The 114955-nt window shown below is 72.7% G+C and carries 100 protein-coding genes and 1 pseudogene (1 of these 101 cut by a window edge); 66 read left to right on the forward strand and 35 right to left on the reverse strand.

Annotation, left to right across the window (positions count from 1 at the left end):
* Positions 1-688 (reverse strand): annotated as a pseudogene (locus NOCJ54_RS0100005) (HNH endonuclease signature motif containing protein); the annotation flags it as partial.
* 230 nt (positions 689-918) lie between these two features.
* Between NOCJ54_RS0100005 and NOCJ54_RS0100010 the strand changes: the two are divergent.
* The 4 genes from NOCJ54_RS0100010 to NOCJ54_RS0100025 all read left to right on the forward strand — a co-directional run bounded on the left by NOCJ54_RS0100010 (position 919) and on the right by NOCJ54_RS0100025 (position 4655).
* Positions 919-1203, forward strand: a complete 285-nt coding sequence (locus NOCJ54_RS0100010) for a hypothetical protein (protein ID WP_028653796.1) — start codon at positions 919-921, stop codon at positions 1201-1203.
* Between the two features lie 461 nt (positions 1204-1664).
* On the forward strand, positions 1665-3365 hold the full coding sequence (locus NOCJ54_RS0100015; protein WP_028653797.1) for an ABC-F family ATP-binding cassette domain-containing protein: 1701 nt from the start codon (positions 1665-1667) through the stop codon (positions 3363-3365).
* On the forward strand, positions 3362-4402 hold the full coding sequence (locus tag NOCJ54_RS23065; protein ID WP_084254826.1) for a GNAT family N-acetyltransferase: 1041 nt from the start codon (positions 3362-3364) through the stop codon (positions 4400-4402). Before NOCJ54_RS0100015 ends, NOCJ54_RS23065 begins: the two co-directional genes overlap by 4 nt.
* A 70-nt stretch (positions 4403-4472) precedes the next feature.
* Entirely contained in the window at positions 4473-4655 is a 183-nt protein-coding gene (locus NOCJ54_RS0100025) for a DUF5302 domain-containing protein (RefSeq protein ID WP_028653798.1), read from the forward strand.
* Between the two features lie 16 nt (positions 4656-4671).
* Here the strand turns inward: NOCJ54_RS0100025 and NOCJ54_RS23070 are convergent, their stop codons facing one another.
* Positions 4672-5922 carry a S1C family serine protease gene (locus NOCJ54_RS23070; RefSeq protein ID WP_051485295.1) on the reverse strand — a complete coding sequence of 417 codons (1251 nt, stop codon included), beginning with the start codon at positions 5920-5922 and terminating at the stop codon, positions 4672-4674.
* 129 nt (positions 5923-6051) lie between these two features.
* On the opposite strand from NOCJ54_RS23070, the gene NOCJ54_RS0100035 reads away from it, so the two are divergent.
* Genes NOCJ54_RS0100035 through NOCJ54_RS0100045 form a run of 3 tightly spaced genes read left to right on the forward strand, consistent with a single transcriptional unit; the run spans position 6052 to position 8721 of the window.
* Positions 6052-6888, forward strand: a complete 837-nt coding sequence (locus tag NOCJ54_RS0100035; protein ID WP_084254827.1) for an ABC transporter permease — start codon at positions 6052-6054, stop codon at positions 6886-6888.
* A gap of 2 nt (positions 6889-6890) precedes the next feature.
* Positions 6891-7952 carry a taurine ABC transporter substrate-binding protein gene (locus NOCJ54_RS23075; protein ID WP_036516307.1) on the forward strand — a complete coding sequence of 354 codons (1062 nt, stop codon included), beginning with the start codon at positions 6891-6893 and terminating at the stop codon, positions 7950-7952.
* 4 nt (positions 7953-7956) lie between these two features.
* On the forward strand, positions 7957-8721 hold the full coding sequence (locus NOCJ54_RS0100045; RefSeq protein ID WP_028653800.1) for an ABC transporter ATP-binding protein: 765 nt from the start codon (positions 7957-7959) through the stop codon (positions 8719-8721).
* 7 nt (positions 8722-8728) lie between these two features.
* On the opposite strand, the gene NOCJ54_RS23080 is transcribed toward NOCJ54_RS0100045, so the two are convergent.
* Together NOCJ54_RS23080 and NOCJ54_RS0100055 are read right to left on the reverse strand one after the other, a co-directional pair.
* Complete coding sequence (locus NOCJ54_RS23080; protein WP_084254828.1) at positions 8729-10387, reverse strand: long-chain-fatty-acid--CoA ligase; 1659 nt, start codon at positions 10385-10387, stop codon at positions 8729-8731.
* A gap of 115 nt (positions 10388-10502) precedes the next feature.
* Positions 10503-11792 carry a citrate synthase gene (locus NOCJ54_RS0100055; protein ID WP_028653801.1) on the reverse strand — a complete coding sequence of 430 codons (1290 nt, stop codon included), beginning with the start codon at positions 11790-11792 and terminating at the stop codon, positions 10503-10505.
* Positions 11793-12124: 332 nt separating this feature from the next.
* On the opposite strand from NOCJ54_RS0100055, the gene rplM reads away from it, so the two are divergent.
* The 8 genes from rplM to NOCJ54_RS0100095 all read left to right on the forward strand — a co-directional run bounded on the left by rplM (position 12125) and on the right by NOCJ54_RS0100095 (position 18318).
* Entirely contained in the window at positions 12125-12568 is a 444-nt protein-coding gene (rplM, locus tag NOCJ54_RS0100060) for a 50S ribosomal protein L13 (protein WP_028653802.1), read from the forward strand.
* Between the two features lie 35 nt (positions 12569-12603).
* Positions 12604-13104: a 30S ribosomal protein S9 gene (rpsI, locus tag NOCJ54_RS0100065; RefSeq protein WP_028653803.1), complete on the forward strand. Its 501-nt coding sequence runs from the start codon at positions 12604-12606 to the stop codon at positions 13102-13104.
* Between the two features lie 159 nt (positions 13105-13263).
* A complete protein-coding gene (glmM, locus tag NOCJ54_RS0100070) occupies positions 13264-14628 on the forward strand; it encodes a phosphoglucosamine mutase (protein ID WP_028653804.1) in 1365 nt (454 codons plus the stop codon).
* Positions 14629-14662: 34 nt separating this feature from the next.
* Complete coding sequence (locus NOCJ54_RS0100075) at positions 14663-15076, forward strand: hypothetical protein (RefSeq protein WP_028653805.1); 414 nt, start codon at positions 14663-14665, stop codon at positions 15074-15076.
* 73 nt (positions 15077-15149) lie between these two features.
* Positions 15150-16838, forward strand: coding sequence for a serine/threonine-protein kinase (locus NOCJ54_RS0100080; RefSeq protein WP_028653806.1), 1689 nt, complete (start codon positions 15150-15152; stop codon positions 16836-16838).
* Between the two features lie 102 nt (positions 16839-16940).
* Positions 16941-17414 (forward strand): VOC family protein, encoded by a 474-nt coding sequence (locus NOCJ54_RS0100085; protein ID WP_028653807.1) that lies wholly within the window; start codon positions 16941-16943, stop codon positions 17412-17414.
* A 71-nt stretch (positions 17415-17485) separates the two neighbouring features.
* Positions 17486-18025 (forward strand): DUF488 domain-containing protein, encoded by a 540-nt coding sequence (locus NOCJ54_RS0100090; protein ID WP_028653808.1) that lies wholly within the window; start codon positions 17486-17488, stop codon positions 18023-18025.
* Positions 18022-18318 (forward strand): MGMT family protein, encoded by a 297-nt coding sequence (locus tag NOCJ54_RS0100095; protein ID WP_028653809.1) that lies wholly within the window; start codon positions 18022-18024, stop codon positions 18316-18318. Before NOCJ54_RS0100090 ends, NOCJ54_RS0100095 begins: the two co-directional genes overlap by 4 nt.
* An 18-nt stretch (positions 18319-18336) precedes the next feature.
* On the opposite strand, the gene NOCJ54_RS27865 is transcribed toward NOCJ54_RS0100095, so the two are convergent.
* Together NOCJ54_RS27865 and coaA are read right to left on the reverse strand one after the other, a co-directional pair.
* The gene (locus NOCJ54_RS27865; RefSeq protein ID WP_028653810.1) at positions 18337-19935 is read right to left on the reverse strand and encodes a hypothetical protein; all 1599 of its coding nucleotides are present in this window, start codon (positions 19933-19935) and stop codon (positions 18337-18339) included.
* 200 nt (positions 19936-20135) lie between these two features.
* Positions 20136-21122: a type I pantothenate kinase gene (coaA, locus tag NOCJ54_RS0100105; RefSeq protein ID WP_036516308.1), complete on the reverse strand. Its 987-nt coding sequence runs from the start codon at positions 21120-21122 to the stop codon at positions 20136-20138.
* 65 nt (positions 21123-21187) lie between these two features.
* On the opposite strand from coaA, the gene glmS reads away from it, so the two are divergent.
* The 15 genes from glmS to NOCJ54_RS0100180 all read left to right on the forward strand — a co-directional run bounded on the left by glmS (position 21188) and on the right by NOCJ54_RS0100180 (position 37370).
* Positions 21188-23032 (forward strand): glutamine--fructose-6-phosphate transaminase (isomerizing), encoded by a 1845-nt coding sequence (glmS, locus tag NOCJ54_RS0100110; RefSeq protein WP_028653812.1) that lies wholly within the window; start codon positions 21188-21190, stop codon positions 23030-23032.
* Between the two features lie 14 nt (positions 23033-23046).
* Positions 23047-23400 carry a holo-ACP synthase gene (locus NOCJ54_RS0100115; RefSeq protein WP_028653813.1) on the forward strand — a complete coding sequence of 118 codons (354 nt, stop codon included), beginning with the start codon at positions 23047-23049 and terminating at the stop codon, positions 23398-23400.
* A gap of 11 nt (positions 23401-23411) precedes the next feature.
* Positions 23412-24797, forward strand: coding sequence for an NAD(P)H-hydrate dehydratase (locus tag NOCJ54_RS0100120; protein WP_028653814.1), 1386 nt, complete (start codon positions 23412-23414; stop codon positions 24795-24797).
* Between the two features lie 5 nt (positions 24798-24802).
* Entirely contained in the window at positions 24803-25972 is a 1170-nt protein-coding gene (gene alr / locus NOCJ54_RS0100125; protein WP_028653815.1) for an alanine racemase, read from the forward strand.
* Entirely contained in the window at positions 25969-27063 is a 1095-nt protein-coding gene (locus NOCJ54_RS0100130) for an alpha/beta fold hydrolase (protein ID WP_028653816.1), read from the forward strand. Before alr ends, NOCJ54_RS0100130 begins: the two co-directional genes overlap by 4 nt.
* Positions 27060-27977, forward strand: a complete 918-nt coding sequence (gene tsaE / locus NOCJ54_RS0100135) for a tRNA (adenosine(37)-N6)-threonylcarbamoyltransferase complex ATPase subunit type 1 TsaE (RefSeq protein ID WP_028653817.1) — start codon at positions 27060-27062, stop codon at positions 27975-27977. Before NOCJ54_RS0100130 ends, tsaE begins: the two co-directional genes overlap by 4 nt.
* A gap of 849 nt (positions 27978-28826) precedes the next feature.
* Positions 28827-29969 (forward strand): glycoside hydrolase family 16 protein, encoded by a 1143-nt coding sequence (locus NOCJ54_RS0100140; protein WP_028653818.1) that lies wholly within the window; start codon positions 28827-28829, stop codon positions 29967-29969.
* A 40-nt stretch (positions 29970-30009) separates the two neighbouring features.
* On the forward strand, positions 30010-30873 hold the full coding sequence (locus NOCJ54_RS0100145; RefSeq protein ID WP_145724783.1) for a glycoside hydrolase family 16 protein: 864 nt from the start codon (positions 30010-30012) through the stop codon (positions 30871-30873).
* A gap of 175 nt (positions 30874-31048) precedes the next feature.
* Positions 31049-31948 carry a glycoside hydrolase family 16 protein gene (locus NOCJ54_RS0100150; protein WP_028653820.1) on the forward strand — a complete coding sequence of 300 codons (900 nt, stop codon included), beginning with the start codon at positions 31049-31051 and terminating at the stop codon, positions 31946-31948.
* Positions 31949-32096: 148 nt separating this feature from the next.
* Positions 32097-32960, forward strand: a complete 864-nt coding sequence (locus NOCJ54_RS0100155) for a glycoside hydrolase family 16 protein (protein WP_028653821.1) — start codon at positions 32097-32099, stop codon at positions 32958-32960.
* A 23-nt stretch (positions 32961-32983) separates the two neighbouring features.
* Positions 32984-33643, forward strand: coding sequence for a tRNA (adenosine(37)-N6)-threonylcarbamoyltransferase complex dimerization subunit type 1 TsaB (gene tsaB / locus NOCJ54_RS0100160; RefSeq protein ID WP_028653822.1), 660 nt, complete (start codon positions 32984-32986; stop codon positions 33641-33643).
* On the forward strand, positions 33640-34098 hold the full coding sequence (gene rimI, locus NOCJ54_RS0100165) for a ribosomal protein S18-alanine N-acetyltransferase (protein ID WP_028653823.1): 459 nt from the start codon (positions 33640-33642) through the stop codon (positions 34096-34098). Before tsaB ends, rimI begins: the two co-directional genes overlap by 4 nt.
* Positions 34095-35153 carry a tRNA (adenosine(37)-N6)-threonylcarbamoyltransferase complex transferase subunit TsaD gene (tsaD, locus tag NOCJ54_RS0100170; protein ID WP_028653824.1) on the forward strand — a complete coding sequence of 353 codons (1059 nt, stop codon included), beginning with the start codon at positions 34095-34097 and terminating at the stop codon, positions 35151-35153. Before rimI ends, tsaD begins: the two co-directional genes overlap by 4 nt.
* Before the next feature lie 478 nt (positions 35154-35631).
* Entirely contained in the window at positions 35632-36744 is a 1113-nt protein-coding gene (locus NOCJ54_RS0100175) for an S-(hydroxymethyl)mycothiol dehydrogenase (protein ID WP_028653825.1), read from the forward strand.
* Positions 36741-37370 (forward strand): MBL fold metallo-hydrolase, encoded by a 630-nt coding sequence (locus NOCJ54_RS0100180; protein WP_028653826.1) that lies wholly within the window; start codon positions 36741-36743, stop codon positions 37368-37370. Before NOCJ54_RS0100175 ends, NOCJ54_RS0100180 begins: the two co-directional genes overlap by 4 nt.
* A 12-nt stretch (positions 37371-37382) precedes the next feature.
* On the opposite strand, the gene NOCJ54_RS0100185 is transcribed toward NOCJ54_RS0100180, so the two are convergent.
* A complete protein-coding gene (locus tag NOCJ54_RS0100185) occupies positions 37383-38561 on the reverse strand; it encodes a class I SAM-dependent methyltransferase (protein WP_028653827.1) in 1179 nt (392 codons plus the stop codon).
* Positions 38562-38584: 23 nt separating this feature from the next.
* A complete protein-coding gene (locus tag NOCJ54_RS23090) occupies positions 38585-40759 on the reverse strand; it encodes an MMPL family transporter (RefSeq protein WP_232221633.1) in 2175 nt (724 codons plus the stop codon).
* 258 nt (positions 40760-41017) lie between these two features.
* Between NOCJ54_RS23090 and groES the strand changes: the two genes are divergently transcribed.
* From groES to NOCJ54_RS0100215, 5 genes are all read left to right on the forward strand, one after another.
* A complete protein-coding gene (gene groES, locus NOCJ54_RS0100195; protein WP_028653828.1) occupies positions 41018-41311 on the forward strand; it encodes a co-chaperone GroES in 294 nt (97 codons plus the stop codon).
* Positions 41312-41414: 103 nt separating this feature from the next.
* The gene (gene groL, locus NOCJ54_RS0100200) at positions 41415-43037 is read left to right on the forward strand and encodes a chaperonin GroEL (protein WP_028653829.1); all 1623 of its coding nucleotides are present in this window, start codon (positions 41415-41417) and stop codon (positions 43035-43037) included.
* A 115-nt stretch (positions 43038-43152) separates the two neighbouring features.
* The gene (locus tag NOCJ54_RS0100205; RefSeq protein WP_028653830.1) at positions 43153-44037 is read left to right on the forward strand and encodes a GNAT family N-acetyltransferase; all 885 of its coding nucleotides are present in this window, start codon (positions 43153-43155) and stop codon (positions 44035-44037) included.
* 58 nt (positions 44038-44095) lie between these two features.
* Positions 44096-45490: a cytochrome ubiquinol oxidase subunit I gene (locus NOCJ54_RS0100210; RefSeq protein ID WP_028653831.1), complete on the forward strand. Its 1395-nt coding sequence runs from the start codon at positions 44096-44098 to the stop codon at positions 45488-45490.
* Positions 45487-46488 carry a cytochrome d ubiquinol oxidase subunit II gene (locus tag NOCJ54_RS0100215; RefSeq protein WP_028653832.1) on the forward strand — a complete coding sequence of 334 codons (1002 nt, stop codon included), beginning with the start codon at positions 45487-45489 and terminating at the stop codon, positions 46486-46488. The genes NOCJ54_RS0100210 and NOCJ54_RS0100215 overlap by 4 nt, the downstream gene beginning before the upstream one ends.
* Here NOCJ54_RS0100215 and zwf read toward each other — a convergent pair.
* Positions 46457-47932 carry a glucose-6-phosphate dehydrogenase gene (gene zwf, locus NOCJ54_RS23095; RefSeq protein WP_051485301.1) on the reverse strand — a complete coding sequence of 492 codons (1476 nt, stop codon included), beginning with the start codon at positions 47930-47932 and terminating at the stop codon, positions 46457-46459. The genes NOCJ54_RS0100215 and zwf overlap by 32 nt on opposite strands.
* A gap of 59 nt (positions 47933-47991) precedes the next feature.
* On the opposite strand from zwf, the gene guaB reads away from it, so the two are divergent.
* Together guaB and NOCJ54_RS23100 are read left to right on the forward strand one after the other, a co-directional pair.
* Positions 47992-49494 carry an IMP dehydrogenase gene (guaB, locus tag NOCJ54_RS0100225; protein WP_028653833.1) on the forward strand — a complete coding sequence of 501 codons (1503 nt, stop codon included), beginning with the start codon at positions 47992-47994 and terminating at the stop codon, positions 49492-49494.
* 611 nt (positions 49495-50105) lie between these two features.
* Positions 50106-50531 (forward strand): hypothetical protein, encoded by a 426-nt coding sequence (locus NOCJ54_RS23100; protein WP_036516309.1) that lies wholly within the window; start codon positions 50106-50108, stop codon positions 50529-50531.
* 51 nt (positions 50532-50582) lie between these two features.
* Here the strand turns inward: NOCJ54_RS23100 and NOCJ54_RS27870 are convergent, their stop codons facing one another.
* On the reverse strand, positions 50583-51152 hold the full coding sequence (locus NOCJ54_RS27870) for a QsdR family transcriptional regulator (protein ID WP_051485302.1): 570 nt from the start codon (positions 51150-51152) through the stop codon (positions 50583-50585).
* A gap of 83 nt (positions 51153-51235) precedes the next feature.
* On the opposite strand from NOCJ54_RS27870, the gene NOCJ54_RS0100240 reads away from it, so the two are divergent.
* The 13 genes from NOCJ54_RS0100240 (at position 51236) to NOCJ54_RS29735 (ending at position 68208) form a co-directional block, all read left to right on the forward strand.
* Positions 51236-52192 carry an oxygenase MpaB family protein gene (locus NOCJ54_RS0100240; RefSeq protein WP_028653834.1) on the forward strand — a complete coding sequence of 319 codons (957 nt, stop codon included), beginning with the start codon at positions 51236-51238 and terminating at the stop codon, positions 52190-52192.
* Positions 52189-53388: an oxygenase MpaB family protein gene (locus tag NOCJ54_RS0100245; protein WP_051485303.1), complete on the forward strand. Its 1200-nt coding sequence runs from the start codon at positions 52189-52191 to the stop codon at positions 53386-53388. Before NOCJ54_RS0100240 ends, NOCJ54_RS0100245 begins: the two co-directional genes overlap by 4 nt.
* 46 nt (positions 53389-53434) lie before the next feature.
* A complete protein-coding gene (locus tag NOCJ54_RS0100250; RefSeq protein WP_051485305.1) occupies positions 53435-54421 on the forward strand; it encodes an esterase/lipase family protein in 987 nt (328 codons plus the stop codon).
* Between the two features lie 28 nt (positions 54422-54449).
* On the forward strand, positions 54450-55556 hold the full coding sequence (locus NOCJ54_RS0100255) for a GuaB3 family IMP dehydrogenase-related protein (RefSeq protein ID WP_028653837.1): 1107 nt from the start codon (positions 54450-54452) through the stop codon (positions 55554-55556).
* 562 nt (positions 55557-56118) lie between these two features.
* Positions 56119-57291, forward strand: a complete 1173-nt coding sequence (locus tag NOCJ54_RS0100260; RefSeq protein ID WP_232221634.1) for a phosphotransferase family protein — start codon at positions 56119-56121, stop codon at positions 57289-57291.
* On the forward strand, positions 57288-58478 hold the full coding sequence (locus NOCJ54_RS0100265) for a hypothetical protein (RefSeq protein ID WP_051485306.1): 1191 nt from the start codon (positions 57288-57290) through the stop codon (positions 58476-58478). The genes NOCJ54_RS0100260 and NOCJ54_RS0100265 overlap by 4 nt, the downstream gene beginning before the upstream one ends.
* Before the next feature lie 25 nt (positions 58479-58503).
* A complete protein-coding gene (locus NOCJ54_RS0100270; RefSeq protein WP_028653840.1) occupies positions 58504-59958 on the forward strand; it encodes an aldehyde dehydrogenase in 1455 nt (484 codons plus the stop codon).
* Positions 59959-60144: 186 nt separating this feature from the next.
* Entirely contained in the window at positions 60145-61785 is a 1641-nt protein-coding gene (locus NOCJ54_RS0100275) for a succinic semialdehyde dehydrogenase (RefSeq protein WP_028653841.1), read from the forward strand.
* A 3-nt stretch (positions 61786-61788) separates the two neighbouring features.
* On the forward strand, positions 61789-63504 hold the full coding sequence (locus NOCJ54_RS0100280) for a GMC oxidoreductase (protein WP_028653842.1): 1716 nt from the start codon (positions 61789-61791) through the stop codon (positions 63502-63504).
* A gap of 319 nt (positions 63505-63823) precedes the next feature.
* Entirely contained in the window at positions 63824-65410 is a 1587-nt protein-coding gene (gene guaA / locus NOCJ54_RS0100285) for a glutamine-hydrolyzing GMP synthase (RefSeq protein ID WP_028653843.1), read from the forward strand.
* 253 nt (positions 65411-65663) lie between these two features.
* Complete coding sequence (locus NOCJ54_RS0100290) at positions 65664-66167, forward strand: pyridoxamine 5'-phosphate oxidase family protein (RefSeq protein WP_051485307.1); 504 nt, start codon at positions 65664-65666, stop codon at positions 66165-66167.
* A gap of 13 nt (positions 66168-66180) precedes the next feature.
* Positions 66181-67989 carry a thiamine pyrophosphate-requiring protein gene (locus NOCJ54_RS0100295; RefSeq protein ID WP_028653845.1) on the forward strand — a complete coding sequence of 603 codons (1809 nt, stop codon included), beginning with the start codon at positions 66181-66183 and terminating at the stop codon, positions 67987-67989.
* 78 nt (positions 67990-68067) lie between these two features.
* Complete coding sequence (locus NOCJ54_RS29735) at positions 68068-68208, forward strand: hypothetical protein (RefSeq protein ID WP_186449846.1); 141 nt, start codon at positions 68068-68070, stop codon at positions 68206-68208.
* 18 nt (positions 68209-68226) lie between these two features.
* Here NOCJ54_RS29735 and NOCJ54_RS0100305 read toward each other — a convergent pair whose 3' ends face one another.
* Positions 68227-68691, reverse strand: coding sequence for a hypothetical protein (locus NOCJ54_RS0100305; RefSeq protein ID WP_028653846.1), 465 nt, complete (start codon positions 68689-68691; stop codon positions 68227-68229).
* A gap of 268 nt (positions 68692-68959) precedes the next feature.
* Here NOCJ54_RS0100305 and NOCJ54_RS0100310 point away from each other — a divergent pair, with 268 nt between their 5' ends.
* Positions 68960-70060 (forward strand): glycoside hydrolase family 16 protein, encoded by a 1101-nt coding sequence (locus NOCJ54_RS0100310; protein WP_028653847.1) that lies wholly within the window; start codon positions 68960-68962, stop codon positions 70058-70060.
* Between the two features lie 22 nt (positions 70061-70082).
* Here the strand turns inward: NOCJ54_RS0100310 and NOCJ54_RS0100315 are convergent, their stop codons facing one another.
* Entirely contained in the window at positions 70083-71315 is a 1233-nt protein-coding gene (locus NOCJ54_RS0100315) for a hypothetical protein (protein WP_028653848.1), read from the reverse strand.
* A 120-nt stretch (positions 71316-71435) separates the two neighbouring features.
* On the opposite strand from NOCJ54_RS0100315, the gene NOCJ54_RS0100320 reads away from it, so the two are divergent.
* On the forward strand, positions 71436-72392 hold the full coding sequence (locus tag NOCJ54_RS0100320; RefSeq protein ID WP_028653849.1) for a hypothetical protein: 957 nt from the start codon (positions 71436-71438) through the stop codon (positions 72390-72392).
* Between the two features lie 21 nt (positions 72393-72413).
* On the opposite strand, the gene NOCJ54_RS0100325 is transcribed toward NOCJ54_RS0100320, so the two are convergent.
* The 3 genes from NOCJ54_RS0100325 to NOCJ54_RS0100335 are packed head-to-tail and all read right to left on the reverse strand — an operon-like array spanning position 72414 to position 75335.
* The gene (locus NOCJ54_RS0100325) at positions 72414-72971 is read right to left on the reverse strand and encodes a hypothetical protein (protein ID WP_028653850.1); all 558 of its coding nucleotides are present in this window, start codon (positions 72969-72971) and stop codon (positions 72414-72416) included.
* 48 nt (positions 72972-73019) lie between these two features.
* Positions 73020-73547 (reverse strand): GNAT family N-acetyltransferase, encoded by a 528-nt coding sequence (locus NOCJ54_RS0100330; RefSeq protein WP_028653851.1) that lies wholly within the window; start codon positions 73545-73547, stop codon positions 73020-73022.
* 60 nt (positions 73548-73607) lie between these two features.
* Complete coding sequence (locus NOCJ54_RS0100335; RefSeq protein WP_028653852.1) at positions 73608-75335, reverse strand: helicase; 1728 nt, start codon at positions 75333-75335, stop codon at positions 73608-73610.
* 97 nt (positions 75336-75432) lie between these two features.
* Between NOCJ54_RS0100335 and NOCJ54_RS0100340 the strand changes: the two genes are divergently transcribed.
* A complete protein-coding gene (locus NOCJ54_RS0100340; RefSeq protein ID WP_028653853.1) occupies positions 75433-76323 on the forward strand; it encodes a DUF1295 domain-containing protein in 891 nt (296 codons plus the stop codon).
* Positions 76324-76349: 26 nt separating this feature from the next.
* The gene (locus NOCJ54_RS0100345; protein ID WP_028653854.1) at positions 76350-77462 is read left to right on the forward strand and encodes an NAD(P)/FAD-dependent oxidoreductase; all 1113 of its coding nucleotides are present in this window, start codon (positions 76350-76352) and stop codon (positions 77460-77462) included.
* 86 nt (positions 77463-77548) lie between these two features.
* On the opposite strand, the gene NOCJ54_RS29740 is transcribed toward NOCJ54_RS0100345, so the two are convergent.
* Together NOCJ54_RS29740 and NOCJ54_RS0100355 are read right to left on the reverse strand one after the other, a co-directional pair.
* Positions 77549-77692 carry a GPGG-motif small membrane protein gene (locus NOCJ54_RS29740; protein WP_186449649.1) on the reverse strand — a complete coding sequence of 48 codons (144 nt, stop codon included), beginning with the start codon at positions 77690-77692 and terminating at the stop codon, positions 77549-77551.
* A 124-nt stretch (positions 77693-77816) separates the two neighbouring features.
* A complete protein-coding gene (locus NOCJ54_RS0100355; RefSeq protein WP_028653855.1) occupies positions 77817-78302 on the reverse strand; it encodes a DUF5709 domain-containing protein in 486 nt (161 codons plus the stop codon).
* 44 nt (positions 78303-78346) lie between these two features.
* Here NOCJ54_RS0100355 and NOCJ54_RS0100360 point away from each other — a divergent pair, with 44 nt between their 5' ends.
* The 4 genes from NOCJ54_RS0100360 to NOCJ54_RS23110 are packed head-to-tail and all read left to right on the forward strand — an operon-like array spanning position 78347 to position 82741.
* Positions 78347-78955 carry a DUF4126 domain-containing protein gene (locus NOCJ54_RS0100360; RefSeq protein ID WP_084254831.1) on the forward strand — a complete coding sequence of 203 codons (609 nt, stop codon included), beginning with the start codon at positions 78347-78349 and terminating at the stop codon, positions 78953-78955.
* Positions 78956-78982: 27 nt separating this feature from the next.
* Positions 78983-80389 carry a xylulokinase gene (gene xylB / locus NOCJ54_RS0100365; protein WP_028653857.1) on the forward strand — a complete coding sequence of 469 codons (1407 nt, stop codon included), beginning with the start codon at positions 78983-78985 and terminating at the stop codon, positions 80387-80389.
* Entirely contained in the window at positions 80389-81570 is a 1182-nt protein-coding gene (xylA, locus tag NOCJ54_RS0100370; protein WP_036516310.1) for a xylose isomerase, read from the forward strand. The genes xylB and xylA overlap by 1 nt, the downstream gene beginning before the upstream one ends.
* The gene (locus NOCJ54_RS23110; protein ID WP_145723680.1) at positions 81563-82741 is read left to right on the forward strand and encodes an ROK family protein; all 1179 of its coding nucleotides are present in this window, start codon (positions 81563-81565) and stop codon (positions 82739-82741) included. The genes xylA and NOCJ54_RS23110 overlap by 8 nt, the downstream gene beginning before the upstream one ends.
* Before the next feature lie 435 nt (positions 82742-83176).
* On the opposite strand, the gene NOCJ54_RS0100380 is transcribed toward NOCJ54_RS23110, so the two are convergent.
* The 9 genes from NOCJ54_RS0100380 to NOCJ54_RS0100420 form a co-directional block, all read right to left on the reverse strand.
* The gene (locus NOCJ54_RS0100380) at positions 83177-84391 is read right to left on the reverse strand and encodes an ROK family transcriptional regulator (RefSeq protein WP_036516311.1); all 1215 of its coding nucleotides are present in this window, start codon (positions 84389-84391) and stop codon (positions 83177-83179) included.
* Positions 84392-84448: 57 nt separating this feature from the next.
* Positions 84449-85732: a sugar ABC transporter permease gene (locus NOCJ54_RS0100385; RefSeq protein ID WP_028653859.1), complete on the reverse strand. Its 1284-nt coding sequence runs from the start codon at positions 85730-85732 to the stop codon at positions 84449-84451.
* A gap of 8 nt (positions 85733-85740) precedes the next feature.
* The gene (locus NOCJ54_RS0100390) at positions 85741-86517 is read right to left on the reverse strand and encodes an ATP-binding cassette domain-containing protein (RefSeq protein WP_028653860.1); all 777 of its coding nucleotides are present in this window, start codon (positions 86515-86517) and stop codon (positions 85741-85743) included.
* 141 nt (positions 86518-86658) lie between these two features.
* Positions 86659-87750, reverse strand: coding sequence for a sugar ABC transporter substrate-binding protein (locus NOCJ54_RS0100395; protein WP_036516312.1), 1092 nt, complete (start codon positions 87748-87750; stop codon positions 86659-86661).
* Between the two features lie 604 nt (positions 87751-88354).
* On the reverse strand, positions 88355-90901 hold the full coding sequence (locus NOCJ54_RS0100400) for a bifunctional FO biosynthesis protein CofGH (protein WP_028653862.1): 2547 nt from the start codon (positions 90899-90901) through the stop codon (positions 88355-88357).
* A gap of 104 nt (positions 90902-91005) precedes the next feature.
* Positions 91006-92340 carry a hypothetical protein gene (locus NOCJ54_RS27875; protein WP_028653863.1) on the reverse strand — a complete coding sequence of 445 codons (1335 nt, stop codon included), beginning with the start codon at positions 92338-92340 and terminating at the stop codon, positions 91006-91008.
* Positions 92341-92426: 86 nt separating this feature from the next.
* Positions 92427-94817, reverse strand: coding sequence for an MMPL family transporter (locus NOCJ54_RS30150; protein ID WP_028653864.1), 2391 nt, complete (start codon positions 94815-94817; stop codon positions 92427-92429).
* A gap of 191 nt (positions 94818-95008) precedes the next feature.
* Positions 95009-96157 carry an acyl-CoA dehydrogenase family protein gene (locus tag NOCJ54_RS0100415; protein WP_028653865.1) on the reverse strand — a complete coding sequence of 383 codons (1149 nt, stop codon included), beginning with the start codon at positions 96155-96157 and terminating at the stop codon, positions 95009-95011.
* Entirely contained in the window at positions 96157-97194 is a 1038-nt protein-coding gene (locus tag NOCJ54_RS0100420) for an LLM class F420-dependent oxidoreductase (RefSeq protein ID WP_028653866.1), read from the reverse strand. The genes NOCJ54_RS0100415 and NOCJ54_RS0100420 overlap by 1 nt, the downstream gene beginning before the upstream one ends.
* Positions 97195-97363: 169 nt before the next feature.
* On the opposite strand from NOCJ54_RS0100420, the gene npdG reads away from it, so the two are divergent.
* Positions 97364-98053 carry an NADPH-dependent F420 reductase gene (gene npdG, locus NOCJ54_RS0100425; protein WP_198020040.1) on the forward strand — a complete coding sequence of 230 codons (690 nt, stop codon included), beginning with the start codon at positions 97364-97366 and terminating at the stop codon, positions 98051-98053.
* A gap of 19 nt (positions 98054-98072) precedes the next feature.
* Here npdG and NOCJ54_RS27880 read toward each other — a convergent pair whose 3' ends face one another.
* Genes NOCJ54_RS27880 through NOCJ54_RS0100450 form a run of 5 tightly spaced genes read right to left on the reverse strand, consistent with a single transcriptional unit; the run spans position 98073 to position 101975 of the window.
* Entirely contained in the window at positions 98073-99107 is a 1035-nt protein-coding gene (locus NOCJ54_RS27880; protein WP_051485311.1) for a hypothetical protein, read from the reverse strand.
* Positions 99104-99700, reverse strand: coding sequence for a SigE family RNA polymerase sigma factor (locus tag NOCJ54_RS23125; RefSeq protein ID WP_332248982.1), 597 nt, complete (start codon positions 99698-99700; stop codon positions 99104-99106). Before NOCJ54_RS23125 ends, NOCJ54_RS27880 begins: the two co-directional genes overlap by 4 nt.
* 48 nt (positions 99701-99748) lie before the next feature.
* A complete protein-coding gene (locus NOCJ54_RS29260; RefSeq protein WP_036516313.1) occupies positions 99749-100297 on the reverse strand; it encodes a YbaK/EbsC family protein in 549 nt (182 codons plus the stop codon).
* Entirely contained in the window at positions 100288-100746 is a 459-nt protein-coding gene (locus NOCJ54_RS29265) for a hypothetical protein (RefSeq protein ID WP_028653869.1), read from the reverse strand. The genes NOCJ54_RS29260 and NOCJ54_RS29265 overlap by 10 nt, the downstream gene beginning before the upstream one ends.
* Positions 100743-101975 (reverse strand): PspC domain-containing protein, encoded by a 1233-nt coding sequence (locus NOCJ54_RS0100450; RefSeq protein ID WP_084254832.1) that lies wholly within the window; start codon positions 101973-101975, stop codon positions 100743-100745. The genes NOCJ54_RS29265 and NOCJ54_RS0100450 overlap by 4 nt, the downstream gene beginning before the upstream one ends.
* 144 nt (positions 101976-102119) lie before the next feature.
* Between NOCJ54_RS0100450 and NOCJ54_RS23130 the strand changes: the two genes are divergently transcribed.
* Genes NOCJ54_RS23130 through NOCJ54_RS0100470 form a run of 4 tightly spaced genes read left to right on the forward strand, consistent with a single transcriptional unit; the run spans position 102120 to position 105411 of the window.
* Positions 102120-103451, forward strand: a complete 1332-nt coding sequence (locus tag NOCJ54_RS23130; protein ID WP_051485354.1) for an ATP-binding protein — start codon at positions 102120-102122, stop codon at positions 103449-103451.
* On the forward strand, positions 103444-104103 hold the full coding sequence (locus tag NOCJ54_RS0100460) for a LuxR C-terminal-related transcriptional regulator (RefSeq protein WP_028653871.1): 660 nt from the start codon (positions 103444-103446) through the stop codon (positions 104101-104103). Before NOCJ54_RS23130 ends, NOCJ54_RS0100460 begins: the two co-directional genes overlap by 8 nt.
* Entirely contained in the window at positions 104100-105020 is a 921-nt protein-coding gene (locus tag NOCJ54_RS0100465; protein WP_198020042.1) for a M15 family metallopeptidase, read from the forward strand. The genes NOCJ54_RS0100460 and NOCJ54_RS0100465 overlap by 4 nt, the downstream gene beginning before the upstream one ends.
* Positions 105021-105051: 31 nt before the next feature.
* Positions 105052-105411, forward strand: coding sequence for a hypothetical protein (locus NOCJ54_RS0100470; RefSeq protein WP_028653873.1), 360 nt, complete (start codon positions 105052-105054; stop codon positions 105409-105411).
* Positions 105412-105762: 351 nt separating this feature from the next.
* Here NOCJ54_RS0100470 and NOCJ54_RS0100475 read toward each other — a convergent pair whose 3' ends face one another.
* Entirely contained in the window at positions 105763-106836 is a 1074-nt protein-coding gene (locus NOCJ54_RS0100475) for a type IV toxin-antitoxin system AbiEi family antitoxin domain-containing protein (protein ID WP_028653874.1), read from the reverse strand.
* 386 nt (positions 106837-107222) lie between these two features.
* On the opposite strand from NOCJ54_RS0100475, the gene pcrA reads away from it, so the two are divergent.
* Positions 107223-109685, forward strand: a complete 2463-nt coding sequence (pcrA, locus tag NOCJ54_RS0100480) for a DNA helicase PcrA (RefSeq protein ID WP_028653875.1) — start codon at positions 107223-107225, stop codon at positions 109683-109685.
* A gap of 284 nt (positions 109686-109969) precedes the next feature.
* On the opposite strand, the gene NOCJ54_RS27885 is transcribed toward pcrA, so the two are convergent.
* On the reverse strand, positions 109970-111169 hold the full coding sequence (locus NOCJ54_RS27885) for a M23 family metallopeptidase (RefSeq protein ID WP_051485313.1): 1200 nt from the start codon (positions 111167-111169) through the stop codon (positions 109970-109972).
* 438 nt (positions 111170-111607) lie between these two features.
* Here NOCJ54_RS27885 and sucC point away from each other — a divergent pair, with 438 nt between their 5' ends.
* Positions 111608-112777 (forward strand): ADP-forming succinate--CoA ligase subunit beta, encoded by a 1170-nt coding sequence (sucC, locus tag NOCJ54_RS0100490; protein WP_028653876.1) that lies wholly within the window; start codon positions 111608-111610, stop codon positions 112775-112777.
* Between the two features lie 19 nt (positions 112778-112796).
* A complete protein-coding gene (sucD, locus tag NOCJ54_RS0100495) occupies positions 112797-113693 on the forward strand; it encodes a succinate--CoA ligase subunit alpha (protein ID WP_028653877.1) in 897 nt (298 codons plus the stop codon).
* A 90-nt stretch (positions 113694-113783) separates the two neighbouring features.
* Here sucD and NOCJ54_RS0100500 read toward each other — a convergent pair whose 3' ends face one another.
* On the reverse strand, positions 113784-114521 hold the full coding sequence (locus NOCJ54_RS0100500; protein ID WP_028653878.1) for a hypothetical protein: 738 nt from the start codon (positions 114519-114521) through the stop codon (positions 113784-113786).
* Positions 114522-114718: 197 nt separating this feature from the next.
* Positions 114719-114955, reverse strand: partial view of a hypothetical protein gene (locus NOCJ54_RS0100505; protein WP_028653879.1) — the 3' end only. 1287 nt of this gene lie beyond the right edge of the window; 237 of the gene's 1524 nt are visible here — the last part of the coding sequence; its start codon lies off the right edge, out of view; the stop codon is at positions 114719-114721.

Here is a 114955-nt window from a genome sequence, read left to right on the forward strand (position 1 = left end):
GGGGGACGAGGTTGCAGGGGCAGGTGGGGCCGCCCTTGTTGTGCTCGGTCGCGTGGTCGAGGTCGCACCTGGTGGCGGGGGTGGTGCAGCTGGGGAAGCGGCAGGTGTGGTCGCGCAGCTGCACGCGCACCCGGTGGCGGTCGGGGATCTCGTAGGAGTCCACCGGCGTGCAGTCCGCCAGGTCGATGACCGGGCGGACGATGATCGTCGAGCCCGGGAGGGAGAGCCACTCCCTGATCTGTCCCGCGAGGACCGGTCCCCGGGTTTCCTCGCACCGCCCGACCGGGTTCTCACCCGTCAGGGTGGTGTCGGTGATGTGGAGATTGAGCACGCTGCGGCGGCCCGGGGACTTGGCGAGGACTTCGCCGGTGTCGGGATCACTCAGGATGAGGTCGAGCGACAGGTCCTGGCGGGCGAGCTCGCCAGCGGCCTTCGACCGCCGCACGTCCAACGACGAGTCGTCGCCGAGCTGGCCGAGAAGCGCTGCCCGCCGGCTGATGCTCTGGTTGAGGTCGTGGCCGTCGGCGGCGTCCATCAACGCGTCGACGTAGACGAGACCGTTGTCGTCGACTTCGGAGATGGTGAACCTGCGGCGGTCGGCGGCCTCCTGTCGTTCCAGCTCCGCCCGCTCCGGGTCGAACCGGGCAATCGCCTCCGCAACCAAGCGGTCGATCTGTGCCCAGGTCACGGACTCGACGGCGATGGCGAGCTGGTGGTCTACCCACGCCGCTGCCCGCTGGGTCAGCGGGTGGGTGAGCTCGGGTCAGCGGGTGGGTGAGCTCGGCGATCCGCAGCGCCCGCCACGGAGCCAGGCGCCCGTCCAGGGCCGCGGCGTAGAGCTCCGGCAACCGCCAGGCGCACTCGAAGATCTTGCCGACGTAGAGCCGGCCGCCATCGGGGGTGCGGCCGAGGACGGCGATGAGCTCCATCAGCGCGAACTCCGACACCAGCGGCGCGCCGGGTCCGGCGATGGGGATGCCGGTGTCGAGGAACCCGTCCCGCACGGTTGCGGCTTCGTTGGTGCGGTCGACGGTGTTGGCCTCGGCCCAGGCGACGATGTTGCGCCACTCGCTGACCTCGAGCTGGTTGCGCGCCTCGGACTCATCAGCGATCCGCGACAGCAGCGATGCTGTCGAGACCTTCGACGAAGGGCTGGTTCCGAGCTCCATGACTGGATTCTTCCAGAGACCACCGACACTTTGATTCGCCGGAAACCCGCCTGTGGACTGGAGATTCTCCGTCCACGGACCGGCTTGAAGGCCCGGTGGTTTCGAGGCTCCTCGCTGGCGCTCGTCGCACCTCAACCACCGGGAGACCACCGGCGCTCGGCGCGATCAACCCAACCCAGCTACGCGACCGCAGGCCGACATGCGGACCCGACCACGTCCCCAGCCCTCCTCGTCGCTGCCTTTCGGAGCTGTACCGGCTACGCGACCCGAAGGTCGCGGGCACCCGCCACGAAGCTGCCGGACTGCAACCCGACCGCCGGACCCAGCCACCCGCCGTACTCCCTCGTCGCTGCGGTTGAGAACTGCACCGGCTACGAGACCGCAGCTTCTGGAGATGCCCCGGCCTGCAGGCGCCGGAGCCGACGTCGACGACAAGACCCCCCCGTAGGAGAATTCACTCGCACAGAACCCGCCGAGGCCGGACAATCGACGGTTGTGGGTCACGTAGAGGTTGCCGGCGTCCGGTACGAGCTCCCCGACGGTCGGGTGCTCCTCGACGACGTCTCCTTCCGGGTCGGGGAGGGGGCGAAGGTCGCGCTGGTGGGGGCCAACGGGGCAGGCAAGACGACGCTGTTCCGGATCATCACCGGCGAGCTGACGCCGCACGCGGGGACCGTGGTGCGCTCGGGCGGGCTGGGGGTGATGCGGCAGATGGTCGACCGCGAGCTGGGGGAGCGGCCGACGGTCGCGGACCTGCTGCTCGCGCTGGCGCCGGAGCGGGTGCGCCGGGCGGCCGCGGGGGTCGACCGGTGCGAGCTGGCGCTGATGGACACCGACGACGAGCGGACCCAGATCGCCTACGCAACGGCGCTGGCGGAGTACGCCGACGCGGGTGGGTACGACGTCGAGGTGGTCTGGGACGTGTGCAGCGTCAAGGCGCTGGGCGTGCCCTTCGACCGTGCGAAGTACCGCGAGCTCAGGACGCTCTCCGGTGGGGAGCAGAAGCGGCTGGTGCTGGAGTACCTGCTCGCTGGTCCCGAAGAGGTGCTGCTTCTCGACGAGCCGGACAACTTCCTCGACGTGCCCGGCAAGATCTGGCTGGAGCAGCGGATCGCCGGCTCGGAGAAGACGATCCTGTTCATCAGCCACGACCGCGAGCTGCTCGCCAACTGCGCCACGCACGTGGTCACCGTCGAGCTCGGCGCCGGCGGTGGCGGCAACAGCGCCTGGACGCACGCGGGCGGGTTCACGTCGTACCACGAGGCCCGCAAGGACCGCTTCGCCCGCTTCGCGGAGCTGCGGCGGCGCTGGGACGAGGAGCACGCGAAGCTCAAGGCGCTCGTGCTGCGGCTGAAGGTGAAGGCGGAGTACAACGACGGCATGTCGTCGCAGTACCGCGCGGCGCAGACCCGGCTCCGCAAGTTCGAGGAGGCCGGGCCGCCGACGGAGCAGCCGCGCGAGCAGCAGGTGACGATGCGGCTGTCCGGTGCGCGCACCGGCAAGCGGGCGGTCGTCTGCGAGGACCTCGAGCTCACCGGGTTGATGAAGCCGTTCGACCTCGAGGTCTGGTACGGCGACCGGCTGGCCGTGCTGGGCTCCAACGGCTCGGGCAAGTCCCACTTCCTGCGGCTGCTCGCCGCGGGCGGGAGCGACCCCGACGTGGAGCACCGGCCGGTGGGTGACGTGGAGATCGCGCCCGTGCGGCACTCCGGACGGGCACGGCTCGGGGCGCGCGTGCGGCCGGGCTGGTTCGTGCAGACCCACGAGCACCCGGAGCTCGTCGGCCGCACGCTGCTGGAGATCCTGCACCGCGGCGACGGCACCCCCAACGGACGCCAGGGCATGCCGCGCGAGCAGGCCAGCCGCGTGCTGGACCGCTACGAGCTGGCGGCGAGCGCGGAGCAACGCTTCGAGTCGCTCTCCGGTGGCCAGCAGGCGCGCTTCCAGATCCTCCTGCTCGAGCTGTCCGGAGCCACGCTGCTGCTGCTCGACGAGCCCACCGACAACCTCGACGTGCAGTCGGCCGAGGCGCTCGAGGAGGGGCTCGAGGCGTTCGAGGGCACGGTCGTCGCGGTGACCCACGACCGCTGGTTCGCCCGCGGGTTCGACCGGTTCTGCGTGTTCGGCTCGGACGGATCGGTCTACGAGTCCGACGCGCCTGTGTGGGACGAGGGCCGCGTGGAGCGGGTCCGATGAGTGCCGGGGGGACGGTGGACGTCGTCGAGCTGACCGCGGCCGACGCCGACGCCCTGCGTGACTGGGCGGCGGTCACCGCGGAGTCGGCACGCCACGAGGTCGGCGACCACGCGACGGCGTGGGCCTACGAGGAGCTCCTCGCCGTGCTGCAGAACCCCTCACGGGCGCGACGCGAGCAGTTCTTCGTCGCGCGCCGCGACGGCGAGGTCGTCGGGACGACCTGGCTGGCCATGCCGCTGCTCGATAACCTCGACTCGGCGCAGGTCGACGTCCACGTCCGGCCCGACCAGCGCCGCCGCGGCACCGGGTCGGTGCTGCTGCGCCACGCCGAGCACGTCGCAGCCGCGGCGGGCCGCACCCGGCTCGACGCGGAGGCGCAGTGGCCGCACACCGGTCCCGCCGACGGAGCGGGTACGCCGGGCGTGGAGCTCCTCCGGGCCCACGGCTACGCGTTCGGGATCGGCGACGTGCAGCGGGAGCTGCCGCTCCCGGTCGACGACGCACTGCTGGCCGAGCTGGCCGGGGAGACCGCACCGCACCACCGCGACTACCGCCTGGAGTCGTGGGCGGGGCCGGTGCCCGACGACCTCGTCGAGGGCTGGCTCGCGGTGGTCAACACGCTGATGACCGAGGCGCCGACCGGCGGGATGGAGCGCGAGGAGGAGGCCGTCGACGTCGCCGCCTTCCGGGCGTCCGAGGCGCTCCTCGCGGCCCAGGGCCGCACCGCGTGGCGCACCGCCGCCCTCGACCGCGACGGGACGGTCGTCGCCTACACCGAGATGATCCTGCCGTCGTACGAGACGCGCTTCGTCTACCAGTGGGGCACCCTCGTGCGCCGCGACCACCGCGGCCACCGGCTCGGCACGGCGGTGAAGGTCGCCAACCACCGGGCGCTCCAGGCCGGCGCCGACGTCGCGGGACGTCGCGTCGTCACGTGGAACGCCGAGGTCAACGACCACATGATCGGCATCAACGAGCGGCTCGGGTTCGTCGTGACCTGCCGCGCGGGGGAGCTGCAGAAGAGGCTCACCGGGTAATTCGCTTGGTTCTGGCCGACGCGGGTGCGACGGTGGTCGTGGTCACCGAAGTGCGACGGAAGGACGGCCCATGGCTGCCAGCAACGCGAACGACGACCTCAAGGCCAAGATGCGCGAGGCCCTGGACCGCAAGAACCAGAAGGAGCAGGGCGTCCACGAGGACGGCCCGGTGCGCGAGAAGGCGCACGGCTCCGAGGTGGTGGGCGGTGCCCCGAAGATGCACCGTCGCAAGGCGGGTGGCGGCGGGTCCTGACGCAGGACCGTCCGGCTCAGCCGTCCGAGCCGAGCTCCAGCTCGGTCGTCCCCTCCTCGCCCCCGCGGACGTAGGTCACCTCGACGGTGTCCCCGGGGCGGTAGGAGCGCACGGTCGCGATCAGGGCCTCCGTGTCGTCGATGCGGTGGTCGCCGATCGCGATGATCACGTCACCGTCGCGCAGGCCGGCGTCCGCGGCAGCCGAGTCGTCATCGATCCGCTCGATCCGGGCGCCGCGCACCGACGGGTCGCTCGATCCCGCCTGGCCCGCGGCGTCGGAGACCTGGATGCCGAGCCGGGCGTGGGTCGGCGCCTCGCCGGCGCGGATCTGCTCGATGATCGGCAACACCTCGTCGATCGGGATCGCGAAGCCCAGGCCGATGGAGCCGGCCTCGCTGCCGAACGCCGACCCGGTCGAGCGGATCGAGGCGTTGATGCCGACGAGCTGGCCGTCCATGTTGACCAGCGGGCCGCCGCTGTTGCCGGGGTTGATCGCGGCGTCGGTCTGGATGGCGGGGTACGCCGTCACGTTGCCCTGCTGGTCGCGGCCGACCTCGACGGGGCGGTCCAGGGCGCTGACGATGCCGCTGGTGACGGTCGCGTCGAGCCCGAAGGGTGACCCGATCGCGACGACCTGCTCGCCGACGTCGAGGTTGCCCGACTTGCCGATGGTGACGGGCGTGAGGTCCTCGACGCCGTCGACCTTCACCAGGGCGGTGTCGGTGAGCGGGTCGGTGCCGATCACCTTCGCGCTGGTCCGGGTGCCGTCGCTGAAGGCCGCGGTGATCCGGGCCTGGTCGGCGGGGATCGCGCCGCCGAGCGTCACCACGTGGTCGTTGGTGAGGATCGTCCCGTCCGAGTCGATCACGACACCCGACCCGCCGCCGCTCCCCCCGGGCGCCGAGACCTCCAGCGCGACGACGGACGGCAGGACCGTCGCCGCGACGGACTCGACGCTGCCGTCGGCGGCAGGTCGGTCGCCGTTGTCGGCCACCTGGAGCGGTGCGCCGGGCCCGCTCGCGGGGACCGCGTCGTCGCTCAGCGCGTCGTAGAGCGCCGCTCCGCCGACCCCGGCCCCGCCCCCGACCAGGAGCGCACCCGTCAGCACCAGCGCCGCGAACCCCGAGCGCCGCGGCCGTCGCGTGGCGTACGACGGCGGCGGGCCGCTCGGGGGGAGGAAGGGTGGTGCGGGCGGTGTCGTCGGGCCCGTCGACGGCGTCGGCGGGAGCTCCTGCGTGGACGAAGTCGAAGGCGGGACCTGGGTCATGCCTCCAGTGTGCGTCGGTCGGCTGTGATCCCCCTGAGACGCCGGTGAGGGTTCGCTCAGACCTCGGGAGGTGTCCGCGCTGCGTGTCTAGTGCACAAAGTCGCGTAAGACACTGTACATTTGCCGGTCATGTCCACCACCCACGTGCAGACGACGACGCACGGCGTGCGCCGATGGGCCGGCCTCGCCGTCAGCCTGGGCGTGCTCGTCGCGGTGTGGTGGCTGGTCGCTGCCGCGGACCTCGTCGAGCCCGGCTACCTGACGCCCACCCCGAAGGAGGTGTGGGACGCCTTCGTCCGAGCGAACACCTACCACCCGATCGGCGGGGGAGTGGACCGCGTCGTGCGCGGCGAGGAGCACTACTTCCTCTGGGAGCACCTGCTCGTCAGCCTGCGGCGCATCGGGCTCGGCCTGCTGCTCGGCGCGGCGGTCGGCGTACCCCTCGGCCTGGTCATGGGCACAGTGCGCTGGGTCGGTGACCTCGTCGGGCCGTACGTCGACTTCCTGCGCTCGCTGCCGCCGCTGGCCTACATCGGCTTCCTCGTGGCGTGGTTCGGCATCTACGACACCTCGAAGGTGTGGCTGCTCGTGCTCGCGGCGTTCCCGCCGATCACGCTCGCGACGATCAACGGGGTGCGAGGGGTGCGCGAGGACCAGCTCAACGCCGCCCGCAGCCTCGGCGCCTCGGGGCTGCAGCTGACCACCCAGGTGGTCCTCCCCGCGGCGCTGCCGGACATCCTGTCCGGCCTCCGCGTGGCCGTCGGCTTCGCGTGGACCACGGTCGTGGCCGCGGAGCTCGTCAACGGCCTGCCGGGCATCGGTGGCCTGGCCTACCTCTCGGGAACGCAGAACAAGATCGCGCTGTCGGTCGCCTGCATCCTCGTCATCGGCCTCACCGCGATCGCCCTTGACGCCGTCATCCGCACCATCGAGAGGCTCGTCGTCCCCTGGCGAGGAAAGGCCTGACCATGAAGACCTCCCGCACCGTCCTGCGCCGCACCGGCGCTGCCGCCCTCCTCGCGGCCGTCCTCCCGCTCGCTGCCTGCAGCCTCGGGGAGGACAGCGAGGCCGCGTCGGCCAGCGACTGCCCCTTCACCGCCGACGAGTCGGTCGAGGGCACGATCCGCATCGGCTACCAGAAGATCCCGAACGGCGACGTCGTCGTGAAGGACCAGGGCATCCTCGAGGCCTGTCTGCCGAACGCCACGATCGAGTGGAACAACTTCGCCTCCGGCGGTGACGTGGTGCAGGCCTTCGGCGCCGGCAGCATCGACCTCGGCCTGGCCGGCTCGTCGCCCTCCACCAAGGCGCTCTCCGAGCCGCTCAGCCTGCCGGTCAAGGTGGTCTGGATCCACGACCTCATCGGCGAGGCCGAGTCGCTGATCGTCCGCGACGGCATCGCCACCGACATCAAGGGACTCAAGGGCGGCACGATCGCCACGCCGTTCGGCTCGACCGCCCACTACTCGCTGCTGCAGGCGATCGCCGACGCCGGCGAGGACCCGGCCGACTACAAGCTGGTCAACAGCGAGCCGGAGCAGATCGCGCCCGCTTGGGGCAAGGGCGACGTCGACGCTGCGTGGGTGTGGGACCCGACCCTGTCCGAGCTGGAGAAGCAGGGCGGCACCGTCATCCTGTCCAGCAAGGACACCGCCGAGGCCGGCAAGCCGACGTACGACCTCGGCCTGGCGAGCGCCAGCTTCATCGAGGAGAACGCCGCGGCGCTGGCGGTCTGGGTGAAGGCGCAGGACTTCGCCGTCGAGCAGATCCTGACCGACCCCGAGAAGGCTGCGGAGAGCGTCGCGGTCGAGGTCGGCGTCAGCACCGACGAGGCCCGGGCGCAGTTCGGCGGCCTGACCTACCTGCGCGCCTCGGAGCAGGCCGGCGACGACTGGCTCGGCAAGAAGCTCGGCGAGGACCTCCTCGCGACCGCGACCTTCCTGCTCGGCCAGGACGGCATCTCCGCCGTCGCCCCGGCCGCGACCTACAGCGACGGCGTCCACGCGGCCGCCGCCGCCTCCGTGAAGTGACCGCATGAGCAAGGGCATCAACGTCGCGGGCCTGGCGCACCAGTTCCGGGCCCGCGGCGGCGCGGTCCCCGCGCTCGACCGGATCGACCTCGAGATCGAGCCCGGCGAGCTGGTGACGCTCGCCGGGCCGTCCGGATGCGGGAAGACCACGCTGCTGCGGATGATCGCGGGCTTCGTCGCCCCTTCACAGGGATCGATCGTCGTCGGCGGTACCCCGGTGCGCGGCCCCGGACCCGACCGCGGGGTGGTGTTCCAGCAGCCGACGCTCTACCCGTGGCTCGACGTGCGTCGCAACGTCGCGCTCGGCCCGAGGCTGCGTGGCATCGGCAAGGCCGAACGGCTGGGGATCGCCGACCGCTACCTCGCCCTCGTGGGGCTGGCCGATGCCGCGGATCGCCGTCCCTACGAGCTCTCCGGCGGCATGCAGCAGCGTGCCCAGATCGCCCGCGTGCTGGCAGGCGACCCCGAGGTGGTCCTGATGGACGAGCCGTACGGGGCGCTGGACGCCCTGACCAGGGAGCGGCTGCAGAACGAGCTGCTCACCCTGTGGCGCGAGACCGGCAAGACCATCCTGTTCATCACCCACAGCGTCGACGAGGCCGTCTTCCTCGGTTCACGGGTGCTCGTGATGAGCCCTCGCCCCGGGCGCATCGTGCTCGACGAGCAGGTCCCGTTCTCGTCCGATGCCTCCCTGGCTCCGGACGAGGTCCGGGCCCTGCCCGCCTTCGCCGAGACCACCGCGCGGGTCCGCGTGGCGATCGCTCACTAGTCCCGCGCTAGACCTGCCGGTTCCGCTCGTCCCAGTAGGGCTTGCGCAGGTCGCGCTTGAGGATCTTGCCCGTCGGGTTGCGGGGGAGGGCGGGCACGACGTCGACGGACTTGGGTGCCTTGAAGTGGGCCAGCCGCTCGCGGGTCCACTCGATGAGCTCGACCTCGCTGGTGTCGGACCCCTCCTTCAGCGCGACCACGGCCTTGACCGCCTCGCCCCAGCGCTCGTCGGGGACACCGATGACCGCGACCTCGAGGACGGCCGGGTGCTCGGACAGCACCCGCTCGACCTCGGGGGAGTACACGTTCTCGCCGCCCGTGATGATCATGTCCTTGAGCCGGTCGGAGACGAACACGAAGCCGTCCTCGTCGACGTGGCCCATGTCGCCGGTGCGGAACCAGCCGTCGGCGGTGACCACCTCGGCGGTCGCCTCGGGCTTGTTGAGGAAGCCCTTCATCAGCTGCGGCGTGCGCAGCCAGATCTCGCCGTGCTCACCGGTCGGCACCTCCGCCAGCGTGGCCGGGTCGACGATGCGCACCTCGCACTCGGGCACCGGCTTGCCGGCCGAGAGCAGCCGCTCCGGGTGGCCGTCGGCCTCGGCGGTGCGGTGGTCCTCCGGCATGAGGTGGGTGGCGACGCCGGCGACCTCGGTGAGGCCGTAGACCTGGATGAAGTCGGTGTCCGGCCACGCCTCCATCGCGGCCCGCAGCAGCGGCGGCGGCATCGGCGCGGCGCCGTACGTGTAGGTCTTGAGGGCGCCGAACAGCTTGATCGCGTCCGGGCCCGCCTGCAGCACCTGCGCCAGCACGGCGGGCACGAGGAATGTGCGGTTGGCACCCGCGAGGATCGCGCCGGCCAGGGACGCGGCGTCGGGCTCACGGGTCATCACGCTGGGCACGCCGTCGTGGATGCCGAAGAGCACGTACGACGACCCGCCGACGTGGAACAACGGCATCGCGACCATCGACTTGTCACCGGGTTCGAAGCCCCAGCCGTCGTGGGCGTTGACGGTGTGCCGGACCATGTTGCGGTGCGTGAGCATCACGCCCTTCGGGCGGCCGGTGGTGCCCGAGGAGTACATGACCAGGCACACGTCGTCCTCGACGACGTCGGGGCCGTCGGCGCACGGCGTGGCCGCAGCCAGGAACTGCTCGTACTCGTCGTCGTCACCGCCGTCGGGGGTGACCTCGATGATCCGCTGCACGTCGGGCAGCCGGTCGCGGATCGCCTCGATGGTCGGCATCAGCTCGCGGCCGACGAAGAGCACCTTCGCGCCGGAGTCGTTGACGGCGTAGTCGATCTCGTCGCCGGCGGAGCGCCAGTTGATGATCGCGTTCGCGGCGCCGATCGAGCCGGCGGCGAGGCTGATCTCCACGCAGGCCGGGTGGTTCTTGTCCAGGAAGGACACGACGTCGCCCCGGGCGATGCCGAGGTCACGCAGGCCGCCGGCCGCACGGCGCACCCGGTCGTGCCACTGGGCCCACGTCCACGTGCGACCGAGGTAGGTCATCGCCTCGCCGTCGGGTGTCGCCTCGGCCCAGTGCCCGAGCCGGTCCTGGACGTACGTCGGCTCCGGCGGTGTGGCGGGCGGCCAGGCCTGGCGGCCGGTGGCTTCGGGGGCAGCTTCGGGGGCAGCTTCAGGGGCATTGTCGGGGGACTCCGTCATCGCACTCACCCGGCCGATTGTGTCCCACATCACAAGGGCAGACAACGACAACGGCCGTGGCCCGCCCCGGAACTTCCGGGGCCGGCCACGGCCGTGTGCCGTGCAGGGGCGTGGGTCAGGCCCAGCGCTCCTCGGCCGGGACGAAGTCGAGCGTCCGCGGGCCGGTGTAGATCTGCTTCGGGCGAGCGATCTTCTGCTCCTTGTCCTGCACGAGCTCCAGCCACTGCGCGAGCCAGCCGGGGGTGCGGCCGATCGCGAACAGCACGGTGAACATCTCGGGCGGGAACTCCAGGGCCTCGTAGATCAGGCCGGAGTAGAAGTCCACGTTCGGGTAGAGGCGGCGCTTGACGAAGTACTCGTCCTCGAGCGCGATCTTCTCGAGCTCCTGGGCGACCTCGAGGAGCGGGTTGACCCCGGTGACCTCGAAGACGTCGTCGCAGGCCTTCTTGATGATCTTGGCGCGCGGGTCGTAGTTCTTGTAGACGCGGTGGCCGAAGCCCATCAGCCGCTCGTCGCCGTTCTTCACGCCCTCGATGAAGGCGGGGATGTTCTCCTTGGTGCCGATGCGGCGCAGCATCTTCAGCACGGCCTCGTTGGCGCCGCCGTGCAGCGGGCCGAAGAGGGCGCCGATGCCGGCGGCGACGGCGGAGTACGGGTCGACCTGCGAGGAGCCCACCGAGCGGACCGCGTTGGTCGAGCAGTTCTGCTCGTGGTCGGCGTGCAGGATGAAGAGCACGTCGAGCGCCTTGACGATGCGCGGGTCGCCGGCGTACTTCGTCTCGCTCATCTTGAAGAGCATCGAGAGGAAGTTCTCGGCGTAGGACAGCTCGTTGTCCGGGTAGACGTACGGCTTGCCCTGCGCGTGGCGGAACGCCCACGCGCCGAGGGTCGGCATCTTGGCGATCATCCGGACGATCTGGATGTGGCGGTTGTCGGGGTCGTCGATGCGACCGGACTCCGGGTAGAACGTCGACAGGGCCCCCACCGACGCCATCAGCATCCCCATCGGGTGCGCGTCGTACCGGAAGCCCTGCATGAAGCTCTTGACGTTCTCGTGCACGAACGTGTGGAACGTGATCTCGTGCACCCAGGCGTCGTACTGCTCCTTGGTGGGCAGGTCGCCGTGGATGAGCAGGTACGCCACCTCGAGGAAGTTCGACTTCTCGGCGAGCTGCTCGATGGGGTACCCGCGGTACTCGAGGATGCCCTTGTCGCCATCGATGTAGGTGATGGCGCTCCGACAGGAAGCGGTGTTGACGAATCCGGGGTCGTAGGTGGCGAGGCCCGGCTCGTCGTCGTTGAGCTTGATCTGCCCGAGGTCGGCGGCCTTGATGGTGCCGTCGACGATCGGGATCTCGTACTCCGCGCCGGTGCGGTTGTCGCGAACGGTGAGAGAGTCAGTCACCCTTGCAACCTAGTCGCCCGGGTCACATCGCCGGTAGGCGGTGTCCCGATCCGTGGTTGGCGGGCCGCTCGTGCGGAGGCGCGGGCCGGTGATGGTGTACGGCGGCGTTTTGACCCCCTCCGTGGCCCGACCGTAATCTGGTTGGTCGCGTCACCTGCCGCTCCGGCGTCCTCGGCCCAGCCGAACCCGGGGCAGTCCCGGATCGCTCATGGATCGTCGTGAGACGAGCATGCGTGGGCCGGGCTGAGTTCGTCAGATGACGTCGGCCTCGCGAGAGGCACAGGCTGCCAGCGCCCGCTGGTGGTTACGAACTAGTGAGAGGGAACGCATCCATGCGTACCTACGCTCCCAAGCCCGGCGACGTCGAGCGCGCCTGGCTCGTGATCGATGCGACTGACGTCGTCCTCGGCAAGCTCGCGGTGACTGCCGCCAACCTGCTGCGCGGCAAGCACAAGCCGATCTTCGCGCCGAACACCGACACCGGTGACTACGTCATCGTCGTCAACGCCGAGAAGGTCGCCCTGTCGGGCAACAAGCGCGACAACAAGATGGTCTACCGCCACTCCGGCTTCCCGGGCGGTCTCACCGCCACGCCGATCGGCGAGGTCCTCGACAAGGACGCCCGCAAGGCCGTCGAGAAGGCCGTCTGGGGCATGCTCCCCAAGAACCGCCTCGGCCGCCAGATGATCAAGAAGCTGAAGGTCTACAACGGACCGGCCCACCCGCACCAGGCCCAGAAGGCCGTTCCCTACGAGATCTCCCAGATCTCCCAGTGACCTCTCGACTGATCTGAACGGACTGAGGATTTCAAGTGACTGAGAACACCAACGAGGTCGAGGAGACCTTCCAGACCGACGAGCAGGGTGTCGCCTACACCAGCGAGACCTCTCCGTCGGCCGCCACCGACGCGCGCCCGGCGACCATCGCCCCCGGCGCCGCCACCGGTCGCCGCAAGGAGGCCGTCGCCCGCGTCCGCCTCGTGCCCGGCACCGGCAGCTGGACCATCAACGGCCGCACGATCGAGGACTACTTCCCGAACAAGCTGCACCAGCAGGTCGTCAACGAGCCGTTCGCGGCTCTCGGCCTCGAGGGCCGCTTCGACGTGATCGCCCGCATCCACGGCGGCGGCATCACCGGCCAGGCCGGCGCGCTGCGCCTGGGCGTGGCCCGCTCGCTCAACGCGATCGACGTCGAGGCCAACCGCCCGACCCTGAAGAAGGCTGGTCTGCTGACCCGCGACGCCCGTGCGACCGAGCGCAAGAAGGCCGGTCTCAAGAAGGCCCGCAAGGCTCCGCAGTACTCGAAGCGCTGATCTCCGCAAGGCGATCACCACGACGGGGCCACGCACCGCTGCTGCGGTCCGTGGCCCCGTCGCCCGTTTTGCGGCCATGCTGTGCCGGGAACGGGCGACCACCAGCACCACCGCCGTACGCACGCCACCAGGACTAGCCACCAGGACAAGGGAGAACACGTGACCCGCATCTTCGGGACCGACGGGGTCCGCGGCCTGGCCAACGACAAGCTGACCGCCGAGCTGGCGCTGGACCTCGGCGTCGCCGCCGCCCGTGTGCTCGTCGAGCACGGTGACTTCGACCGCCCGCGCCCGCTGGCCGTGGTCGGGCGGGACACCCGCATCTCCGGGCAGTTCCTCGAGCACGCCGTCGTAGCCGGCCTCGCGGCGGCCGGGGTCGACGTGCTCCGGCTGCGGGTCCTCCCGACGCCCGGCGTCGCCTACTTCACCGACGCGCTCGGCGCCGACGTCGGCGTCGTCATCAGCGCCTCGCACAACCCGATGCCCGACAACGGCATCAAGTTCCTCGCCCGCGGCGGCGTGAAGCTCGACGACGCGCTCGAGCGGGAGATCGAGGAGCACCTCGGCCAGGAGTGGGACCGCCCCACCGGCGGTGCCGTCGGCCGGGTCACCCCCTACGGCCCCACCGTCGAGGAGTACGCCGCCCACCTGGTCGGCACGCTCGACGCCCCCGACTCCCGCCCGCTCGAGGGGCTGACCGTCGTCCTCGACTGCGCGCACGGTGCGGCCAGCAAGGTCGGCCCGCACGCGCTGCGCCTCGCCGGCGCCACCGTGATCACGATCGGTGCCGAGCCGGACGGCCTCAACATCAACGACGGCTGCGGCTCCACGCACCTCGACCCGCTGCGCAAGGCGGTCCTCGAGCACGGCGCCGACGCCGGCTTCGCGGTCGACGGTGACGCCGACCGCTGCCTGGCGGTCGACCACACCGGGGAGGTCGTCGACGGCGACCAGATCATGGCGATCCTCGCCCTCGCGCTCCAGGCCTCCGGGCGGCTGGCCGACGACACGCTCGTCGCGACCGTGATGAGCAACCTCGGCCTGGTGCAGGCGATGGCGGCGGCCGGCGTCACCGTGCGCCAGACCGCCGTCGGGGACCGCTACGTGCTCGAGGACATGCGCGCCGGCGGCTACTCGCTCGGCGGCGAGCAGTCCGGCCACGTCATCCTCCGTGACCACGCCACGACCGGCGACGGCCTGCTGACCGCGCTGCACGTGCTGCAGCGGATGGTCGCGACCGGCTCCACCCTGCAGGGGCTCGCCAGCGTGATGACCCGTCTCCCGCAGGTGCTCGTCAACGTCGGCGGCGTCGACCGCACCCGCACCGACGACGAGGCACTGCTCGCCGCCGTCGCCGAGGCGGAGGCCGAGCTCGGCGCGTCCGGGAGGGTGCTGCTGAGGCCGTCGGGCACCGAGCCGCTCGTCCGGGTCATGGTCGAGGCGCCGACCGCCGAGCAGGCGAGCGGCGTCGCCAACCGGCTCGCCGACGTGGTGCGCGAGCGGTTGGCGGTCGAGACGGCGTAGGGCCGGGGTCCGCCGCGGTCCTAGCATCGGGCCCATGAGCAACGAGCACGTCGACCACGCCGACCAGCGCCGGTCCCGCATCCGGACCGTCCTCGACGTCGACCAGACGATCACCAAGCTCGACGCGACCGCGGACCGGCTCAACCAGACCCTCGACACCTTCGGTGCGCTGCTGGTCGACTTCACCGCCGCGCTGCAGGACTTCAACGCCTCGGTCGCCGGGTTCAACGGCACGGTCGGGGAGTTCCACCAGGTCGTCGAGAAGGCCGATGGCCTGCTCGGCCGCGCCGACAAGCTGCTCGCGCCCCTCGCTGCCACGCAGCAGGTGGGCGACCAGCTCAAGGTCGCCAGCCAGCTCGCGGGCCAGGTCGCCGGCCAGGTGGCGTCGGCGGCCGTGAAGAAGGGCGTCGCGGCGGCCAAGGTTGCCCGTACCCAGGTGCCCGGCTGACCCTTTCGTGCGCAACCGGCGCCGGTTCACCGATCCGGTCGCCCGCGCCGCCCGGGAGACCTAGAGTCTCTGCATGGGCGTGATGCCGGGGCCGGGGGAGTCCTTCGGGCGGTACCGGGTCGTCGAGCGCCTCGGCCAGGGTGGGATGGGCGTGGTCCTGACCGCGGTGCACGAGGACCTCGGCCGCCGGGTCGCGCTCAAGCTGCTCGCGCCGCAGCTCGTCGGGTCGCCCGACATGGTGGCGCGCTTCCGCCGCGAGGCGCAGGCGCTGGCCCGGCTGGACTCGCCCCACGTGGTGCAGGTCTACGACACCGGCGAGCACGACGGCTGGCTCTACATCTCCACCCAGCTGATCCCCGACGGGGACCTCACCCAGCTGGTGAACGCGCGCGGCCCGCTGTCGCCTGCCGAGGCGCTGGAGCTGCTCGACCACGTGCTGGCGGGGCTCGCGGACGCGCATGCCGTCGGGCTGCTGCACCGCGACGTGAAGCCCAGCAACGTGCTGCTGCGGCGCGAGGCGTCCGGCCTGCGCGCCTACCTCTGCGACTTCGGGATCGCCCAGGCGACCGACGTCGTCAACACCGAGCAGACCGCCGGCGTCATCGGCACCTGGGCCTACCTGGCGCCCGAGCGCTTCGACGGCCACCCGGCCACGGTCCGCACCGACCTGTACGCCGCGGGCTGCGTCCTGTGGTTCCTGGTCACGGGCCGGCTGCCCTACGAGGGAACGATGGTGCAGCTGGCGCTGGCCCACCAGAGCGCGCCGATCCCACAGCTGCCCGGCACCGACCCGTGGAGCCACGCAGTCAATCAGCTGCTGCGCCGCTCGATGGCCAAGGACCCGGCCGACCGCTTCTCCAGCGCGCAGGAGATGCAGGCGTTCCTGCGGTCGGTGCGCAGCGTGGCCACGAACGGTCCGTCCAGGCCGGCCGCGCCGACGGTGATGTCGTCGGCCCGGACCGGGGGTGGCCGCACGCTGCAGTCGACCCACGACCGCGACGCACCGCAGGGACGGCCGCCGCCGCCGGCCATCCCCGCCGGCCCGGGACCGGCCACGCCGGTGCCGCCGCGCCGCCGTTCCCGCCTCGTGGTCGCCGGTGTCGTGCTCGCCGTGCTGCTCGTCGCCGGTGGCACGGCCGCAGCACTGGCCCTGGGTGGGGTGTTCTCCGACGACACTGGCGGGCCGACGGCCGGGACCACCGCCGACCCCGGCAGCGAGCCGGTCAGTGAGCCGGTCAGCGAGCCGGTGAGCGAGGGTGGCAGCGCGGGTGAGGTCGGCCCCCGGTGCTGGAACGCACCCGAGCGGGTCGTCGCCTCCCTCGACGAGTGCAGCGAGGCGTTCGGCCTGCCCGGCCTGTTCTGGGCGTTCCCCGAGCTCACCCGCGACGAGCCCTGCTACGACGCCGGCGGCGCCGTACGACGGCCCGCGCTGTGGAAGTGCAACGTCAACCTGTCCGACGGCACTCCCGCGGAGGTCAACTACTCGCTGTGGGGCAGCGACGCGGGCGGGCTGCCGCACTACGTCGGGGAGTCGGGCACCGATCCCGAGACGGTCGAGGTGGACGGCGAGCCGGCGTACTACCGCTGGCGCTACCACGACGCCGCCAAGCAGCTCGAGAAGCTCGTGGTGCTCTACATCGACTACCGCTTCGGCTTCACGGTCTACGTCCCGGAGGGCAAGGACCCGCAGCAGGCCGTCGACGAGGGCAAGGTGCGCTTCCGCCCGCCGGACGAGATGCGTGGGGTGGTCTCGGGCGGCTAGCCGGCCCGGTCGTGCTGGCCCGTGCGATGAGTGAGCCGGGGGAGCCCGGTCGGTACGTGCAGCAGCCCCCGACCGGAGGGCGGACCCGAACAGGAGGACCCCATGACCTCGGTACGCACCCACCTGTGGTTCGGCAACGACAAGGCCGTCGAGGCCGCACACTTCTACGCCGAGCACATCCCCGGCTCGTCGGTCGACAAGGTGACCACCGCGCGCAGCGGCCCGGACGACCGGGTCGCCGACGTCGTCGAGTTCACCGTCGCCGGCCACCCGGTCGTCGGCCTCAACGCCGGCCCGCACTTCCACCTCGACGAGGCGTTCTCGTTCTACCTCAGCGTCGAGGGACAGGCGGAGGTCGACCACTACTGGGACATCCTGACCGCCGACGGCGGCGAGCCCGGTGCCTGCGGCTGGTGCAAGGACAAGTACGGCGTCTCGTGGCAGGTCATCCCGCGCGAGCTCGAGGAGCTCTCCGGTGACTACTCGACCGACGCCAGCCAGCGGGTGTGCGCAGCGATGCTGACGATGCAGAAGATCGACGTGGCCGCGCTACAGGCCGCGTACGACGGCGACTGACGCAGCCGACCGGCGCCGCTGCCACCCGACCAGCGGCGTCTGAGAACCGGCCCGGCGGCAACCGGAGGAGCATGGGACGCCTGCTCACCGTCGGCCACGGCACCCTCGACCGGGACGGCCTCGCGGCACTGCTCGCCGGTGCCGACGTCGAGCTGCTGGTCGACGTACGCCGCTTCCCCGGCAGCCGGCGCAACCCGGACGTGGCCACGGACGCGCTGGCCCGATGGCTCCCCGAGGCCGGCATCGACTACCGCTGGGACGAGCGCCTGGGCGGCCGGCGCCGCCGCGGGCCCGACGACGACCCGGAGGGCGACCGCTGGTGGCGCGTCGAGGCGTTCCGTGCCTACGCCGCGCACACCCGCACCCCGGAGTTCCTGGCCGCGCTCGACGACCTCGCCACGGACACGGCAGGGCGGACGACGACGGCGATCATGTGCAGTGAGAGCGTCTGGTGGCGGTGCCACCGCAGGCTGGTCTCCGACGCGGCCCTGCTGCTACGCGGCATCGCCGTCGCCCACCTCGCCCACGACGGCCGGACGACGCCGCACGAGCCGTCGGAGGGTGCTGAGGTGCGCGTCGGCGAGCTCCACTACGACGCGGCGGGAGCGTGACCGCGGTGGACGAGGAGTACGTCGAAGCGGTGCTCGCGCTGGTCGAGCAGGTGCCGCCCGGTCGGGTCACGACGTACGGCGACCTCGCCCGAGCCGTCGGCTCGGCGGGTCCGCGCCAGGTCGGCCGGGTGATGGCGCTGCACGGCGACGCCGTGCCGTGGTGGCGCGTGGTGCACGCGGACGGCCGGCCCGCGACCTGCCACGGCGGCACTGCCGTCGACCGCCTCCGCGCCGAGGGTGTGGCGTTCGTCGACGGGCGCCGGGTGGACCTGACGGCGGCCCGGGTCGGCTGACCCGGGCACCGCTCGCCGTTACTTGCGGGCGACGACGATCCCGTCGATGCGCACGGGGCGCTTGGTGGTGGTGCGGATGGTGATGGTCGTGCCCTTGGTGAGCTGCGGGAGGTTGACCAGTGCCTTGTGCTTGGTCGTGCCGTTGAGGGAGAAGCGCTTGACGACCTTGCCGGCGTAGCGGACCTCGAGGGCGCCGCTGCCCCTGGCCTTGGTGACGACGAGGGCGGCGCGGCCCTGGGGGACGCCCTTGAGGGTGAGGGTGCGGCCCTTCTGGTTGGTGGTGGTCGCGGTGCCGTTGAGGAACCTGGCGCCGGTGGCTCGTTTCCAGCCCCTGGAGGCCTTCAGTGCCCGGTCGTCGAGGGGGAGGGTGGTGCAGCGCTCGGTGCTCCACAGGGAGGTGACGCCGTGGCCGTCGCGGGAGCGGGCCTGGTAGCAGACCTGTCCGCCGCGGGCGACGTTGATGGTGTGGGTCGTGGTGGTGGTGGCGTCGAGCAGGGTGGTCCAGGCGCCGCGGTTCGTCTTCCAGGTGGCCTTGCGGTAGCGGACGTCGTAGCTGGCGATGCCGGGGATCGCGTCGGTCCCGGACCAGCCGAGCGTGACCGGTGACGTCATCGTGGTCGCCGGCAGGGGACTCGTGTGGACGGTCGGCGGGTCGACGCGATGGTCGATGTACGTGAACACCACGCGGGGCGTTCCGTCGCCGTGGGTGCGGGTTGGGGCGTCGGGCCCGAAGATGCTGAAGGAGGTGCCGCCTCCGCCGCCCGCACCGTTGCCGTCGCGACCGCCTCCGCCGCCACCTCCGCCACCGGGCCAGCCGGCGCCGCCGCCTCCGCCTCCGGAGTGGTACTGCGTGGTGTTGGGGTGGCTGATGGCCCAGCCGCCGTCGCCCCCACGTCCCCACCATCCATCAGCTCCCGCTTCACCCTCGAAATCGCTGAGGTTCCAGCCGCCGATGCCGCCTGAGCCCGGTCCGGTGGGGCTTCCCGGTGCGCCAGGGGTCGCGGACACTGCGTTCTCGCCCTGGCCGCCGGCCTGGCCGCTGTCGCCGCCTGCGCCGCAACGTCGATCTTCGTGACAGAAGCCGCTACCGCCTCCTCCGCCCGGGGCGACGAACAGCACGGGGTCGGGGGCAGGGCCGAAGATCTCCGTGGCGCCGCCCCCGCTGCCAGCATTCTGGCCGCCCGCGCCACCGCCGTTGGCGCCACCGGGGACCGGCTCGCCGTACGTGCCGTTGCGGCCGTTGCCGCCCACCTCGAAGGTCAGGGTCTGGCCGGGTGCGAGCACCTGGTTGCCGCCCGCGCTGAACGGGACCGGCACCGTCTGGGTGAGGTGCGCGCCACGACCTCCGGCCGCTCCCTTGTACCCGGGCCAACCCGTGACGACGCCGTGGCCGCCGTCGCCGCCGACTGCCTCGATGGTCAGCTCGGTGACGTTGTCGGGGATGGTGAAGGTGCCGACCCCGGTCTCGGTGTAGGTGCAGGTGACGGTGATGCCTGCGGCGACGCAGCCGTGCTGCAGGGTGGGTGCGGCGTGGCCGGCGCCCGGCACGGCGGCGAGGGTCGCGGCCGAGAGGGCGGTGATCGCGCCGAGCGTGGCGGCGCGCCTGATGGTGCCCATGGAGGTCTCCTCCGAGATCGGTGGCCCGTCGTGCACGAAGAGGGAGAGGGCACGACGAGCAGGGTTGGTGTGGCCGTCAGCCTAGGAATGCCGGGTCGGCGCTCGGGGGCCTTTCAGCAAGGGAATGCAAAGACCGGGGTCGGGTGGCGAAAACTCCGGGGTTGACGCGCAGGGGCCCCGGGGTGCGGAGGCCTTGACGCTCAGATCTTGCGCAGGCGCACCCAGTCGACCGAGTGGTCGGCGGACTTGCGCAGCACGAGGGTGGCGCGCGAGCGGGTGGGCAGCACGTTCTCCGACAGGTTCGGGCCGTTGATCGTGTCCCAGATCCGGCGGGCCTCGTCGACGGCCGAGTCGTGGCTCAGCGCGGCGTACTTGGCGAAGTAGGAGTCCGGGTCGCGGAAGGCGGTCTCGCGCAGCCGGAGGAAGCGGTCGACGTACCACTCGCGGATGTGGTTGGTGTTGGCGTCGACGTAGATGGAGAAGTCGAAGAAGTCCGAGAGGCCCAGGCCGGTCCGGCCGTCGCCGCGCACCCGCGCGGGCTGGAGGACGTTGAGGCCCTCGACGATGACGATGTCCGGCTTGCGGATGACGACCTTCTCGTCCGGGAGCACGTCGTAGACCAGGTGCGAGTAGACCGGCGCCTCGACCTCGTCCTTGCCGGACTTGATGTCGATCACGAAGCGCATCAGCGCCTTGCGGTCGTAGGACTCCGGGAAGCCCTTGCGCTCCAGCAGGCCGCGGCGGACCAGCTCGGCGTTCGGGTAGAGGAAGCCGTCGGTGGTGACCAGCGCCACGTGCGGGTGCTCGGGCCAGCGCGCGAGCATCTGCTGGAGCACGCGGGCGGCGGTCGACTTGCCGACCGCGACCGACCCGGCGAGGCCGATCACGAAGGGCGTGCGCGGGGGAGTGAGGCCGTGCAGGAACTCCTGCTGCTCGCGGTGCAGCGCCGACGCGGCCTTCACCCGCAGGCTGAGCAGGCGCGACAGCGGCAGGTAGACGTCCTGGATCTCCGCGAGGTCGAGCTGGTCGCCCAGGCCGCGCAGCCGGAGGATCTCCTCGCTGGTGAGCGGGCTCTCCGTCTCCGAGGCGAGCATCGCCCAGGTGGCGCGGTCGAGCTCGACGTACGGCGAGGTCTCCCGCGACGAGTCCTCGCCGTGGGTCCCCGGCGACTCCGCGGCCGTGACCATGGCGACGATTGTTCCAGCCGCGTCGTGTCGGTCTTACGGCGGCGTCGGAACTAGACTGCTGCCCCATGTGCGGGATCGTCGGATATGTCGGGCCCAGGTCGGCCACGGACACGGTCATCGACGGCCTGCGGCGCCTGGAGTACCGCGGCTACGACTCGGCCGGGGTCGCGGTCGTCGACGGCGGTGCCATCGCGCTCGAGAAACGGGCCGGCAAGCTCGCGAACCTGGAGAAGGCGCTCGACGAGTCGCCGCTCCCGGTCGCGCACACCGGGATCGGGCACACCCGCTGGGCCACCCACGGCCCGCCGAACGACGTCAACGCCCACCCGCACACCGGCGGCGCCCGCCGGGTCGCGCTGGTGCACAACGGCATCATCGAGAACTTCGTGGAGCTCCGCGAGCGGGTCGAGGCCGACGACCACGAGCTGCTCTCCGACACCGACACCGAGATCGTGGCCCACCTCGTGGAGCTGCAGGTCCAGTCGGGCATCGACCTGGCGACCGCCATGCAGCGCGTCTGCCAGCAGCTCGACGGCGCGTTCACCCTCGTCGCGATCGACGCCGCGGAGCCCGGCACGGTCGTCGCCGCCCGCCGCAACTCGCCGCTGGTCGTCGGCCTGGGCGAGGGGGAGAACTTCCTCGGCTCCGACGTCGCCGCGTTCATCGAGCACACCCGCGAGGCGCTCGAGCTCGGCCAGGACCAGATCGTCGTGATGACCCGCGACGAGGTGAAGGTCACCGACTTCCACGGTCGCCCGGTCGAGGCGAAGCAGTTCCACGTCGACTGGGACCTGTCCGCGGCGGAGAAGGACGGCCACGACTGGTTCATGCGCAAGGAGATCTTCGAGCAGCCGCGCGCCGTCGCGGACTCCCTGATCGGCCGTCGTACGGCGAAGGGGCAGCTGCAGCTCGACGAGATGCGCCTCGCCGACGAGGAGCTGCGCGACGTCGACAAGATCATCATCATCGCCTGCGGCACGTCCTTCTACGCCGGCATGGTCGCCAAGTACGCGATCGAGCACTGGACCCGCACGCCGGTCGAGGTCGAGCTCGCCTCCGAGTTCCGCTACCGCGACCCGATCATCGACTCGACCACGCTGATCGTGGCGATCAGCCAGTCCGGCGAGACCGCCGACACCCTGCAGGCGATCCGGCACGCGCGCTCGCAGCGCGCGAAGGTGCTGGCGATCTGCAACACCAACGGCTCCTCGATCCCGCGCGAGTCCGACGCGGTGATCTACACCCACGCCGGCCCCGAGATCGGCGTCGCGTCGACCAAGGGCTTCCTGACCCAGCTGGTCGCCTGCTACCTCCTCGCGCTCTACATGGCCCAGGTCAAGGGCACCCGCTTCGGCGACGAGATCGACGAGATCATGGAGCAGCTCGAGGCGATGCCCGACCACATCGAGACGGTGCTCGGGGACGCCGAGGCTGTCTACGACCTCGCCCGCGAGCACGCAGGCACCCGCTCGGTGCTCTTCCTGGGCCGCCACGCCGGCTACCCGGTGGCGCTCGAGGGTGCGCTCAAGCTCAAGGAGCTGGCCTACCTGCACGCCGAGGGCTTCGCGGCCGGCGAGCTCAAGCACGGCCCGATCGCGCTCGTCGAGGAGGGCCTGCCCGTCCTGTGCGTCGTGCCGCCCAAGGGGCGCGACTACCTGCACGGCAAGATGCTGAGCGGCATCCAGGAGGTCCGCGCCCGGGGTGCCCGGACGATCTGCCTCGCCGAGGCCGGCGACAGCTCGATCGAGCCGTACGCCGATCACCTGGTCCGCCTGCCGAAGGTGCCGGTGCTGCTGCAGCCGCTCGTCGCGATCGTGCCGCTGCAGCTGTTCGCCTGCGAGCTCGCGACCGCGCTGGGCCACGACGTCGACCAGCCGCGCAACCTGGCCAAGTCGGTCACGGTCGAGTAGGCCCGGGACCAGCCGTGGCAGTCGTCGGGGTCGGCATCGACGTGTGCGAGATCGTCCGGTTCGACGAGTCGTGCCGGCGTACCCCCGCGCTGGTGGAGAAGCTCTTCGTCGAGGCCGAGCGCGACCGCCCGATCAGCTCGCTGGCCGCGCGCTTCGCCGCCAAGGAGGCGCTCGCCAAGGCGCTCGGCGCGCCCCGCGGGATGGCCTGGCACGACGCGGAGGTCGTGTCGGAGGACACCGGCCGGCCGCGCTTCGTGCTGCGCGGCACGGTCCTGGCCGAGGCCGAGGCGCAGGGCGTGCGCTCGGTCCATCTGTCCCTGACCCACGACGGCGGGATCGCGTCCGCGGTCGTCGTCCTCGAGGACTGAGCGGAGGCCCCATGCTGCGCGCGCACACGGTCGAGGAGGTCCGCGCCGCCGAGGCCGCGCTGATGGCCACCCTGCCCGAGGGTGCGCTCATGCAGCGTGCCGCCTCCGGCCTCGCCTACGCCGTCGTCGACCTGCTCGGCGGCGCCTACGGGCGTCGCGTGGTGCTGCTGGTGGGCTCTGGCGACAACGGCGGTGACGCGCTGTACGCCGGCGCGATGCTCGCCCGCCGCGGCGCACTCGTCGAGGCGTGGCTGCTGTCCGCGACCGTGCACGAGGCCGGGCTCGCGGCCCTGCGCGGCGCGGGGGGCCGGGTCGGCACCCCGCGGCCCGGCACCGCCTTCGACGTCGTGGTCGACGGCATCGTCGGGATCGGCGGCCGCCCGGGGTTGCGCGACGACGCCCGTGACGCGCTCGAGGTGCTCGGCGGCGTCCCGGTCGTCGCGGTCGACACCCCCTCCGGGGTCGACGTCGACTCCGGAGCCGCGCCCGACGACCACGTGGTCGCCGACCTCACCGTCACCTTCGGCACGCACAAGGCCTGCCACCTGCTCGACCCCGCCTCCCTGGCCTGCGGCGCGGTCGAGCTGGTCGACATCGGGCTCGACCCCTACCTCCCGCCCGCCTCGGTCGAGGCGCTGCAGCCGGAGGACGTCGCAGCGATGCTGCCGGTGCCCGACCCCGAGGACCACAAGTACACCCGCGGCGTGGTCGGTGTCCGTGCCGGCTCCGCCGCCTACCCCGGCGCCGGGCTGCTCAGCGTCGCCGGCGCGGCCTGCGGGCTGGCCGGGATGGTGCGCTACGACGGCGACGAGTCCGTGCTCGCGCTCGTCCGCGCCGCGCACCCGGAGGTCGTCGGACCCGGACGCGTGCAGGCCTGGGTCGTCGGCTCCGGCAGCGACACCGGCGCCGAGCAGGCGCTGCGCGACGCCCTCGCCGACGACGTGCCCGTGGTGGTCGACGCCGACGCGCTCGCCTTCGCGGACCTCGCGCGGGGCACGGACGCGGTGCTCACCCCGCACGCCGGCGAGCTGTCCCGGATGCTCGGCGTCGACCGCGACGCCATCGAGGCGGAGCCGCTGGCCCACGCCCGCTCCGCGGCCCGGGAGTACGACGCCGTGGTGCTCCTCAAGGGCCGCCACACCGTCGTCGCCCGGCCCGATGGGCGGGTCCGGGTCACCACGACCGGGACCCCGTGGCTGGCGACCGCCGGCGCCGGCGACGTGCTCGGCGGCGTCATCGGGGCGCTGCTCGCGACCGGGCTCGACCCCTTCGACGCCGCGTCCGCCGGGTCGTGGCTGCACGGCGCCGCGGCGACCCTCGCAGCCCAGGACGGCCCGATCGTCGCGAGCGACGTGGCGGTGGCGCTGCCGGACCTGATCGCCGGGATGGGACGATAGGTCCCATGTCCCGCCCGCCGCTCGGCCCTGCCGAGGTCGTCGTCGACCTGGCGGCGATCCGCTCGAACGCCCGTGTGCTGCGCGAGCTGGCGGGCGTCCCGCTGGTCGCCGTGGTCAAGGCCGACGGCTACGGCCACGGCATGGTCGAGGTCGCCCGCGCGGCCCGCGAGGGCGGCGCCGACTGGCTGGCGACCGCCACCGTCGAGGAGGCGCTCACCCTGCGTGCCGCCGGCGTCGACGGACCGCTGCTGTGCTGGATCGCCGGTCCCGGCGCGGACCTCGCCGCGGCCGCCGCCGCGGGCATCGACCTGACCTTCTCCTCCGAGGAGCAGCTCGCCGACCTCGCCCGCGCCTTCGAGGGGCGCACCGACCCGGCCCGGATCCAGGTCAAGGTCGACACCGGCCTGTCCCGCGCCGGCGCGCCCCGTGCCGCGTGGGAGTCGCTCTTCGCCGCGGCACGCGCCGGCGAGGAGGCCGGCCGCTGGCGGGTCACCGGCATCTGGTCGCACCTCGCCTGCGCCGACGAGCCCGCCCACCCGGCCAACGACCGGCAGGAGCAGGTCTTCCGTGACGCCGTGGCGGCCGCTGAGGCAGCCGGCCTGCGCCCGGAGGTGCGCCACCTCGCCAACTCCGCCGCCACGATCCTGCGCCCGTCGGTGCGCTTCGACGCGGTCCGCTGCGGCATCGCGCTCTACGGCCTCGACCCGGCGCCGGGGGAGGCGACCGACGTCGGCCTGGTGCCCGCGATGACCGTCCGCGCCCCGCTGATGATGGTCAAGGACCTCGCCGTCGGCGACGCGGTCTCCTACGGCCAGAGCTGGACCGCCGAGCAGCCCACGACCGTGGGCCTGGTGCCGGTCGGCTACGGCGACGGCATCCCGCGCGCGGCCTTCCGCGCCGACGCGCCCGGCGCTGCTGCCCGGGTCGGCATCGCCGGCGCGCTGCGCCCGATCCGCGGCACCGTCTGCATGGACCAGGTCGTCGTCGACCTCGGCGGCGACCGGCCGCCGCTCGGCAGCGAGGTCGTCGTGCTCGGCCCGCCCGGCGCCGGCGGCCCGACCGCCCAGGACTGGGCCGAGGCCTGCGGCACCATCAACTACGAGATCGTGACCAGGATCGGGGGCCGGATGGGCCGCAGGTACGTCGACAGCGACGCTGCCGGGGGAGAGCGGTGAGCCGTCGCGGACGGGTCGTCGGCTCGCTCGCCGGCGCCCTCGGCCTCGCCGCCGGCACCGCCGCGGTCGGGATCCTGCGCCAGCAGCGGCAGATCAGCCGCCGCGCCGGCGACTCGGTGCCCTTCGGCTCCCTGCGGTCGGCACCGCTGACGGTCGTCGCGGAGGACGGCGTCACGCTGCACGTCGAGGTCGACGAGGTGGACGCGCCGGCACCGGGCAGCGCAGTCGACCGGCTGTTCCGTCGTACCAGCGCGGCGCCGGCGGTCACCGTCGTGTTCGTCCACGGCTACTGCCTCAACCTCGACTGCTGGCACTTCCAGCGCGCGGCCTACCGCGGCCTGGTGCGAGCGGTCTACTACGACCAGCGCTCCCACGGCCGCTCCGGCAACTCCGACCGCGCCCACTCGACCATCGAGCAGCTCGGCCGCGACCTGCACACCGTGCTCGAGCACGTCGTCCCGGAGGGGCCGGTCGTCCTGGTCGGCCACTCCATGGGCGGCATGTCGATCGTCGCGCTCGCCGAGCAGTTCCCCGAGCTGATCGGCGACCGCGTCGTCGGGGTCGGCCTGATCTCGACGACCGCGGGTGGCCTCGACCCGGGTCGGCTCCTCGTGCCTCTGCTGCCCGCGCGGCTCAGCGGCCCGCTGGCCAGCCGGGCCGTGCGCACCCTGCACCTGGGCCACAAGGCCATCGACGTGCTGCGCCGGGCCGGCTCGGCCGTCGCCTCGGTCGCCACCGACCGGTTCGCCTTCGGCGAGGAGGTGCCGCGCGGGTACGTCGAGTTCGTCGACGAGATGCTCGCCGCGACCCCCTTCGAGACGGTCGCGGACTTCTTCCCGAACTTCGCGAGCCTCGACAAGTTCCACGCCGTCGAGGTGCTCGGCGCCGTGCCGGTGTCGGTCATCTGCGGCACCGCCGACCGGCTCACGTCGATCGGCCACTCCCGCAAGCTGCAGTCGCGGATCCCCGGTGCGCGGCTGCTGGAGTGCGAGGGCGCGGGCCACATGGTCGTCATGGAGCGGCACGAGCTGGTCAACGCCGAGCTCGACCAGCTGATCACCGCCGCAGCGGAGAGGGCCGTCGCCCGGTGACCGCGATCGTGGAGGTCGGCCCCGAGCGCGCCGCCGACGTCCTGGCCGTCGTGCGCGCCGCCTTCGCGGCTCGACCCGTGCTCGACCCGCCCGCCGACGCGTTGTCCGAGACCGAGGAGACGATCGCGGCCAAGCTCGCCCCCGGCGGCGGGCTGCTCGTGCTCGACGGTGACCGGCCCGTCGGCGCCGTGGTCCTCGACCCCGTCGGCGACGCGATCGTGCTGCGGCGCTTCGGCGTCGACCCCGCCGCCCAGGGGCGCGGCATCGCCCGCGAGCTGGTGCGCGCCGCGCTCGCCGTCGCCGCCCGCCGCCCCGGGATCCGCCGGGTCGAGATCGTCGCTCGCGAGGAGCTGCCGCGTACGACGAAGTTCTGGCGCGACATGGGCTTCGTCGAGACCGGCCGCCACACGCCGTACATCGAGATGGCCCGGCCCGTGCCGCTCGTCGTCGAGGTGCCCTCGGCCGAGGAGATGCGCGCGCTCGGCGAGCGCCTCGCGGTCCTGCTGCGCCCCGGCGACGTCGTCGTGCTCTCCGGCGAGCTCGGCGCCGGCAAGACCACCTTCACCCAGGGCCTCGGCGCCGGCCTCGGCGTGCGCGGCGGGATCACCTCCCCGACCTTCGTCATCGCCCGGGTGCACCCGCCGCTCGGGGACGGCCCCGCGCTGGTGCACGTCGACGCCTACCGCCTGCACGGCCAGGCCGAGCTCGACGACCTCGACCTCGACACCGACCTCGACGAGGCCGTCACCGTCGTGGAGTGGGGCACCGGCCTCGCCGAGGGCCTCGCCGACGCCCGGCTGGAGGTGCGCATCGTGCGCGCCACGGCCGCCACGGACGTCGACCCCGAGGCCGACCCGCGCCTGGTCGAGGTCGACCCCGTCGGCCTGCGCTGGCTGGGCGTCGACCTCACCTGAAGCGCCCTGCCGGTGGTTGCCTGCCGGTGGTCGAGGTACGAGGCACCCGGGGTTGACGCTGTCCGCCGGTGGTTGAGGTGCGAGGCGCCCGGGGTTGCACCTGTCCGCCGGTGGTTGAGGTGCGAGGCGCCCCGGCGCCGAGCCTCGAAACCTCCGGCTCCGGTGCACCGGGTTGTGCCCGGGGGGTCTGGCGTGGCGGGCCCGGTGGCTTCGAGGCTCGGCCGCGGGCGGCCTCACACCTCAACCACCGGGAGGGGGTGCGCGTCGTACCTCAACCACAGTGGGAGTCGCTGGGTGTGTGGGGGTGAGTCCGTGCGCCGGGGGTTGACCCCGTGCGCCGGTGGTTGAGCTGCGAGGCGCCCGGGGGTCGACCCTGTCCGCCGGTGGTTGAGGTGCGAGGCGCCCCGGCGCCGAGCCTCGAAGCCCCCGGCTCCGGTGCACCGGGTTGTGCCGGGGATGGTCCGGCGTGGCGGGCCCGGTGGTTTCGAGGCTCGGCCGCGGGCGGCCTCGCACCTCAACCACCGGGAGGGGGCGCGCGTCGTACCTCAACCACCGGGAGGGGGTGCGCGTCGTACCTCAACCACGAGGAGGGGGTGCGCGTCGTACCTCAAGCACGGGGGGAGTGCGCCGGGCTGGGGCCGGCCAGCACGGCCTGGTGGTTTCGAGGCTCGGCCGCGGGCGGCCTCGCACCTCGACCACCGGGGGCCTCAGCCACGGGGGAGTCCCGGGACGGAGGTCCCGGTCGACTAGCCACCCCGGGCGTCGAGGACGGCCCGTTCGCGGGTACGGCCGACCCCTCGATCTCTTTACCTTGGACGGTGGGAGCAAGTCTGGGGGAGGGATTCTGCGATGCGTGCACTCAGGTGCCTGCTCGCGCTGCTGGTGGCGGTCGGCCTGTGGGCCGGTGCACCGTCGGGCGCGGAGGCGAAGCGTGCCCCGGCGCCGGTGCTGGAGCGGCCAGCGACGTCGTCGAAGAACGTGGTCTTCAAGGGCCGGGCCAGGGCCCGCGCGGTCGTGAGGATCCAGGTCCGGACGACCCGCTGGGTCACCGTGCGCAAGGTCCGCGCCACCCGCGCCGGCCGCTACCGCGTCGTCGTGCCGCGCCCGGCCCGGACCCGCGCCTACCGGGCCGTGTCCGGCAACCGCACGAGCGGCGTACGCCGGGTCGCGGCGCGCCCCGCGCCGAGGCCTGCCCCGAAGCCGACCCCGACGCCCGAGCCCGCGCCGGCGCCGACCGACGCGTGCGGCGAGCGCCCGGCCCGCCCCGGCGGCGGCCACTACGAGTGCTCCCTCGTCGAGGACTTCACCGGGACCGAGCTCGACCCCACGCTGTGGCTGGGGCAGAACATGCTGGGCCAGGGCGACCGGTGCGTGGCCGCGAACCCGCAGACCGTGGCCGTCGCCGACGGCACCCTCCGGCTCAGCGTCGTCCCCGCGACCGAGGCGCACCCGTGCCCGCTGCGCGCTGACGGCACCCGCGGCACGTACGCCGCCGGGTGGATCTCCACGCACGGCCGGTGGAGCCAGCAGTACGGTCGGTTCGAGGCCCGGATGAAGGTGCAGGCCACCAGCCTGCCCGGCCTGCACGAGGCCTTCTGGCTCTGGCCCGACACCCGCTTCTCCTCCGACGCGGACTGGCCGCGCAGCGGCGAGATCGACATCGCCGAGACCTACTCGGTCTACCCGGACCTGGTCGTGCCCTTCCTCCACTACGAGGTCGGCGAGGTGCCGCAGCCCGGGGTCAACACCGCCTGGAACTGCAGCACCACTCGCGGCGAGTGGCACACCTACGCCCTCGAGTGGACGGCCGACCGGCTCGAGATCCTGGTCGACGGCAAGACCTGCCTGGTCAACACGAGCGCCGCGGCGACCTTCCGCAAGCCCTTCATCATCAACCTCAGCCAGCTCCTCGGCGCCGGCGCCAACCTGCCCGACGGCCGGCTCGCGCTGCCCGCGACCATGGAGGTCGACTGGGTCAAGGTCTGGGCGTAGCCGCCCGGTCCACAGCCGGCGGGCGCTAGCGTGACCCGCCGTGCGTCCCTCCCGCCCCGTGCTGCTGCTCCTCGTGGGGCTGGTGACGGTGCTCGCGGCCGCAGCGGCGTGGTGGGTCCAGCGCCCTGACGAGCCGCTGGGTCCCGACGGGCCGTGCGGTCCGCCGGTGCGCAAGGACGGCGGCGGGACCTGGGAGTGCACCTTCGCCGAGGACTTCGACGGCGACCGCCTCGACCCGGACACCTGGACGGCCACCCAGCTGGTCGGCTCCGACGACCTCTGCATGGTCGACCACCCGAGCACGGTCTCCGTCGCCGACGGCCGGCTCCGGCTCTCCGTCGTCGCGGCCGACGACACCACCCCCTGCCCGGTGCGCGCCGACGGCACCCGGGCGTCGTACGCCGGCGGCTGGGTCACGACGGACGGCCGGTGGAGCCAGCAGTACGGCCGCTTCGAGGCGCGGATCCGGGTGCAGGACGCCGACGGGCCGGGCCTGCACGAGGCGTTCTGGCTGTGGCCGGACACGCGCTACGGCGCTGACCGGCCGTGGCCGCAGTCGGGCGAGATCGACGTCATGGAGACCTACTCGCACCGGCCCGACCTCGTCATCCCGTTCCTGCACTACGCGGCGGGCGAGAAGCCCGTCAACGGCGTGAACACGGCCTGGGACTGCCGGACCACCCGCGGCGAGTGGCACACCTACACCCTCGAGTGGACGGCCGACCGGCTGGAGGTCCTCGTCGACGGCGACAGCTGCCTGGTGAACACCGAGGGCGCGCCCGCGTTGCGCAAGCGGTTCATCATCGCCCTCACGCAGTCGATGGGGACCGGCGAGAACGCCTACGACGGCTCGGTGCCGCTGCCGGTGACCATGGAGGTCGACTGGGTCCGCGCCTGGCGCTGAGCGCCGGACACCCGTCCAGCCGGTCGGCCCCGCGACCGTGGTCAGATCGGGCTACGCCGTTGACTCCCTTCCGACGGATCCGGTCCGGACCGCTGTCCCCGGACCGCCCGCCGGGGTTACCGTCACCCCAGGGAGCTCGTCTCGGGGTCTCAGCAACATCATGGGGGGATTTGTCATGCGTTCGATCCGTCGCGCCACCACGCTCGCGGCCGGCCTGCTCGCCGCCGCACTCGCCGTGCCGCTCGCACCACCATCGGTCGCGCCGGCGGTGTCCGCGCCGCCGTCGCAGCCGGGCGGCCCGGCCAAGCCGGCCAAGCCCGACTGCGGTGCCCGCGTCGCCAAGCCGGGCGGCGGCAACTGGACCTGCACGCTCGCCGAGGAGTTCGCCGGCTCGGCCCTGGACGACGCCGTCTGGGCCGGGCACAACCTGCTCGGCTCCGGCGACATGTGCGTGCTGAGCACGCCCCGCACCGTGTCGGTGTCGGGCGGCGCGCTGCACCTGTCCGTCGTACCGGCCGACGCCACGACCCAGTGCCCGCGGCGCGCCGACGGTACGCGCGGCTCCTACGTGGCCGGCTGGGCGACGACCTACCACCGCTTCAGCCAGCAGTACGGCCGGTTCGAGGCCCGGATGCGGGTCCAGGCGGCGTCGGCGCCCGGCCTGCACGAGGCGTTCTGGCTGTGGCCCGACACCCGCTACGCCGCGGACTCGCCGTGGCCGGAGACGGGCGAGATCGACATCGTCGAGCTGCACTCCTCGCACCCGGACATGGCGGTGCCGTTCCTGCACTACAGCGACGACCGGCTCGGCCCGGTGCACGGGCTCAACACGTCGTGGACCTGTGCCACCACCCGCGGCGCGTGGCACACCTACACCCTCGAGTGGTTCGCCGACCGGGTGACGATCCTCGTCGACGGCAAGACCTGCCTGACCAACACTGCCGGCGCCAGCAGCTTCCAGAAGCCGTTCATCATCAACCTCACCCAGCTCCTGGGCAGCGGCACCAACGCCTACGACGGGCGGGTCCCGCTGCCGGCCACCATGGACGTCGACTACGTGAAGGTCTGGCGCTGACCGGCTGGGGCGGTACCGGAACCGGTGTCCGGGGCTGAGACGCAGAACTGGTACCTGTTCCACTTCCGCCCGGCGGCGGCTATCTTGACGGGCACCGGGGGAGCTCCACCCCCGCCTGCACCGAGCCGCCGAGGGACATGGGGATCCGATGCGCGCGTTGAAGTCCGCCCTGGCGGCCGTCTGCCTGCTGGCGACGGCGCTCGCCGTACCCCTCGCGCCGACGGCCCCGGCCCCCAGCGCTGGGGCCGCGGCCGACCCCTGCGGGGCACCGGTCTACCGGGCCACCGGCGGCCGGTGGACCTGCACGCTCGCCGAGCACTTCAACGGCTCCCGCCTTGACCCGAACCGCTGGGTCGCGCTCAACCAGGCCGGGAGCGGTGACCTGTGCGTGCTCAACAGCCCGCGGACCGTGGCGGTCAGCATGGGCAAGCTGCGGCTCAGCGCGGTGCGGACCGGACTGGCGTTGCGCTGCCCGCTGCGCGCGAACGGGACCCGGGCCACCTTCGCCGGCGCCACGGTGAGCAGCCACTACCGGTTCAGCCAGCAGTACGGCCGCTTCGAGGCCCGGATCAAGGTGCGCGGCGCGAGCCAGCCGGGCCTGCACGAGGCGTTCTGGCTGTGGCCGGACGCGCGCTACTCCTCGGACAAGAACTGGCCGACCAGCGGCGAGATCGACGTCATGGAGACCTACTCGTCCCAGCCGCAGCTCAACGTGCCCTTCCTGCACTACTGGGCCGACGCCTACGGCCCGATCGACGGCTTCAACACGTCGTGGAGCTGCAAGGCGCCCCGCGGGCTGTGGCACACCTACGTGCTGGAGTGGACGGCCAGCCAGCTGAGCATCAGCGTCGACGGCCGCACCTGCCTGACCAGCGTCCACGCGGCGCCGAGCTTCCGCAAGCGGATGATCCTCAACTTCAGCCAGTTCCTCGGCGGCGGCAACAACCTCTACACCGGCCGGGTGTCGCTCCCCGCGACCATGGAGGTCGACTGGGTGAAGGTCTGGCGCTGATCGCCAGCGGGTAGCCTCGATCCGTGCTGCTGGCCTTCGACACCGCGTCGCCGACGGTGACCGTCGCCCTCCACGACGGCTCGGACGTCGTCGCCTCGGCGACCGCGACGAGCGCGATGCGCCACGGCGAGCAGCTCGCGCCGCTGGTCGCGCAGGTGCTCGAGCAGGCCGGCGCGAAGCCCGCCGACCTCACCGCGATCGCCGTCGGTGTCGGTCCGGGCCCGTTCACCGGTCTGCGGGTCGGGCTGGTCACCGCCCGCACGATGGGCCACGTCCTCCAGGTCCCCGTGCACGGCGTCTGCTCGCTCGACGCCCTCGCGGTCGAGGCCGTCGAGACCGGGACCGTGGACGGGGACTTCGTGGTCGCGACCGACGCGCGGCGCAAGGAGGTCTACCTGGCGTCGTACGACCGCGAGGGGCGCAGGCACCACGACCCCGTCGTCGACCGCCCGGCCGTGCTCGCCACCGACCGACCGGTCGTGGGGGAGGGCGCCGCGCTCTACCCCGACGCGTTCCCCGCCGGCCGCGCGCCGCTGCGGCCCGACGCCGTGTGGCTGGCACGTGCCGTGGCGAGCCGCCGCGTCGACGTGCTCGAGCCCGAGCCGATGTACCTGCGCCGACCCGACGCGGAGGTCCCGCGCTCGCCCAAGGCCGTCCTCCCCGACGCCGTCCCGGGCCCGTGAGCGTCGTCGTCCGCGCCGCCGGCCGCAACGACGTCGCCGACATCGCCGCCCTGGAGGTGGAGGCGTTCCCCCTCGACCCGTGGTCGCCGGTCCTGCTCGAGCAGGCCGTCGACGGGACCGTCCCGACCGTCGGCATCCTCGTCGCGGAGCAGGACGGCGGGTTCGCCGGCTACGCCGTGGTCAGCGTCGTCGACGTCGACGCCGAGCTGCAGCGGATCGCCGTGCCCGAGGACCTGCGTCGCTCCGGCATCGCCCGCACCCTGCTCGTGGCCGTGCACCAGCACGCCGGGGAGCGCGGCGCGGAGCGGCTGCTGCTGGAGGTCCGCGAGGACAACATCGCTGCCCGGCTCTTCTACGAGCACCACGACTTCACCGAGCTCGGCCGCCGGCCGCGCTACTACCGCGACGGTGCCACGGCGCTCGTCCTCAGTGCATCAGTGAGAATGGCCCTGTGAAGAGCGAACCGCTGGTCCTCGGCATCGAGACGTCCTGCGACGAGACGGGGGTCGGCATCGTCCGCGGCCACACCCTGCTCGCCGACGCCGTCGCCAGCAGCGTCGACCAGCACGCCCGCTTCGGCGGCGTCGTGCCGGAGGTCGCCAGTCGTGCCCACCTCGAGGCGATGGTGCCGACGATCCAGCGCGCGTGCGAGACCGCCGGCGTGCAGCTGTCCGACGTCGACGCGATCGCGGTCACCCACGGCCCCGGCCTCGCCGGCGCGCTGCTCGTCGGTGTCGCCTCGGCGAAGGCGCTCGCGCTGTCCCTCGGCAAGCCGCTGTACGGCGTCAACCACCTCGCCGCCCACGTCGCCGTCGACCAGCTCGAGCACGGGCCGCTGCCCGAGCCCTGCCTGGCGCTGCTCGTGTCCGGCGGCCACTCCAGCCTCCTGCGGGTCACCGACGTGACCGGCCACGAGGGCGGCGTCGACCCGCTCGGCGCCACCATCGATGACGCGGCCGGCGAAGCCTTCGACAAGGTCGCCCGGCTGCTCGGCCTGCCCTTCCCCGGCGGGCCGCACATCGACCGTGCCGCCCGCGAGGGCAACCAGGTCGCGATCGACTTCCCGCGCGGCCTCACCAGCCGCCGCGACCTGGAGCGGCACCGCTTCGACTTCTCCTTTTCCGGCCTCAAGACCGCCGTCGCGCGCTGGGTCGAGGCGCGCCAGCGCTCCGGGGAGCCCGTGCCCGTCGCCGACGTCGCCGCGTCCTTCCAGGAGGCCGTGTGCGACGTGCTCGTGCGCAAGGCCCTCGACGCCGCCGCGGCCGAGGGCATCGAGGACCTCATGATCGGCGGCGGCGTCGCCGCGAACTCCCGGCTGCGCGCGCTGGCCGAGGAGCGCGCCGGCAAGCTCGGCATCCGGGTGCGGGTGCCGCGCCCGGGCCTGTGCACCGACAACGGTGCGATGGTCGCTGCGCTGGGCTCGACCATGGTCGCCCGCGGCCGCACCCCCTCGCCGCTGGACCTCCCCGCGGACTCCAGCCTGCCGGTCACCGACGTCCTCGCCGGTTGACCCGCCGCTCCGTCGTACCTCCCGACGGGGTGGCGGCTCGTGGCGGCTCGTGGCGGTTCTGGCTGGTCCTGCCGCTGTAACACGCTGATCGCGGATGCTGTCGCCGCTCGGGCGCTGTAACACGTCGTTCGCGGGTGTTGCCGCCTTCCGGGCGCTGTCACACGCTGATCGCGGATGTGGCCGCCGCGCGAGCGCTGTCACACGCTGATCGCGGGTCTTCCCGCCTGTCGGCGTCTGTTCCAGCCCCACCCAGCGGGGGATCTCCGCGGTCACGGGGCGCCTGGGTCGGCGATCGACGTGTGACAGCGGCCGGTCGGCTGCCAGGGCCGCGAACCACGTGTTACAGCGGCCGGTCGGCTGCCAGAGCGGCGAACCACGTGTGACAGCGGCCAGCGACGCGCGGAACTGACCCGCGACCAACCTGTGGCTCGCTAGGTTCGGGGCACACGTCCCGTCGTCGTCCAGCAAGGAGCCTCCGATGCAGCAGGTCCGCGCCGTCGTGGCCCGCACCAAGGGTGCGCCCGTCGAGATCGCCACCATCAACGTCCCCGACCCCGGGCCGGGGGAGGCGGTGGTCAAGGTGCTGACCTGCGGGGTGTGCCACACCGACCTGCACTACCGCGAGGGCGGCATCAACGACGACTTCCCGTTCCTGCTGGGCCACGAGGCGTCCGGCATCGTCGAGGCGGTCGGTCCTGACGTCACCGGCGTCGCGCCGGGTGACTTCGTGGTGCTGAACTGGCGCGCGGTGTGCGGGGAGTGCCGGGCGTGCAAGCGCGGCGACCTGCACTACTGCTTCAACACCCACAACGCCACGCAGAAGATGACCCTCGCCGACGGCCCGGATGCCGGCACCGAGCTCTCGCCCGCGCTGGGCATCGGCGCGTTCGCCGAGAAGACCCTGGTCGCCGCCGGGCAGTGCACGAAGGTCGACCCCGAGGCCCGCCCGGCCGCCGTCGGCCTGCTCGGCTGCGGGGTGATGGCCGGCATCGGTGCGGCGATCAACACCGGCGCGATCACCCGCGGCAAGTCCATCGCCGTCATCGGCTGCGGCGGCGTCGGGGTCGCCGCGATCGCCGGTGCCGCGCTGGCCGGTGCGTCGCCGATCATCGCCGTCGACATCGATGCGCGGAAGCTGGAGAAGGCGAAGGAGCTGGGCGCCACCCACACCGTCGACTCATCGAAGGTCGACCCGGTGGAGGAGGTCAAGCGGATCTGCGCGGAGACCTACGAGGGCGCCGACGGCGCCGACGTCGTCGTGGAGGCCGTCGGGCGCCCCGAGACGTGGAAGCAGGCGTTCTACGCACGCGACCTGGCCGGGACCGTCGTCCTGGTGGGCGTGCCCACCCCCGACATGAAGGTCCCCGACATTCCGCTCATCGACGTCTTCGGTCGCGGCGGGGCGCTGAAGTCGAGCTGGTACGGCGACTGCCTGCCCAGCCGCGACTTCCCGATGCTCGTCGACCTCTACCGCCAGGGTCGCCTCGACCTCGACGCCTTCGTCACCGAGGAGGTCGGTCTGGGCGACGTGGAGGCCGCCTTCGCCCGGATGCACGACGGCGACGTGCTGCGCTCGGTGGTGGTCCTGTGACCGGCCGGGCACGCGTCGACCACGCCGTCTCGTCGGGGACGTTCTCCCTCGACGGCGAGACCTTCGAGGTCGACAACAACATCTGGGTCGTCGGCGACGACGAGGAGTGCATCGTCATCGACGCCCCGCACTCCGTCGACGACATCCTCGCCGTGGTCGGCCAGCGTCGGGTCAACGCGATCGTGTGCACCCACGCCCACGACGACCACGTCCGCGTCGCGCCCGCCCTGCGCGAGGCGGTCAACGGCGGCGCCGGCGCACCGATCCTGCTCCACCCCGACGACCGGCCGCTGTGGGAGCTGACCCACACCGACCACCTCTGGGACGTCGACCTGTCCGACGGGCAGGAGATCACCGTCGCCGGTACGACGCTGCGGGTGCTGCACACGCCGGGGCACGCTCCCGGCGCCGTGTGCCTCCACGCGCCCGACCTGGACTGCGTGTTCACCGGCGACACCCTGTTCAACGGCGGCCCCGGCGCCACCGGTCGCTCGTTCAGCGACCGGCCGACCCTGGAGGACTCCATCCGGGCGAAGCTGTTCGACCTGCCCGACGACACGGTCGTGCACACCGGGCACGGCGACGACACCACCATCGGCGCGGAGGCCGCGGCGCTCGGCCGGTGAGCGTGCTGCGCCTCAGCCCAGCGGGTCGACGAGGAGGGCCGTGCCCTCGCCTGCGACGCGGGTGAGGACCACGGTCGCCTCGGCGTCGCCGCGCAGGTCCAGCCGCTTGCGCAGCGCCTCCGGGGACACCTCGACGCCGCGCTTCTTGAGCGTGATCCTCCCGACGCCGCGCTCGCGCAGCGCGGCCCGCAGCTGCTTCTCGCGGTAGGGGAGCTCCTCGACGACCCGGTAGGCCCGGGCGAACGGCGTGCGGAAGGCGTCGTCGGAGGTCAGGTAGGCGATCTTCGGGTCGACCAGCCCGCCGTGCACCCCGGCGGCGACCGCGGTGACCAGGCCGGCGCGTATCACCGCGCCGTCCGGCTCGTAGAGGAAGGCGCCGACCGCGCGGGTGCCGACGGCGTCGGCGCCCGGGTCGTCCTCCTCGGTCAGCGTCGCCAGCCCGCCCTCGCGGATCACCGTCGCGCGGCGGGCGACGGTGGCGGTGCGCCCGGACCACAACGCCGCCTCCTTGACCTCGCCGTCGTCGCTGACCCACTCGGCCTCCACGCCGTCGGGGACCAGGTCGTGCGGGATGCCGGGTGCGACCTTCACGCAGGCGTCGCGGCGCAGCAGGCCCTCGACCCACGTCCACGGCGGCGTCCAGTCGTCGACGCGGAAGCTGCGCCCGGCGCCCGAGCGGCGGGCGGGGTCGGCGAACGCGAGGTCGAAGGCCCGGTGGTCGACCGTCGTCGCGTCGGCGACCTGGACCGCGCCGGGCAACCCGGCCGCGGCGAGGTTCGCCTCCGCCATCGCGACCCGCACCGGGTCGAGGTCGACGCCGGCGCAGATGATCCCGACCCGGGAGGCGGCGAGCAGGTCGCCACCGATCCCGCACCCGAGGTCGACCAGCGTCCGCGCGCCGAACGCCGCGGCCCGACCAGCGCGGTGGTCGGCGACCCGCTGCCGGGTGGCCTGCTCCAGCGCGTCGGGGGTGAAGTACATCCGGGCGGCGAGCTCGCCGAACTTCGCGACCGCGCGCTGCCGGAGCTCGACCTGCCCGAGCGCCGCCGCGGCACGCTCGCCGGTCGTCGTACGACGCAGGGCGGAGCCGGCTGACAGAGGGCTCGCGCCGTCGGCGACCAGGGTGGTGGCCTCGGCCAGCAGCGCCTGCCCATCATCGGTCAGCAGCCACTGGAAGGTCTCGAGGTCCACCCCCTGATCCTGTCAGGCGGTGCTCACTTCACCAGGTCGACCCCGGCCGGCACCTCGTCACCGTCGCGGGGCTCGCCACCGGCTGGCCCCTGCCCGTGCGCGTCGTCGCGGGCCTCGTCCCCGTGGCCCGGCCACCAGGCGGCGTGGCCCAGCAGCGAGGTCAGCGACGGGGTGAAGAACATCGACATCACGAACGCCACGATCAGGATGCCGACGGCGAGGGCGAAGCCCATCGACACGATGAGCGTGTTGCCGCCCAGCATCAGCGACGCGAAGGTGCCGGCCAGGATGATGCCCGCGGCGCCGATGGTCGGGCCGGCGTGGGTGACCGCTTGCGACGCGGCGTCGTGCGGGTCGCGGCCCTCGCGGGCCTCCTCCCGCAACCGGGCGATCATCAAGATGTTGTAGTCGGTGCCCAGTGCCGTGACGAACAGGTAGATGTAGATCGGCAGCATGAAGATCAGGCCGGGCTCGCCGCCGATGTTCTGGAACGCGATGACCGTGAGGCCGAGGGTCGCGGCGAAGCCGAGGCCGACCGCCGCCATCAGGAACCACGGGGCGACCAGGCTGCGCAGCAGGAGCGCGAGGATCAGCATGATCACGCCGGCGGCGACGGGGAAGACGACCTTGTAGTCGCGGGCCATCGCCGAGGACATGTCGGCGAAGATGCCGGGCGTGCCACCGACGTACGCCTCGGTGCCCTCGGGCGCCGCGTCGTGGGCGGTGTCGCGGATCGGGCCCGCGACGTTGTCCTGCGCGGCATCGGAGACCGGGTCGTCGGCGAGCGTCAGGTAGTACTGGAAGGCCGAGCCGTCCTCGGACGGGACCGGTCCGGCGACGGCGTCGACGCCCTTGGCTCCCTCGAGCGCCGCCTTGAACTCGCCGAGCTGGGCCTCGCTCACGTCGGCGCCCTCGGCGTCGACGAGCACGGGAACCGGCTCGGCGGCACCGGCGGAGAAGTTCGCCTGGAAGGTCTCCATCGCCTCGGTGGACTCCACACCCTCGGGCAGGCTGGAGTTGAAGTCGAAGGACGGGTTGAAGCTGAGGGCGAAGAGCGCGAGCACCGTCATCACGCCGCCGGAGACGAGCGCGACGATGCCCGGGCGGCGACCCACGACACGGCCGAGCTTCACGAACGTGCCGTGCTTCGGCTCCTTCTGCCACGACTTCGACGGCCAGAAGAGCGCACGGCCGAGCAGGGAGACGACCGCCGGCACGAGGGTCAGCGCGGCCAGCAGGGTCACGAACACGGCGATGGCCAGCGCCGGGCCGATGGCGCGGAAGATGCTGAGCGAGCTGAGCACGAGCGCCATGAACGCGACGATGACGGCGCCACCGGCGGACGCGATCGCCTCGCCGGCACGGTCGAGGCTGTGCACGACGGCGTCCTTCACCTCGGCGCCCTGGCGCAGCCGCTCGCGGTGCCGGAAGAGGAAGAACAGGATGTAGTCAGTGCCGACGCCGTAGAGGACGACGACGAGGATCTGCTCGACCGAGGCGTCCGCCTTGAGGTCGAAGAGGTCGTTGGCCCAGGCGATCGCGCCGGTGGCGATCATCGAGACGATGCCGACGGTCACGATCGGCAGCAGGCAGATCAGCACGCTGCGGAAGATCAGTGCGAGCAGGCCGACGATCAGCACGATGGTGGCGATGCCGACGATCACGAGTGTCTGCTCGCTGGACTCCTGGGAGTCGAGGCCCTGCAGCACCGCGCCGGTCGCCCGCACCTCGAGGCCCGAGTCCCCGGTGAGCTCGTCGATCTCCTCACGCAGGTCGCGACCGTCGTCGAAGGCCTGGGTGTCGTAGCCGGTGGCGCCGTCGGCCAGCGGGATCACGGCGAAGAGGACCGTGCCGTCCTCCGACAGGTTCGGCTTGCCCTGCTCGTCCTGGAAGAAGACGGCCGGCTGGAAGGTGTCCGTGCCGAGCTCGGGTGCGAGCTCCTGGGCGAAGGTCCCGACCTCAGCCTGGTCCTCGGCGGTCAGCGCCGCGCCGTCCTCGCGCTCGATGACGAGGATGGCGCCGGGGGAGAAGGCGTCGGAGAACTTCTCCTCCTGCAGCTGCAGTGCCTGGATCGACTCGTAGTGGTCGGGCAGGAACTCGGAGTTGTCCTGGGTCGACTCCAGGGCGGGCGCGGTGCTCACGACGACGGCGGCGAGCAGGATCCACCCGGCGATGACGAACCAGCGGAATCGGGTCACGAAACGACCCAGGGCAGCGAACATGGGGGCAACGCTTCCGTGTCCGCGCGACCCCGGTCAACCGACTTTGGTAGGAACTCGCGCTGGCCCGGGCCCGGGCACCTCTGGCACTCGCTTGCCGTGAGTGCTAGTTTCATCTTTGGCACTCTCGCACCGAGTGTGCCAACGCCGGTCGGGGGCGCCCCTCGCGCCTGCGGCCGCACCACGAACCAGCAGTAGAAACCAACGCATCAGCCCTAGAAAGTGGAGGTCGACATCGTGTCGGTCAACATCAAGCCGCTCGAGGACCGGATCGTCGTCAAGCCCCTCGAGGCCGAGCAGACCACCGCCTCCGGTCTGGTCATCCCCGACACGGCCAAGGAGAAGCCGCAGGAGGGCGAGGTCCTCGCGATCGGCCCCGGCCGCATCGACGACAACGGCAACCGCGTCCCGCTCGACGTGGCCGTGGGTGACAAGGTCATCTACAGCAAGTACGGCGGCACCGAGGTGAAGTACGCCGGCCAGGAGTACCTCATCCTCTCGGCCCGCGACGTCCTGGCCGTCCTGGCCTGACCTTCGAGTCTCGAACCGCCCGGGACGTCGTCCGCATCGGTAGCCCCGGCGACCACGCGGACGACGTCCCGGGCGGTCGGCTTTCCACAGCAAGGAGCAACAAGTGCCCAAGATCCTGGAGTTCGACGAGAACGCCCGGCGCGCGCTCGAGCGCGGCGTCGACGCCCTCGCCAACACCGTCAAGGTGACCCTCGGCCCCAAGGGCCGCTACGTCGTGCTCGACAAGAAGTGGGGCGCGCCGACCATCACCAACGACGGCGTGACCGTCGCCCGTGAGGTCGAGCTCGACGACCCGTTCGAGAACCTCGGTGCCCAGCTCACCAAGGAGGTCGCGACCAAGACCAACGACGTCGCCGGTGACGGTACGACGACCGCGACCGTGCTCGCCCAGGCGCTCGTGCACGAGGGCCTCCGTGCGGTGGCCGCCGGCGCCAACCCGATGGGCCTCAAGCGCGGCCTCGACGCTGCCGCCGCCGCGGTGGGCGACGCCCTCCGCTCGGCCGCCCGCGACGTCGACGACGAGAAGGACATCGCCTCCGTCGCGACCGTCTCCTCGCGAGACAGCCACATCGGCGACCTGCTCGCCGAGGCCTTCGGCAAGGTCGGCAAGGACGGCGTGATCACGGTCGAGGAGTCCAACACCCCCTCGACCGAGCTCGAGTTCACCGAGGGCATGCAGTTCGACAAGGGCTTCAACTCGGCGTACTTCGTCACCGACGCGGAGCGCCAGGAGGCGGTCCTCGACGACCCCTACATCCTCATCAACCAGGGCAAGATCTCGGCGATCGCCGAGCTCCTGCCGCTGCTGGAGAAGGTCATCCAGACCGGCAAGCCGCTCTTCATCCTCGCCGAGGACGTCGAGGGCGAGGCGCTCTCCACCCTGGTCGTCAACAAGATCCGCGGCACCTTCACCGCCGTGGCCGGCAAGGCGCCCGGCTTCGGCGACCGCCGCAAGGCGATCATGCAGGACATCGCGATCCTCACCGGCGGCACGGTCATCTCGCCGGAGGTCGGCCTCAAGCTCGACCAGATCGGCCTCGAGGAGCTCGGCCAGGCCCGCCGCGTCGTGGTGACCAAGGACAACACCACGATCGTCGACGGTGCCGGCGACGAGTCCGCGGTCCAGGCGCGCGTCGAGCAGATCAAGAAGGAGATCGAGGCGTCCGACTCCGACTGGGACACCGAGAAGCTCCAGGAGCGGCTCGCGAAGCTCTCCGGTGGCGTCGTGGTGATCAAGGTCGGCGCGCACACCGAGGTCGAGCTCAAGGAGAAGAAGCACCGCATCGAGGACGCGGTCTCCGCGACCCGGGCCGCGATCGAGGAGGGCATCGTGCCCGGTGGTGGCTCGGCCATCATCCACGCCTCGAAGGTGCTCGACGACGACCTCGGCCTCACCGGTGACGAGGCCGTCGGCGTCCGCATCGTCCGCAAGGCCGTCGAGGAGCCGCTGCGCTGGATCGCCGAGAACGGCGGCGAGAACGGCTACGTCGTCACGCACAAGGTCCGCGAGGCCGGCGAGGGCACCGGCTACAACGCCGCGACCGGCGAGTTCGGCGACCTCATCGCGCAGGGCGTCATCGACCCGGTCAAGGTGACCCGCTCGGCCCTGGCCAACGCAATCTCCGTCGCCGGCATGCTGCTCACGACCGAGACCCTGGTCGTGGACAAGCCCGAGGAGGAGGAGCCCGACGCGGGCCACGGCCACGGGCACGGCCACGGCCACTGACCGGCAGCTGACCAGCTGCACAGCCTGAACCCCGGCCCGTCGTACCTCTCGGTGCGGCGGGCCGGGGCCGTTTTCGGCGTCGCGTCGCCTCGGCCCCCTCCGGCATGATGGGGCCATGCTGTGGAGAGTGCGCGCCGGACTGCCCGACCGACCCGGAGCGCTCGCCCAGCTCGCCGAGGCGTGCGGTCGCGCCGGCGTGAACATCCAGACCGTCCAGGTCTTCCCGGGTGACTCCTCGGTCACCGACGAGATGGTGCTGCAGGTCCCGCAGGACTGGACCCGTGACCGGCTCGGCGAGCTGGTCGACGGCGCGGGCGGGCAGATGGTCTCCGCCGTCCCGGTCACGACCGCGGCGCTCGAGGACCAGCCGACGCGCTACGTGCAGGCCGTGCGCGCCATCATCAACCAGCCCGCGAGCTTCCCCGACGTCGCCGCGCACCTCTTCGACGCCGACGTCACGCCGAGCGCGGACCACGACGACGTGCTGGAGATGACGGTCGGCGGCTCGGCCACGATCCAGATCCGCCGCGACACCCCGTTCACCGAGACCGAGCGCCAGCGGGCCACCGCGCTCGCCGAGCTGGTCGGCGAGGTCCTCGACCGGGCGGCACCCCCGGCGCCGCACCAGCCCGCCGCCAGCGCGACCCCCGACTTCGTGACCGACGGCCCGGTGGTGACGGCCCTGGCCGGCGGCAAGGTCGCCGGGCGCGCGGAGTACACGAAGGTCGAGGGTGACGGCCCGTGGCCGGTGGACCTGTGGGTCGACCCGGCGTGGCACCGCCGCGGTGTCGGCACCCAGCTGCTCGCCGGCATCGCGCGCGCGGCGCGGTCCGCCGGGTGCGAGGAGATCGTGCTGACCGCCCCCTCCGACACCAAGGCGGTGCTGCCGATGGTGCTCGCGGCCGGCATGCGCGGGCGGATCCGGATGGCGGGGGAGCGGTTGACCGTGCGGATCTCCATCACCGACCTGCGCGCCGGAGCAGGTGGCACCGGGGTGTGACCGAGTCGTCAGCCCCGACCTTTTGTGAACGCATTCACAAGAGGCTAGCGTCGAGGACGTGCTGACCCCCGACGTCGTCACCACCGTCCTGACCCAGCTCGCCACCGACGCCGAGCCCGCGGGCCTCCTCCCGGCCCGCCAGCAGATGGCGCTCTCGCTCGGCTGGCACATCATCCTCGCCTGCTTCGGCGTCGCCTTCCCGGCGATGATCTTCGTGATGCACCTGATCGGCATTCGCCGCGACGACCCGGTCGCGCTCGGCCTGGCGCACCGCTGGGCCAAGGTCTCCGCCGTCCTCTTCGCCATCGGCGCCGTCTCGGGCACGGTGCTCAGCTTCGAGATGGGCCTGCTGTGGCCCGGCCTGATGGGCACGTACGGCGACGTCCTCGGCCTGCCGTTCGCGTTCGAGGGCCTCGCCTTCTTCCTCGAGGCGATCTTCCTCGGCATCTACCTCTACGGCTGGAACCGGATCCCGCCGAAGCGGCACGTGCTGATGGTGCTGCCCATGGCGGTGACCGGTGTGTTCGGCGCCTACTGCGTCCTCGCGGTCAACGCGTGGATGAACGCGCCGACCGGCTTCGACCTCGTCGACGGCGAGGTCACCAACATCGAGCCGTGGTCGGTGCTCTTCAACCTGCAGACCTTCACCCAGTTCGCGCACATGTGGATCGGCGCCTACATGGTGGCCGGCTTCTCCGTCGCCGGGGTGTACGCCGTGGGGCTGCTCCGCGGCCGCCGCGACCAGCACCACCGGCTCGGCTTCATCGTGCCGTTCGCGTTCGCGTCGATCGCCGCCGTCGCCCAGCCGTTCATGGGCCACGTGCTCGGCAGCGGCCTCGACGAGCGCCAGCCCGCCAAGCTGGCGGCCTTCGAGCTCGCCGAGACCACGGAGAGCCCCTCGCCGCTGCGCCTGGGTGGCGTGCTCGTCGACGGCGAGGTGAAGTGGTCGATCGACATCCCGGTCCTGGGTTCGGTGATCGCGATGAACTCCCTCGACGAGCCGGTGCCGGGCCTCGACACCATCCCCGAGGACGAGCACCCGCCGGTCAACCTGACCCACTGGGCCTTCCAGACGATGGTCGGCATCGGGACCCTGCTCGCCGGCGCGGTCGTGCTCTTCTGGGTCCAGCGCAAGCGGGGTCGGGACCTGCTGCAACGGCGGTGGTTCCTGCGCTTCGCCGCCGTCGCCGGACCGCTCGCCGCGGTCGCGCTCGAGGCGGGCTGGATCGCGACCGAGGTCGGCCGCCAGCCGTGGATCGTGCACGGCGTCATGCGCACCCCCGAGGCGGTCGGCGACTACAGCGCGAGCCTGTGGTGGCTGCTCGGCATCTCCACCGTCGTCTACACCGCGATGACCGTCGGTGCCGTCGTCGTGCTGCGCTCGATGGCCCGTCGCTGGCGCGAGGGTGCCGAGGACCTGCCGAGCCCCTACGCCCCGGAGGTGTCCCGATGAGCCTCGAGGTCGCCGTCGCTGCCGCACTCTTCGTCGGGGTCATCGCCTACGCCGTCCTCGGCGGGGCCGACTTCGGCTCCGGCTTCTTCGACCTCACCGCCGGCAGCAGCCGGCGCGGCGCGGAGCTGCGCACGCTGGTCGACCACAGCATCGGCCCGGTGTGGGAGGCCAACCACGTGTGGCTGATCTACGTGCTGGTGACCTGGTGGACCGGCTTCCCGGAGTCCTTCGCCGCCGCGATGTCGACGCTGGTGCTGCCGCTGCTGCTCGCGCTGCTCGGCATCGTGCTGCGCGGCGCCAGCTTCGCCTTCCGGAAGTACTCCGAGACCCTCGGCCAGGCCCGGCTCTTCGGCGTCGTCTTCGCGACCTCCAGCATCCTCACGCCGTTCTTCCTCGGGACCGTCGCGGGCGGCATCGCGTCGGGCCGGGTGCCGCTGGACGGGGCGGGCGACCGCTGGGAGTCGTGGGTGAACCCGACCTCGCTGTTCGGCGGCCTGATCGCCGTCGGCACGTGCGCGTTCCTCGCCGGGACCTTCCTCGCCGCCGACGCCGAGCGCAGCGGCAACGACCGTCTCGCGGGCGAGATCCGCGTCCGGGCGCTCGTCGTCGGCCTCGCGACCGGCGCGATCGTGTTCGCCGCCCTCGTGCCGATCGACCACGACGCGCCCACCCTCGCCGCCGGGCTCGAGGGACGGGCCGCGCCGCTCGTGGTGCTCGCCGGCATCGCGGGTGCCGCGGCGACGTACCTGCTCTGGCGGCGCCGGTACGGCGTCGCGCGGTTCGCCGCCGTACTGGCCGTTGCCGCCGTTGTCTCCGGCTGGGGCGTCGGCCAGTACCCCTGGCTGCTCGTCGACGAGGTCACCATCGCCGACGCCGCCGGTGCGACCGCGACCCTGCAGGGCCTCCTCGTCGCGGTCGGGCTCGCCGGCGTGGTCGTCGTGCCGCCGCTGCTCTACCTGTTCCGGCTCACCCAGTCCGAGGAGTGGAGCCGCCACTGAGGTGCTGGTCCGGCGGATGGTTGCCCAGGCGCCACCCCCCAAGCGCGAGCTCGACCGCGGCCTGCGGCCCCCAGCTGCCCTGCTCGTAGGGCTCGGTGGGCGGCCGCCGGTCCAGCACCGGCTGGAAGATCTCCCACAACCGGTCGACCTCGTCGGAGCTGATGAACAGGGTGCGGTCGCCGCGCATCACCTCGAGCAGCAGCCGCTCGTAGGCCTCCAGCGGGTCGGCGCCGGGCGCGGTCTCGCCCAGGTCCAGGCGGAACACCCCCTCGATGAGGGCCATGTCCGGACCGGGCTGCTTGGTGCGCACGTCGATCGCGATCCGCGGCTGGTCGGCGAGCTCGATGACCAGCTCGTTCGGCTCGAGCACCCCGCTGGCCGGCTTGAGCCAGCGGTGGCGCGGGTCGCGGAAGCGCACGGTGATCGTGCGACGGCCCTCCGCCATCGCCTTCCCGGTGCGCAGGTAGAACGGCACGTCGCGCCAGCGGTCGTTGTCGATCCACACCTCCGCCGCGACGAGGGTCTCCACCGTCGAGTCGTCCGCGACGTCGTCCTCGTCGCGGTAGCCGGCGTATTGCCCGAAGACCACGCGCTCGGGGTCGACCGGTCGTACGGCGGAGAAGGTCGCCGCCTTCGCGGCGCGGATCGCGGACGCCCGGAACGCGTGCGGGTCCTCCAGCGCCACGAACCCCAGCAGCTGGGTCAGGTGGGTGGTGACCATGTCGCGCAGGCAGCCGGTGCCCTCGTAGAACGAGCCGCGCCCCTCGACGGTCAGCTTCTCCGGCACGTCGATCTGCACCGACTCGATGGAGTGCCGGTTCCACGCCGGCTCGAAGAGCCCGTTGGCGAAGCGCAACGCCAGGATGTTCTGCACCGCTTCCTTGCCGAGGAAGTGGTCGATGCGGAAGATCTGGTCCTCGTCGAAGGCCGAGCACAGCACCGCGTGCAGCTCGCGGGCACTCGCGAGGTCGGTGCCGAACGGCTTCTCGGCCACCAGCCGGGCGCGGGCGACCAGGTCCTCCCGGTCGAGCATGCCGACCATCGGCTTGACCGCGCTCGGCGGCACCGACAGGTAGAGCAGCCGCCGCACGTCGCCCAGCAGGCAGCCGCACTCGTCCAGCAACGCGTCCTCGGCGTCACGCACCGCCTGGGAGAGCGCCGACCCGTCGTCCGCCGACGACGGCACGAACGTGACCCGCTCCAGCAGGCGACCGGCGACCTCCTCGTCGACCTCGCCGACGAACCTTGCCAGTGCCTCGCGCACCTTCGCGCGGAAGTCGTCGTCGGAGCCGGGGGAGCGGCGGCCGCTGCCGATCACCGAGAAGTGCTCGGGCAGCCGGCCGGCCGCCGCCAGGCGGTAGAGGCCGGGGAAGAGCTTGCGGGCAGCCAGGTCGCCGGTCGCCCCGAAGAGGACGAGCACGTGCGGAGGAAGGTCCGTGGTCACGGGTCCAGCCTCCCGGCCCCGTCAAGGGGGCGCCACCGGCGACGCACTACGATGGTGTGGTGGAGGTCCCGGACAAGTTCGCAGCCCTTGGTCTCACCTACGACGACGTCCTCCTGCTCCCGGGTCATTCCGACCTGGCGCCGGACGACATCGACACCACCTCGCGGCTGACCCGCGAGATCTCGCTCAAGGCGCCGCTGATCAGCGCCGCGATGGACACCGTGACCGAGTCGCGGATGGCCATCGCGATGGCGCGCCAGGGCGGGATCGGCATCCTGCACCGCAACCTGTCGGCCGAGGAGCAGGCCTACCAGGTCGACCTCGTCAAGCGGACCCAGACCGGGATCATCTCCAACCCGGTCACCATCGGCCCCGACGCGACCCTCGAGGAGCTCGACCGGATCTGCGGCGAGTACCGCGTCTCCGGCCTGCCCGTCGTCGACAGCGAGAACCGCCTGCTCGGCATCTGCACCAACCGCGACCTGCGGTTCACCCCCGTCGCGGAGTGGGCCACCACCAAGGTCGACGAGGTGATGACCCCGATGCCGCTGGTCACCGGCCACGTCGGCATCAGCCGCGACGAGGCGACCGCGCTGCTGCGCAAGCACAAGCGCGAGCGGCTGCCCCTCGTCGACGACGACGGCCGCCTCGGCGGCCTCATCACCGTCAAGGACTTCGTGAAGTCCGAGCAGTTTCCCCTCGCCTCCAAGGACGCCGACGGTCGGCTCATGGTCGGCGCCGCGATCGGCTACTTCGGCGACGCCTGGGAGCGCGCCACCGCCCTGATCGAGGCCGGCGTCGACGTCCTCGTCGCCGACACCGCCCACGGCCACGTCACCCTGCTGCTCGACATGGTCCGCCGCCTCAAGAGCGATCCGGCCACCAGGCACGTCCAGGTCATCGGCGGCAACGTCGCCACCCGCGAGGGCGCCCAGGCGTTCGTCGATGCCGGCGCCGACGCCGTCAAGGTCGGCTTCGGCCCCGGCTCCATCTGCACCACCCGGGTCGTCACCGGCTGCGGCGTCCCGCAGGTCACCGCGGTCTACGAGGCCGCGCTCGCCGCGAGGCCCGCCGGCGTCCCGGTCATCGCCGACGGCGGCCTCCAGCAGTCCGGCGACATCGCCAAGGCCATCGTCGCGGGCGCCGAGTCCGTCATGATCGGCTCCATGCTCGCCGGCTGCGAGGAGTCGCCCGGCGAGGTCGTCTTCCACCAGGGCAAGCAGTACAAGTCCTACCGCGGCATGGGCTCGCTCGGCGCGATGTCCTCGCGCGGCAAGAAGTCCTACTCCAAGGACCGCTACTTCCAGGCTGAGGTCAGCAGCGACGACAAGATCGTCCCCGAGGGCATCGAGGGCCGCGTCGCCTACAAGGGCCCCCTCGCCGGCGTCGCCCACCAGCTCCTCGGCGGCCTCTCGCAGTCGATGTTCTACGTCGGCGCCCGGACCATCCCCGAGCTGCAGGAGAAGGGCCGGTTCATCCGGATCACCTCCGCCTCGCTCAAGGAGAGCCACCCGCACGACATCGAGATGACCGTCGAGGCCCCGAACTACCACCGTTCGTAATGGGTCGAGCGTGTCGCCTGTCGGCGGCTGCGCGCGGCCCTCGCGGCCACGCGCGCGGACTCTCGTGAGAGAGGTGTTCTGCTGAGCGCGCGCGGCCGCTCACGCCTGCACTTGCCGCCGACGCGCTGCGCGCGGTCGTCTTCCGTAGGTCCTGCCTCCGCCCGGCGGCCAGCCCGGCGCAGGTGGTCCGAGCGTTGCTCCCGGTGGTTGAGGTGCGACGAGCGCCAGCGAGGAGCCTCGAAACCTCCGGGGCCCGCCCTTGCACGCTGGGCCCGGCACAGTCCGGTGCAGCATGGCCGCTGGTTTCGAGGCTCGGCGCTGGGGCGCCTCGCACCTCAACCACCGGCAGTGGACTCGGCGCTGGGGCGGCCCGTACCTCGACGAGGTGTGAGTTTTGGTTGCGCGAAGTGCGCTTCCTGGTGGCGCGAGGTGTGAGGGTTGGCTGCGCGAAGTGCGCTTCCTGTTGGCGCGAGGTGTGAAGGTTCGTTGCGCGAAGTGCGCTTCCTGGTGGTGCGGGTTGTGGCGGGCGGCGGCTGCGGCAGGCGTATGACCCGGGGCCCTCGCGGTACCGCTCGTGGGACAACGAGGTACCGCGGACGGGGGGAACCGACATGGATCTCGACGAGTGGTTTGGTGAAGCGACCGATCCCGGATGGATCATCGTCTACGTGCTGGCGGCGCTGCTGGTGATCGGCATCGTGGCGGCGGCAGCGGCGCGCAAGAAGCGCGAGCGCAACGTGGCCCACGCCCAGGAGCTGCGGGCAGAGGCGGCCAGGCGCGAGAACAAGCTGCGCCAGCACGACGCGGAGGCGCGTCAGCTCGAGGCCGAGTCGGAGCAGGCTCGGGCCGAGGCCGACCGGCTGGAGGCCGAGGCCCGCGAGAAGCGGGAGCGCTTCGAGCACGAGCGGCACGAGCACGACGAGCGCCTGCGCAAGGCCGACGAGCTGGACCCGAACGCACCGGCGGACCGGCTGCGCGACCCGAACGCCGCCGACCAGCCGACCAGCCACCGCGCCCAGCACCGCGCCGACGGCTGACGAACCCGACTGTCCTGGCCGTCCCTGACTCGTCCCTGACCCGTCGGTCGGCTACCTGCCGGTCGGCGGGCAGAGGGCGCTGAGGATCACCTCGACGTTCTCGCGGTCCACGCCGCGGCCGCTGGCCATGCCGAACCAGAAGACCGCCTCGCCTGACTTGATGACGATGTCGGCGACCTGGCGGGTGGGATGGATCGGGGCGAGGCGCCCGGCCGCGACCTCCTCGTCGATCGCCGCGGCGAACCAGTCGATCAGCCGCTCGTGCACCGGCCCCGAGGTCATCACGCGCATCGCCAGCGCAGACTCACGCTCGGCGAAGTCGCGCTCCACCGACCCGGTGCCGGCAGCGGCGAACACGTCCAGCAGCACGGCGGCCAGCCGCTCCGTGCCCTGCTTGCCAGACCGCCGGGCCCGCTCGTCGGCCCGGCGCAGGCCGCGCTCCAGTCGCTCCCAGAGCAGCTCGGCCAGCAGCGCCTCGCGGTTGCCGACCCACCGGAAGAGGGTCACCCGGTTCACCCCGAGGCGATCGGCGAGCGCACCCATCTCCACCCGCTCGCCGCGGGCGAACATCGCCCGCGCCTCCGCGAGCGCCTTGTCGCGGGTGGTGGCGGAGGAGGGCACGGCCGCGAGTGTACGGCGGACGCCGGCTCTGCAACATTCTGGAGAATGTTGCGCGTCAGCACCGACAGCCCTACCGTGTCGCCATGGCTGCTCCCTCCGCGCGGGCCGGCTCGCTCCGCCCGGTCACGCGCGACGACCTTCGCGCCTCCGTCGAGGAGCTGCGCCGCACCGCGGACCCGGTCGCAGGCCTCTTCGGCCCCGACTCGCTGATGTGGCGGGTGAACCGCTCGACGCTGGTCTACGTCCTCGGCATCACCCAGGCGGCGTTCATGGACGTCGCCCACCCGGTGATCGCCAACGGGATCGCGGACCACTCCCGGCTGTTCACCGACCCCCACGCCCGGGCGCACCAGACCTACTCCATGATCACGACGCTGGTTTTCGGCGACCGCGACGCGGTGGTGCGCACGAGCCGCGCCCTCTTCGCGAGGCATGAGAAGGTCCGCGGGCACGCCCGCGCCGACGAGGGCGTCTACCGCGAGGGCGCGGGCTACGCAGCCAACGAGGGCAACGTCCTGCTTTGGGTCCACGCCACGATGTGGTGGGTGCGCCTGCAGACCTGGCAGGCCGTGACCGGCCCCATGCCGGCGGAGGACAAGGAGCGCTTCTACCAGGAGACCTGCCGGCTGGCCGACTGCTTCGGGCTGCCGCGCGACCTGCTGCCCGCCGACCACGACGCGTGGGACGCCTATGTGCGCAACGGCCCCGACGGCGTGCTCTCCGACTCCGACGACGCCCGTCGGATCATGGCCTTCCTGCGCCGCTCGATCCCGGCGCCGGCCCGCGCCCACCTGCTGGCGTTCAACAGCGTGGTGCTCCCCGACGCCGCCCGCACCGTGCTCGACCTGCCGCCGCTCAACGCCCGCACCCGCCGCCGGTACCGCCGCGTCCTGCGCCTGCTCAGGCTCGCGCACCGCCTGCTCCCGGGCCCGCTCGGCGAGCTGCCGCCGTACCGGACCGCGGTCGCCCGGATCGAAGGACGCGAGCCCGACGCCGTCACCCGCGCGGTCGGCCGCGTCCTCGCCGGGAGGGCGGCATGAGTGCGCGGTCGGCGGTCCCCGCGCCGCCCACCCTGCTGCCGAACACCGACCTCGCCCTCGAGCGGCACGGCGAGCTCGGCGCGGCCTGGCTCGCCGGCATGTGGCAGGCCGACCCGCTCGCCGACGCCGTGGTGGCGGCCGGCGGCGCCGAGGTGAAGGCCGTACGACGCGCGCTCGGCGACGACCCACGCAGCGCCGTCGGACGCGCCGACCTGCCGCCGCGGGCGGCCGCGCTCCTCGCGGACGCCACCGCCGAGCCCGACTGGCTCGAGCGCGACCGCCTCGACCGCGCCGCGGACGCGCTCGTGCGCTACAGCGCGCAGTGGGGCCTGGTCCTGGGCGCCGCGTCGCTGCTCCGTGGCGCCGACAACTGGGTCGCCGCGAGGCCGCTGCTCCTCACCGGCCGCTACGGCCACCAGCCCGCCGTCCGCTCGATCGAGGTAGGGGAGTGGCTCTCCGAGGTCGTGCGCCCCGGAGGCATGGCCGTCGACGGGCCCGGCTTCGCCCGCACCCTCCGGGTACGCCTGATCCACGCCCACGTCCGCCGCCACGTCCGCGAGCACGCGGAGTGGGACGACTCCGCGCTCGGCGTGCCGATCCCGCAGCCCTACATGGCGTTCACGCTCGCCGAGTTCGGCCACATCTCCCTCGACGCGATGGCCCGCCTGGGTGTCCGCCTGCGCGACGACGAGCTCGCCGACATCTACCACCTGTGGCGCTACGTCGGGCACGTCATCGGTGTCGACCCGGCCCTCAACCCCGCGGACGAGTCCGGGCACGTCGCGATCGAGGACCTCTACCGGCTCACCTCGCCCGGCCCCGACGACTACAGCCGCGACTTCGTCCGCGCGCTGACCGAGGGCTACCTCGCGCCGCAGCTGGCCGGGCTGGTGCCCGGGCCGCAGGCCGTGACCCGACCGGCCGCCACCTGGCTGCTGTACGGCGCCTCCCGGGTCTTCCTCGGTGACGAGGCGTCCGACGCGCTCGCGATCCCCGACGGCCCGGCCAAGCACGTCATCCGCGCCGCGCGCCCCGGCCTCTTCCTGCTCGACCAGGCCCGGCTCCGCATCCTCGGCCGCGAACGGGCCACGGCCCGCGGCTACGCCGACCGCGACCGCGAGCTCGCCCGCCTCAAGGCCGAGAACGCCATGCAGCACGACCTCGTCGACGCCGTCCACGGCGCCGTCGGCCACTGACCCACCGACCCGCGCACTGCTCCCTCCGCACAGAACGGCACCGCCCATGCCCCGCACCGCCCCGGCCCGCCTGGTCCTGCGCACCCTCGCGCTGCTGCTCCCGCTCGTCCTGGCCGCCGGCGTGGCAGCCGCACCGGCCCAGGCCGACCCGCCGCCGAAGCCACTGCCGGTGACGTGGAACGTGTCCACCGTGCTGCAGGGCGGGCTGTCCCGCGCCCTCGTGCCCGGCTGGAGCCCGGCCGGGTCCAACGACCCGACCTGCCGGCTCACCCCCGACCGCCCGCGCCCGGTGGTGCTGGTCAACTTCACCACCGGATCCGGCTGGGAGTGGGGCGCCGGGTCGCCGTACCTGCGCAACAACGGCTTCTGCGTCTTCCACTTCACCTACGGCAACATCACCCCGCTCCCGCAGTTCCCCGTCCAGGCCATCGGCGACATCAGGAAGTCGGCCGTCGAGCTGCGCGACTTCGTCGAGGAGGTGCGGGCGCGGACCGGCGTCGCGAAGGTGGATCTCGTCGGCTGGTCGCAGGGCGGCGGGATGACGCCGCACTACTACATCAACTTCCTCGGCGGTGCCGACAAGGTCGACCGCTTCGTCGCCATCGCCCCCGGCAACCACGGCACCGACGGCAGCGGCCTGCTGCGGCCCACCACCCTCGCACCGCTGATGTACCCGATCCTGCTCGCCCTGCTGCCTGCCTTCGGCCAGCAGGTCGCCGGCACCGAGCTGGCCGAGGAGGTCTACGCCGACGGCGACACCCGCCCCGGCCCGCACTACACGACGATCATCACGAAGCACGACGAGATCGCGACGCCGTGGACGAACCAGCTCCTCGAGGACGACGGCACCGGCAACGTCGACAACATCGTGCTCCAGGACAGCTGTGCGAAGGACCGTTCCGAGCACCTCTCGATCGGCTTCAGCGAGCGCACCTGGCGCTTCGTCGTCAACGCGCTCGCGCCCCGCGACGCCACTCCGGTGCCCTGCATCCCGGTGCTCCCGTACTGGGGCTCGGGCGGCGGACTCGGGTGAAGGGCCTCCCGGCCGATATCCTCGTCAGGTGAGCGACATCGAGATCGGCCGAGCCAAGCGGGCACGCCGCGCCTACTCCTTCGACGACATCGCCATCGTGCCCTCTCGGCGCACGCGCGACCCCGAGGAGGTCAGCGTCGACTGGCAGATCGACGCCTACCGCTTCTCCCTGCCGATCCTCGCCGCGCCGATGGACTCGGTGATGTCGCCGCGCACCGCCGTCGCGTTCGGCAAGTTCGGCGGCCTCGGCGTGCTCAACCTCGAGGGCCTGTGGACCCGGTACGACGACCCCGAGCCGCTGCTCGAGGAGGTCGCCCAGCTCCAGGGTGTCGAGGCCACCCGCCGCCTGCAGGCGATGTACGAGGAGCCGATCAAGGCCGAGCTCATCACCGAGCGCCTGCGCGAGGTCCGTGAGGCCGGCGTCACCGTAGCCGGCTCGCTCTCGCCGCAGCGCACCAAGGAGTTCGCGAAGACCGTCACCGACGCCGGCGTCGACCTCTTCGTCATCCGGGGCACCACCGTCTCCGCCGAGCACGTCTCCAGCCAGGCCGAGCCGCTGAACCTCAAGGAGTTCATCTACGAGCTCGACGTCCCCGTCATCGTCGGGGGCTGCGCGACCCACCAGGCCGCCCTGCACCTGATGCGCACCGGTGCGGCCGGCGTCCTCGTCGGCTTCGGTGGCGGCGCCGCGCACACCACCCGCACCGTGCTGGGCATCGCCGTCCCCATGGCCAGCGCCGTGGCCGACGTCGCCGCGGCCCGCCGCGACTACCTCGACGAGTCCGGTGGCCGCTACGTCCACGTCATCGCCGACGGCTCGATCGGCACCTCCGGCGACCTCGCCAAGGCGATCGCCTGCGGCGCCGACGCCGTCATGGTCGGCTCGCCCTTCGCCCGCGCCACCGACGCGCCCGGCCGCGGCTTCCACTGGGGCGCCGAGGCCCACCACTCCGACCTGCCCCGCGGCCAGCGGGTCCAGTTCGACCAGGTCGGCACCATCAAGGAGATCCTCTTCGGCCCCTCCCGCGTCGCCGACGGCACCATGAACCTCGTCGGCGCCCTCAAGCGCTCGATGGCCACCACCGGCTACACCGAGCTCAAGGAGTTCCAGCGGGTCGAGGTCGTCTCGAGCTGATGGCGCGAGCGCGTCGCCCTGTCGACGGCTGCGCGCAGGCACTCGCTCCGCTGATTGCGCGAGCGCGTCGCCTGTCGAGAGCTGCGCTGCCGCGCCGCAGTTGCCTCCGGTAGGTGGTTGGGTTGGCCTGGCGGCAAGACGGCGTAGGTGGTCCGAGCGTTGCTCCCGGTGGTTGAGGTGCGACGAGCGCTAGCGAGGAGCCTCGAAACCCCCGGGCCTATCTGACGGGCTGTGCCCGGCCGGGTCCGTAGAGCGGGTGCCGCTGGTTTCGAGGCTCGGCGCCGGGGCGCCTCGCACCTCAACCAGCGGCGGCTGGCGTCGCGCTGCCGCGCCGCAGTTTCCTGCGTAGGTCCAGCCTCCGCCTGGCGGCAAGACGGCGCAGGTGGTCCGAGCGTTGCTCCCTGTGGTTGAGGTGCGAGGCCGCCCGCGGCCGAGCCTCGAAACCTCCGGGCCTCGATGGCGGGCTGTGGCGGGTGCAGCCAGGCGCAGCGGACATTGTCGGCGAACCCGTTGACAACTAGAACACGTTTCAACAGGCTGGTGTCCCCCTCAGGAGGACGCCGTGACCGACACCCAGCCCGTTCCCCCCACACCGGCGGCCCCGCCCGCCGACATGACCCTGCAGCGGTCGAGCCGTGACGCCGGGGAGGTGCGCGCGCGGCTGACCGCATGGCTCGCCTCCGTGCTGCCGCCCGGCGCGGACCCCGAGGTCACCGTGCACGACGGGCTGCAGGCCAACGGCATGTCGAGCGAGACCGTCCTGCTCGACGTCACCAGCACGGTGGACGGGCAGCGCAGGACGCAGGAGTACGTCGCCCGGGTCGCCCCAGCGCCCGGTGACCTCCCGGTGTTCCCGGAGTACCGCCTCACCGACCAGTACGACGCCATGCGCCTCGCCGGCGAGCTGGCCGGCGTACCGGTCCCGCCGGTCGGCCTCAACGAGCCGACCGGCGACGTGCTGGGCACGCCGTTCTTCTTCATGGAGCGCCTCGACGGGGCGGTGCCGCCGGACGTGCTGCCGTACCCCTTCGGCGACAACTGGCTCCACGACGCCGCGCCCGAGGAGCAGGCCCGGCTGCAGCGCAGCAGCGTGGAGGTGCTCGCCCGGCTGCACGGCATCCCGGACGCCGCGTCCACCTTCGCCTTCCTCGACCCGGCCGTGACCGGCCACGACGGCGCGACGCCGCTGGCGCGCAACCTCGCGAAGACCCGGGCCTGGTACGACTACGCCATCACCACCCGCGAGGCGAGTCCCCGGTCGCCGCTGGTCGAGCGCGGCCTGGCGTGGCTCGAGGCCAACCTGCCCGCCGACGAGGGCGAGCCGGTGCTGGTCTGGGGCGACGCCCGGATCGGCAACATGATGTACCGCGACTTCGAGCCCGTCGCGGTCCTCGACTGGGAGATGGCGACCCTCGGCCCGCGCGAGCTGGACCTGGCCTGGATGGTCTTCGCCCACCAGGTGTTCCAGGAGATCGCGACCATGCTCAGCCTGCCCGGCATGCCGGACTTCCTCAGGCCCGAGGACGTCGTGGCGACGTACGAGGAGCTCAGCGGACACCAGGTCGGTGACCTCACCTGGTGCGTCGTGCACGCCGCCGTGAGCTGGGGCTGCGTCTTCCTTCGCACCAGCGCCCGGCAGATCCACTTCGGCGAGATCGAGCGGCCCGAGGACCCCGAGGCCGTCTTCCACCACCGGCCACTCCTCGAGCGCCTCCTCGACCAGGTCGGCGCATGAGCGCCGCCGGGGCCGGCCACGGCCTGCACGGGGAGTACGTCGGCCTCGGGCCCCTCGACGAGTTCCCCATCCATCAGCTCCCGCGCCCCGTCGCGTGGGCCGGCAGCAGTGACCGCAACTTCTACGACCGCTGCTACCTCAACGCCCACGACCGCACCGGAGAGATCTTCCTGATCACCGGGCTCGGCTTCTACCCGAACCTCGGCACCAAGGACGCCTTCGTCCTGCTCCGCCGCACCGTCGACGGGAAGGCGGTGCAGACCGCCGTGCACCTCGGCGACGCGGCCGACCCGCGCGGCGCCGACCGGATGGCCCAGCAGGTCGGGAGCTACCGCATCGAGGTCGTCGAGCCGCTGCGCCGGCTGCGCGTGGTGCTGGAGGAGACCGAGGGGGTCAGCCTCGACCTGCACTGGGAGGGCTCCTTCGACGTGGTCCAGGAGCTGTCGCACGTGATGCGGCAGGGGAGCGGCACCACCCTCGACGCGCAGCGCTTCGCCCAGGTCGGCACCTGGGAGGGCGTGATCAGCGTCGACGGCACCGACGTCGCGGTGACGCCCGACCGCTGGGTCGGCACCCGCGACCGCTCGTGGGGGATCCGCCCGGTCGGCGAGGCGGTGCCGCCCGGCAAGCCCGCGGACCCGCCCTTCGAGGGCATGTGGTGGCTCTACGTCCCGATGCGCTTCGACGACTTCTGCGTCGTGCTGATCATCCAGGAGACGCCCGACGGCTACCGCACCCTCAACGACTGCACCCGCGTGTGGAAGGACGGCCGCGTCGAGCAGCTCGGCTGGCCGCGTGTCGAGGTCCGCTACACCTCCGGCACGCGCGTGCCGACCGGCGCCACCATCGTGTGCACGACCCCGGACGGCAAGGAGCTCGTCCTCGAGGTCACCTCCCTGCTGCCCGTCCCGATCCACGTCGGCGGCGGGTACGGCGGCGACCCGGACTGGACCCACGGCACCTGGAAGGGCGCCGGGTTCACCGAGCGCCTCACCTACGACATGGACGACCCGGCCGTCGCCGGTCGCGTCATGTTCGGGGTCATCGACCACGTCGGCCGCGCCACCGTGCACGGCCCCGGCGCCGGCGTACCCGACGGCTCCGAGGGCTGGGGCCTCTTCGAGCACGGGGCGCTCGGGCGCCACGACCCCAGCGGCTTCGCCGACTGGTTCACCCTCGCCCCCTGACCTGCACCACCAGAAAGGCTCCTCCATGACCCTCGACCGCGACGCCCTCTTCATCGGCGGCACCTGGTCCGCGCCCGCCACCGACGCCGTGCTGGAGGTGGTCTCCCCGCACTCCGAGGAGGTCGTCGCCCGCGTCCCGGAGGGCTCGACGGCGGACATCGACGCCGCGGTCGCCGCGGCCCGCGCGGCCTTCGACGAGGGCCCGTGGCCGCGGATGAGCCCGGCCGAGCGGATCGACGTGGTGCAGAACCTCTCCCACCTCTACGCCGCGCGGCTGGAGGAGATGGCGACGGTCATCTCCACCGAGATGGGCTCGCCGATCTCGTTCAGCAACCTCGCCCAGGCGCCGGCGCCGTGGATGCAGATCGAGGCGTTCCTCGGCATCGCCCGGGAGTTCCCCTGGGAGTCGACCCGGCCCGGCGCGCTCGGTGCCGACGTCATGGTCCGCCACGAACCCGTCGGCGTCGTGGCCGCCATTCCGCCGTGGAACGTCCCGCAGTTCACCATCCTGTCCAAGCTCGTCCCCGCGCTGCTGACCGGCTGCACCGTCGTGGTGAAGCCCGCGCCGGAGACCCCGCTCGACGCCTTCCTGCTCGCCGACCTGCTCGTCGAGGCCGGCGTTCCCGAGGGCGTGGTGTCGATCGTCCCCGGCGGCCGCGAGGTCGGTGAGCACCTCGTGCGCCACCCCGGCGTCGACAAGGTCGCCTTCACCGGCTCCACCGCCGCCGGCCGACGGATCGGCTCGATCTGCGGCGAGCAGCTCAAGCGCGTCTCCCTCGAGCTCGGCGGCAAGTCCGCCGCGATCATCCTCGACGACGCCGACGAGGCCGCCGCGATCGAGGGCCTGAAGTTCCTCGGCGTGATGAACTCCGGCCAGGCCTGCGTCGCCCAGACCCGCGTCCTCGTCTCCCGCGAGCGCCACGACTCCTTCGCCGCCGCCCTCGCCACCGCCATCGGCGGCATGAAGGTCGGCGACCCGCTCGACCCCACGACCGAGATCGGCCCGATGGTCGCCCAGCGCCAGCAGGAGCGCGTCGAGAAGTACATCGCGCTCGGCCAGGAGGAGGGCGCCCAGCTGCTCACCGGCGGCCTCGGCCGCCCCGACGGCCTCGACACCGGCTGGTACGTCCGCCCTACCGTCTTCGCCGGCGTCGACAACCGGATGCGGATCGCGCAGGAGGAGATCTTCGGCCCCGTCCTGTCCGTCATCGCCTACGACGACGTCGCCGACGCGATCCGGATCGCCAACGACTCCGAGTACGGCCTCGCCGGCACCGTGTGGACCTCCGACCCCGACGCCGGCCTCGAGGTCGCCCGCGACGTGCGCACCGGCACCTACGGCGTGAACACCTACACGATGGACTTCGCCGCCCCCTTCGGCGGCTTCAAGGCGTCCGGCGTGGGCCGTGAGTTCGGCCCGGAGGGGCTGGCGCAGTACACCGAGCTGAAGTCGGTGTATCTCTCGGCGCCGGAGGGGTGAGGCGGCGGAGACAAATCCGCCGGTCGGCGAAACTGTCTCGCGTCGCACGGTCCAGCCCCGCCACCCCAATCCCACCCCGTCCCACCAGCCCAGAGCCGGCGCTTGACACCGGAACCGCATGTGTAAAGCAGCACATCTGCTACCGATCAGTAGATTCGGTGACGCCGGTCACCTACGCTCGGGGCCATGAGCGAAGCACTCTCCGGTCCCGGCAGCTCCTCCGAGGGACCGGGTGGCCCCTCGATCGACGGTCCGCACGACCCCGAGCACGACCCGCGCGCGTCGTACGCCCTCGAGCCGGAGCACGTCGCCCGGCTGACCGACCGGGTCGTCTCGACGACCGGCACCACCGTCCAGGTGTTCTCGCCGATCAACGGTGCGCCGCTCGCCAACATCCCGCAGTCCAGCGAGGCCGACGTGGCCGAGGCGTTCCGCCGGGCGCGGGTCGCGCAGGCGGCGTGGGCCCGGGTGTCGATCGACGAGCGGGCGCGGATCCTGCACCGGCTGCACGACATCGTGCTGGACCGGCAGGCCGAGATCATGGACCTGATCCAGCTCGAGTCCGGCAAGGCCCGCAAGCATGCGTTCGACGAGCCGCTGCACATCGCGCTCACGGCCCGCTACTACGCCCGTACGGCGCACGAGCACCTCGACCCCGAGCGCAAGGCGGGCGTCGTCCCGGGCCTGACGAAGGTCGAGGTCAACCGGGTGCCGAAGGGCGTCGTCGGCATCATCACGCCGTGGAACTACCCCTTCACGATGGCACTGTGCGACGGGCTGCCCGCGCTGCTGGCCGGCAACGCCGTCGTCATCAAGCCCGACGCGCAGACCATGCTGTCGGCGCTGATCGCCGCCGAGATGCTCGAGGAGGCCGGCTTCCCGCGTGAGCTGTGGCAGGTCGTCGCCGGCCCCGGCCGGGTGCTGGGTACGCCGATCATCGAGCGCGCCGACTACATCTGCTTCACCGGCTCCACCGCGACCGGCAAGATCATCGCCCGGCAGGCGGCCGAGCGGCTCATCGGCTGCTCGCTCGAGCTCGGCGGCAAGAACCCCATCCTGGTGCTGCGCGACGCCGACATCGAGCGCGCCGCCGAGGGTGCGGTGCGGGCGTCGTTCTCCAACGCCGGCCAGCTGTGCGTCTCGACCGAGCGGATGTTCGTCGCCGACGCCATCTACGACCGGTTCGTGGAGCGCTTCGTCGCGCGCACCAAGGCGCTGAGCCTGGGCACCGGGCTCAACTGGGACGCCGACATGGGCACGCTCATCTCGGCCGACCAGCTCGAGACCGTCTCCGCGCACGTCGACGACGCCGTCGCCAAGGGTGCCCGCGTCCTCGCCGGCGGCAAGGCGCGCCCCGACCTGGCGCCGTACTTCTACGAGCCGACCATCCTCGAGGGCGTCACCCCGGAGATGACCTGCTTCGGCAACGAGACCTTCGGCCCGGTCGTGTCGATCTACCGCTTCCACGACGAGGCGGACGCGATCGCGCGCGCCAACGACGGGGAGTACGGCCTCAACGGGGCGATCTACACCCGCGACACCGAGCGCGGGCGCCGGATCGCGCGGCAGGTCAAGTGCGGCACGGTCAACGTCAACGAGGCGTTCGGCGCGACCTTCGCCAGCATCGGCGCCCCGATGGGCGGCATGCGCGAGTCCGGCATGGGTCGCCGCCAGGGCAGCGAGGGCATCCACCGCTACACCGAGTCCCAGTCCGTCGCCGTGCAGCGGCTGATGCGCCTGGCCCCGATGCTCGGGATGTCCGACGAGACCTACGCGAAGGTCATGACCGCCTCGCTGCGCGTCATGAACAAGCTCGGACGGGCGTGAGGCATGACTGACTTCGACTACGACGTCCTGGTCATCGGCTCGGGCTTCGGCGGCTCGGTCACCGCGCTGCGGCTCACCGAGAAGGGCTACAAGGTCGGCGTCCTCGAGGCCGGTGCCCGGTTCACCGACGAGGACTTCGCCGACAGCTCCTGGGACCTCAAGAAGTACCTCTACGCCCCGGCCGCCGGCTGCTACGGCATCCAGCGCATCGACATGGTCAAGGACTGCCTGATCCTCGCCGGCGCGGGCGTCGGCGGCGGGTCGCTGGTCTACGCCAACACGCTCTACGAGCCGCTCGAGCCGTTCTACAAGGACCCCTCGTGGTCGCACATCACCGACTGGAAGTCCGAGCTCGCGCCCTACTACGACCAGGCCAAGCGGATGCTCGGCGTGGTGCAGTACCCCCGGATGACACCGTCCGACGAGGTCATGAAGAAGGTCGCCGACGAGATGGGGGTGGGCGACACCTTCCACGCCACCCCGGTCGGCGTGTTCTTCGGCGGGCCGAACCAGGCCCCGGGGGAGGAGGCCGAGGACCCGTACTTCGGCGGCGCCGGCCCGCGGCGCAACGCGTGCCTCGACTGCGGTGAGTGCATGACCGGCTGCCGGCACAACGCCAAGAACACGCTGGTCAAGAACTACCTGTACCTCGCCGAGCAGAACGGCGCCGAGGTCCATCCGCTCACCACGGTCACCCGGGTCCGCCCGATGGCCGGCGGCGGCTACCGCGTCGACACCCGCTGGACGAAGGCGAAGGTGTCGCGTCGTACGGCGGTCAAGACGTTCACCGCCGAGCAGGTGGTCTTCTCCGCCGCGGCGCTGGGCACGCAGAAGTTGCTGCACCGGCTCAAGGCCACCGGCGACCTGCCGGGCGTCTCGGACCGCCTCGGCCACCTGACCCGCACCAACTCGGAGTCGATCCTCGGTGCCATCGCGCCCGAGGGTGCCGACGTCGACTTCACCGAGGGCGTCGCGATCACGTCGTCGTGGCACCCCGACGAGCACACCCACATCGAGCCGGTGCGCTACGGCAAGGGCAGCAACGCCATGTCGCTGATGCAGACCGTGCTCACCGACGGCGACGGCCCGGACCCGCGCTGGAAGGTGTGGCTCAAGGAGATGTGGAAGGAGCGCCGGCGGGTCCGCGACCTGTACGACGTCAAGCACTGGTCCGAGCGCGTCGTGATCGCGCTGGTCATGCAGTCGGTGGACAACTCGATCACCACGTTCCCCAGGCGCATCGCCGGCAAGTGGGTGCTGTCCTCGAAGCAGGGCCACGGCCAGCCGAACCCGACCTGGATCCCGGCCGCCAACGACGCGGTGCGCCGGATGGCGCGGGTGATGGGTGGCGGCACGGCCGGCGGCACCATCGGTGAGCCGTTCAACCGGCCGCTGACCGCGCACTTCATCGGCGGCTGCACGATCGGCGACAGCCCGGAGACCGGCGTCGTCGACGCCTACCAGCGCGTCTTCGGCCACCCGGGCCTGCACGTCGTCGACGGCTCGACCATCTCGGCCAACCTCGGCGTCAACCCGTCGCTGACGATCACCGCACAGGCGGAGCGGGCGATGGCCTACTGGCCCAACAAGGGCGAGGACGACCCGCGCCCCGAGCTCGGAGCGGCCTACCAGCGCATCCAGCCGGTGGCGCCGAAGGCGCCCGTCGTACCCGCTGACGCGCCGGCGGCCCTGCGGCTGCCCATCGTCGGCGTGAGCTGAGTCGACCACCGGGACGCGTGAGTCCGCTGGGACGGCTCCAGAGCCCCTGATCGGGGGTTCCGGGGCCGTCCCAGAACTTTTCCCAACTTGTGACCAACTCGCGTAACCCACCCATCGCGGTCTCGTTGAACCCAGCGAGCCCGGGAATCACGCTCCCTCCCGAAGCCCGGGCTCGGTCCAGGCACTGTCCATCAGCTGCGTGGACAATCAGGGCCCGGCCACCCTCCCTCCCCGGCCGGGCCCTGGTGCCTTTTTCGGAGCGGATCCGTGCCGGCCACGCGGGTTCGGCGGGGGAGTCGCACCTCGATACGATTCGGGCATGACGGAGGCGGCGCAGACCCAGTCCGAGCACGACCTGGTCCTGGTGGTGGACTTCGGGGCGCAGTACGCCCAGCTGATCGCCCGCCGGGTGCGCGAGGCGCGGGTCTACTCCGAGATCGTGCCGCACACGATGCCGGTCGAGGAGATGCTCGCCCGCAACCCGAAGGCGATCATCCTGTCCGGCGGTCCGTCCTCGGTCTACGCCCCGGGCGCCCCCGGCCTCGACAACACGCTCTTCGACGCCGACACCGCCGTGTTCGGCATGTGCTACGGCTTCCAGCTGATGGCCCAGGGCCTCGGCGGCACCGTGTCCGCGACCGGCGCCCGCGAGTACGGCCGCACCAAGGTCAAGGTCAGCCACCCCGGCCGGCTGCTCAACGGCATCCCGCTCGAGCACAACGTGTGGATGTCGCACGGCGACTCCGTCACCGCCGCGCCCGCCGGCTTCGAGGTGCTCGCCTCCACCGAGTCCACCCCGGTCGCCGCCTTCGAGCACGTCGAGCGCGGGTACGCAGGCGTGCAGTGGCACCCCGAGGTGCTCCACTCCGAGCACGGCCAGCGCGTGCTGGAGCACTTCCTGTGGGACATCGCCGGCTGCCGCCAGACCTGGACCATCGGCAACATCGCCGAGGAGCAGATCGAGCGCATCCGCGAGCAGATCGGCCCCGACGGCCGCGCCATCTGCGGGCTGTCCGGCGGCGTCGACTCCGCCGTCGCCGCGGCGATCGTGCAGAAGGCCATCGGCGACCGCCTCACCTGCGTGTACGTCGACCACGGCCTCATGCGCAAGGGCGAGACCGAGCAGATCGAGCGCGACTTCGTGGCCTCGACCGGCGCGAAGCTGGTGGTCGTCGACGCCGAGAAGCAGTTCCTCGACGCGCTCGCCGGCGTCTCCGACCCGGAGACCAAGCGCAAGATCATCGGCCGCGAGTTCATCCGCACCTTCGAGGCCGCCGAGATCGACATCATCAAGGACGCCCCGGAGGGCACCAAGGTCGGCTTCCTCGTCCAGGGCACGCTCTACCCCGACGTCGTCGAGTCCGGCGGGGGATCGGGCACGCACAACATCAAGTCGCACCACAACGTGGGCGGCCTGCCGGAGGACCTCGAGTTCGAGCTGGTCGAGCCGCTGCGCACCCTGTTCAAGGACGAGGTCCGCCTCGTCGGTGAGCAGCTCGGCCTGCCGCCCGAGATCGTGTGGCGCCACCCCTTCCCGGGCCCCGGCCTCGGCATCCGGATCATCGGCGAGGTGACCCGCGAGCGTCTCGACATCCTGCGCGAGGCGGACGCGATCGCCCGCGAGGAGCTGACGAACGCCGGCCTGGACCGCGACATCTGGCAGTTCCCGGTGGTGCTGCTCGCCGACGTCCGCTCGGTCGGCGTCCAGGGCGACGGCCGCACCTACGGCCACCCGGTCGTGCTGCGCCCGGTCACCTCCGAGGACGCGATGACCGCCGACTGGGCCCGCCTGCCCTACGACGTCCTGGAGAAGATCTCCACCCGGATCACCAACGAGGTCCGCGAGGTCAACCGGGTCACCGTCGACATCACCTCGAAGCCGCCGGGCACCATCGAGTGGGAGTGACCCTCGCTGGGGGGTGAGTGGTCACTTTCGGCGGGTTGAGTGGTCACTTCGCGCGGGTTGAGTGGTCAGTTCGCCGACCCTGCGCCGAAAGTGACGCTCCGACCCGCCAGAACTGACGCTTCGACCCGCCGGAACTGACCACTCGACCTGCCCCAACTGACGCTTCAGCCATCCGGGGCGTCGTATTGGTGAGTGCTCTCGGGGTACCTCGCGGCGGACCGTACGACGACGCGCTCGACCCCGAGGAGGCCCTGTGCCCACCGACGCCACGACCACCGGCACCACCAGCGAGTCCGGCCAGCGCACGCTGGTCGAGCTGCTCGAGGACCTGCCCATCGGCATGCTCACGACCTACGGCCCCGACGGGCCGCGCAGCATCCCGATGGCCCGCCAGGAGGTCGAGCCGAGCGCCGAGATGTGGTTCATCACCGCGCGCGACACCCGGCACGTCCGCGACCTGGCCAGCGAGCCCCGGGTGACCCTCACCTTCTCCTCCCGCGACTCGTGGGTGGCCCTCAACGGCCGCGCCACCGTGGTCGACGACCAGGCGAAGCTCGAGGAGCTGTGGAACACCTTCGCCGAGGCGTGGATGCCCGAGGGACCGGAGGACCCGAACGCGGTGCTGCTCCGCGTCGACCTCGACGAGGCGGAGTACTGGGACACCCCCGGCGGCAAGGTCGCTTCCCTGGTCAGCTTCGCCAAGGCCAAGCTGACCGGCGACACCTTCGACGCCGACCACGGCACGGTCGACCTCTGAGGGGCGCGGACCGGTGACGGAGGCGGCCGACCAGGCCAGGACGGTCGCGGACCTCCTGGTGGAGCGGCTGCGCGCCTGGGGCGTGCACCGGCTGTTCGGCTACTCCGGTGACGGCATCAACACCGTCATGGGGGCACTGCGCCGCGCCGGGGACCCGGTCTTCGTCCAGGCGCGCCACGAGGAGGCCGCCGCGCTGATGGCCGTGGGCCACGCGAAGTACACGGGTGAGGTCGGCGTCGTCACCAGCACCCAAGGGCCGGGGGCGGTCCACCTGCTCAACGGCCTGTACGACGCGAAGCTGGACCACGTGCCGGTGGTCGCGATCGTCGGCCAGCAGCAGCGCAGCGTCCTCGGCTCGGAGTACCAGCAGGAGATCGACCTGCCTGCCCTGTTCAAGGACGTCGCTGCGCAATTCGTCCAGTCGGTCCAGGCACCGGAGCAGGCCGCGATGGTCGTCGACCGTGCGTTCCGCACCGCCCTCGCGACCCGGTCGCCGTGTGTCGTGGTCGTGCCCCACGACGTGCAGGGCCTGCCTGCGCCCGACGAGGACGCCCACGAGCACGGCCGGATGCCGAGCGCGGTGGGGTGGCGCCGACCCCGCGTCGTACCCATGGAAGAGGACCTGGCCCTGGCCGCCGAGGTGCTGGCGTCGGGGGAGCGGGTCGCGCTGCTCGTCGGCCAGGGCGCCCGGGACGCCGGCGAGCAGGTCCGGGCCGTCGCGGAGAGGCTCGGCGCCGGTGTCACGACGAGCCTGCTCGGCAAGCCCTGGTGGGACGAGTCGCTGCCGACGAGCTGCGGCGTCATGGGACACCTCGGCACGCACGCGTCGGGCTGGCTGATGGCGCGCTGCGACACCTTGCTCGTGGTGGGCAGCAACGACCCCTGGACCGAGTACTACCCCGCACCGGGTCAGGCGCGCGCCGTGCAGGTCGACATCGACGGCCGGCACCTCGGCAACCGGTACCCCGTCGAGGTCGGCCTTACCGGTGACGCGGCCGAGACGCTCGCCGCCCTGCTGCCGCTTCTCCCGGACCGGTCCGGGTCGGCGTGGCAGGCCGAGGTCGAGGACGCCGTACGTCGCTCGCGGCAGCTCGCGGCCGACCGCGCGGCGCTGCCAGCCCGGCCGCTCAACCCCGAGCTTGCCGTCCGCTCGGCCAACGCCCACCTCCCCGACGACGCGCAGGTCGCGATCGACGTCGGGTCGGTGACCTATTGGTACGCCCGGCACCTCCAGCTGCCGCCCGGTGTCCCCGCCCACCTGTCCTCGACGCTGGCGACGATGGGGTCGAGCGTGCCGTACGGCATCGCCGCGAAGCTGGCCCACCCGGACCGGCCCGTGGTGGCGATGTCCGGCGACGGCGCGATGCAGATGGTGGGCAACAGCGAGCTGGTCACGCTGGCCCGGCTGTGGCGCGACTGGCCGGACCCGCGCTTTGCCCTCCTCGTGCTCAAGAACCGCGACCTCGCGGAGGTGACCTGGGAGCAGCGGGAGATGGAGGGCGAGCCCCGCTTCGACGACAGCCAGGCCCTGCCCGAATTCGACCACGCCGGGTACGCCGAGCTGCTGGGTCTGCGCAGCCGGCGCGTCGACGATCCCGCCGACCTCGACGACGCGTGGCGCGAGGCGCTGGCGGCCGACCGGCCGTTCGTGATCGAGGCCGTGGTCGACCCCGACACGCCCCTGCTGCCGCCGTTCCCGGCCGGGGAGCAGAAGCTCGACGACTTCCGCAAGGGACTGCGGGCGGAGGGGGCCGACGGCGAGCACGCCCTGGCGTTCCTCGAGCAGCAGGCCCGACAGGAGGCCGACCTCGGCGACGGCTGACCCGGTCGGCAGTGCCAGCGCGGGGGCCGCCCGACATGGACGGGGCTGCACCCCGCACGGCGCGGGTACCACGTCGACATGAAGATCCTCCGGACCGTGGCTGCAGTCGGCATCGCGAAGAAGCTCGTCACCGAGGCGCGCAAGCCCGAGAACCAGGCGAAGATCAAAGCGGCGTCGGAGAAGCTGAAGAGCCGCACCCGCGGCCGCCGTCCCTCCTGACGGGCGTCAGCCGCCGAGTCAGCCGCCGACGCTCCCGGTGAAGGTGTCGAGGATGCAGCCCTCGGCGCCGGGCAGCAGCTCGCACCGCGCCGCGTCGCCGGTCAGGCGCCCGCCGCCGAACGCCACGCCGTCGAGCGTGGAGTCGACGACCGACCACGTCCCGAACGTCTTGCGGCCGGACCGGGTGTTGATCGTCGCCTCGTAGGCGATCGTCACCGTGCCGTCGGCGCAGTCGAGCTCCTTGGTGCCGACGAACAGCACGGAGTTGGGTCCGGTCTGGATCGCCTGGGCGCCGTCGAGCTCCTGCACCGAGGTGCACCCGGCGAACGGACCGGTCGCGGCCACCACGGGGCTGGGCCCGTCCCAGAACTGCGTGCTGACGACGAACACCTCGGTGTCTGGCGCGGCTCCTGCGGGGAGCGGGACCGTGGCGGCGGTGGCTGCGGCAGCGGTGAGTGCCGCCGCCAGGCTGATGTGCCTCATGGGGGACCTCCGGGGACTGGCCGCTGCCGGTGCAGTGACCGGACTGCCAGCGTCTCCCCGCACCCGCCCCGCCGCCACCATCGGATGCGTGCAGCGCTCCGGCTGGTCCGTCCCCTGACGTAGCCGATTTTCGGGGTGCGCCCCCGGATCGCCGGTGCGACCGTGGGGTACGGAGGAGGCGATGGGCGCACCCGACGCGATCGCGGCGGCGGCACCCGGCGAGCGGAGTCGGGCCGCGGCGGTGCCACGGTGTGCGCGCAGGGGTGCCGTGGCCGCCGTGCTCCTCGCCCTCCTCGCGGCAGCGACCCACCTGGTCGCGCCGGCGGAGGCGGCGGTGCAGCGGGTGCGGATCGGCTCGACGACGTACCTCGCGCACGGCAAGGTCCGGCTGACCGGAGCCACGTCCGCCAACGTGAAGAAGGTGTGGGTGGAGGCCCGGCGCAGCGGGCGGTGGCTACGGATCACCGCGACCACGCCGGTGAAGCGGAAGAAGTTCTCCCTCACCATCGCGCGGCGGGCCAGCGCGCAGAGGGTGCGCGTGGCCAGTGGCAAGGCACGCAGCCCGGCGCGCACCATCCGCGCGCTGGAGTCGGACGCCTGCGGGGTGCGGCCGTTCAAGCCCAACGGGACGACGTGGCGCTGCACGCTCGCCGAGAACTTCGACGGCACCACCCTCGACCGCACGCTGTGGAAGCCGCAGACCAACTTCGCGACCGGCGACGCCTTGCGTGCCGCCTGCTACATCGACAGCCCCGACGTCATCTCGGTCTCCGGTGGCCGCCTGCGGCTCAGCGTGCGCGAGGTGGAGGGCCTCGGCCTCCAGCTGTGCACGGCGCTGCTGCCGTCGCCGATCACGCGGTACGTCGCGGGAATGGTGTCGACGTACCACCGGTTCACCCAGCAGTACGGCCGGTTCGAGGCGCGGATGAAGTCGCCGGTGGTCGGCGCGCCGGGCTTCCAGGAGTCGTTCTGGCTGTGGCCGGACGACCGGGTGCCGACCGCGGTGAAGTGGCCCGCGGCAGGCGAGATCGACGTCGCGGAGACCTACTCGGTGCACCCCGACCTGGCCATCCCGTTCCTGCACTACACCGCCAACGACAACGGCGGGCCGGTGCCCGGCCTGAACACCGCCTACTGCCACGCGCCGCGCGGCGAGTTCCACCGCTACACCCTGGTGTGGCGGCCCCGCACGATCGAGGTGTACGTCGACGGCCGGCTCTGCCTGCGCAACACCAGCGCCGACGCGGCGTTCCAGAAGCCCTACATCCTGCTGTTCACCCAGGCCCTGGGCACGGCCGAGAACGCCTTCCGGGGCGGGGCGAGGTTGCCGGTGACGATGGAGGTCGACTACGTGCGGGCGTGGCAGTGACCGGGCGTGTGAGCTGCAGCGATCATTCGTCGGTGTCGGTCCCGCTGCGGGTTCGGGGGAGCCGGCTCGCGACCTTGCCGGTCGCCGACCGGGCGCGCTGCAGGGTCTCCCCGCCGGCCCGCCGCACCGAGCCGAGGCCCTCGGCGCCGCCGGCGACGGCCCGGTCCCGGACCTCGGAGGCGGCGGTCCGCCACCGCCGCGCCTCCACGGCCTTCGGCTCACGGTCGATGCCGAGCGCGTCGTGGAACTGCAGGATCGAGGTCCGCACCTCGCTGCCGGCCTCGATCGTGGCCGGTGAGCGCGACGGGTGCAGGAGGACCCGGGCGTTGGCCGTGTGCCCTGCGACGGCCAGGCGGGTGGACAGACGCTCGGTGCAGCGCGAGAAGAGGTCGAGGCGCTCCCGGCGGGCCGCCTGCAGGCCGAGCCGGTGCCGGTCGAGCTCGTCGGGGTCCGCGTCGAGCACCCGGTCGAGCTCGAGCACGGCCACGGCGTCGTGGAGCTGGAAGCAGCGCGCCAGCACGGAGAGCCACTTGTCGATCTCGCCCTGTGCCTCGGTGACGGCCTTCGCCAGATCGCCGATCCTGCGGGTGCGTTCGAGCTTGTCCGTGAGGTCGCTGAGCTGGCGCAGGGCGTAGGCCTGCGTCTCCAGGATCGTCGAGGAGGTCGCCTGCACCTTGGACCAGGTCACCTCCGAGACCCGGCCGACGGAGGCCCGCACGCTCATCGCCTCGCGCAGGGCGAGGTCGACGGCGTCGACCCGCGCGACCACCTGGTTGGTCTGCGCCCGCAGCACGTCGTCGAGCTTGCGGTCGATGGCGTCGAGGTAGTCGGTGATCTCGTCCATCGTCTGCTGCATGGCGAGCTGGGCCATCATGCCGGCCGCGCCGGCGAGCACGGCGGGGTTGCCGAGCAGGGAGCCGGGGGAGCGGGCGAACTCGACGAAGCCCTTGACCTGGCCCTTCGGCCCCTTGATCACCCCGGTGCTCAAGCCGGACTTCTTGCTCTCGCGCAGGCCGTGCTCCTTGACCAGCGAGGCCGACTCCTTCGTCAGCTTCACCCAACGCCCCGACTGCGCGGCGACCTCGGCGCCGGCCTGGGCGGCCGCGCCGCCGATGCTGAGGACGGTGCCGAGCCGGGGCAGGTCGAGGGCGCGCGACTCGAGACCCTGCGCGTCCAGGAAGGCCTCCACGACGCCGGGCTCGCCGATCACAGCCACCCCGCTGCCGTCGCTGATGAGCTGGATCTCGTCCTCCACCGGAGCCCCCTGTGCCTGACCGCGGCGCCCCTTGGCGGGCGTCCTGGCGGCAGCCTACGAGCCGGGTCCGACAGGTCCCCGACCGCGCAGCAGACCTGCGCGGCATGACAGGCTCGACCCATGGGACTGAACACCGCCCTCGTCGCCCTCACCGGGGTCGGCATCGAGGACCTCGCACGGCTGGGGGTCGTGCCGACCGGCCGCGCGACCACCGGTGACGAGGCGATGGGGGAGGAGCGCCCGCACGCCGCCATCGTGGGCGGCCGCCTCGTCCTGACCTGCGCGGACCCGCGACTGCTCGACGTCGCCGACGTCGCCGCCGTCGAGCTCGGTGCACCGCTGGCCGGAGCCGCGATCGGCAGCACCGCCGACGTCTTCGTGCTGCGCTTCCGCGACGGCGCCCGCGCCCGCGAGCGGGTCCTGTACGGCGGCGAGACGGTCTCCTCCGACGGCGAGCCGTGGCCGGTGGAAGCCGCCCTCGACACCGAGGACTTCCCGGAGGACGGCGTCCTCGCGGTCCTCCACGACGCTGCGGGCATCCGGCTCGACGACGCGTGGGCGGAGCTGGAGCTGCAGGAGCTCGACTGGGTGCTGCCCGGCGAGGAGGACGGTCCCGCAGAGGACCCGCCGGACGTCGTACCCGTCGGCGGCGGGGGCACCGACGACGTGGTCCGGCCCGACGAGGGCTCTCGCTTCGTGCCGATCGGTCCGGTGGCCTCGTCGAGCCGCGTCGTGGCCGTCGCGCTGGCCGTCGGCCTCGCCGTCGAGGTCCTCCTCGCGCTGCTGGTCGCCACCACCGACCTCACCTTCGGCCCGCCCGTGCCGCACGCGCTCTTCCTCGCGATCGCCGGCTTCACCCTCGTCGCCGGACGGCTCAACCCCGGCGCCCTCGTGGTGACGGCGCTCGAGGCCCTCGTGCTGCTGGCCACGGTGCTCGTCGCCCTGGCCCGGGGCGAGGCGCCGGCCGTCGTGCTGCTGGCGGTCGGCGCCTACCTCGTCGTGCTCGCGGGCCTGGTCGTCCGGCACCTGCGCCGTGTGCTCGCCCTGCAGCGGGCGCTCGGCGCGCCCCTGGGCTAGCGGGCGGCGGGCAACAGGCGGTCAGCCGACGGAGATGCGGCCCTCGACCGTCGCGGTGTCGTCGGAGTTCTCGCTGCCGAGGGTGCCCTCGACCTGCACCTCGATCCCGGGTGTCGGGTCACAGCGACCGAGGGCGACGAGCAGGCTCCCGGAAGCGCCCTCCTCCGCCGAGGACAGCTCGGTCCCGTCGACGGCGACGAAGAGGTTAACGAAGGTCTCCTCGCTGCCGTACTCCTCGACGTGCGGCAGGTCGAGGCGCCATCCGTTCGTGGTCTCCACCGTGGTCAGCTGCAGGGTCGCCGCGTCGTCGCCGGTGGCGGTGGCGGTCGCGGTGGCGACGACGATCCTCGCCTCCGGCTGGTCGTCCTCGCTGTCGCGGCAGGTCACGTCGAAGTCGTCGAACACCAGCTCCTCGTCCTCCGTCGTGGTGACGACGACGCCGGGCGCGGGTCCCGCCGGTGCGCTCGACTCAGCGGCCGGCCCCGGGCCGGGCTCCTCCGGGTCGGCGTCGTCGCTGCAGGAGGCGAGGACGAGGGCGGCGAGGGCGCAGGCGGTGGCGGCAGCCCGAGTGCGGCGCATGCCCCGACCCTACGGTGCCGGGCCGGCGACCGGTTGCACGTGTCGCGGTCAGAGCGCCTTCTCCAGCAGGGTGAACTCCAGGTCGTCGCGTCGAGGGATGCCGAACCGCTCGTCGCCGTAGGGGAACGGCGAGCGATGGCCGGTGTCGGTGTAGCCGCGGCGGACGTAGAAGGCGATGAGGTCGGTGCGCTGCCGGATCACGGTCATCTCCATGACGGTGCAGCCCCACCGCGTGCGGGCCAGCTCCTCGGCGTACGCCATGACCTGCTTGCCGGTGCCACCGCCCTGGCGGGTGGGGTCGACGGCGAACATGCCGAAGTAGCAGCGGTCCCCGCGGCGCTGGACGTGGCAGCAGGCCGCGAGCGACCCGTCGCGCTCCGCCAGTACGACGACGCTGTCGGCCGCACCGATCGCGGCGCGGACGTCGTCGGGGTCGGTGCGCTGCCCGTCGAGCAGGTCCGCCTCGGTCGTCCACCCGGCGCGGCTCGCGTCGCCGCGGTAGGCCGACTGCACGAGCGCCACGACGGCGTCGACGTCCTCGACGGTGGCGGCGCGGAAGGCGAGGTCCCCGGTCATGGGGGGATCCTAGGGACGCGTCCGCCCGTGCCCGACGCCCGGGCGTCGGGCACGGGCGGGTCAGTCGGCCTCGGTCAGCGCGGCGGCGGGCAGCCAGTCCGCACCGAGCAGCGCGGCCAGGTCGGTGAGGCCGGTGGTGTCGCTGCCGACGGTGTCGGAGGCGGCGGCGATCCGCTCGACCATCACCTTGCCGACCTGTTCCTCGACCGTGCCCTCGGCGTAGGCGACGTGCCACGGCGAGACCTGGTGGTCGCGGTGGGTGCGGCCGGTGACCTGGCGACCGGCGATGCCGGAGAAGCGGGCCTGGTGGAACAGGCCGACCCGTGGCTCGGTGCTGGCCCGCCGGCCGTCGGCGAGGGTCTCGCCGGCGTGCAGGCTGATCGAGGCGACGGTGGTGAACACGCACACCTTCGCCTCGCCGGTCTGGAAGCGCAGCCGCTCGGCCTCGACGTCGAAGCGGTCGCGGCCGTAGATCGTCGCCACCTCGATGCCGGCGTCGCGCAGGCGGTCGGCGATCGGGTCGGCGGCGGTCGTGACGAACTCGACGGAGCAGGCCACCTGTCGCTCGGCCCGCACCTGCTGGGCGATCCAGTCGACGGTGGAGTCGACGCGGATGAGGCCGGCCTTCTGCCGGAAGCGCAGCAGCGCGGCCCGCCCCTTCGCGACGTTGCGGCCGCGGCGGGCGATGTCCATCTCGCGGCAGAACTCACCCCACTCGGCGTCGTAGGCCGCCCGCTCGGCCGGCGTGAGCGTCACCGGCATGCCGGAGATCGGCACCGGTCCCCAGGGTGCGGCGCGGTGCAACATCGCTGGCGGACGTTCGTCGGCGAGCCAGCCACGCACCAGCTTGAGGTCCGCGGCCCGCCGGGCGGGGTCGGTGGTCCAGGCGGCGCCGTAGCGGCCGGTCTCGACGGCGACACCGTGGTGCTCGAGCGCGCTGGCGAAGGTCGCGCCGGGCTGTGCCGTCGAGGTCCACTCCCGCATCGGCTCGCCGAGCACCTGCGCGTACGCCGGCGCGAGGTAGGGAAGCTCCAGCGGCGTGTGGCCCGGGGTCGCGGTGGTGGCGATGACGAACGGCGCCTTGTCGTGCGGCTGGGCGTGCCCGGAGACCTTCGACCAGAGCTTCCACCGCTTCGTCGTCGTACGACGCAGCGCGTGCGCCTCGTCGGCGATGATCACGTCCCACCGGTGGTCGGTGACCTTGTCGAGCCGGTCCCACGTGATCACGACCCACTCGAGGCCGTCGTCGCCGAGGGCGGTGATCGTGCGGCACCAGTGCCCGATCGTGATCGCGGCCGGCCGGTCGGCGACCACGAGCACCCGGCGCCCGCCGCGCAGGTCCGCGACCGCCGAGGCGCCGAGCACGGCGGAGATCGTCTTGCCGACGCCGGGCTCGTCGGCGAGCAGGAACAGCCGGCCGCCCGCCTCGGCGCGCGCCGCGATCGCGTCGGCGGCCTCGAACTGCAACCGCCGGGGCTCCAGCGGGTCCCGGGGCTCGGGGACCGGCGCCGGGTCGCCGGGGTTGAGCTGGTTCTCGATGAACCGGCCGAGGGTGTGCGGCCCGGGGGAGTACGGCGCCAGGTGGTCGGGCAGCCGGCGGCCGACGTACAGGTGCGTGCGCACCGCCGGGTGCCAGGTCGCGCCGTCGACCTGCGTGCCGTAGGGGACGTCGAGCACCCACAGCCGCTCGCCCGGCCCGGCGACCGGCAGCGGCCGGGTGGACGCGCGCGACCCGCTCCTGCGGGAGCTGCTGCGCCGGCGGGAGCCGGATCGTCGGGGACTGGCCACCCGGCGACGCTACCGGCGCGGGACCGGTCGTCGGGCGCGGCGCGACGGGCGACGTCGACCCTCCCTTGACTAGAACACGTTCCTGTACTGTCCGGGGATGAGCAAGACCGCCTCCCTGGTCCGCGTCGGGGTCGTCTACGTGCTGGCGTTCGGGATGGCCACGGCGTGGCTGCTGTGGGGTCCGGACACGGACCGGCTCTGGCTGGACGCCCTGCTCGCCGACCTCCTCGCCACCGTCGTCGTCTTCGCCGGCAGCCGCGCGCTGCGCAACTCCAGCTGCTACGACCCGTACTGGAGCGTGCTGCCGCCGTTCCTCGTCGGCTTCTGGTTCCTGGCCGGCCGCGACGTCGCAGGGGTCGAGGACGGCCGGGCAGTGCTGGTCATGGTCGTCGTCGCGGTCTGGGCGGTGCGGCTGACCGGCAACTGGCTGCACGACTGGCCGGGCCTGCACCACGAAGACTTCCGCTACGCGCCGCTGCGCGACGGGGCGGGCCGGTTCGGCGCCGTCGTGGACCTCGTGGCGATCCACCTCGTGCCGACGCTCATCGTCTTCCTGGGCCTGGTGCCCGCGTACGCCGTGCTCGCGCGGCCGGGCAGGCCGCTGGGCTGGCTGGACTGGGTCGCCCTGGTGGTGGGCGTCGGGGCCGCGGTCCTGCAGCTGGTGGCGGACACCCAGATGCGGGCGTTCATCCGCACCCGCCAGCCCGGGCAGGCGATGGAGCAGGGGTTGTGGGCCTGGTCGCGGCACCCGAACTACTTCGGCGAGGTCGCCTTCTGGCTCTCGCTCGCGCTGCTCGGCATCGCCGGTGCCCCCGGCGACTGGTGGTGGCTGGTGGTCGGCTTCGTCGCGATGGTCGCGATGTTCGAGGGCGTCAGCATCCCGATGATGGAGAAGCGCAGCCTCGCCCGGCGGCCGTCGTACGGCGACGTGATCGCCCGCGTGCCGCGGCTGGTCCCGCGCCCGCCGCGCCGCCGCGCCCCGGCATGACGCGGCCCGGCATGACGCGGCCCGGCATGACGCGGCCCCGGGTCGTCGTCGCGGGGCTCGGCGACAGCGGGCTGCTGACGGCCATCCACCTCGCGCGTTCCGACGTCGACGTCCTGGGGGTCTCCAGTCGACCGGGCCTGGTCTCCGGCCAGGAGCTCGGGCTGCGACTGGCCCGGCCGGAGCGGTGGGCGCGCGACTACCGGATCGGCTTCGACCGGTTCCGCCGCCTCGACCCCGTCGAGAAGGTGCACGCCGAGCTGGTGGCGCTCGACCCCGCCGGCCGCACGGTCACCGTCCGCCCCGCCGCGGGAGGCACCCGAAGCGTCCCGTACGACGTCCTCGTGGTCGCCACCGGCGTCACCAACGGCTTCTGGCGGCTCCCGCACCTGCAGACCGACGCAGACGTCGACGCCGCGCTCGCCGGTGCCCACGCACGGCTCGCGGGTGCGGGTTCCGTGCTGGTCGTCGGGGGCGGCGCGGCAGCCGTGTCCAGCGCGCTGCAGGTCGCGACCCGCTGGCCCGACACCGCGGTGACGCTGGCGTTCCCGGGGGAGCGGGCGTTGCCGCGGCACCACCCGCGGGTGTGGTCCGTGGCCCGCCGTCGCCTGGCCCGGGCCGGGGTGCGGCTCCTGCCCCGCCACCGGGCCGAGCTGCCGGCCGGCTTCACGGCCGACCGGATCACGACTGGACCGGTGAGGTGGACGAACGGGCAGGCGCCGGTCGACGCCGACGCGGTGCTCTGGGCCATCGGCAGCGTCCGCCCGAACACCGACTGGCTGCCGCCTGCACTGCTCGACGAGCAGGGCTTCGTCCGGGTGCGACCGACCCTCGAGGTGCCGGGCGTGGACGGGGTGTTCGCCGTCGGCGACGTGGCCGCGACCGACCCGTTGCGGTCGTCGGCGCGCAACCGGGCCGACCGGCTGCTCGCCCGCAACGTGCTCGCGCACCTGCGCGGCGAGCCGCTGTCGTCGTACCGGCCGCCGGGGCGGCGCTGGGGCTCGGTGCTCGGCCCCGAGGCCGACGGGCTGCGGGTGTTCGCACCGTCCGGGCACCCGTTCCGGTTCCCCGCGTGGACGGTCGACCGGCTGCTGCAGGCCTGGATCGTGCGCCGCGGGATCTACGGCGGCGTGCGCCGCTGAGGACGTGCAGGGGGACGTCAGGGCAAAAAGAGAGCTGCGGCGCACCCCTGTGGGACTGGAGGGGAGCGCCGCAGCCGTCTGGTCGGTCAGGTGAAGATGCTGACACCGCCGGGGCCGACCAGCAGGCCCACGATAATCAGGACGACCCCCCACAGGACCTCGCCGCGGAACAGGCTGACGATGCCCGACACCACGAGGATGACGGCCAGGATCCACAAGATGAATGCCACGATTTCCCTCCTCCTTCTCAGGGGCCTCGCGGCCCTGACCACTGGTACCCCGGCCGTGTTGCGCTAGACGGGTCGGCGTCCGTCCGCGGATGCGAGGGCCGGCCCACGCGGCCGTCCGGCCGGGTCAGTCCGAGGCGCCCAGCTCGTCCTCGCCGACGACGTGCATCGCGGCCTCCTCCGCGCTCGCAGCGGCGCCGTCGATGCCCACGTCCTCGGCGACGAGGTCCTTCTCCACGTCGTCGTGGACGCCCTCGTCCGGGGCGACCAGGCGGCCGGCACGGGTGTCGCCCACCTCGACCCCCTCCTCGTCCGCGTCGTGCGGGACGCCGTCCTCGTCGACGTCGGCCTCGGCACGCGGGTCGGGCTCGGGCACCTCCTCGGCGAGGCGGTCGTCGAGCGGCCGGTCGTGCGCCTGCTCCCACGGCGTGTTGCCGTAGCCCTGCGCGGCGGAGTACCTCTCCGGCGGCGAGTAGCCGCGGTCGAGCTCGTCCTCCACGTCGTCGCCGACGAGGGTGTCCTCGGGCTGCAGCTGGTCCTCCGCGTCGATGCTGTAGTCCTCGTAGTGCTCCTGGTCGTTCCCGGCCTCGTTGTGCTCGTTCTGGGTGCTCATGAGCGCTGCGGTACCCGGACCTGCTGCGGCCTTACGCTGGCGCGGTGGAATCACTCGCCCTGGCGTTCTCCTCGGGCTGGGCCAGCGGGGTCAACAGCTACCTCGTGGTCCTGGTGCTGGGCATCGCGGACCGGGTCGGGTCCTTCGACTCCGTTCCCGACGTGCTCGGTCGCTGGGAGGTGCTCGCGGTCGCGGCAGCGCTGTACGCCTTCGAGTTCGTCGCCGACAAGATCCAGTACGTCGACTCCGCCTGGGACGTCGTCTCGACCGCGATCCGGCCGGTCGTCGGCGGGGTCATCGGCGTCCTCGTCGCCGGCGACTCGGCCGCGCTGGACGAGCTGGTCGGTGGCACGGTCGGCGGCACCAGCGCGCTCGTCTCGCACACGGTCAAGACCGGCACCCGGATGGCGGTCAACACCTCGCCCGAGCCGTTCTCCAACGTCGGGGTCAGCCTCGGCGAGGACGTGGTCGTGCTCGCCGTCGTGTGGTTCGCCGTCGAGCACCCGGTCGCTGCGGCGGCCGTCGCGCTCGTGCTGCTGCTCCTGGGGCTGCTCCTGCTGTGGCTGGCGTGGCGGCTCGTGCGTCGCGGGTGGGCCCGGCTCCGGGCCTGGCGAGCGCGTCGCGGAGGCAGCGGAACGAGGGCCTTGACTTAAAGTTCAAGTGTCGTACTAAATGGGGGCGTGTCCCTCGTCCTCGGCGTCGACTCCTCGACGCAGTCCACCAAGGCCGTCCTGGTCGACGCCGCCGACGGCACCGTCGTCGCGCAGCAGACCGCCCCGCACCCGCCCGGGACGGAGGTCGACCCGCGCGCCTGGCTGGGCGCCCTCGAGCTCGCCACGGACGGCCTGCTCGAGCAGGCCGACGCGGTCGCGGTCGCCGGCCAGCAGCACGGGATGGTCGTGCTCGCCGACGACGGCACGCCGGTGCGCGACGCGCTGCTGTGGAACGACACCCGCTCCGCCGGCGCGGCGACCCAGCTGATCGCCGAGCTCGGCGGCCCGCAGGCGTGCGCCGACGCCCTCGGCAGCGTGCTGGTCGCCTCCTTCACCAGCACCAAGCTGCGCTGGCTGCGCGACCACGAGCCCGAGTCCGCCGCCCGGGTCGCCCGAGTGCTGCTGCCGCACGACTACGTCTCGGGACACCTCGCAGCACCCGGCACGGACCCGTTCACCGACCGCGGTGACGCCTCCGGCACGGGCTACTTCGACGCCCGGACGGCGACCTGGCGCCACGACCTGCTCGAGGCCGCGCTCGGTCACGCCGCCGCCCTGCCCGACGTCGTCGCCCCTGGCCTGGCCGCCGGCGAGACCAGGGACGGCAAGCCGATCGCCGCGGGCACCGGCGACAACATGGGCGCCGCCCTCGGCCTGCCCCTCGTGACCGGCGACGTCCTGGTCTCCATCGGTACGTCGGGGGTCGCCTCGGCCGTCGTGCCCGACCCCGTCGCGGACGGCACCGGCACGGTCACCGGCTTCGCCGACGCCACCGGCGGTTACCTGCCGATGGTCACCACGATGAATGCCGCCGGCATCCTCGACCTCCAGGCGCGCTGGCTCGGCGTCGACCACGACGAGCTCGCCGCCCTCGCCCTGTCGTCCGTCCCCGGCGCCGGCGGCGTCGTCCTCTCGCCCTACTACGGCGGCGAGCGGACCCCGAACCGTCCCGATGCCGTCGGCACGTGGACCGGCCTGACGCCCGCGACCACCCGCGCCGACCTCGCCCGCGCGGCCGTCGAGGCGCTGCTCTGCTCCCTCGCCGACGCCGTCGACGCCCTCGTCGCCCGCACCGGCGCCGAGCCGCGCCGGGTGCTCATGGTCGGCGGCGCCACCCGCAACCCCGCCGTCCGCGCCCTCGCCCCGGCCATCCTCGGCCGCCCGGTCGCGCTGCCCGCGCCGGGGGAGTACGTCGCCCGCGGGGCCGCCCGCCAGGCAGCCTGGGCGCTCGCCGGCACCGCCGAGCCGCCGGACTGGCCGCTGACCACGACCGACGAGCTCACCGCCGACCCGCAGCCCGCCGTCCGCGAGCGCTACGCCGCGCTCCGCGACCACCTCACCGATGTCGGCGACCCCGCCCAGGAGACGACCTGATGACCCGCACAGCCCGCCCGACACCCACCCCGGCCGACAAGTTTTCCTTCGGGCTCTGGACCGTCGGCTGGCAGGCGCGCGACCCGTTCGGCCTCGCCACCCGCGAGCCGATGGACCCCGTCCACGCGCTCGAGCAGCTCGCCGCGATCGGCGCCTACGGCGTGAACTTCCACGACGACGACCTGGTCCCGTTCGGGTCCGACGACGCCACGCGGCAGGCGATCATCGACCGCTTCCGCCAGGGGCTCGCCGACACCGGCCTCGTCGTGACCACCGCGACCACCGACCTGTTCACCCAGCCGGTCTTCAAGGACGGGGCCTTCACGTCCAACAACCGCGACGTGCGCCGCCTCGCGCTCCGCAAGGTGATGCGCAACCTCGACCTCGCCGCCGAGCTCGGCGCGAAGGTCTACGTCTGCTGGGGCGGGCGCGAAGGTGCGGAGTACGGCGCCGCCAAGGACGTACCCGCCGCGCTCGACCGCTACCAGGAGGCGTTCAACCTCCTCGGCGAGTACGTCACCGACCAGGGCTACGACCTCCGCCTGGCCATCGAGCCGAAGCCCAACGAGCCCCGCGGCGACCTCCTGCTCCCCACCATCGGCCACGCGCTCGCCTTCATCGAGACCCTCGACCGTCCCGACCTCGTCGGCCTCAACCCCGAGGTCGGCCACGAGGAGATGGCCGGGCTCAACGCCGCCGCCGGCTACGCCCAGGCGCTGTGGCACGGCAAGCTCTTCCACATCGACCTCAACGGGCAGAACGGCCCCCGCTACGACCAGGACCTGCGCTTCGGCGCCGGCAACGTCCGCGGAGCGTTCTGGGTGGTCGACACGCTGCTCGCGGGCGGGTACGACGGACCCGTGCACTTCGACTACAAGCCGGTGCGCGCCGAGACCGAGGCCGGGGTGTGGGCCTCGGCCCGGGCCTGCATCGACAACTACCTGATCCTGCGCGAGAAGGTCACCGCCTTCCGGGCCGACCCGGAGGTGCAGGCCGCGCTCGCCGAGGCGGAGCTGCCCGGGCTCGCCCGCCCGACGCTGGCGGAGGGGGAGGGGTGGCGCGAGCTGCTGGACTGGGAGCTCCCCGACGCCGACGCGGTCGACGCGCTCGCCCGCCGCGAGGTGGCCATGGAGAAGCTCGACCAGCTGGCCCTCGAGCACCTCTACGGTGTCCGTGGCTGAGCCTGCCGGGGCGGAGTCGCTGCGTCGGCGCAACGCCGCTGCCGTCGTACGCTCGCTGCGGGTGGACGGTCCCGGCAGCCGCGCCGACCTCGCCGCCCGCACCGGCCTCGCGAAGGCGACCGTCGGCACCATCGCCGCGGGCCTCGAGGAGGCCGGCGTGGTGCGCGAGCTCGAGCAGGTGCGCAGCGGCGAGCGCGGTCGGCCGGGCCAGCTGCTCACCCTCGCCGGCGGCCGCCCGGTCGGCCTCGGCCTCGAGGTCAACGTGGAGTACGTCGCCGCCGTGGCCCTCGACCTCGCCGGCACCGTGCGCCGCGAGGTCACCCGGCCGGTGTCGGCCGACGGTGTGGTCGCGGCGCTCGCCGAGGTCGCCCGCCAGCTGGCCGCCGACCTCGCCGGAGCCGGGCTGGAGCCCGTCGGCGCGACCGTCGCCGTGCCCGGTCTCGTCGACGGCGACGACCGCACCGCGGTGTGGATGCCCAACCTCAGCGCGACCGGCACCGCCGTCGCCGACGCCGTCGACCAGGCCCTCGGCTGGTCCGGGCGCACCCGGGTCACCAACGACGCCGACTGCTCCGCGCTGGCCGAGCTCCACCACGGCGCCGGGCGCGGGGCGGGGCACCTGCTCTACCTCACCGGCACCGTCGGCATCGGTGCCGGCATCGTCGACGACCGCCGCCTGCTGCGCGGTGCCCGCGGCTTCGCCGGGGAGGTCGGCCACCTGCCCGTCGGCGACCCCGCCGCCCGCTGCGGCTGCGGTCGCACCGGCTGCTGGGAGGCCTCCGTCGGCCTGCACGCCCTCCTCTCCGCCGTCGGCATGGAGGAGGTCGGCACCCCGCAGGAGACGGCGGCCGCCGTCGCCCGTGCTGCGGAGTCCTCCGCCGACGTCCGCGAGGGCGTCGCCGTGGTCGGCCGCTGGCTGGGCCGGGGCCTGGCCATCGTCACCGGCGTCGTCGACCCCGGCGCCATCGTGCTCGGCGGCTACTTCGCCCCGCTCGGCGACCTCGTCCTCGCCCCCGCCGCCGACGAGCTGGCTGCCACGCTCGCCTCCAGCGCCCTCGGCACCCCCGACCTCCGCCTCGGCGAGCTCGGCACCGGCTCCGCCGCCACCGGCGCCGCCGAGCGCGCCCTCGAGGACGTGCTTTCCGGAACCTCTGACCTGTTGGGAGCCTGAGCGTCACTCCCGGTGGTTGAGGTGCGACGAGCGCCAGCGAGGAGCCTCGCTGTTCTGATGGCGCGAGCGCGTCGCCTGTCGAGGGACGCGCGCGGGCGCTCGCAAGCTCGGCCCGCACTTGCCCTCGACGCGCCTTCGGCGCGGGCGCCACGCTCGACTTGGATTGCGCGAGCGCGTCGCCTGTCGAGGGTCGCGCGCGGGCGCTCGCGGGCTCGGCCCGCACTTGCCCTCGACGCGCCTTCGGCGCGGGCGCCGCGCTGCCGCGCACGCGGTTGGCTCGAGTGGATGGCACAGACCGCATGGCGGCGAGCCTTGGCATGCTGCACCCGCTCCCGGTGGTTGAGGTGCGACGAGCGCCAGCGAGGAGCCTCGAAACCTCCGGGCCTTTCGGGCGGGCCGTGGTGGCGCAGTCGGGCGTTCCCGGACCCGGCTCCGCTAGCCGGCGAGGCGGGCGGGGGCGTCGGTGATCGCATCGGCGAGGCTGGCGACCGGGTCGACGAAGACCGGCTCCATCGCCATCTCCGCGGCGCCGAGGAGGACGGAGTCGTTGCCCAGGCCGGGCAGGCACAGGCGCACCGACTCGCGGGCGGGCACCAGCGCCCGCTCGCCGAGGCCGGCGGTGACCTCGCTGCGGCAGAGCCGGAAGAGCGGCAGGAAGTAGCCGCCGAGGATCACCACGCTGGGGTTGAAGATGTTGACCACGGCCCCGAGGCCGCGGCCGAGGTCGGCGGCGATCGGGCGCAGCTCGCGGGGAGCGGTGGTCATCGCGTCCAGGATCTCGCCGAGCCGTGCCACCTGGTCGGCCGGGCAGCGCAGCGCCTCGGCGATCGCCGGGGCGCCGACGACCGTCTCCCAGCAGCCGCGCGAGCCGCAGTGGCACGGACCGCCGCGGGGGTCGTGGTGGAGGTGGCCGACCTCGCCGGCGTACCCGGCCACGCCCTCGAGCCGGTTGCCGCTGATGATGACGCCGGCACCGACGCCGACGTTGCCGGAGAGGTAGACCAGGTCGTCGATGCCCACCGCCGCACCGCGGCGGTGCTCGGCGAGCGCGCCGAGGTCGGCGTCGTTGCCGAGCGCGATGGGGACGTCGAGGGCGAGGGCCGCGAGCACGATCGAGCCGAAGGACACGTCGTGCCACCCGAGGTTCGGGGCGTGCCGGATGAGGCCGTCGCTGCGCCGGACCAGGCCGGGCACCGCGATGCCGATCCCGAGCAGCGGCGCGTCGGCGGGGGACAGCGACACCACCTGGCGGACCAGGGTGGCGATCGTCGAACCGGCCAGCCACGCCTCGGGGTCCGGCGGGATCGGCGCGGCGGCCCGGTGCCAGATCCGGCCGCCGAGGCCGACCCGGGCGACGACCGCGTGGTCGACGCCGAGGTCGACCGCGACGACGTACGGACCGTCCTCGCGGATCCGGACCCCGGCCGAGGGGCGGCCGGCGCTGCGACGGCCGGCGGCGGGGGAGGCGTGCTCGATCAGGCCGAGCGTCTCCAGCTCGGTGACCAGGGCCGCGATCGTCGACCGGTTCAGCCCCATCCGACCGGTGAGCTCGGCGCGCGAGACCTCGCCCGAGTCGTGGACGTGGCGCAGCAGGGTCCCGAGATTGTGTCGGCGGACGGCTTCCTGGTTGGTCCCCGTCCCCGTCCGCACACCAGCCACGCTAGCGATCCCTTCCGTGCACGCCGCACCACCCCTCGCCGTGCACCGCTAGACCCCTGTCGCCGACCGCCGACGGCGCGAGATGGCGTCGACGCTGGCCGCGAGCAGCAGCACGCCGCCGGTCACCAGGTAGTTGGCGTAGCTCTTGTCGATGAGCAGTGGCAGGCCGTTGTCGACCGTCGCCAGCACGACGCCGCCGATCACGCCGTCGATGGCGCGTCCCCGCCCGCCGAAGAGGCTGGTGCCGCCGATGACGGCTGCGCCGACGGCGTACAGCAGGACGTTGCCGCCGCCGGAGCCCGGCGAGACCTTGCCGGAGTACGCCGCCTGCAGGATGCCGGCCACCGCCGCGAGGGACGAGCACAGCACGAACGCCATGATCCGCATGTAGAGCACGTTGATGCCCGCGCGGCGGGCCGCCTCGCGGTTGCCGCCCACGGCGTAGAGGTGCCGGCCGAAGGCGGTGCGCGAGAGCAGGAAGGTCATCAGCAGCAGGATCACCACGACGACGGGCACCATGTAGGGCACGCCCTCGATCGGGAAGAACGGGTTGCGGCTGCGGTTGACGTTGAAGTACGCCGTCAGGCCGAGCACGACGACGGCCAGCACCGCGATGCGCAGCACCACCAGCCCGAACGGCGGGCGGGCGAGGTCGCGGGCGACCTGGCGGCGGTAGGTGAACAGTGCGAGCGCGGCGTAGGCGGCGACGATCGCGACCGCGCAGATCCAGCCGAGCGTCACCGGGACGTTCTTGATCGCGAGGCCGCGCAGCACCTCGTGGTTGAAGCGCACCGAACCGCCCTGGCCGATGAGCCGCAGCATCACGCCCTGCAGGGCGAGGAAGAACGACAGGGTCACCACGAACGACGGGATGCCGAGCCGGGCGACCATCGCGCCGATGGCGAGGCCGATGACCGCACCGCAGGCGATGCCGGCCACCACCGCGACCGGCCACGGCTGGCCGTGGTCGACGATCGCCAGCGCGGTGATCGCGGCGCCCGTGCCGCTGGCGACGCCGGCGGACAGGTCGATCTCGCCGATGAGCAGCACCGGCACGAGCGCCATCGCGAGCACGCAGATGGGCGCGGCCTGCACGGTGAGGTTGGCGAGGTTGAGGTTGGTGAAGAAGCTGTCGGTCGTCAGCCCGAAGATGACGAAGAGCACCAGCAGGCCGAGCAGCGCGGGCAGCGAGCCCATGTCGCCGCCGCGGACGCGGTTGAGGTAGTCGCGGGCCGCCTCGCGCAACGTGCCGGCGCGGTGGCTGTCCTGGGCGAAGTCGGCGTCGGCGTAGGTCGCCGAGGCGGGACGGGTCTCAGGGGTCTCGGTGGTCATCGGGTACCTCAGATCGTGGCCGACGTGGGCGACTCGGCGATGCCGTGGCTCTCGCTGCGGCCCGCGGTGATCAGCTCGACGACCTCGCGGTGGGACACCTCCGAGGCCGGTACGTCGGCGGCGACCCGGCCGAGGTAGAGCGCGGTGATCCGGTCGGCGACCTCGAAGACGTCGGTCATGTTGTGCGAGATGAGGACGACGCCCAGGCCGCGGTCGGCGAGGCGTCGTACCAGGTCGAGCACCTGACGGGTCTGGGCGACGCCGAGCGCGGCGGTCGGCTCGTCGAGGAGCACGATCTTGGAGTTCCAGAGCACGGCCTTGGCGATCGCGACCGTCTGCCGCTGCCCGCCGGAGAGGCTGGCGACCGGCTGGCGCACCGACTTCACGGTGCGCACCGACAGCGACGCGAGCGTCTCGCGGGCCTTGGCCTCCATCTGCGCCTCGTCGAGCACCGGCCAGCGGCGCAGCTCGCGCCCGAGGAACATGTTCTGGACGATGTCGAGGTTGTCGCACAGCGCGAGGTCCTGGTAGACGACCTCGATGCCGAGCCCGGCGACGTCACGCGGGCCGTGCACGTTCACCGGCTTGCCCTCGAAGAGGTAGTCGCCGCTGTCGCGGCCGTAGATGCCGGCGATCACCTTGACCAGGGTGGACTTGCCGGCGCCGTTGTCGCCGACGAGGGCGGTCACCTGCCCCGGGTAGACGGCGAAGTCGACGTCGTGGAGCACGTGGACGACGCCGAAGCTCTTGTTGACACCGCGCAGCTCGAGCAGCGGTTCGGTCATGCCTTCCTCCAGGGGTGGCGGTCGGTGCGCCGCGGGTGGCGCGGGACGCGCGGACGGGGCGCGTCCGTCGGTGCGGGAGGGGGCGTCCGGGCCGGTCGGTCCCGGACGCCCCGGGTGCTCCTGCGACGAGGAGCGGGTGGGTCAGGAGATGCCGGCGTCAGCGCAGAGCTTCTCGAACTCCCCGCTGCACACGTCCTCCTTCTTCTGGCCACCGTCGTCGATGACGTCCTTGACGGTGTCCTTGGTGATCGGCTGCGGGTCGAGCAGGATGCTCGGCACCTCGCTGTTGTCGGAGGAGTCCGTCGTGGTGCCGGTGGTCTCGGCGTCCTCGCCCTTGGCGAGCGCGATCGCGACGTCCGCGAGGGCACCGGCCTCGAGCTTGGCCGACTTGTAGACCGTCATGCACTGAGTGCCGGCGAGGATGTTCTGCAGACCCTCGACCGTGGCGTCCTGGCCCGTGACCGGGACCTCGCCCGCGACGCCGTTCTTCTCCAGGATCGAGATCGCCGAGCCGGCGAGGCCGTCGTTGGCCGCGAGCACGCCGTCGACCTTGCCGTCGGCCTTGGTGTAGAGCTGCTCGAAGATCGTGACCGCCTCGTCGTTGTCCCAGTCCGGGACGGCCTGCTCGCCGACCTTCTTGTACGACGAGATGCCGTCGAGCACCGAGTGGGCGCCCTCCGCGAACAGGGTGGCGTTGTTGTCGGTGGGCGAGCCGTTGAGGTAGATGATGTTCGCCGGCTTCTCGCCCAGGCAGTCGGCCAGGCCCTGGCCCTGGAGCTCGCCGACCTTGGTGTTGTCGAACGAGACGTAGTAGTCCGCCGTACCACCGAGCGTGAGCCGGTCGTAGTCGATCGTGCGGACGCCCTGGGACGCGGCCTTCTCCTGGATGGCCGCCCCGGACTCCGAGTCGAGGTTGACGATCGCCAGCACCGTGACGCCGTCGGCGATCATGCCGTCGGCGATCTTGGTCATGTTGTCGGCGTCGCCCTCGGCGTTCTTGATGTCGTACTCGACGCCCGCCTCGTCGAAGGCGGCCTCGAGGGCCGGGCGGTCCGCCGACTCCCACCGGACCGAGGACTCGGTGTCGGGGAGGATCACGCCGATCTTGCCGACCGAGCCGCCGTCACCGGCGTCCGAGCCACCGGCGCTGTCGTCGTCACCGCACGCGGCCAGGGAGAGGGCGAGGCCCAGTCCCGCCACTGCCATCACCGCAGCGTTCCTGCGCTTCAACATCCAACCGCCTCCTAGCGATCCGGGCCCGGGCGAGCGAGGGTCGCACACCATACGAGTCGGGCCATATGTTGTTTGGAACAACATATGAAGTGGCGCCCGTCACGTAAAGAGGGGCGAGTGAAAAATTCCGGGACGGCGTCCCGGGTACCCCTTCGCCGGCGGGTGGCGGCTCGTCGGCGCCGGCGGGCGGGGCTGGCGGGCGGGCGGGGCTGGCGGGCGGGCGGGGCTGGCGGGCGGGCAGCGCCATGTAACACGTGGTTCGCGGCTCTGCGGGCCGGTCGGCCGCTGCAACACGTGGTTCGCCGCTGTCCGCGCCCGACCACCGCTGTCACACGTTGTCCGCCCACCTGGCAGCCCGTTCACGTCTGTTCCCGCCCCACCCAGCAGGGGTACGCCGCGGTCCCCGGGCTGCCAGAGCCGCGACCAGCGTGTTACATGGCCGGGCGACGGGATCGGGCTGCCAGGGCCGCGACCAACGTGTTACATGGCCGGGGCGACGGAACCGGGCTGCCAGAGCCGCGACCAACGTGTTACATGCGGGGCGCGCGGGCCGTGCGACCCACCCGCCCCACCGGCGGACGACAGGGAGAGGGAGCGCAGAGGCTCAGGCGCGGGTCGGTACGCCGTACAGCGTGGTGCGCTCGCGGACCGGGCGGTCGATCCCGGCGCCGATCTCGACCAGCTCATCGACCGTCTTCGCGGAGCCGTGCTCGGAGCCGGCCATGCGCGAGATGGTCTCCTCCATCAGCGTGCCGCCGAGGTCGTTGGCGCCCGCCTCGAGCATGGCGCGGGTGCCCTCGACGCCGAGCTTCACCCAGCTGGTCTGGATGTTGTCGACGCGCCCGTGCAGCATGATCCGGGCCATCGCGTGCACGGCGAGGTTGTCGCGCAGGCTCGGCCCGGGGCGGGCGACGCCGGCGAGGTAGATCGGGGCGGAGGTGTGCACGAACGGCAGCGGCACGAACTCGGTGAACCCGGTGGAGCCGTTCTCGCGGGCGGTGTCCTGGACCCGCTTGAGCACGTTGAGGTGGCCGACCCAGTGCCGCGGGTTGTCGACGTGGCCGTACATCATCGTCGACGTCGTCGGCAGGCCGATGCGGTGTGCGGTGCTGACGATCTCGATCCAGGTGCTGGCGGGCAGCTTGCCCTTCGTGAGCACCCAGCGGACCTCGTCGTCGAGGATCTCCGCGGCGGTGCCGGGCAGCGAGCCGAGCCCGGACTCGCGGGCCTTGATCAGGAAGTCCTCGATCGACAGGCCGGTGCGGGCGGTGCCGTTGACGACCTCCATCGGCGAGAACGCGTGGACGTGCATGTCCGGCACGCGCTTCTTCACCGCCGCGGCGATGTCGAAGTACGCCGACGCGGGCAGCTCGGGGTCGATGCCGCCCTGCATGCACACCTCGGTCGCGCCGAGGTCCCACGCCTCCTGGGCGCGGTCGGCGACCTCGTCGTAGGACAGCGAGTAGGCGTCGGGGTCGGTGCGGCGCTGCGCGAAGGCGCAGAAGCGGCAACCGACGTAGCAGACGTTGGTGAAGTTGATGTTCCGGTTGACCACGTAGGTGACGTCGTCGCCCACCACCTGCTTGCGCAGGTCGTCGGCGAGCCGGACCACCTGCCGGAGCAGGTCGCCCTCGGCGGTCATCAGGGTCAGCGCGTGCTCGTCGGAGAGGTTGGCGGGGTCGGCCTCGGCGGCCCGGAGCGCGTCCCCGCCCTCGGCGTGCAGCACCGCAGGGGCACCGGTGCCCTGCGCGGCCTCGCGTACGGCGTCCCAGTCGCCGTAGACGGAGGCGAAGTCGCTGCGGCGGTCGTCGGTGCGGCCCTCGGCGTCGACGGCGGCGAACAGGTCGGTGCGGCCCGCGGACTCGAGGACGACGTCCGGCTCCTGCCACGGCAGGCCGGCGGGGCGGACGCCCTCGCGCGCCAGGCCGGGCATGTCGCCGTCGAGGTCGGCGAGCGCGGCGACGTGGGCGTGCAGGCGCGGGTCGATCCACGCCTCGCCGCGCACGAGCGAGCCGACGACGTACTCGGGGTGCACGGTGAGCCGGGCACGCAGGTCGAAGCCGCAGGTCGCGGTGATCGAGCGGAGCCGGTCGAGGGAGGGCCACGGGCGCTCCGGGTTGACGTGGTCCGGCGTCAGCGGGGAGACGCCGCCCCAGTCGTCGATGCCGGCGTCGAGCAGCGCGCGGCACTCCTCGAGGTCGACCAGGTTGGGGGGCGCCTGGATGCGCGCCTTCGGGCCGAGCACGAGGCGGGTGACGGCGATCGCGGCGCGGTACTCCGCCAGGCCGAGGTCGTCCACGTGGCGCATCGCGGTGTCGGGCTTGGCCCGGAAGTTCTGGACGATCACCTCCTGCACCGCGCCGTAGGCACGGGCGTTGGCGCGCAGCGCGAAGATCGTCTCGGCGCGCTCGGTGAGCGTCTCGCCGATGCCGACGAGCAGTCCGGTGGTGAAGGGGATGCCGTGGCGCCCGGCGTCCTCGAGCACCCGCAGCCGGACCTCGGGGTCCTTGTCGGGGGAGCCGAAGTGGGCCAGCCCCCTGGTCTCGAAGAGCCGGCGCGAGGTGGTCTCGAGCATCATCCCCATCGACGGGGACACCGGCTTGAGCCGGTTGAGCTCCTCCCACGACATGACGCCGGGGTTGAGGTGCGGCAGCAGGCCGGTCTCCTCGAGCACCCGGACCGCCATCGCGCGGATGTAGGCCAGGGTCGAGTCGTAGCCCTGCTCGTCGAGCCACGCCTGCGCCTCGGGCCAGCGGTCCTCCGGCCGGTCGCCGAGGGTGAACAGCGCCTCGAGGCAGCCGAGCTCGGCCCCCTGCCGGGCGATCTCGAGGATCTCGTCGGGGGAGAGGTACGGCGCCCGGCCCTCACGCGCGGCCTGCGACGGCGTCTCCACGAAGGTGCAGTAGTGGCACCGGTCGCGGCACAGCTTGGTGACCGGGATGAACACCTTGGGCGAGTAGGTCACGACTCCGGGGCGCCCGGCGGCGACCAGGCCGGCGTCCCGCACCCGGGCGGCGGCCGCCGTCAGCCGGTCGAGCTCCTCGCCGGTCGCGGCCAGCAGGGCCTCGGCCTCAGCGGGGTCGAGGGCGGCGCCGCGCTCGGCTCGGGCGAGTGCGCGGCGGATCTGCTGGGGGGTCGGACCGTGCGTCATGACCGCCTCAGGCTACCTGCTGCCCTCCGGCCCGCAGCGGGCGAGGCTCCGGACGGACACCGCGGCCGGGGCGCCCGCCGCCGGCGTACCGGCGCCCTCCGCGATCAGTTCGGCAGGCGGCTCTTGAGCTTGCCGACCCGGGCCACGAAGTTGCCCTGGTAGGACCCCGGGAAGCTCCACGTGACGACCGTGCCCCGACCGCCGATGGCGGCGGTGACCGTGTCGGAGCACCGGCCGCTGACGGCCATGCAGTCGCCGCCGTTGCTCGTGTAGCTCGCGGTGATGCTCTCGAAGTCCCGGAAGCCCTCGTAGTGCAGCTGGAAGGCGTAGCAGCCCGGCTCGGTCGTGCAGCGCTTCTTCTTCCACCAGATCCGCTTCGGCTTCGACGTGCCGCAGAACTCGTCGACGGCCTCGGCCTCCGAGCCCCACGGGTAGGTCGTCACGGCCTGCGCCTCGACGCAGCCACGCGCCCCGCCCTCGTCGGTGTCGATCTTCACCTTCTGGCCCTTGAGCGGGGTCCAGCTGCCGGGGCCGCCCGTGTTGATGACGACGTCGCCGGCGGACGCGGAATTGGTGAAGGTGAACTCCACGGCGCGGTACGCCGCCCGCGCGGTCGCCTCGGGCGGCGGCGGCGTCTTGAGGTAGCACTCGTCGAGCGCCTCGACCGCCTCGGCGCGGTCCTCCTCGGCCGCGTCCTCGCCGTCGCTGAGCTCGAGCGAGTCCTGGGCGAACCAGGCGGCCATGGTGCCGGCACCGATGTCGTCGAGGCAGTCGGTGTCCTCGAGGTCCCACTCGTCACCGACCTGCTTGGCCCAGTTGCCGCTGCAGTCGAGGAGGCTCTCGTAGTAGGTGTTCGCGTCGGCACGCTTCCACTCACCGGTGTAGGTCCACGTGTCACCGCTGCGCTCGACGAGGCCGCGCTCCTCGAGGTCGCCGGACCGGTGCTCGTGCAGCAGCTCGTCGACGGCGCAGTCGACGTCGCCGTTGCTGGCCCAGGCCGGCTTCTCGACGCCGGCGGCGATGGCCTTGGCCGCGTCCTTGTCAGCCGCGCTGAGCGGGCCGATGCCGAGGCGGCCGGTGAAGTAGAGGAAGCCACCGACGCCGAGGCCGATCACGAGGACCAGGGCGACGACGGCGGCGATGATGATGCCCGCACGGGACTTGCGGGGCGGCTGCGGGGGGAACCCGCCGCCGTACCCGCCGTAGCCGGGAGGTGCGCCGTACGGCGGCTGCCCACCGCCACCGGCCGGGGGCGGTGCGACCGGCGGGTAGCCGGTGGGCGGACCAGGCGGGGGAGCGGAGTCGGGGTCGGCGCCCCACTGCGGCGGCAGTGCCGTCGGCGGCTGCGCGGGCGGCGGGCCGGCGGGCTGGCCCTGGGGACGCTCGGCGCGCGGGCTCGTCGGCTCCTCGCGCGGCCAGATCGGCGACTGGTCGTTCATCGGCTGCAACACCCTCGCTCCCACGGGCCGCGGGTGCGGCCCGTGGGAGCATCGTAGGTCGATCGAGCCCCGCTCAAACGCGGAAATCAGACCCCGACGGGTTCCTTGTCGGTGTCGACCACCGGCGGCTCGTCGGCCGGCGGCTCGGGGGTGCGTGCGGCCGGGCCGCGGTCCAGCCTGCTGGGCCACCAGATCTTCCCGCCGAGGTCGAGGTTGAGGGCGGTGACCAGCACCGACCGCACGACCATCGTGTCGAGCAGCACGCCAAGGGCGACCGCCACGCCGAGCTCGGCGAGGAACACCAGCGGCAGCGAGCCGAGGACGAGGAAGGTCGCGGCGAGCACGATGCCCGCGGAGGTGATCACGCCCCCGGTCGAGGACAGCGCCACCAGGGACCCTGCGCGGGTTCCTCGGGTTGCGGTCTCCTCGCGGACCCGGGTCATCAGAAAGATGTTGTAGTCGATGCCCAGGGCGACGAGGAAGACGAAGGCGAACAACGGGAAGCCGGGGTCGGCCCCGGCGAAGCCGAAGACGTACTCGAACAGCAGCGCCGAGATCCCCAGGGCGGCGCCGAAGGACAGCACCACCGTGGCGATCAGCAGCACCGGCGCGAGCACCGCCCTCAGCAGCGCGAGCAGGATGAGGAACACGACCGCGAGCACCAGCGGGATGATGACCAGGTTGTCGCGGTTCGACGCGATCTTGGTGTCGAGGTAGAACGCTGACCCGCCGCCGACGACCGCGTCCGCGCCCTCGACGTCGTGGACCGCGTCCCGGCTGTCCTCGACGATGTCGAAGGCCGCCTGCGAGGAGATGTCCGCGCCGATCGTGGCCTCGAAGTACGAGCGACCGCCGCCCATCGCGACCGCCTGCTCGGGCGTGCCGAGGCCGTCGATGCCGGCGAGTGTGTCCTGCACCGCGTCGACGCGGTCGGTGTTCGCGACCACCTGGATGGTGTTGGAGGCGTCCTGCAGGCCGTGGTCCTCGAGGAGCTTCTGGCCCTTGATGGAGTCGAACTCCTTGGTGTAGGTGTCCTCGGTCGAGAGCCCGCCCGTGTCGAGGCGGAAGAGCCCGAGGCAGGCGACCAGCAGCAGCCCGGTCGTGACGACCCAGACCGTGCGCGGCCGGGGCCGGATAGCAGCGCCGACCTTGGCCCACAGGCCCGACGAGGTGGGCTCGCGGGAGCCGAAGTCCGGTCGCCCGTGCACGCCGGTCGTGTGCTCGATGCCGACCTGGAGCAGCATGAGCAGGCCCAGCACGGCCGGCAGCACACCGACCATCAGCACACTACCGAGGGCGCCGAGCCCGCCGTCCTGGCCGGACAGTGCGCTGCCCGACGCGGCGGCGACCGCGCCGCCGACGAGCATGCCGGCGCCGACCCGGACCCAGCGTGCGTGCTGGCCCTGCTGGGGGCCGAAGATCCAGCGCCCGACGATGACGAGCAGTGCCGGCAGCAGGGTGACCATGACCAGGAAGGTCACCGCGATGCCGATGGCGATGACCGGGCCGAGGCCGGCGGTGGAGTTGAGGTCGGCGAAGACCAGGCACAGCATGCCGACGCAGACGGTCGCCGCACTGGCGAGGATGGCCGGCGCCGCGCGGTGCAGGGCGAAGGCCATCGCCTCGTGCCGGTCCTCGTGGCGCCGCAGCTCCTCGCGGTAGCGCGCGACCAGCAGCAGGGCGTAGTCGGTGCCGGCGCCGATCACGAGGATGCTCAGGATCGCCTGGCTCTGCCCGTTGACCGTGAGGTCGGCGTACTTCGCCAGCAGGTAGACCAGGCCGGTCGCGATCATGTTGGCCGCCACGGCGCAGAAGATCGGCAGCAGCCACAGGAACGCGCTGCGGTAGGTGAGCAGCAGGATCACGACGACCACGGAGAGGGTGGCGAGGATGAGGGTGCTGTCGATGCCCTCGAAGGACTCGGCCGCGTCGGCTGCCTGGCCGCCGTAGCCGGCGAGGTGGACCTCGACGCCGTCGATGCGGGCGATGTCGCGGATCTCCTCGGCCGCGTCGGGGATGGCGTTCCACCCGTCGTCGCCGTAGTTGAGGACGAGGTAGAGGTAGCCGACCTCACGGTCGTCGGAGAGCAGCTGCTGTGGCAGGTTCGCCGCCTGCGCGACGTTGGGCGAGAGCACGTCGGGACGGCCGTCGCCGTCGGCGTCGGTGACGCCGTCGACCTCGGCGGCGATCTCCGCGGCCTGCTCGTCCATCGCGGCCAGGTCGGCGTCGGTGAGTCCGCCGTCGCGGTGGTAGGTGACGAGGGTCGGGATGTCGTTGGGGTCGACCGTCTCGGACAGCTCCTCGAGGACGGTCGTCGACTCCGCGGACTCCGGGAGCCAGGAGGACGCCTCGTTGTTCTGGACGTCGACCAGCTTTGCGTTCAGCGGTGCCAGGGACAGGGCAGCGAACACGACGATCGCTGCCACGATCCACTTGGTGACGGGGCCGGTGAGCCGGCCGGCGATCTGACGGTGCATGCGAAGGACCCTTCCACTGGGTCTTCCCGGGGGCATCGGGGATTTCTCCGGATCCGACCCTGAGATCACCCCGAACTCATCGCCCGGCGGGAACCTTTCTCGTCCCGCCACCCACGAGACACCGGAGGGCCCCGGGACGTGACGTCCCGGGGCCCTCCGGTTGGTGAGGCCTTGCTAGCGCGGCAGGCAGGTCACAGGCCGAGCGACCGGCCGATGATCTCCTTCTGGATCTCGGTCGTGCCGCCGTAGATCGTCTGGATCCGGCTGTCGGCGTAGGCCTTGGCGATGGGGTACTCCATCATGAAGCCGTAGCCACCGTGCATCTGCAGGCCCTGATTGACGACCTTGAGCTGCAGCTCGGTCGTCCACCACTTCGCCATCGAGGCGAGCGAGGTGTCGGCCGTGCCGGCGTTGAGCTGCTCGACGCAGTGGTTGACGAAGGTGCGGGCGATGTAGGCCTCGGTGGCCATCTCGGCCAGCACGAAGCGGGTGTTCTGGAACTTCCCGATCGGCTTGCCGAAAGCCTCGCGCGACTTCACGTAGTCGAGGGTCATGTCGAGGACGTGCTCGATCGCGGCGATCGCCATGGTGGCGATGGAGATCCGCTCCTGCGGCAGGTTCTGCATGAGGTAGATGAAGCCCATGCCCTCCTCGCCGAGGAGGTTCGCCTTCGGGACCACGACGTTGTCGAAGTTCAGCTCGGCGGTGTCCTGCGCCTTGAGGCCGAGCTTGTCGAGGTTGCGGCCGCGGGTGAAGCCCTCCATGCCCTCCTCGACGACGACGAGGCTGAAGCCGTGCGCGCCGGCCTCGGGGTTGGTGCGGGCCACCACGATCACCAGGTCGGACAGGATGCCGTTGGTGATGAAGGTCTTCGAGCCGTTCAGGACGTAGTGGTCGCCCTTGTCGACGGCCGTGGTGCGCAGGCCCTGCAGGTCCGATCCGGCGCCCGGCTCGGTCATCGCGATCGCGGTGACGATGTCGCCGGAGACGCAGCCGGGCAGCCAGCGCGCCTTCTGCTCGTCGTTGCAGAGCTCGTTGAGGTAGGGCACCGTGATGTCGTTGTGCAGCGCGAAGCCGAGGCCGCTCGCACCGACGCGGGTGATCTCCTCGGTCAGGACCATGTTGTAGCGGAAGTCCTTGATGCCGGGCCCGTCGAACTCCTCGGGGACGTCGAAGCCGAGCAGGCCGGCCTGACCCGCCTTGCGCCACACGTCGCGGTCGACCTGGCCGTCCTTCTCCCACTGCTCGTGGTGCTCGACGACCTCGCGCTCGAGGAAGGCGCGGACGGTGTTGCGGAAGTCCTCGTGCTCGGTCTCGTAGATGCTGGGACGCTCGGGCATCAGCTCACCCACTCCTTGATCTGTGCGATGGTCCCGGCGGGGTCGTCCGACGCCGGGGAGACGGAAAGGTTGGTCACGCCGGACTCCCTGAACGCGGCGATGCGCTCCTTGACGTACGACGCCGGGCCGACCAGGTTGCCCGCCTCGAGCCACTCGAGCGGGACGAGGGCCTCGGCCGCCTTCTTCTTCCCCGAGAGGTAGAGGTCCTGGATCTCCTTCGCCTCCTTCTCGAAGCCGTACTCGCAGGCGAGCTGGTTGTAGAAGTTCTTGTCGCGTGCGCCCATGCCGCCGACGTACAGGGCGTAGAGCGGGCGCATGAAGTCGAGCAGCGCCTTCGTCTCCGGGCCCTCGCCGATGGCGACCATGCCGCCGGCGCACACCTCGAGCGGCGCCAGGTCGGGGGAGCGCTTCGCGGCGCCGCGGGCCAGGGACTCGCCCCACACCTGCTGGGCCTTCTCCGGGTAGTAGAGGAACGGCAGCCAGCCGTCGGCGACCTCCGCGGTCATCGCGACGTTCTTGTCGCCCAGGGCGGCGACCCAGATCGGCAGGTCGGCGCGCTCGGGCTTGTTGAGCAGCTTCAGCGGCTTGCCCAGGCCCAGGCCCTGGCCCTCGGGCAGGGGGACCTGGACGGTCTTGCCCTGGAAGTCCAGCCGCTCGCCGCGCAGCCCGGCGCGGATCACCTGGATGACCTCGCGGGTGCGGGTGAGCGGGCGGTCGTAGGGAATGCCGTGGAAGCCCTCGATCACCTGGGGCCCCGAGGCGCCGAGGCCGAGGACCGCGCGGCCGCCGGAGACGTTGTCGAGGCCGGCCGCGGTCTGCAGCAGGGCGCCCGGGGTGCGCGAGTAGATGTTGAGGATCCCCGCGCCGATCTGCACGGTCTCCGTCTTCGCGGCGAGGTAGCCCATCAGGGTCGGCGCGTCGAAGCCGTACGGCTCGGCGACCCAGATCATGTCGAGGCCGGCCCTCTCGAGCGCGACGACCTGGTCGGCCGACTCGCGCGGGTTGCCCGCGTAGACGAGCGGCATCGAGAGCTTCATGGATCTCCCTTCCGGCCGGGGGCCGAGGTCGGTGGAGCAGCGGCGGGCCACCCCGCCAGCACAACTGTGACAGTAACACTGTCACGATGCAACGGTCGTGGGATACCGCGGGTACGCCACGACGCGTGTGAGAACCTGCTCATCTATTTCGTCTCAGGAGGATCTGACCGTGACTGACACCCGCTACACCGTCGCCGTCATCGGCGGCACCGGCCCGCAGGGCAAGGGCCTGGGCTACCGCTTCGCCAAGAACGGCCACGACATCGTCCTCGGCTCCCGTGCCGCGGAGAAGGCCGAGGCCGTCGCCGCCGAGGTGACCGAGCGGCTGGCGGGCGTCGCGGGTGCGGGCACCGCCAAGGGCGCGGCCAACGCCGACGCGATCGCTGCTGCCGACGTCGTCCTGCTGGCCGTGCCGTACGACGGCCACGACGAGCTCGTCGCCTCGCTGGCCGGCGACCTCGCGGGCAAGACCGTCATCTCCTGCGTCAACCCGCTGGCCTTCGACAAGCGCGGCGCCCACGGCCGCGTGATCAACGGCGGCGAGGGCTCGGCCGCCGAGTCGGCCGCCGAGCTGGCGCCCGAGGCCACCGTGGTCGGCGCCTTCCACAACGTCGCCGCGCCGCTGCTGTGGGGTGAGGACGAGTTCCTCGACGAGGACGTCATCGTCGTCGGTGACTCCGCCGACGGCAAGCAGGTCGCCATCGACCTGGCCGCCTCGGTCACCGGTCGCCCGGGCGTGGACGGCGGCAAGCTCCGTCTGGCCCGCGTGCTCGAGCCGTTCACCGCGGTGCTCATCTCGATCAACCGCAAGTACAAGACCCACGCCGGCATCCGGGTCACCGGGCTCGGCGAGCACTGAGCCGTCCGGGGAGGGCCCGTCAGCGGGCCTCCCCGGACAGCCGGTCCAGGACCGCGCGCGCCTCGTCCGACGGTGACCACACCGAGTTCGTCGCGTGGTCGACGGTGAACCAGCCGTTGGTGCACGACGCCTGCACCTCCACCCGGTCGCCCCACGCCGTGGCGCCGATGATGCGGGGCAGCGGGGGCGCCACGTCGCAGTCGACGTACCCGGCGTCCTCCTCGGTGTGGGCGTCGATGTCCGTCACCAGCGTCGCGAGGTCCGCGGCGGGGATCGCGGCCCGGCGCCAGTCACCGCTGCCGGGCACGTCCTCGGCGCAGTAGACGGCGACGACCAGGTCCTGCGGCCGCCCGAGGCTCGGTGCCCCGGCGCCGGTCGGGGCGGTGGGGCAGCCGATGGTCGATGCCGCGACGGGTGGCGGCGGGTCCAGCCCCTCGCGCTGCGCGCGCAGCAGGTCGACGAAGCGCTGCCACGGCGCGTCGGCGCCGGACCGGACGACGCCGTTCACGACCACCTCCCGGCAGCCGTAGAGCCCGCCCGAGGCGACCACCGTCGAGCCGTCAGGGTAGGCGAACTGGAGCTGGTAGCCGGGACCGAGGTCCGCGGTGCACACCGCGTCGCGTGGGAGCGGCTCGAGGCCGTTGACGGCCGCCGCCACGTCGTCCACCTGCGTGACGAGCGCGTCCAGCGGCACGTCGGCGGGCACCCCGTCGCCCTGGCACAGGCGCACGCTGGTAGCGCCGTCCGGGACCCGGTCGGGACCGGACGCCGCACGCGCGTCCACCGGCTGCCCGGGGCAGGCCGGCGCCGAGAGGGCGTCCACCGGGGCGGGGGCGGCCACCCGGTCCGGCCGGTCGTCGCCACCGCCGAGCGTGGCGGCACCGACCACCGTGGCCGCCACGGCGACGACCGCCACCGCGCCGCCGGCCACCGCCAGCGTCGTACGACGTCGGCGGCGTGCCGTCCGCCGGGCGGCCCCCGCACGGTCCGGTGCGGCGGGCGGCTCGGGCACCGCGTCCGCCAGGCCGCGGCGCAGCCAGTCCTCGTCGGTCATCGCTGGTCTCCTCCTTCGCGCAGGTGGGGAGAGGTCCGCAGGCTGGCGAGGGCGCGGGAGCACTGGCTCTTGACCGTGCCGACCCCGACCCCGAGGACGGCGGCGGTCTGCTGCTCGGTGAGGTCCTCGAAGTAGCGCAGCACCACGACGGCGCGCTGTCCGCGCGGCAGGTCGCCGAGTGCGGTCACCAGGTCGCGGCGGGCGTCGTGGTCGGCCGACGCGACCGGTTGCTCGGGCAGCTGCCCGGTCGGACGCTCGCCGCGCCACCTCCGGCGCCACCACGACACGTAGGTCGTGAACAGCACCCGCCGCACGTAGGCCTCGAAGCCGTCGGCGCCGACCCGCTCCCATGCCCGCCACGACTTCGCGAGCGCGGTCTGCACGAGGTCCTCGGCGAGCTGGTGGTCACCGGTCAGCAGCCACGCCGAGCGCCACAGCGCGTCGCCGCGGGCCGCGACGAAGGCGTCGAAGCCGTCCCCCGCCGGGCTGTCCGCCCCGGCCGACCCAGCCGACCCAGCCGGCCGGTCCGGACTGCTCGACGCGTCGTCGGGCGCAGCTCCGCGCGGCATCGCGTCCACCACCGTTCGTCCCATGGGCACCCCTCTCATCCTCCTGAAGGGGGTGGGGGTGCCGAAAGGTTGTCAGGACGCCAGCCCCTCCACCACCTCGGCGCGCGGGAGCTGCACCAGCAGGCTGCCGGGGACCAGCAGCTTGGAACGGCGCAGGCCGGAGCCGATGACCGCGACGTCGATGTCGGCGACGCGGGAGTCGACCAGGAGCCGCCAGCCGGCGGGCAGGCCGAGCGGGGTGATGCCGCCGTACTCCATGCCGGACTCGGCGACCGCCCGCTCCAGCGGGAGGAAGGACGGCTTGCGCACGTCGAGCAGGCGCTTGACGGTGTGGTTGACGTCGGCACGGGTGTCGGCACGGACCAGGCAGGCGGCGATGCGCTCCTCGCCCTCTCGCTTGCCGGCGACGACGACGCAGTTGGCGCCCGCCGCCATCGGCACGTCGTAGGCCTTGCTCATCGCCGCGGTGTCGGCCAGGTCGGGGTCGATCTCGACCACCGCGACGCCCTCCGCCCCCGGCCAGGCCGCGAGGGCGCTGGCGACGGGGGCGGCGACGAGCTCGGGGTGCTCGGGCGCGGGGAGCGAGTGCAGTCCGGGGAGGTGGGGGAGTGCTAGTGCCACCCGTGCATGCTGCCCGACGGCCGGTCGCCGCGGTCGTCGTGGTCCGCCTCGCCGCCCGGCGCGTCGTGGTCCGGGCCGCCGCCGGTCCAGCTGCCGCGGTGCCAGCTGCCGGGGTGCCAGCCCGCCGCGAAGTCGTGGTGGCCCCAGCGCTCGCGGCCCCAGTCGTCGTGGCGCCAGTGCTCGTGGTGGCGGGGGCCGCGCAGCACGGTCGCGACCAGCCCGACGGCGCCGGCGACGAGCCACGGGACGCCCAGCACCCAGCCGTCGTCGGCGAGGTCGACGGTGTCGGTGGTGACCAGCGCCCACACCACGACCAGCCCCACGAACGCGATGCCCATCACCAGGTGGCCGACGTTGACGGGGTGCCAGCCGCTGCGTCGCGGCTCGGCGGCGGCGCGGTCGGTCGCGGCCCGGTCGCGGTCGGTGGCGTCGTGCTCGTGGGTGCTCATGCTGCTTCCTCCTCGGTGAGGACCTCGATCTGGCCGACGAACATCTCGGCCTCGATCGTGAGGGTGGGGTCGGTGACGTCGCCGTACGTCGCCTGGTCGGAGCTCTCGGACTTGTCGCCGAAGAGGACGATCTCGCCGACGGCGATGTCGGCATCCACCTCGACCCGCAGGCCCTCGTCGGGCACGACCACCCGCAGGTGGCCGACGCGGGTGTCGACGCTGAGCGTCTCGCCATCGAGCTTCGCCAGCTCGTCGGCGGGCAGCTCGGTGAGGTCGATGACCATGTCGCCGATGCCGAGGTCGTGGCTGAGCTCGACCTCCGCCGCCGTGTCCGGCGTGTGCCGGACCTCGCCGATGCTCGCGTTGCCGATCGCGGAGCCGAAAGCGGTGACGGCGGCCGCGACCAGGCCGATGAGGATCAGCCCACCAGCGCGGCCGTAGAACGCGCCCACCAGCAACATCAGGCCGACCAGGCCGAGCACGGTGGCGGGGTACGCCGAGCCGGGCACGTCCATGCCGGCGAGGTCCATCGTCCCGACGACGCCGAGACCGAGCAGGACAAGGGCGAGCGTGAACGGGAAGAGCAGGGGGCCGCGTCGCCGCGGGTCCGCCGGCGGCCACGGGGGCTGCGGCGGCACCGGCGGGACGACCGGGCGGTAGTTCTCGTAGGTCGGGTCGTTGGGCGCGCCGGCACCGGGAGCCCCCGGTTCGGCACCGGGACCGGCCGGGACGTCGCCGCCGGAGCCGAACCGGTTCTCCCTGGCCTGCTTGCTGCCGACGACCACGAGGAGGACCAGGCCGACGAGCATCAGCGGCCACGGGAAGTCCATCCCGCCGACCGAGTCACCGACCACCGACGCGAGGGCGAGCACGCCCGCGATGATCAGCGCCGCGGTGCGCACGCCGTCGTCGGTGCGGACCACGGTCTCGCCGGTCTCGTCCTCGGGCACCAGGACCCACGCGACGCCGTACAGGATGAGGCCGCCGCCGCCGAAGAACGTGAGCACGACGAAGGCCACCCGCACGAGCAACGGGTCGATGTCGAGGTGGCGGGCGACGCCGGCCGCGACGCCGGCGACCTTGCGGTCGGTGCGGCTGCGGCGCAGGCGAGCCAGGTCGCGGACCTCCTCGCGGGTCACACGGGGACCGGCGGCAGGCTCGGGACCGGGCTGGCCGGGATCGCCGGGCTGGCCCGGCTGGCCGGTGTCGGTGTCGTGCGGTGCGTTCATGGCTCCAAGCCTGCTGTGCGGATCGGTCCGGGACCATCGGGGACGACCCTGATCCTGCCGCACCCGTCGGAGGTGCGGATCAGGGTCGGGTCAGGGTCGTTCCCCCTGCTCGCACACGGCGCGCTGTGTGACGATGGAGGCACCATGACGAGCACTGCGTCCTCCGCCACCACGGGCCCCGCCGCGCCCGCGGCTGCCCCGGCTGCCCCGGCAGGCCGGGAGGTCCGCCGCGCCTGGCGCGACCTGCGCGACCCGGTCCTCGGTGGCGTCGCCGCCGGCCTGGCCGCGCACCTGGCGGTGCCGGTGATGTGGGTCCGGGTGGCGTTCGTGGTGGCCACCTTCGCCGGCGGCATGGGCGTGCCCGTGTACGCCGCCCTGTGGGCGCTGCTGCCCGCCGGACCGCCGCCGGAGGTGCTCGCCCCCGGGCTGGAGAGCGCCAGCCGCGACGGTCGCCGGCCGGGCCGCACCCGCCGGCTGGCGGACGTCGGCCCGGTCGTCGCGCTGTCCGCGCTCGGCGTGGGGGTCGTCTTCGCGACCGGCGCCGTCCTCGGCACCGGCTGGTGGATCTGGCCGCTGGCCATCGCCATCGCCGGCATCGCCCTGCTGTGGCGCCAGGCCGACGAGGCCCAGCGCGAGCGGTGGCTGGACGCGACCGGCAAGGTCGACCCGGTCCGGGTCGTCGTCGGTGGCGGCGGCTGGGCGGCCTGGGGCCGGATCGCGGCGGGCGTCGGCCTGGTCGTCGTCGCGCTGCTGTGGTTCGTGCTGCGCGACGGGTCGGTGACCGCCGCCCGCGACGCCACCCTCGCCGTCGTGCTGGCCGTCGGTGGCATCGCGATCGTGGTGGCCCCCTTCGTGTACCGGTTGATGACCGAGCTCAGCGCCGAGCGGGAGGAGCGCGTGCGCACCCAGGAGCGCGCCGACGTCGCGGCGCACCTGCACGACTCGGTGCTCCAGACGCTCGCGCTGATCCAGAAGAACCCCGCCGACGCCGCGCGCCTCGCCCGCGCCCAGGAGCGGGACCTGCGGGCGTGGCTCTACTCCGGGGAGTCGATGGACGAGGCGACCGTCGCCAGCGCGCTGCGCTCCGCCGCCGCCGAGATCGAGGACGCCTACGGCATCACCGTCGACGTCGTCGCCGTCGGCGACTGCGACCACGACGAGCACACCCGGCCGATCGTGATGGCCGCCCGGGAGGCGACCACCAACGCCGCCAAGCACGCCGGCGTCCCGCGCGTCGACGTCTACGCCGAGATCACGCCGGGCGGGATCGACGTGTTCGTCCGCGACCGCGGCGCCGGCTTCGACCCGTCGACCACCCCCGAGGACCGGCTGGGCGTGCGACGCAGCATCATCGACCGCATGGAACGACACGGCGGCCGGGCCGAGGTCCGCTCCGCCCCCGGCGAGGGCACCGAGGTACGGCTGCACCTGGACCACGCCGAGCACGACCGCAAGGTGAAGGAGAAGGATGAGTGAGCCGGTGCGCGTGGTCGTCGTCGACGACCACGCCATGTTCCGCCGCGGGGTGAGCGCCGAGCTGGCCGCCACCGGCGCGGGTCGCGTGGAGGTCGTGGCCGAGGCCGCCGACGTCGACGAGGCGGTGGCCGCGGTGACGCAGCACCGGCCCGCCGTCGTACTCCTGGACGTGCACCTGCCGGGCGGCGGTGGGGTCGAGGTGATCCGCCGCGTCAACGACCCGGACGTGCGCTTCCTCGCGCTCTCGGTCTCCGACGCTGCCGAGGACGTCATCGGCACCATCCGTGGCGGGGCGCGCGGCTACGTCACCAAGACCATCACCGGCCCCGAGCTCGTCGACGCGATCGGGCGTGTGGCCGATGGCGACGCGGTGTTCTCGCCGCGGCTCGCCGGCTTCGTGCTCGACGCCTTCGCCGGCGCCGGGCTCTCGGCCGACCTCGCCAGCGTGGACGAGGACCTCGACCGGCTGACCGAGCGCGAGCGCGAGGTGATGCGGCTGATCGCCCGCGGCTACTCCTACAAGGAGGTCGCCAAGGAGCTGTTCATCTCGATCAAGACCGTCGAGACCCACATGTCCTCGGTCCTGCGCAAGCTGCAGCTGTCCTCGCGCCACGAGCTGACCCGCTGGGCCTCGGACCGACGCCTCCTGTGAGGCGCGCGGCCGGGCGGCGGGCGGGCGCGCTCGTCGCGGCGCTGGTGGCGGTCGCGACGCTGGCTGCCGGGTGCGCCGACGACGACGTCGACGACGTCCCGGGCGGGGGCGCGTCGTCGGGTACGCCGTCCGGCGGGTCGGCGGACGACCCGACCTCGGCGTCCCCGGGCTCATCGGGCCCGTCGACCGGCGAGCCGGCCGACGAGCCGTCGTACTCCGACTGGGAGCTCGGCGTGCACGTCCTGCCGCGCACCCCGGACGGCTTCGGCGAGATCCGGCCGACGCCGAAGGAGCTGCGGGTGCGCCGGTTCCCGACGACCGACCTGCTGCCGCCCCCGGCCGACGGCCGCTTCCGCTCGACGATCGGGCCGGTCACCGACGAGGTCCGGCAGCGGATGGGGGACACCTGGTCGCCGTCGTGCCCGGTCGGCCTCGCCGACCTCGCCTACGTCACCGTGTCCTTCCGCGGTTTCGACGGCCTGCCGCACACCGGTGAGCTCGTTCTCGCCGCCAGCGAGGCGCAGGCCGTGGTGTCGGTGTTCCGCACGCTCTTCGAGGCCGACTTCCCGATCGAGGAGATGCGGCTGCCGACCACCGCGGACCTCGAGGCCCCGCCGACCGGCGACGGCAACAACACCGCCGCCCTGGTCTGCCGCGCCACCCGCGGCGCGACCTCGTGGTCGGCGCACGCCTACGGCCTCGCGATCGACGTGAACCCGTTCCTGAACCCCTACAGCAAGGGCGACCTCGTGCTGCCCGAGCGGGCCTCGGCGTACCTCGACCGCACCCGCACCCAGCCGGGCATCATCCACGACGGCGACCTCGTCGTGCGCGAGTTCGCGCGGATCGGCTGGTCGTGGGGCGGCGCGTGGAGCTCGCTGAAGGACTACCAGCACTTCACCGCGACCGGTCGCTGATCTGCGCCGTCGCAGGCAATAGAGTTCGGCCATGGACACCCTGCGCCTGATCCTCCTCATCGCCCACATCCTCGGCTTCGCCGCCCTCATCGGCGGGCTGCTGGCGCAGGCCGGACCGGGTGACAAGAAGGTCACCGGCGTCATGCGCGACGGCGTCGGCACGGCGTTCCTCGCCGGCCTCCTCCTCGTCGGTGTGCTCGAGGGCATGGACGACGTCGAGGTCAACCACGCCAAGATCGCGGTGAAGCTGGTCATCGGCCTCGTGCTGCTCGTCCTGGTGATGGCGAACCTGCGCAAGGAGAAGATCCCGAACGGCCTGTGGGCCGGCCTGCTGGTCCTCTCCGTCGCCGAGGTCTGCATCGCCGTCGCCTGGTCGTCCGTCCACGCCTGAGCGAGGAACCCGCTGCCGGCGTACGGCGGCCGTGTCCCGCGGGCGTCGTCGTCGGCCCCGCGCGGTCCTCATCGGCGGGGCGGGGTCGCGGTCGCGCCGCGCGCTGCAACACGTGGTTCGTGGATCTGGGCGCCAGTCGGCTGTTGCAACACGTCGTCTGCGGTGGTGGGCGGCAGCTGCCTGCTGCAACACGTCATTCACGGCTGCACGCGCCGCCCCACGACTGTCCCAGCCTGTTCCGGCGCGGGATTCGCGCGGTCTCGGGGCTGGAAGAGCCGCGGACCACGTGTTACATGACCGCCGGCGGACGCGCCCGAGCCCGGCCGGGCGCACCGGCCAGACCGTCACACCTCAGGCCGCCCAGCGCTCCCAGCCCAGCAGCCGATACGCCGGCCGCCGGACCTGCGGCCGCGGCCGGGCACCGCGAGGACGGAACCGGGCGAGGTCGGCCACGTCCGTGCCGAAGAGCTCGCAGGTGCGCAAGAACTCGCGGCGCAGGCGCTCGCGCGCACGCTCCACGCCGGCGCCCCACACGTCGGCCCAGGTCACCCGGCACACGCCGAGCTTGAAGCCGGTCACGAAGTCCTGCCGCCCCTTCTCCGCCCAGAGCACGTCCGTGGGCGGCTGCTGGGCGAATCCGCCGTCCGCCGGGCTCAGGAACTTCACCTTGCCGTCGAACTCGAACACCTGTCGGCCGAGCCGGAGGTCGCACCACGCGGTCCGACCGTCCGCGGTCAGCCCGAACTGGACCTCGGGCACGCCGAACCCGAGGCTCGCCACGAGGTCGCGCATGAGGGTCTCGCCGACCGAGTCGGCACCGGGCGAGGCGGAGGCGAGCACGTCACGCACGACGGTGGACTGCGGCCAGCAGTACATCTGCGCTGCCACCGTGCAGAGCTGCTCGCGGCTGACACCCACGCGCATCGCCGAGTCAGCCGCAACCAGACCCTGGAGGTAGCCGTGCTCGCGCGTGATGTCCACGGCCGTCCGGGCCAGTCCCAGGACACCGACCCCGTGGACGAGCTGGAGCTGCTCGGGCGGGTACGGCGCGAGGTGCTGCGCGATGCCAGCACGTCTGTGCGTGCCCACGATGCCGGGACGAGTGAGGTGGGTGAGGGGGTCCGGCTCACGCAGGACCTCGAGCCCGAGCACGTACGCCGCCGAGTGGTGGCTGAAGACGTGGGCGTCGCGCACCCGGAGGCTGGCGGCGCGGTCGGCGAGCATCCGCTGCTCGGCGTGGCTGGTGAGGCTCGCGACGTACGGAGCCTCCGCGTAGACCCCGCGTCGCACCAGCGCCCACCGCCCGCTCCTCACCAGGCGGTCGACCTGGTCGGCAGTCATTCCTGCCGCGAGCGCCTGCGGCCGTGTGACCAGGCCCCACTGCGCGCTCATCGCGGCCTGGACCCGAGCGTTCATGACGTTCATGGCCCCACGGTGGTCGCGACGTCCGCTGCTCGGGAACCGGCGCGATGGCACCTGTGGACAGCCGTCTCGGTGACGTCGGGTGTGGAGGGGGCTCGGCCGCTCACGGGAATGTTGAGGTCAGGCGGGCGCGGGCGCGGGCGCGTGGGTCGGTCGCCGCTGTAACACGCTGATCGCAGCTGTGGGCGACCCGCCCCGTCTGTTCCAGCCCCACCCAGCAGCCCTTTCGCGCGGTCTCGCGGCTGGTACGTCGGCAGACGACGTGTGACAGCCGCGACCGGCCCCGAACAACCGCCAACAACGTGTTACAGCGCGGCCGCCTCCGCACCACAGAGCCCGTAGGTCCCGCCACCCCCGTCGTCGGACCCGGGCCGTAGGCTGGCGGGAGCATGATCGACGCAGCCAGCACGCCGCCCGCCCTCACCGCAGAGGCGCTCCTCGAGGGCCTCAACGACCCCCAGCGGGAGGCCGTCCAGCACGAGGGCACGCCGCTGCTCGTGGTGGCCGGCGCCGGTTCGGGCAAGACCCGGGTGCTGACCCGTCGCATCGCCTGGCTGATCGCGGTGCGCAAGGCGCACCCCGGCTCGATCCTCGCCATCACCTTCACCAACAAGGCCGCGGCCGAGATGAAGGAGCGGGTCAGCGAGCTGGTCGGCAACCGCGCCCGGATCATGTGGGTGAGCACCTTCCACTCGGCGTGCGTTCGGATCCTGCGCAAGGAGGTCGAGCACCTCGGCTACGAGCGGGTGAAGTCGAACTTCTCGATCTACGACGCGCAGGACCAGAAGCGGCTGATCACCCTGGTCTGCAACGACCTCGACCTCGACCCGCGCAAGTTCCAGCCCGGCCCGGTGCTGCACTGGATCAGCAACCACAAGAACGAGCTGCGCGACCCCGACGAGGTCGCCGCCGAGGCGACCAACGTCAGCGACGAGACCTACGCGATGGCCTACAAGGCCTACCAGCGGCGGCTGCGTGAGGCGAACGCCTTCGACTTCGACGACCTGATCATGGAGACGGTCCGGCTCTTCCAGCTCAAGCCGGAGATCCGTGAGACCTACCGGCGCCGGTTCCGGCACATCCTCGTCGACGAGTACCAGGACACCAACCACGCCCAGTACGCCCTCATCCACCAGCTGTGCGGCCAGGACCTCGAGGAGCACGACCCGACCACCCTCGACGGGCAGCCGGCCCACCGGGTGCCGCCCGCGGAGCTGATGGTCGTCGGTGACGCCGACCAGTCGATCTACGCGTTCCGCGGCGCCGACATCCGCAACATCATGGACTTCGAGCAGGACTTCCCCGACGCCCGGACCGTCCTGCTGGAGCAGAACTACCGCTCCACCCAGACCATCCTCACCGCCGCCAACGCGGTCATCGAGCGCAACGCGAGCCGCAAGCCCAAGCGGCTGTGGTCCGACGCCGGGGACGGGGAGAAGATCGTCGGGTACGTCGCTGACGACGAGCACGACGAGGCCCGCTTCGTCTCCGGCGAGATCGACAAGCTCACCGACGAGGGCGGGCTGAAGCCCTCCGACGTGGCGGTCTTCTACCGCACCAACGCCCAGTCCCGGGTGTTCGAGGAGATCTTCATCCGCACCGGCATGCCGTACAAGGTCGTCGGCGGAGTGCGCTTCTACGAGCGGCGCGAGGTCCGCGACGCGCTGGCCTACCTGCGGATGCTGGTCAACCCCGACGACCAGGTCTCGCTGCGCCGCATCCTCAACACCCCCAAGCGCGGCATCGGCGAGCGTGCCGTCCTCGCCGTCACCACCTTCGCCGACCGCGAGCGGATCACCTTCTGGGAGGCGCTGCAGCGATCTGGCGATGTTGCTCTGGCCACCCGCAGCCAGAGCAACATCGCCGGCTTCGTCGCGATGGTGACCGAGCTGCAGCAGATGGTCGCCGCGGGGGAGCGCCCCGACGTCATCCTCGAGACCGTGCTCGACCGCTCCGGCTACCTCGCCAGCCTCGAGGACTCCGACGACCCGCAGGACGCCACCCGCATCGAGAACCTCGCCGAGCTGGTCGCCGTGGCGCGCGAGTTCGCCGAGGACCCCGTCGCCGGCCCGTCGGCCGACCCCGCCGACGTCGACGCCGGCACCGTCGAGCCGGGGCTCGCCGACTTCCTCGAGCGGGTCGCCCTCGTCGCCGACTCCGACCAGATCCCCGACGCCCCGGACCCCGACGACCCCGACGCCCCCGAGGACACCGGCGTGGTCACCCTGATGACCCTGCACACCGCCAAGGGCCTGGAGTTCCCGGTCGTCTTCCTCACCGGCATGGAGGACGGCGTCTTCCCGCACTCGCGCGCCCTCGGCGACAAGACCGAGCTGGAGGAGGAGCGCCGGCTCGCCTACGTCGGCATCACCCGCGCCCGCCAGCGCCTCTACGTCTCCCGCGCCATGGTCCGCTCCGCGTGGGGAGCGCCGTCGATGAACCCCGGCTCGCGCTTCCTCGCCGAGCTGCCGGTCGACCTCGTCGACTGGCGCCGCACCGAGGCGGACCAGACCCGCTGGTCGCGCCCCAGCTACGGCGGCGACCGGTACGGCGACGGCGGGTCGTCGTACGGCGGGTCGTCGGGCGGGGGCAACCGGCTGGTCGCACCGACCGCTGCCGGCCGCCGCAACTTCAGCTCCGCCGCGGCCCGTGCCGACGCGGCCGCGAAGTCCAAGCCGTCGCGCCCGATCCCCGTGCTCGCGCCCGGCGACAAGGTCACCCACGACTCCTTCGGCCTCGGCACCGTCGTGTCCGTCGAGGGCCAGGGCGACAAGTCCGTCGCGTCCATCGACTTCGGCTCCGACGGCGTCAAGCGGCTCCTGCTGCGCTACGCGCCGGTGGAGAAGCTGTAAGGCCTGCTCGGCGCGACAGCTTCGTCGGTCGGGTGGAGAAATTCGCCGGTCGACCGGCGAAACTGTTGCTTGACCGACGAAGCTTCGTCGGTCAAGCGTGAGTTTCGTCGGTCAGGTTCGGGGCGCAGGTCGGTCCGGCGGGCGCGTGGGGTTTCACCACCTAGGTGGTGAAACTCAGGCACTGGGCACACGAAACTACGGCCTGGCACACGAATTCAGGCCCTCGAACAGGGGGTTTCACCACCTAGGTGGTGAATCCCCACTCCGCCGCCGCAGCGAGAGCGTCAGGGCGTCACGCCGTGCTGGCGCAGCGCGGCGTCGGGGTCGACCGGGTCGCCGCCGCCGGGGCGGACCTCGAGGTGGAGGTGCGGGCCGGTGACGTGGCCGGTGCTGCCAACGTAGCCGATGAGCTCGCCGGCGCGGACGGTGTCGCCGACGGACGCGGCGATCGAGGACTGGTGGCAGTACCAGATCTCGGTGCCGTCCTCGAGGGTGAGGACGGTCTTGTTGCCGTAGGCGCCGTCGAAGCCGGTCGAGGTGACCACGGCGTTGGTGACGGCGTAGAGCGGGGTACCGCTGGGGGCGGCGAAGTCGAGGCCGGTGTGGTAGCTCGACCAGAGGCCGTACTCGCCGTAGGTCGCCGTCAGGCGGTAGCCGCTGAGCGGCAGCACCCAGCGGTTGAGGGCGATCTCGGCGGCTTCCTTCTCGGCGGCCTTCGCGAGGTCACCCAGGGCGGTGTTGCGCTCCTCGGCGTGGCGCTCGGCCTCGGCGACGAGGTCGGTGCCGGTCGCCTGGGCGAGGGCGTCACGGTCGGAGTCGCGGCTGACGGTGTCGACGCGCTCGGTGATCGAGCCGGTGCCGAAGGAGCCGGTCATCGCGTTCGCGGCGGTGACCCGGTGGCCGCCGGCGGCCAGCTGCGGGTCGGCAGATACGACGGCGCCGCCGACTGCGACCGCGAGGGTCGCGACGCCGACGGCGACGGGGAGGCTGGGCAGTCCCTTGAAGAGGGGGCCGCGGCTCCCGGAGTGCCTGGTCGCGCGGCGCTTGCCGGGCGAGCCGACCGCGCGCAGCTGGGTCGAGGAGTCGGTCAGCAGCGGGATGTCGCGCAGTGCCGGCAGCTCGACGGTCGGGGTCTTCTCGAGCCCGCGGAGCGTGATCGGCGCAGCGGTCGGTACGACGGGCGCGGGCTCCGGCTCCGCAGGCGTCTCGACGTGGGCGGCGGCAACCAGGGCGGGCTCGACAGCGGGGGCCGGAGCGGGCGTGGCGCGGGTCACAGGGCTGGCCGGGGCCGGGGTGGGCACCTGCGCTGCAGCGACGGGGGCCTCCGGCGCGGGCGTGGGGTCCACCGGTCGGGCCACGCGCTTGCCGACGTAGGTCGACGGCGTCGCCGACTCGTCGACCGGGCGCCGGGCAGCTCGTTTCCCGACGTACGGGGAGGCTGCCGTGGGCTGCGGCGCGCGGTTGTCCGCTCGGTGGCTACCCATCAAGCTGCTGACTCCTTGGGGGGACGTTGTGCAGGCCGGTTTCGGCCCGCATCCTCGTCCGAGGCCCCGAGTGGCTCCGACACGACGTGGCTGTCGGGTGACAGCCGGGCGAAACATGCGCGACCGACCTTAACCGATGCCGGGACCGCCCCGAAATCCTCTGTTCGGACCTGTGGACGACTTTTTCGGGGCCGTGAGCAGGGCCGGGCGGGCGCCCGGCCGCCGGCGTGGTGGCCGACCTGGCGGCTGACCTGCAGGTGTCCGTCCGGTGGCGCGGAGGCGGCCCGCGGGCGGCTGCCGCACGCGCCCGGGCGTGTCGGGTGAGCCGCGTCACGTCGACGCTCCCGGTCTCGTCCTACTCGTGGGTCAGGACTAGTGTGCCGGGGGGTGCGGCAGGCTGCGCACCGACCTCTGACCCAGATGTGAGGACGTAAATCAGTGGACCTGATGGAGTACCAAGCGAAGGAGCTCTTCGCGAAGCACGGTGTGGCCACCACCATCGGCGTGGTCGTCGAGACCGCCGAGGAGGCGAAGGCCGCCGCTGAGCAGCTCGGTGGCGTCACCGTCATCAAGGCGCAGGTCAAGGCCGGTGGCCGCGGCAAGGCGGGCGGTGTCAAGATCGCCAAGACGCCGGACGAGGCCTTCCAGTACGCCACGGACATCCTGAACCTGACGATCAAGGACCTCCCGGTCAACCGGGTCCTCGTCACCCCGGCGACCCCGCCGGAGGAGGAGTACTACTTCTCCTTCCTGCTGGACCGGTCGAACCGCCAGTACCTCTGCATCGCGTCCGTCGAGGGTGGTGTCGAGATCGAGGAGGTCGCGAAGACCAACCCCGACGCCGTCAAGAAGATCGCGATCGACCCGGGCAAGGGCGTCGACGCCGCCAAGGCGCGCGAGATCGCGACCGAGGCCGGCTTCCCGGAGGCTGTCTTCGAGCAGGCCGTGACGATGATCGAGAAGCTCTACACGGTCTTCGTGGAGGAGGACGCGACCCTCGTCGAGGTCAACCCGCTCGCCCGGCTCGCCGGTGACACGCTGGAGGCCCTCGACGGCAAGGTCTCGCTCGACGAGAACGCCTCCGAGGTGCGCCACCCCGACCACGAGGCCTTCGAGATCCGCGAGGAGGCCGACCCGCTCGAGGCGAAGGCCAAGGACCTCGGCCTGAACTACGTCAAGCTCGACGGCCAGGTCGGCATCATCGGCAACGGCGCGGGCCTGGTCATGTCGACCCTCGACGTCGTCGCGTACGCCGGCGAGAAGCACGGCGGCGTGAAGCCGGCGAACTTCCTCGACATCGGTGGCGGCGCCAACGCGCAGGTGATGGCCAACGGCCTCGACGTCATCCTCAACGACGAGCAGGTCAAGTCCGTCTTCGTGAACGTCTTCGGCGGCATCACCGCCTGTGACGAGGTCGCCAACGGCATCAAGGGCGCCCTCGAGCTGCTCGGCGACAAGGCCACCAAGCCGCTCGTCGTCCGCCTCGACGGCAACGCCGTCGACAAGGGCCGCGCGATCCTCGACGAGCTGAACCACCCGCTCGTCACGCAGGTCGACACCATGGACGGCGCGGCCGACAAGGCCGCCGAGCTGGCGAACAACGCCTGAGGCCGGGGGAGAAGAACAGATGAGCATCTACCTCAACAAGGACAGCAAGATCATCGTCCAGGGCATCACCGGCGGCATGGGTGCCAAGCACACCGCCCTGATGCTCGACTCCGGCGCCACCATCGTCGGCGGCGTGAACGCCCGCAAGGCCGGCACCACGGTGACCCACAAGGACCACGACGGCAACGACGTCGAGCTCCCCGTGTTCGGCACCGTCGCGGAGGCCATGAAGGAGACCGGCGCCAACGTGTCGGTCCTCTTCGTCCCGCCGGCGTTCACCAAGGACGCAGCGATCGAGGCCATCGACGCCGAGATGCCGCTGATCGTAGTCATCACCGAGGGCGTCCCGGTCCAGGACACCGCCGAGGTGTGGTCCTACCTGCAGGGCAAGAAGACCCGCATGATCGGCCCGAACTGCCCCGGCATCATCACGCCGGGGGAGTCGCTCGCCGGCATCACCCCGCACACCATCGCGGGCAAGGGCCCGGTCGGCCTCGTCTCGAAGTCGGGCACGCTGACCTACCAGATGATGTTCGAGCTGCGTGACTTCGGCTTCTCGACCGCCATCGGCATCGGCGGCGACCCGATCGTCGGCACCACGCACATCGACGCGCTCCAGGCCTTCGAGGAGGACCCGGAGACCAAGGTGATCGTGATGATCGGCGAGATCGGCGGCGACGCCGAGGAGCGGGCCGCGGACTACATCAAGGCCAACATCACCAAGCCGGTCGTCGGGTACGTCGCCGGCTTCACCGCCCCCGAGGGCAAGACCATGGGCCACGCCGGCGCCATCGTGTCGGGCTCCGCGGGCACGGCCCAGGCCAAGAAGGACGCCCTCGAGGCCGTCGGCGTCAAGGTCGGCAAGACGCCGTCCGAGACCGCGGCGCTTGCCCGGGAGATCCTCGAGTCGCTCTGACTCACCTGCTGAACGGCCGAAGGCCCGCCACCCCCACGGTGGCGGGCCTTCGTCATGCCCGGGGACCGGTTCCCGGTCGCGTGGCGGGGCTCAGCCCAGCCGGTCGACCGCCTTCGGCAGCATCTGGTTCACCGGGGTGCCGCCGTCCTCCTCGAGGAAGTTGTAGTCCAGGCCGACGATGATCGAGGTGACCATCGTGAGCCGGTCGCCCTCCACGGCCAGGCCCGTCTCCATGATGTAGGCCGACTCGCCCTCGTCGATCCCCTCCGGCACCGGGCCGAAGTGGGCGTCGATGATCTGCGCCGCGTCCCCGGTGGCCACGTCGCGGCTGGTGAGGGTCCGGAAGTCGGTGATCGCCTCCGGACGGTCGGTGCACTCGCTGACCAGCGCCGCGACCTCGTCGTACGCCGCGCGGGCGGCTGCCGCGTCGTCGTACCGGCCGACGAGCTGGGTCAGGTGGTCCCCGTCCACCTCGACGTCGTCCTCGGTGTTGCGCAGCTCGAAGTCCGCGCGGACGACCTCGGTGGCGCCGGTGCCGCTGAGCCCCTCGGCGAGGCACGGGTGGGCGAGGTCGCCGTTGCCGTCCAGGTCCTCGTCGCCGGTGGCGGTGCGGAACCAGTCCGCGCCCTCGTTGTAGACGGTGTCGTCGTCGGTGAGCAGCACGTCCTCGGTGAGTGCGTCGGCCGCGGCCGGCGTGCTGGTCGTGCCGGCCTGGTCGGCGGGGGTGGCGGGCGCGCGGTCGTCGGCGGCGGACGGGTCGCTGCCGCAGGCGCCGAGCAGGGTGGCCGCCGCGACGGCGGCGGCGAGGGTGAGCCGGTGCTGTCGCATGGCGGTCTCCTTCGTTCGGTGGTGGTCGGTGGTGGTGCGTCGAGATGAAGACGCTGGGAGGAGCCGCCCGGTTGCAACGATCTCCCCGAAATCTCGGGAGATCTGGCTCCGGCCGCCCCGGGGCGGCGGAGACGCAGCACGGGCCGCCACCTGGTCGGTGGCGGCCCGTGTGCGGGTGGGGTCGTGGTCGTCGGGCGTCAGCAGCCGGCGGCGCGGAAGGCGCAGAGGCCGTCGACCACGTCGGAGGCGTCGGTGAGGACCTGCTCGATGACCTCGGTCTCCCGGCCCTGCGGGTTCCCGCCGTGGCCGGCGCGGGCCTCGACGAGGACGGCGGTGCCGGTGCGGACCACGACGATGGTCTCGCCGAAGGTCGACGGTGACCCGTCCAGCTCGTCCCAGCCGAGCACCGCGAACGAGCCGTCGCCGGCGCCGAG

The organism is Nocardioides sp. J54 (genome assembly GCF_000519005.1).
Lineage (GTDB): Bacteria > Actinomycetota > Actinomycetes > Propionibacteriales > Nocardioidaceae > Nocardioides.

Bases quoted from the DNA above. Each gene is read 5' to 3' on its own strand.
- NOCJ54_RS0100010 (WP_028653796.1), top strand. From the start codon at position 919: ATGAGCTCCATCAGCGCGAACTCCGACACCAGCGGCGCGCCGGGTCCG.
- NOCJ54_RS23065 (WP_084254826.1), top strand. From the start codon at position 3,362: ATGAGTGCCGGGGGGACGGTGGACGTCGTCGAGCTGACCGCGGCCGAC.
- NOCJ54_RS0100025 (WP_028653798.1), top strand. From the start codon at position 4,473: ATGGCTGCCAGCAACGCGAACGACGACCTCAAGGCCAAGATGCGCGAG.
- NOCJ54_RS23070 (WP_051485295.1), bottom strand. From the start codon at position 5,922: ATGACCCAGGTCCCGCCTTCGACTTCGTCCACGCAGGAGCTCCCGCCG.
- NOCJ54_RS0100035 (WP_084254827.1), top strand. From the start codon at position 6,052: ATGTCCACCACCCACGTGCAGACGACGACGCACGGCGTGCGCCGATGG.
- NOCJ54_RS23075 (WP_036516307.1), top strand. From the start codon at position 6,891: ATGAAGACCTCCCGCACCGTCCTGCGCCGCACCGGCGCTGCCGCCCTC.
- NOCJ54_RS0100045 (WP_028653800.1), top strand. From the start codon at position 7,957: ATGAGCAAGGGCATCAACGTCGCGGGCCTGGCGCACCAGTTCCGGGCC.
- NOCJ54_RS23080 (WP_084254828.1), bottom strand. From the start codon at position 10,387: ATGACGGAGTCCCCCGACAATGCCCCTGAAGCTGCCCCCGAAGCTGCC.
- rplM (WP_028653802.1), top strand. From the start codon at position 12,125: ATGCGTACCTACGCTCCCAAGCCCGGCGACGTCGAGCGCGCCTGGCTC.
- NOCJ54_RS0100075 (WP_028653805.1), top strand. From the start codon at position 14,663: ATGAGCAACGAGCACGTCGACCACGCCGACCAGCGCCGGTCCCGCATC.
- NOCJ54_RS0100080 (WP_028653806.1), top strand. From the start codon at position 15,150: ATGGGCGTGATGCCGGGGCCGGGGGAGTCCTTCGGGCGGTACCGGGTC.
- NOCJ54_RS0100085 (WP_028653807.1), top strand. From the start codon at position 16,941: ATGACCTCGGTACGCACCCACCTGTGGTTCGGCAACGACAAGGCCGTC.
- NOCJ54_RS0100090 (WP_028653808.1), top strand. From the start codon at position 17,486: ATGGGACGCCTGCTCACCGTCGGCCACGGCACCCTCGACCGGGACGGC.
- NOCJ54_RS27865 (WP_028653810.1), bottom strand. From the start codon at position 19,935: ATGGGCACCATCAGGCGCGCCGCCACGCTCGGCGCGATCACCGCCCTC.
- coaA (WP_036516308.1), bottom strand. From the start codon at position 21,122: ATGGTCACGGCCGCGGAGTCGCCGGGGACCCACGGCGAGGACTCGTCG.
- glmS (WP_028653812.1), top strand. From the start codon at position 21,188: ATGTGCGGGATCGTCGGATATGTCGGGCCCAGGTCGGCCACGGACACG.
- NOCJ54_RS0100120 (WP_028653814.1), top strand. From the start codon at position 23,412: ATGCTGCGCGCGCACACGGTCGAGGAGGTCCGCGCCGCCGAGGCCGCG.
- alr (WP_028653815.1), top strand. From the start codon at position 24,803: ATGTCCCGCCCGCCGCTCGGCCCTGCCGAGGTCGTCGTCGACCTGGCG.
- NOCJ54_RS0100140 (WP_028653818.1), top strand. From the start codon at position 28,827: ATGCGTGCACTCAGGTGCCTGCTCGCGCTGCTGGTGGCGGTCGGCCTG.
- NOCJ54_RS0100150 (WP_028653820.1), top strand. From the start codon at position 31,049: ATGCGTTCGATCCGTCGCGCCACCACGCTCGCGGCCGGCCTGCTCGCC.
- NOCJ54_RS0100155 (WP_028653821.1), top strand. From the start codon at position 32,097: ATGCGCGCGTTGAAGTCCGCCCTGGCGGCCGTCTGCCTGCTGGCGACG.
- NOCJ54_RS0100175 (WP_028653825.1), top strand. From the start codon at position 35,632: ATGCAGCAGGTCCGCGCCGTCGTGGCCCGCACCAAGGGTGCGCCCGTC.
- NOCJ54_RS0100205 (WP_028653830.1), top strand. From the start codon at position 43,153: ATGCTGTGGAGAGTGCGCGCCGGACTGCCCGACCGACCCGGAGCGCTC.
- NOCJ54_RS0100215 (WP_028653832.1), top strand. From the start codon at position 45,487: ATGAGCCTCGAGGTCGCCGTCGCTGCCGCACTCTTCGTCGGGGTCATC.
- NOCJ54_RS23100 (WP_036516309.1), top strand. From the start codon at position 50,106: ATGGATCTCGACGAGTGGTTTGGTGAAGCGACCGATCCCGGATGGATC.
- NOCJ54_RS0100240 (WP_028653834.1), top strand. From the start codon at position 51,236: ATGGCTGCTCCCTCCGCGCGGGCCGGCTCGCTCCGCCCGGTCACGCGC.
- NOCJ54_RS0100245 (WP_051485303.1), top strand. From the start codon at position 52,189: ATGAGTGCGCGGTCGGCGGTCCCCGCGCCGCCCACCCTGCTGCCGAAC.
- NOCJ54_RS0100250 (WP_051485305.1), top strand. From the start codon at position 53,435: ATGCCCCGCACCGCCCCGGCCCGCCTGGTCCTGCGCACCCTCGCGCTG.
- NOCJ54_RS0100265 (WP_051485306.1), top strand. From the start codon at position 57,288: ATGAGCGCCGCCGGGGCCGGCCACGGCCTGCACGGGGAGTACGTCGGC.
- NOCJ54_RS0100270 (WP_028653840.1), top strand. From the start codon at position 58,504: ATGACCCTCGACCGCGACGCCCTCTTCATCGGCGGCACCTGGTCCGCG.
- NOCJ54_RS0100275 (WP_028653841.1), top strand. From the start codon at position 60,145: ATGAGCGAAGCACTCTCCGGTCCCGGCAGCTCCTCCGAGGGACCGGGT.
- NOCJ54_RS0100280 (WP_028653842.1), top strand. From the start codon at position 61,789: ATGACTGACTTCGACTACGACGTCCTGGTCATCGGCTCGGGCTTCGGC.
- guaA (WP_028653843.1), top strand. From the start codon at position 63,824: ATGACGGAGGCGGCGCAGACCCAGTCCGAGCACGACCTGGTCCTGGTG.
- NOCJ54_RS29735 (WP_186449846.1), top strand. From the start codon at position 68,068: ATGAAGATCCTCCGGACCGTGGCTGCAGTCGGCATCGCGAAGAAGCTC.
- NOCJ54_RS0100305 (WP_028653846.1), bottom strand. From the start codon at position 68,691: ATGAGGCACATCAGCCTGGCGGCGGCACTCACCGCTGCCGCAGCCACC.
- NOCJ54_RS0100320 (WP_028653849.1), top strand. From the start codon at position 71,436: ATGGGACTGAACACCGCCCTCGTCGCCCTCACCGGGGTCGGCATCGAG.
- NOCJ54_RS0100325 (WP_028653850.1), bottom strand. From the start codon at position 72,971: ATGCGCCGCACTCGGGCTGCCGCCACCGCCTGCGCCCTCGCCGCCCTC.
- NOCJ54_RS0100330 (WP_028653851.1), bottom strand. From the start codon at position 73,547: ATGACCGGGGACCTCGCCTTCCGCGCCGCCACCGTCGAGGACGTCGAC.
- NOCJ54_RS0100340 (WP_028653853.1), top strand. From the start codon at position 75,433: ATGAGCAAGACCGCCTCCCTGGTCCGCGTCGGGGTCGTCTACGTGCTG.
- NOCJ54_RS0100345 (WP_028653854.1), top strand. From the start codon at position 76,350: ATGACGCGGCCCCGGGTCGTCGTCGCGGGGCTCGGCGACAGCGGGCTG.
- NOCJ54_RS0100355 (WP_028653855.1), bottom strand. From the start codon at position 78,302: ATGAGCACCCAGAACGAGCACAACGAGGCCGGGAACGACCAGGAGCAC.
- xylA (WP_036516310.1), top strand. From the start codon at position 80,389: ATGACCCGCACAGCCCGCCCGACACCCACCCCGGCCGACAAGTTTTCC.
- NOCJ54_RS0100385 (WP_028653859.1), bottom strand. From the start codon at position 85,732: ATGACCACCGAGACCCCTGAGACCCGTCCCGCCTCGGCGACCTACGCC.
- NOCJ54_RS0100390 (WP_028653860.1), bottom strand. From the start codon at position 86,517: ATGACCGAACCGCTGCTCGAGCTGCGCGGTGTCAACAAGAGCTTCGGC.
- NOCJ54_RS0100395 (WP_036516312.1), bottom strand. From the start codon at position 87,750: ATGTTGAAGCGCAGGAACGCTGCGGTGATGGCAGTGGCGGGACTGGGC.
- NOCJ54_RS0100400 (WP_028653862.1), bottom strand. From the start codon at position 90,901: ATGACGCACGGTCCGACCCCCCAGCAGATCCGCCGCGCACTCGCCCGA.
- NOCJ54_RS27875 (WP_028653863.1), bottom strand. From the start codon at position 92,340: ATGAACGACCAGTCGCCGATCTGGCCGCGCGAGGAGCCGACGAGCCCG.
- NOCJ54_RS30150 (WP_028653864.1), bottom strand. From the start codon at position 94,817: ATGCACCGTCAGATCGCCGGCCGGCTCACCGGCCCCGTCACCAAGTGG.
- NOCJ54_RS0100415 (WP_028653865.1), bottom strand. From the start codon at position 96,157: ATGCCCGAGCGTCCCAGCATCTACGAGACCGAGCACGAGGACTTCCGC.
- NOCJ54_RS0100420 (WP_028653866.1), bottom strand. From the start codon at position 97,194: ATGAAGCTCTCGATGCCGCTCGTCTACGCGGGCAACCCGCGCGAGTCG.
- NOCJ54_RS27880 (WP_051485311.1), bottom strand. From the start codon at position 99,107: ATGACCGACGAGGACTGGCTGCGCCGCGGCCTGGCGGACGCGGTGCCC.
- NOCJ54_RS23125 (WP_332248982.1), bottom strand. From the start codon at position 99,700: ATGGGACGAACGGTGGTGGACGCGATGCCGCGCGGAGCTGCGCCCGAC.
- NOCJ54_RS29265 (WP_028653869.1), bottom strand. From the start codon at position 100,746: ATGAGCACCCACGAGCACGACGCCACCGACCGCGACCGGGCCGCGACC.
- NOCJ54_RS0100450 (WP_084254832.1), bottom strand. From the start codon at position 101,975: ATGAACGCACCGCACGACACCGACACCGGCCAGCCGGGCCAGCCCGGC.
- NOCJ54_RS23130 (WP_051485354.1), top strand. From the start codon at position 102,120: ATGACGAGCACTGCGTCCTCCGCCACCACGGGCCCCGCCGCGCCCGCG.
- NOCJ54_RS0100460 (WP_028653871.1), top strand. From the start codon at position 103,444: ATGAGTGAGCCGGTGCGCGTGGTCGTCGTCGACGACCACGCCATGTTC.
- NOCJ54_RS0100470 (WP_028653873.1), top strand. From the start codon at position 105,052: ATGGACACCCTGCGCCTGATCCTCCTCATCGCCCACATCCTCGGCTTC.
- NOCJ54_RS0100475 (WP_028653874.1), bottom strand. From the start codon at position 106,836: ATGAACGTCATGAACGCTCGGGTCCAGGCCGCGATGAGCGCGCAGTGG.
- pcrA (WP_028653875.1), top strand. From the start codon at position 107,223: ATGATCGACGCAGCCAGCACGCCGCCCGCCCTCACCGCAGAGGCGCTC.
- NOCJ54_RS27885 (WP_051485313.1), bottom strand. From the start codon at position 111,169: ATGGGTAGCCACCGAGCGGACAACCGCGCGCCGCAGCCCACGGCAGCC.
- sucD (WP_028653877.1), top strand. From the start codon at position 112,797: ATGAGCATCTACCTCAACAAGGACAGCAAGATCATCGTCCAGGGCATC.
- NOCJ54_RS0100500 (WP_028653878.1), bottom strand. From the start codon at position 114,521: ATGCGACAGCACCGGCTCACCCTCGCCGCCGCCGTCGCGGCGGCCACC.